The organism is Solibacillus sp. FSL H8-0538, assembly GCF_038003525.1.
In the GTDB taxonomy this organism is placed as follows: domain Bacteria; phylum Bacillota; class Bacilli; order Bacillales_A; family Planococcaceae; genus JBBOPI01.
Window position 1 is genome coordinate 2,535,214 of sequence record NZ_JBBOPI010000001.1, and the last position, 115,343, is coordinate 2,650,556.

A 115,343-nucleotide genomic window follows, 5' to 3' on the forward strand; every position below is an offset into this window, starting at 1 on the left:
GCATTTGGTTTAAATGTTCCATCGGTATAGCCTGTAGTAATATTAGTAGCAGCGAGTTGACTAACTGCCTTATAAGCAGTATGTCCTTTTCTAACATCTGAAAAAGTAGTCGTCCCTACTGGTAATTTAAATGCCCTTGCAATCAAAGCTGCCATATGTCCGCGTGTCACATTTGCGTTTAGCTGGTAAGTACCATCGTTGTAGCCGTGAATAATGCCTGCTTCCGCTGCTGATTGAATATAGCCACTATTTTTATGACCTGTATGAACGTCGCTAAATTTCGTACTACGCTGAGTCCCGTTTAGCCCCGCTGCTTTCGCAATCCATACTGCCGCTTCCTCACGTGTAACAACCTCCTTCACCCCAAAATTTGTAGCCGCCTCAATAACACCTTTTTCATATAAATACATTATTTCTTTATAATATGAATGCTTTTTAGAAACATCGTTAAACACCTGATCCGCAAACGTAAGGCAACTCGGTAGAATGATTGATAAACAGAATACTAGTGTAATTATCCCAAAAATAAACTTTCCCACCACATTCATCCTCCTTTTTAACACTATAACAGAAGAAAAGCTTCCATACATAAATCGTTCATTTAATATGTAAATATATGTTAAAATAAAATATAGCTATACTTTCAGCCAATAAAGCAAGGGAGCTCACCATGGCAAACTATCGTCAATTATTTTTTTATTCATGTATTCTAGCCTGTTTCTTTTTCAGTAGGCCCGCGTTCGCTACCTTCATCGAAAAAGGTGACGCAATGGGCTATCAATATACCATCACAATACTAAACGACACGCGTCAGTGGCATGTCGAATATGAAAACAAAGAACATTTAATTGATGAAAATGCCGATAATATTTCAAATTTAGAGGCATATCGTACCCTCATTCGATGGATGGCACAGCAAACTTTAGAAATGACGCTACAAGCAATTTTCATTGTGCTATTTATTATTACTAGCGTCATTTTATGTCTATACAACCCTGCTCTTTTAAAACATCCTTTCGTTTTAATTGTTAGCTTTACTTGTGTTTTTATTTTATATAGTTTATTTACTAACCTCGATTCGCTGCGTGAAAACAACGCTAATGTGCGCTACTATCATTTGTTATTGACGCAATAATAGGTAAATCTAGTGATGAATTAGCTTATTTGTGGAGGTGAGAAATTGAAAGTAATTAAATCTCTTTTTCAAACAGGAACTATTAGGCAACAATTACATACCGGGGTCATTCTTGTTACCATTGTTCTTAGCGCTATGATTTTATTACCTACCATCCTAATAGAATATTATCAGTCGATGAAAAAACAAGCAGAGGATACTGCCTTTTTCTTAAATGGGCAGCATTACTTTTTTGAAAGTTGGTTAAATGAACGGTCATCTGATATTCATTTACTCGCAAATATGGACTTTGTAAAAGCTTATAACTATGATAAAGCACAATCCTTCTTTATAGAATTCCGGGATCGCTCGGATTTTGCTGATATTATTTTTGTTAATAAGGAAGGCTTTGTCCAATTCGATACGGTAAAGCGCGCAACAAATGAACCGTTAAATATCGATGTAAATGACAGGGAATATTTTCAAATTGCGAAGCAGCAAGTGCAAGGAAATATTACAGACGTGCTCATTAGCAAAGTAACAAATCAACCAATCCTTGCATTCGCGTCTCCAATTACTGATGATTCCGGTAACTTTAATGGTGTCGTTTTTGGAACTGTGAATTTGCAAAAAATCGATGAATTAATGCAAGAATCTAGGGTTAGCTATGATGGAAATTCATATATCATCAATCAAAACGGCATCTTACTGTCAGAGTTTTTATCTAATTCAACTTCTCAAGGCTTAAATGTTGCCAATATGTTCCTTACAAAATATACGGTTGATGAACATATTTTTGACATTGCAACGAATTCAGAAAAAAAACCACTTTCATTATATAAAGATAGTAAAGGCAAATGGGTGCTAGGAGCTAGTCAGGTCATCAATCGCAATAACTGGATACTTATTTCCGAAATACCTGTAAACAATGTCTTATTACCTCTACTTCATACTTTTTTTATTAGCATCATTTGTATTTTACTAAGCGGTTTTATTACAGTAAGGCTTATGCTCATGTATGCACGAAAAATCGAAGAGCCGATTCAGCATATGATCGACGGAGTGCGGATTATAGAACAAGGAAACTATGATTATCAAATTACTGAGGAAAAAATTAATCCGTTTACAAAGGAGTTTCGTGAATTAACTGATGCGTTCAATCATATGACGAGTCAAGTAAAGGGCAATATTGAGTTGCTTGAGGATTTATCGGTGACTTGCCAGCTCACAAAGCTATATAATCGCCGCTATTTAATGATCAACGGAGAGCAGATTTTCCAGGAATGCCAGGAGTCCGGAAGCTCGTTTAGCTGTATTGCCATTGATATTGATTATTTCAAAAAAATAAATGATACTTACGGACACTTAGTTGGCGATGAGGTGTTGAAACATTTAGCATCATTATTAATGATTAGTGTAAGAGAGCGTGATATTGTAACGCGTTACGGGGGCGAGGAGTTTATTATTTTATGTCCAAATTCTAGGTTATCTGAAACGGAACAGCTCGCAGATAGATTACTCTTGACCATTCACCAAAATCGTTACGAAAAAAATGATATTGTGATTCCTTTTACAATCAGTCTGGGAGTTGCGGAGTACAAAGGAAACAAAGATACGCCTACCTTATCGCAAGTCATTGATCAAGCAGATAAAGCCCTTTATATAGCAAAGGAAAACGGGCGCAACCAAGTTTATATAGAAGGAAAAACGTTATTGCGCTGATCCGCGCAATAACGTTTTTATGTGTTTTTTTTAAGTTTCCCAAGTAATATTACATTAACTTTGAATTTTTTGCGTGATAATGCCCCCATATAAAATGCCAATAAATAAATAGTACAACCTAAACCTACCTCTTCAACAATTTCAATTTTATAATTGACATACACTTCAAAAAAGCGATACGTTGCCTCGGGTACATTAGAAAATTGTGGATACATTGTTAAGCAAAATAAGCTAAACCATTGCATAATAAAAAATGCTATCAACAGACTAAGAACCGTAACTTTAATCGTGTAATTTTTCTTGCTCAATACTTTTATAACAAAATGAACCATTAACAAAACTGCAATACTATTTATTAACACGCCCATTTGCAAAATTGCTAACAAATATGGCCCTACTACTTCCATAACGGGCTTCGCAAATAATTCTGGTATGCCAGGAAGATAGAGAATTAAAATAGACGTAAAACATAGGAAAAACACCAATAATCCATATCGGTTAAACATAATTCGAAAAATGTTTACTAATCTTACCATCGCTAAATCCTTTCTCATAGACATAATACTCTATAAATACTATCACTTTTCATCATCATACAACGCGTAATTTTTAAATATCTCATTCCAATATTTCTCGATTACTATACCGTAAATGGTTTACAAATTTCTTTTTAAAAAATGTGTTGATAGCAAATATACAATTCGGTATAATCAATCTTGTTTTATAATTACGAATTAATAGGGAGCGTGACAAAGAATTGGGAAAAGCATTAATTATTGGGGCTGGCGGAGTTGCTAGCGTAGTAGTGCATAAGTGTTGTCAAAATTCAGATGTGTTTGAGGAGATTATGATCGCTAGTCGAACAAAATCGAAATGTGACGCGTTAAAGGAAAAGTTAGATGGCGGAAAGACACTTATCAGTACCGCACAAGTTGATGCGGATAATACCGATGAACTAATTGAGCTAATTAACGGTTTTGGTCCAGATGTAGTCATTAACGTAGCACTACCATACCAAGACTTAACGATCATGGACGCATGTTTAGCGACGGGTGTGCATTACGTAGATACAGCGAACTACGAACCACTTGATACAGCTAAATTCGAATATAAATGGCAATGGGAATACAAAGAAAAATTCGAAAAAGCAGGCTTAACTGCTTTATTAGGTAGCGGATTTGATCCAGGTGTAACAGGCGTATTCACTGCGCATGCACAAAAGCATCACTTCGACGAAATTCATTATATTGATATCGTTGATGCAAATGCAGGCGATCACGGCTACCATTTCGCAACAAACTTCAATCCAGAAATCAACATTCGCGAAATTACTGCGAACGGCCGTTACTGGAAAGAAGGCAACTGGGTAGAAACAGCACCACTTGAGAAAAAAGCAGTTTATAACTTACCTGAAATCGGTCCAAAAGATATTTACCTTCTGTATCATGAAGAATTAGAATCTTTAGCGAAAAACATTAAAGGCTTAAAACAAATTCGCTTCTGGATGACGTTCTCAGAGAAATACTTAACACACTTAAAAGTATTAGAAAACGTAGGTATGACATCAATCGAGCCAATCGAATATGAAGGCAAAATGATTCAACCGATTCATTTCTTATCTAAAGTACTGCCTGATCCAGCATCATTAGGGCCTCGTACTAAAGGTAAAACAAATATCGGCTGTATCGTGCGCGGACTAAAAGATGGCAAAGAAAAAACATACTATGTTTACAATGTATGTGACCACGAAGCATGCTATAAAGAAGTTGGCTCTCAAGCGATTTCATATACAACAGGTGTACCTGCTATGATCGGTGCAATGCTTGTTATGAACGGTGAATGGCAAAAACCAGGCGTGTGGAACGTAGAAGAATTCAATCCAGATCCGTACATGGAAGCACTAAATAAATGGGGTCTTCCATGGCAAGAAACATTAAACCCTGAACTTCTTGATCTTGACCTTACAGAAAATGTAGAGGCTTAATGGGATGAAACAAATTGACTGGAAAACTGCTCCGTCTCCTAGTTTTGTTGTAGACGAGCGCTTACTTACACGCAATCTTGAAATTTTAAAGTCTGTACAGGATCGTACAGGTTGCGACATTTTACTTGCATTAAAAGGTTTTTCAATGTGGTCTACCTTTCCAATGGCACGAAATTATTTAAAAGGCATTACTTCAAGTTCACTTTTTGAAGCACGCCTTGGCTTCGAGGAATTCGGGAAAGAGGTACATGCGTATGCACCAGCATATGCAGAACACGAAATTGATGAATATTTACAGTATGTTGACCATATAGTATTCAACTCTTTCGACCAGTTGAATAAGTACAAAGAAAAAGTACAAAGTTTAACTAAGCACGTGTCAATCGGACTACGCGTCAACCCAGGCTACTCTGAAGTTGAAACACCACTTTATGACCCATGCTACATGAATTCTCGTCTTGGGATTCCAGTCGAGTCTTTCCGTCCGGATGAGCTGGACGGCGTCGAAGGGATTCATTTCCATGCGATGTGCGAACAAGGTTCTGATGTGTTAGAACGTATTTTAGTTCACTTCGAAGAAAAATACGGTCAATACTTACATCAAATGAAATGGGTTAACTTTGGTGGTGGTCATCACATTACACGTGAAGATTATGACATTGAAAAATTAGTTAGCATCATCACTTACATGAAGGAAAAATATGACCTGCAAGTTATTTTAGAGCCAGGTGAGGCAATTGCGCTAAACACAGGCTATTTAGTAACAACCGTTCTTGATATCGTGAATAATGGTATGGACCTTGTCATTATTGATTCTTCTGCAACTTGCCATATGCCTGATACACTTGAAATGCCGTACCGTCCGATGATTATCGGTTCTGGTATGCCAAACGAGAAAAAGTATACGTACCGTTTAGGTGGGATGACATGTCTAGCTGGTGACATCATTGGTGATTATTCATTCGATGAGCCACTAAAGCCAGGCGACAACTTAGTCTTCACGGATATGGCTCACTACACAATGGTAAAAACGCATATGTTTAACGGTGTAAACTTGCCGAGCATTTGCACATATAACGAACAAGACGGCGTAAAAGTCATTCGTACATTTGGCTACGAAGACTACCGTAATCGTCTGTCATAGGAACAAAAGGGCTAAAGCGCCTGTTTAGCCCCGACAGCTGCTTGCGAGTCCGAAGTGAAGGCGCTCTTTGCCTTCGCCCGAGGACAGACCGCGACCTCGAGGGGCTGGCGCTTTAGCCTAGACGTTGCATTTACTTATTTGAATGGTATCAACATGGCGAAATTTTATATTTCCCATCCGCTAAAAAGGATTGGCCCGGTATTTCCGAGTCAATCCTTTTCTTTTTGTCATAAAGCTAAATCGTAAATCGTATAGTTACAGCGACAAAAGTTGTATCAATTGTTTAGGATAATATAGATAAATACCCAAAATTAGCCACTAAAATAAGGGCATTTAAAAGCACATACCTGTACTTTTAAACGTCCTTTCATTCACCAATAATCTGGGTAATTTCGCTTTGGGTGGAAATTATTAATAACTAATGAAGAGAGTAAAATAATAGCTAAACCAATTAATAACGGAGACAAAATAAATCCCCAACTTGCCTGACTCACCATAATAATGAGCGGATCACTACCGGCGGGTGGATGAAATGTTTTCGTCATAAGCATACAGAAAAGTGATAAGCAAATGGCTATACTAATCGCTAATGGTGAATTACCCATTAATTGAAAGATCAAAATCCCCAAAAATGATGAGATGAGATGGCCTCCGATTACACTGCGGGGTTGACCAACTGGCGCGTTCCATGCCACAAACACGAGTATCGTACTTGCCCCAAATGAACCAATCATCCATGGAAACTGCGTCATCTCCGTTAATTCTAGGAGTACAAAAATTGTTATAAAAGTCCCAACCACCGCAACGATCGAATCGCTTAAGTTAAAACTATTGGCTATTTTACCTCCACCTTTCATTTTATTAAAATAACTAATTATATATGTTCCCACTGCAACACACCTCCAATATGACTATGTAAACACTTTTTTAATAATAGTAAACCTAAGTTATAATAATAGTAAATACAAGAATTGCGCTTTTTTGAAAAATAGTTTCACTAACAAAGATTTAGGAGGAAATTAGTTGTTTAATAAAAAAAAACGTTATTATTACAGGCGCAGCACATGGGATTGGAAAAGGGATTGCAAAAGCGTATGCAGAGGCAGATGCACATGTTGTACTAGCAGATGTACAAGAAAACAAAGGAAAAATACTCGTAAATGAACTCCTAACTGTAGGCTACTCCGCATTCTTTATCAAAACAGATGTAAGAATAGAAGAATATGACCTTGCCTTCTTCCTTAACGATATACTGACCCTCCGCCCCAAATAAAACGGCCACCTGTATGAGCAGTTTGATCATGTACCTTCTCATCAACTAATTGCAAAGTACCTGGCTGCTCATGATGATGCCATACGAAACCATTTGGCGTTTCATTTAAATATAAATCTGCTACTTGTCCTTCTGTTAATCCAATCTCCGCCGCTAAGCTTGGCTGCGCCGCGATAGCATCTGCTAGCTGCGCATTCGCAAAACGGAACTGCGCATCATCTGTCATTAAATACATACTTTCTGGTAGTTGCATTTTAAATGAGCTCTCGAATACCGGAAAAGCATCCGTAATCACTTGTCCATCATAATGCACTTCGTTTAGTTCAAAAGGAACACCTGTTACTGGATGCACGTCACCTACTAGTGCTGCATTAATCGATTGAATTTCTCTTGCCTGTACCTCATCTGTCCCCTCGACTAAATCAACAATTGTAAAGGCAAATGCTGAAACAAGACCGAGTTTAGCAACATTAACAGCACCTTTTTTCGCGCGGTCATAATCTTTAGTAGCAAGACCTGCACCTGTTTCATATACATTTGTTACGCCATTTTTAAGAAATGAGCCAACACTACGTACAACACGTCCTCCGGCATCCTTCAATTCATCGACGCCCTCTGAACGCTCAAAATCATCTTTTTGGATTTGCCCTTTGGCTGTTTTATAAATACCTTCCACCGCTTGGCCTGTCATGGCAATACTCCCACCTGAAGCTTTGCCAATCATGGACGTTGTATCTTCAATGAAATATGCTGCCTCATCAAAGCCCGCCTTTTTCACACCTTTACTAGCAAGCTCACCTACGCCTGAAATTGCCCCGTCTACTAATTGTCCTAAACCTTTTGAAATATTTTTTACCATGATGCCATCTCCCCTAGTAGTTTTTATATCTATTTTACAAAATTATACATAGGAAAAGCCACAACTTATTTGTTGTGGCCGTTTGATTTTTGAGATGTTTCAAAACGTTACTGCACCATCGTTTGTTCTTGAAGCTTTGCCGAAAAATACTTACGTGCATCCGCAGTAAGAATTTGCAAACGGATGACTTCATTCTGGCGTTCAAAACCAACAAACATTCCGCTTAAATTTTCATAAACGTATTTGATTTTATAGCCAGTTTGTAAATAGTCATCTACTTTTTTCATTTCATGTTCACTTTGTAAGTAATCTGACATACAAACACCTCACTTTCAAAATTCCGATAATCATCCTACAGTTTGACTTTTACTGTTTTATCGAGTATAACTGCCGAGTATTGCTTGTCGTTCATTCCAAGTCATTGGTGGAATATTCGATTTTCTTTCGACCATCGAAATCGCACCATCTACAGGACAAACAATGGAGCATAAATTACAGCCTACACAGTCTTCTTCACGAACTTTGAGCATCGGACGACCGCTTTCTGTGTACAAATCGATACATTGATGCGACGTATCTTCACAAGCGATATGGCACTTATTACAGTTAATACATACATCGTTATTAATTTCAGCGACAATTTTGTAATTTAAGTCTAAGTCGCCCCAATCGGAATAACGTTGCACTGAGCGACCAACTAAATCCATTACTGATGCAAGTCCTTTATCATCTAAATAGTTATTAAGTCCATCAATCATATCTTCCACGATACTAAATCCGTGATGCATCGCTGCTGTACATACTTGTACACCCGTTGCACCCATCAACAAATATTCCGCAGCATCTTGCCAATTTGAAATGCCACCGATGCCTGAAATGGGCACATTTATTTTAGGATTGCGTGCACAATCTGCAACCATATTTAGTGCGATTGGCTTTACAGCTGGTCCGCAATAGCCACCATGTGCGCCTTTACCTGCAACATGAGGTATCGTATTCCATGAATCTAAATCGACACCGGCTAAACTGTTAATCGTATTAATCATACTGATTGCATCTGCTCCGCCTTGGACGGCAGCCTCTGCTGTGACCGTAATATCTGTTATGTTCGGCGTTAACTTGACGATGACTGGCGTACGTGCTACTTCTTTGACCCAATATGTTTGCTTTTCAACCAATTCCGGCACTTGACCAGAGGCAGAGCCCATCCCTCGTTCTGCCATCCCATGTGGACAACCAAAATTCAGTTCAAGTCCATCTACCCCTACCTCTTCTACTCGTTTAACAATTTCATGCCACTTCTCTTGCTTCGGCTCGACCATCAAGGAAGCAATAATGGCATGATTCGGAAATCTTTTTTTCGTTTCATAAATCTCTTGTAAATTCACCTCTAACGGACGATCTGTAATTAGCTCAATATTGTTAAAGCCCGCTACCCTTTGTCCGTTATAGCTAACTGCCGCAAATCGCGATGAAACATTTAAAATCGGTTCACCTAACGTTTTCCATACCGCTCCACCCCAACCAGCTTCAAATGCGCGCTGCACTTGATAACCTGAGTTTGTCGGTGGTGCAGATGCTAGCCAAAATGGATTTGGCGATTTAATCCCTGCTAAATCTATTCGTAAGTCTGCCATTTCACATTCCCCCCTTTATGCTATCTCGCTTGGTTCTTTTAAATACTCATGTATGACATATGCTGCGTCTTTACCTTGCTGCGCAGCTGTCACAACCATTGCTTCACCTTGACCGTTTCCGAATACGACATCTCCACATGCAAACACTTTCTTGTTCGAAGTTTGCATTGTCGCCTCGTCAATATCTACTACACCATACGTATGCTTTAAACCAAAATCTTCAATTAGAGATACGTAGCGTGTTTGACCAATCGCTTTAATAACAGCGTCCACTTCTAAGACAAAATTTGAGCCTTCAATGACTTCAGGTTTTTGTCTACCGTCTGCACCAGGCTCCCCCAGCTTCATCTTGACGCATTCTATGGCAACTACTTGTCCTGCCTCATTCCCGATAATTTTGTTCGGAGCAGTCAGCCACTCAAATTGAACACCATCTTGCTTTGCAAACTCGTATTCAAATTTATACGCAGTCATCTCTTTTTCAGTTCTTCTGTATAGCATTTTCACATTTTCAGCACCTAATCGAACGGCACATGTGGCACCATCGATTGCCGTATTACCAGCACCGATGACAGCCACGCGCTTACCGACCAAGTTATCTGGCAGTGGTCCAATTTTTGTTTGCTTTACAAATTCGATTGCATCATGAACGCCGGCTAGTTCCTCACCTTCAATCCCTAGTTTAGGCACAGCCCCCATACCAATCGCTAAAATGACGCTATCGTATTGATTTAGGATTTCTTCAGCAGAAATATCCACACCTACTGTCGTATTCGTTTTAATGTCCACACCGAGTTTGACAATTTGCTCTACTTCCCACTCCACTACTTCATTCGGTAGACGGAATGACACGATGCCATAAGCGCCTAAACCACCCGCTTTAGATTCAGCTTCATAAATTGTGACGCTATAGCCAAAACGAGCGAGCTCACGCGCTGCAGATAAACCAGCAGGACCCGAGCCGATAATTGCAACTTTTTGCCCGTTGCTTTGTCCTTTTTGGAATAACTCGACATTCGATTTCATCGCCCAATCTGTTGCATAGCGCTGTAAGTTACCGATTTTGATTGGCTTAGTTGAAGAGTTTAATACACATGCACCTTCACATAACTCTTCAGTCGGACAAACTCTTGCGCAGCTTGCACCAATCGGATTCGCATCTAATATTGTCATGGCTGAACCTTTTAAATTACCCGAAGCAATTTTTTTAATGAAATTTGGGACTTGAATACTTGTCGGACAAGCTGTAATACATGGTGCGTCATAGCAATACAGGCACCGATTCGCCTCTTCTATCGCTTCATTTTTGGACATTCCGCTAATCATCTCAACAAAATTTCGTTTTAATCGTGCAGTCATTGCATTTTCTTGAATTGGAACCATTTACCTCATCCCCCCCTCGTGAATTTCGGTTTAGCTTGACGTTACACTTGTTTTTGCAGTTGGCTGTAGTGATCGTTTTATATATTGTCCACTACCTAATACCCCTACGAACTCTTTATTCTTAATAACGTATTCCCCGCGCACGAATACACTGACTGGCTCGCCTATTACTTCCCATCCCTCATACGGGTTATAGTCTACATTCATATGATGTGTATTCGCTGAAATTTCACGTTTTACAGTTGGATCAAAAAGTACGATATCTGCGTCCGAACCGATTGCAATCGTCCCTTTTTGTGGATATAGACCGAAAATTTTTGCTGCGCTTGTCGAGATCATATCGACAAACTCATTAATTGAAATTCTCCCTTTCGCCACACCTTCAGAAAATAAAATGCTAAAGCGATCTTCGATAAATGGACCGCCATTTGGAATTTTCGAGAAATCATTTAACCCTAATTGCTTTTTCCCATTAAAGCTAAATGAACATTGGTCTGAACCAATTGTTTGAAGTTGCTTCGCTTTTAATGCATTCCATAAATGCTCTTGGTGATGTTTCGGACGAAGAGGTGGTGACCAGACATATTTTGCACCTTCAAAACCTGGCTGAGCTAACGCGGACTGATCTAGCGTTAAATACGGCGGACATGTTTCTCCATACACGTCATACCCTTTTTCACGCGCTTTAATAATTTCATCTAGTGCCTCTTTACAAGTAACATGTACGACGTAAAGCTTGGCACCTGCAATATGCGCCAGTTCGATTGCTCGTTTTGTCGCTTCCCCCTCCACTTCTGCTGGACGAGTAAGTGCATGATATATCGGTTCTGTATGACCTGCACGTTTCGCTTCTTCAACTAGTTCATCAATTACAGAGCCGTTTTCACAATGTACCATGACGACAGCACCCAGTTCCTTTGCGATTTTGAATGCTTTGAAAAGCGTGCGGTCTGTCGCTTGGAATTCTTTCGCGTAGGCCATGAAAACCTTCACGGACGTTATTCCTTCCTGCTCTAGTACGAGCGGTAATTCCTCCTCTGTCTCAGGCGTTAAATCACCGATCATTAAGTGGAACCCGTAGTCAATTGCCGATTTTCCATGTGCTTTTGCATGCCACTTTTGCACAGCCGCCCCAAGCTTTTCTTCACCAGCAGATAAGCAAAAGTCTAAAATTGTCGTAGTACCTCCAAATGCAGCTGCGATCGTACCAGACTTCCAATCATCGTCTGTCACCGTATTGTTAAACGGCATATCTAAATGCGTATGTGGATCAATCCCACCTGGCATAACGTATTTGCCTGTTGCATCAATAATCTCTGCTCCTGGCGCCGATAAATCTCTGCCAATTTGAACGATTTTCCCATCTTCTATTAATAAATCAGCCTCATATACATCTGAAGCTGTTGCAATTAATCCACCTGTAATGATTCTTTTCATTGAATCCCTCACCCTTCAACTGATTAATTTGAAATAAATGATGTTTTTCCGATGCTAAACTTTGTTTGTAGCGTCAATACCGTTTCAAGTAACACATCTGCACCTTTTGCACAGTCTTCAAATGTTGTCTCTTCCTCCTCGCAATGACTTTTTCCGTTAATACTCGGTACGAAAATCATCGCTGAGGGGATAATGCTAGCGATATATTGCGCATCATGTCCTGCCCCGCTAAACATTCTATTGAAGGAATAGCCAAAGCCGTGACATGATTTTTCTACTTCATCACAAATGGCTGAATCAAAAAATACGGTATCTCGTCCCCATAGCTTTACTGGAACGACGTAGCAGCCCTGTTCCTGTGAAGGTAATCCTTGTAGTATTTCTTCTACTTTTCGCATCACTTCTGGATCTTGATGTCGCGAATCAATAGTAAATGCTACTTTATTTGGAATAACTGTATGAATATTAGGTGTAACATTCATCCGGCCAAATGTGTACACTAATTGTTCGTCGATACTCCCAAGCTGCTCATGTAAATTCGCAATGATTTTGGACGCGACAATCATCGGGTCTTTACGCATCGACATCGGTGTTGTTCCCGCATGATTGGATTCACCTGTAATGTTAACTTCATAACAAACCATGCCTAAAACGCCTTCGACAACACCAATTTCTAATTGCTTTGCTTCTAATACCGGACCTTGTTCAATATGGAGTTCAATATAGGCGAGCGCTTCTTTTAAACGATTCTCCTCTTTCCCTTTATATCCACTCGCTTGTAGTGCCGCTTTAAATGTGATGTCGTTTTTATCGACAGACTGTAACATCTTATCTTTCTCAAATTTCCCAGAAATGACGCCGGAGCTCATCATTGCAGGGTCAAAACGAGCACCTTCCTCATTCGTAAAGTTCACAATCATTAGTGGAATATCTAGTTCGATATCATTTTCCTTTAACGTTCGAATAGCTTCTATAGCAGTTAACACACCTAAGACACCATCAAACTTGCCTCCCTTTTCTACCGAATCTAAATGTGACCCCATCACAATTGGTGGGACATCATTTTTTCCTGGTAGAATTGCATAAATATTCGCCATATCGTCTACTTTAATCTCCATACCTAGCTCTTTGCAGCACTCACAAAAATAGTCCCTCGCTAAAATATCTTCTTTCGAAAGAGACAAACGAGTTACTCCGCTATTTGTAGTAGCTCCGAACTTACTAAATCTTTCAATCGACTCTTGCAATCGGCTACTATTACATTTATACATATTCTATTCCCCCCTCTTCTCATTCATTAAAAAAACAATTGTTATTTAAATTTTAAAATAGAGTAAATTTGGAAGATATGGATATTAAACTAAAAAAAATTGTGCAACTGCACATTATATATGGTATGTTATTTTCATAATAAGGGGGGTTGTTATGGGGACAATTCACAAGATTGTGGAGGGAGCTCAATTCCCTATGCTTACATTAGTAGCTGGATATAATGGTATGTATCGAAAAGTTACAGGTATAAATGTAGTAGAAAGCATTGATTTAATCATGTTTTGCCGACCAAATGAATTAGTCGTTACAACAGGTATTAACTTTCCGCACCAAGATGCTTCCTTAGAACAACTAGTTAAATTAGCGTACAGTAAAAAAGTAGCCGGTTTTATTATTAATACGGGTCCTTACATCCCTGAAATTCCTAAATCGGTCATTACTTTTGCCAACGAACATGAATTCCCAGTTTTCCAAATGCAGTGGAATCGTCGTGTAGCGGATCTTTTAAAAACGACATTTCAATTTATCGCCACTCACCACCAAGAACAATCGAACGAAGAAAAAACCTTATCGAACTTACTTTTCCACTACAAATACCACAGTGATTTCATAGAACAAAATTTAGCTCAACTCGGCTTCTTGCAAGGTACAGAGCTCGCCATCATTACTTGTACTACAATCGGTGCACAAAGCAGTATTGAACGTTACGAGGTCATGATTCAGTTCGCTTTCCAAAATAGATATCAACGCTTTTTAAAACTAAAGTATAAAAACCACCTCATCTTTTTAATCGGCCGAACACAAATGAAAACACCAAATATCCCCTTTTCAAAAACAGTTGAAGATATTTACGACAAAGTCACTAAGAAAAATGGGAGCTTAGATATTATCATTGGCAAAGGTAATTTTCATAAGGAGCTTGAAAATGTCTGTAAAAGCTACGATGAATCACTAACTGTCATCAAATTAGCACAACTGCATAACAACCGATTCTTATACAAATATAAAGACATTGGTACTTATAAACTTATTATGGATGTGCAAAATCGAGCATTGATCGAATCATTCAACCAAGATATTCTGGGACAACTTTATCATTATGACGAGTTACACAAAACGGATTACGTATCGTTTTTACGTATTTTCCTCGAAGAAAACGGCAGTACAAGTAAAATTAGTGAACGACAATTTATACACCGCAACACGGTCCTTTATAAAATCAAAAAAATAGAAATGCTATTAGATATGGATTTAAGTAATCCATTTACAAAAACGAATCTTTATATCGCCTTTTTGATAGAAGATGTTTTGATGCATAAATAATCCAAATTTATATATTTTCACAACGATAATTTTCGGAATATTTCTTTAAATGAGACACCTTTTGAAAATTATCAGGTAGTCTTATGAACAAGCAGTCTAGCTAATAATTGAATAAAACTGCTGCTTAATTTAGAAGGGGGAGGACATTATGAATGGTTTTTCACTTACTGTAGCAGATGTCATGACGAAAAGTTTATTCAGTAGCGCTAAACTAATCGCAGGCGATAAAGGACAGCTAAATACCATTAAATGGGTACATATTGTTGAAAATATGGATGCTACAAAGTTATTAAAGGGAAATGAATTAATTTTGACGACTGGCATTCATTTAAAAGACAATAATGATGGGTTTATTCAGTTTATTCAGCAATTAATTGAAACAAAAGCTGCTGGGCTATGCATTGAGTTAGGTAGTTCCGTACAAAAAATACCTGACTCGGTACAGCAAATGGCCACGGACTATCAATTCCCTCTTATCGCTTTTCATGAGGAAGTAGCTTTTGTTGAAATAACACAAGAAATACACAGCATTTTAATTAACCAACAATATGGAATCGTTAAAAACCTCGAAGACTACGCACAACAAATTAATAAATACACACTAACTGCCAACAACTATGAGCAGATTTTAATGCATTTATATAAACACTTAGGTTTGCAGGTCGTCTTTACTTTCAACGGGCAAAAACCTATTTTTATCCCCAATATTCATCAAGACAAGTATGAAATGATCCAGCAAAAATCCAATCCAGATAAATCAGCAAACCATTTTATTCGCTGTGAAGTTAATATTTTGAGTCAATACTACGGTGAGGTTTGTTTATTATCTCCACAGCGTGTCATTAATGAATACGATGCACTTATTCTGGATCGAACTGTTATTGCACTATCACAATATTTATTGCGGGATTTATATATTGAAGAGAAAAAAGGAATGGAAGATCGTGAAATTTTGGAAGGTTGGCTGAATGGGGTATCCAATGCCGAAGAGTTATCGCATTTTATTCAAGACCATCATATACGTGCCTCTACTAGTCATTGGATTGTCATGATCCATCATATCAAAAAAAGCAAAAATAACGATTTAACGTACTATAAGCTGTTTACGCGAAATGTGTTTGAGAAGCTTGGTTTTTATCCGTTACTATTAGAAAAAAAACAGCAACTTATTTTTATTTTAGCGAACTTACGTGAGCAAGAAACATATAAACAACGTATAACGCAAGCGATCGAACAAATAAACGACAATAATAAGAAATACAAATATACCAATTTAAATATTATGTTTGCAGTTGGAAAATACGTCACCCATTTACAAGATGTAAAAAATAGCTTTCATACAGCGAAGGACACCTTGCAAATTCGATGGAAATCACAAGAATTTTCGTATTTCTATGAAGATTTGCATCTCCATCACTTAATTTTACAATTACAAAAAAATCCATCCATTATGGATATGGTGGCAGATTATTTACACCCACTCATTGAATATGACCTTCAGCATAACAGCAAATTAGTCGAAACGTTAAAAGTATACTTGCAAACAAATGGTCTAAAAAAAGAAACTTCTGAGCGCCTTTTTATCGTTAGGCAAACACTGTATCATCGATTGGAGAAAATCGAGCAGTTACTTGGCAATGATTTTATGAAGCCTGAAAAGCGGTTAGCGTTAGAATTGATGCTATTTGCTGCTGAGTGGAACTTCACTGAAAAAACGATATGATTTGTCTTTTGTGAAAAGGTACAACTCAACTATTTTACATTTTGTCTAGTGCTTAATTGTTTGAAAAATTGAATAATAAAATTATAACATGACCAATATCAAAGGAGTGGTGATCCACAGTGGCAAATATAACAAGTCAAAGTTGGCAAGTAAAAGATGAACAGCATGTATGGCATTCCATGAAGCCATACAATCCTCATGCAACGATGATCATTCAAAAATCTGAAGGAGCTTGGATTACAGACATCGATGGAAAGCGTTACTTAGATGCGATGTCAGGTTTATGGTGTGTCAACGTTGGTTACGGCCGAGAAGAGATTGCTAAAGCAGCTTACGAACAATTGCTTGAAAATTCCTATACACCACTATCAGTTGGCCACATCCCTGCCATTGAATTGAGCGAAAAAATTAGCGAATTACTTGGTGAGGAGTACGTTGTGTTTTACTCCAATAGCGGTTCTGAAGCGAACGAAGCAGCATTTAAAATCGCACGCCAATATCATCAGCAAAAAGGACACGCAAATCGTTATAAATTTATCTCTCGTTATCGTGCTTACCACGGTAGCTCAATGGGGGCATTAGCTGCAACAGGTCAAGCGCAACGTAAAATAAAATATGAACCGTTAGCACCTGGCTTTCTTCATGTCCCACCACCCGATTCTTACCGAGCTAATGAAGACCATATTAAAGATCCAACATCGCTCCCTTCTGTTCAGGCCATCGATAATGTGATGACTTGGGAATTATCAGATACAATCGCAGCGGTGATTATGGAGCCAATTATTACTGGTGGCGGTGTGATTATGCCACATGAAGATTATTTACGTGGCGTAAAATCTGTTTGCGAAAAACACGGTGCCCTTCTCATTGTTGACGAAGTAATTTGTGGCTTCGGACGTACTGGCAAACCATTTGGGTTCCAAAACTATGGCATTCAGCCGGACATTGTGACAATGGCAAAAGGTTTAACGAGTGCTTACATGCCACTATCGGCAACAGCTGTTCGACGTGAAATTTATGAAGCGTTTAAAGGTAGCGATGAGTACGAATTTTTCCGCCACGTGAATACATTTGGTGGCTCTCCCGCTGCTTGTGCTGTTGCTCTAAAAAATATTGAAATTATGGAAAACGAAAATCTATTTGCACGCTCTGAAGAAATGGGCGCCATTTTACTTGCTGAGCTGCAAGAACGACTGAAAGACCATCCGTATGTAGGAAATATTCGTGGTAAAGGCTTGCTCATCGGCATTGAGCTTGTGAGCGATCAAAAAACAAAAGAACCAATCGACGTAACCTCAGTCAACAAAGTGATCGGTTTATGTAAAGAACAAGGACTAATCATCGGCAAAAACGGTGTAACAGTTGCAGGTTTTAACAATGTGTTAACACTATCTCCCCCACTAATAATCACATTGGAAGAAAAAGATTTCATCGTAGAAAAATTCACGAACGCCTTAAACGCGCTTCAATAAAAACCTCTAATCCGTAATTTATAAATCGGAATATGAAGCGAAAAGCGAGGCCATTTTCGCGATTATTAGCAGTAAGCTTTAACAAAGCCTAAAAACTTAAACTTAGGAGGAAATAAATACATGGTAGTTAATACAGAAATAAAAGAACTTGGTCATTTTATTAATGGAGAAGTAGTTTTAGGGAAAAGTGGTAAATTCTCAGATGTATTCAACCCAAGTTCAGGTGAAGTCATTGCACATGTTCCCCTTGCATCCAAAGAAGAAGTGCACGATGCAATTGCAAAAGCAAAAGCAGCATTTCCAGCATGGCGTGCACTATCTGTCGGGAAGCGCGCTGAAATTGTTATGAAGTTCCGTCACTTGATGACAGATCGCATTGATGAGCTAATAAAGATTATCTGTACGGAAAGTGGCAAAACGATTGAGGATGCAAAGGGTGAAATTACACGCGGCTTAGAGTCTGTTGATTTAGCGATAAACGCACCACACTTATTAAAGGGTGAGTATTCAGTAAATGTCGGCGGTAATATTAACGCTTACTCTACAAAAGCTCCACTCGGTGTCGTTGCAGCAATTTCACCATTCAACTTCCCTGTGATGGTACCACTTGCAATTACAAGTATGGCTGTTGCAGTCGGAAATGCAGTCATTTTAAAACCATCTGAACGTGTCCCTTGCTCAGCACTATTTTTATCAGAGCTTTGGAAAGAAGCTGGTTTGCCAGATGGCGTATGGACGGTGATTAATGGCGACAAAGAGGCGGTAAACGAGTTATTAAGTAACCCGACAATTGAAGCAATTTCATTTGTAGGTTCAACTCAAATTGCAGACTATATTTACACAACCGGTGCCAAGCATGGTAAACGCGTTACGGCATTAGGTGGTGGTAAAAACAATATGGTTGTTATGCCCGACGCTGATTTAGAACAAGTAGCAAATGCATTTTTAGGGGCTGCGTACGGAGCTGCTTCCCAACGTTGTATGGCGATTTCAACTATCGTTCCTGTTGGCGAAGAAACAGCGAACAACCTTGTAAAAATACTCGCTGATAAAATTTCAAAACTAAAAGTTGGACCTTATACAGACTCAGAAGTTGATTTTGGTCCTGTTATTACCAAACAATCTAAAGATGCCATCGTTGGTTTTATCGACCGTAGCTTAGAAGAAGGCGCTACTTTAGTATGCGATGGTCGCAACCCGAAAATTTCTGAAACATCAGATGGGTTCTATTTAGGACCTACACTATTAGATAACGTCAAGCCTGGTATGGAAATTTATGAACAAGAAGTCTTTGGCCCTGCACGTAATGTCGTTCGCGTGGCTACATTAGAAGAAGCCATTGATTTAATCAATGAACATGAACTAGGAAACGGCGTAACCATCTTCACAAATAACGGGGCTGCCGCTCGAAAATTCACATCCGAAATCGAAGTTGGGATGGTTGGTGTGAATGTGCCAATTCCAATTCCGGTCGGTTATCATAACTTTGCTGGTTGGAAACGCTCTAGATTCGGTGAAGGTCATATGTTTGGTCCCGACCAAGTACGTTTCTTCACAAAAACAAAAACAATTTCAGAAAAATGGTTTGAAGAAAATAGCGAATCTGTATCAACATTTGCTTTCCCGAGTAACAACGACTAAAACTAAAAATCCAAAAGCGCTACAAACCCTGAACTGATAAGGGTTTGTAGCGTTTTTCATATAGTAAACTTTAGTTGCATTCAAACTCACCTCGGTAATACTTTAATTCAGCATCACGGATACATTTGTAACATCATCTATATACACGGTAATATTACGAATACAATCTTTCATACCATATATGAATGACACTTTTAAGATTCTATAAGTTGTGAACATAGATTAGAAATAGGTTTGATGATATTGGATAACATTTTGCTTCTTAATATTGTTCCCTCAACATATCATTCATGTTAAGAAAAGCGCATTCGCGCCCGTTTGCACGCGGGCAAGCTACTTGCGAGCCCGAAGCGAAAGTAAACGCCCCACCACTTTCGCTAGAGGACAGACCGCGACCTCGAGCGTGCGGCGCGAATGCCTAGACATTATCAAAAAGTTATACTTTCTTATCAGTTTAGAAAGACACACCTCGTCCGAAAAAGGGCGAGGTGATGTCCTTACTTATGTGGATGGGAAAGTTATACTTTCTTACCCACTGAAAAAGGTTTTTTTCTAATTCCAATTCCCATTATATGAAAGTAGGTGCGAATTTGTATGCAAGAAAAAATTGCTTGGGTAACGGATACTTCAGCTTTTTTAGATGATGCATTTGTTGAAAAATTAAACATCCATGTACTCCCCGTAAATGTGATTTTTGAAGATGGAGCTTATAGAGAAAAAGTGGATTTGACGCTTGCTGAGTTTTATAAAAAGATGCGAAATGCAAAAGTTCTCCCGACAACATCGCAACCTATCTTTGGTGAAATGTTGTATCTATACAAACAATTAAAAGCGGAGGGTTATGCATGTGCCATTGCAGTCCATCCATCAAGTGTATTATCCAGTACTTATGCAAGCTCTATGGCGGCAGCAAAACAAGCGAATTTCCCTCTATATGCGATTGATTCAAAAATTATCTCCTATCCTATGAGTAAAATGCTCGAAACCGGGCATACACTTGCATCAGAGGGCGCTACAGTTGAAGAAACCGTGAGTGTGCTTGAAGAAATGGTAAATCATGTTGAACTATCAGGTATTCCGGCAAGCTTAACGCAACTATATAAAAGTGGACGTGTACCAGGAATTGTAGCATTAATAGGAAATTTATTAAAATTAAAGTTAATTGTATCATTTCAAAATGGCCATGTTGTGTTAAGGGATAAGGTACGAACATATAAACGAGCAAAACATTATGTAACAGACATGCTGCGTAAAGAATTAAAACAATCTATCTTTTCCGAGGTGGCCATTGTTCATAGTAATAACAATGAAGATGCCGAGCTTTGGAAAGAAGAACTCCAAGCAGAATTCCCTTTCATTCATTTTATAATACTTCCTTTAAGCTCGAGCATTAGTGTCCATACGGGCGAAGGAACGACTGGCCTTAGCTGGGTTCGCAATTTTTAGGACTGTTAATGGTTTTATTCTGTACAGTAATGAAAGGTATCGGAAAAATTAAAAAGCACAAAATCATTTAAACTGACCTAACTTGTTGAGACAAACTTAATACACCGCCTCTATGTTTTAGACAAAAAGATTTTACCGATGAATTCACATTGTTAGTACGAGAAGAAATTATTTTTCATTTTTTAAGCACTACATTTTCAAACACAGAAATTGAATTTGGTGGATTTGACATACGACATAACCACAAATATGTGTCAAAGGAAGGTTTTGGCGCTTAATTTAGAATAAGTCGTATGAAAAAATCGACAAATCAAACAATTTCTATTTGGACAAATGAACATTAAAATTTAAGCGCAAAAAAAATGGCCGCTACAATAAATCATGGACATTAACTTATTAGTAGCACTTTACGGTATAAAATACATTTCCTAATACATCCGCCGTTTCATCGTTAATACATGCAATAAAATGCACGGAATTACAAGACATTTCTTACCCAGCAACATAAAGAATTACATCGTATGAAATTAATCGTGTTTTCTAAACGTATAAAAAGAGGCTTCCCCATAATTATAGGGAAAGCCTCACGATAACACTTAAAACCTCACGAATTGTAACGTGGTGGACCATCCTCTGATTTTGAACTTTCTTCATCGGATCTACTCATCGTAGTAACCCTCCTGTTCAATGTTCGATTAGAAGTGGAATCTCAAATAGTATGGTTCACAAGTTATTTATTATTCATTATTTTTGGATGTAATATAGATGCATGGACATACCTCGCCTAACTCACTAAAATAGAGGTAACGAGAGGACGTGTCCGAACATGAGTCAAAAAAAATATAATCAAGAGTTCAAACAAACAGTAGTCGAGCTTTATCGCTCGGGTACAACGGTCAGCCAACTATCAAGCGAATATGGTGTATCAGAAGTAACCATCTATAAATGGATTAAACTACATTCCCCAATTGAAGGGGCTGGCGAGTTAACTGCAGCGGAAGTCGTTGCGATCCAAAAAGAAAACCTTCGCTTGAAACAAGAGGTAGAAATCCTAAAAAAGGCTATGACCATATTCGCGCAAAAATAGAAGACCAAGAGCTGATCGACCATATTACCAAAGAGAGCGAACATCAACCTGTTCAGTTGATGTGTCGTGTATTAAAGATGCCAAAAAGTACGTATTATCAATCGTTTCAGAAGAAGCCCAATAGCTACCATGTTGCCAATGAAAAACTGCTGGCACGTATTCGAATTATTCACAAAGAAAGTGATGAGCGATACGGCGCACCAAAGATTTTTGAAATCCTGAAACGAGAAGGATATACAGGCAGTATTGATCGCATACAGCGCATTATGAAACGAGCAGGCATTCGTTCGAACATTACAAAAAAGTACAAACCGGCGTCATCGAAAACACCAGTGGAGGCGCGTGAAAACGTGCTGGAACAAGACTTCACAACCGAAGCCATCAATCAAAAATGGGTGGCAGATATTACGTATATTCACACACTGCGTGACGGTTGGTGTTATTTGGCGTCGGTTTTAGACCTACATACAAAGAAAATTGTCGGCTATAAATTTGGCCGTAGAATGACGGTAGATCTAGTTTTAAACGCACTTGACAACGCTGTGGCAGACCAAAAGCCTGCACCTGGTCTTATTATCCACACAGATTTAGGGTCGCAATATACAAGTGAAAATTTTCAAAAACGCTTAAAGAAGTATGAGATGATCCCATCATTTAGCCGAAAAGGTTGCCCTTATGACAATGCGTGTATCGAATCATTCCACGCTACGCTAAAAAAAGAAGAAGTATATAGAAAGCGATATGATGGCTTTGAAACAGCACGTATTGCCTTATTTAAGTATATTGAGGGCTGGTATAACCGCAAACGTATTCACGGTAGCATTGGTTATTTCACACCTGATGCCTATGAAAAAATGTGCCGAGCAGCAGCATAATAAACGAGGGTAAAACCACACATTCCCCACCACATTTTTCGGGCGCAACTTCCTATCATTTCCGCTCTACATCCCTAGTAGGCGGTCAAAGGCTCTTTTCACTTTGACGGGCTACTCGGGATGTGGAACACTAAAAAATGGATGTTGCGCAACAAAAAAGTTAAGCAAAGTGTGTCTAAAATCTTGACGTAGATCCAAATTAAATTACCTATCGCTAGAATTTTATCTTTTTAATACATATCGCTTACACCCAAAAATTATTATGACTTTATGTAAAATACATGAAAATATTGTGCGGGATATGGTATGGTAAATTATCTACAACTAATCATTAGAAGGTGAAGACCATGTTAGAAGTAAGTGAAAGTAAATTAGCACAATATGTCGTACATTATGTGAGTGATACGCTTGTTTTGGGCGAAGAGGCTTTCGTGCGTCCAGAGGTCATGCTTGAAGCAGCCTTTACACAATTAGCGTTCAACAAAATCGATTGGGAGCAGCAATACGAGTTTTTTCACGAATCGGATATAGGATTAAATGAAGTGTACACATATACGAAATCTATTTTCGAGGATGAGAGTAGTTTCCTCGAACAATCGAAGCATATCGCAACACACTTAAATAGTGCATCCCAGCACCCAAATATTAAAAGTGGTGAATTATTTATTGGCTTATTCGAAAATTGTTTTATGTCTTCTGATGCCAAAAAGGTCATTGCCATTGTAAAAATTGATGAAAAAGAAATGTTTTTAGATGTGAAAAACGAGCAAAATAAAATGGTTGTGCATGGCATTGATGGTATCAATGTTAAGAAAATTAATAATATGGCGGTAATTGTGGAAATGGGGACCGACGAAGCTCCTGCTGTCTTTATGAAAACCAAAAAGAAAGAAGATGTTGTCTACTGGCAAGAGCGCTTTTTAAAGATTAAGGTAGCGGATGAACATTATCATAAAACGAACTTAGCGTTAACTGAATGTAAAAAATATATTTTAAAAGAAGAGCGTTTTACGAATACCGAGAAGTTAGGCTTTTTAAACAAAACGCTCGATTATTTTAGGCATGAAGAAGAATTCCAGGTAAATGACTATATTAAAACGGTATTTGATAACACCGAACCAGTACAAAAAGAGGTCATCGTCAATTCCGTAAAACCTTATGAAACAGTCATTTCAGAAAGTGCGATTGCAAAGGCAGAAAAAACATTTAAGCGCAAAATCAAACTCGACTCCAATATTGAAATTCAGGTGAATGTGCGTAATATCGAACAAGTAGATGGATTGATTGAAGTCGGCTATGATGAAGCAACTAATCGCAAATTTTATAAAATCTATTTTCAAGAAGAAGAATAATCAAAACGAATGAATCCCACAACTCGTAATAGAGGTGTGGGATTTTGATTATAAATAAGCTAAAAGAGGCTTCCCCATATTTTTAGGGAAAGCCTCTCGATTACACTTAGTCCTTCACGAATTGTAACGTGGCGGATCGTCCTCTGATTTTGAATCTTTTTTACCGGATCTACTCATCGTAGTAACCCTCCTGTTTCGTTCGATTGGAAGTGGAATCTGTATTAGTATGGTTTGCTTTTTATTTTCTATTCATTAGTGTTGAACAAATTATTAGTGGAGAAGAAAATATAACTTTCCCATCCACATAAGTAAAGAACTCGCATTACCTACTAATTAGCTAAACGGTTTAATATATTCCAAAGAAGTAAATTGTTTATTTATTTTCATTCGAGGTAATAATTATGAATACAGTCTTATAAAAGGAAGGATGGCATTTTGAAATTTTTTTTATTATATCGAGCATAGCTTTTCCTATCATTATGTTTTTCCTACAGAATCATATAGGGATATTCCGAATGATTTTTAATATATTCGCTGTTATAGCAACCCTTGCTTTTGGAATTTTAGTCTCAACTTCTATTTACCAAATTATTATTGACAATGCTGTATTTATGACAACAATTCACCGAATTTTTCTTAATCCTTACTTTTTAATAACTGGAGCGTATATGGGGGTATTTACTATTTACAGATTAATAATTCTTACATTGGACGAGAGGTAGTACCCTTATTTTTTCACATTAACATTGACTACCGTATCAATAATTTGTTAAATCATTCATCTTACGTAAAAACCTTACCTTACAAATGTCTCTACTTCAAGACAGCCTGTGCCTATTATTAATCCCAAGAATCTCCAATATTCGTTTGAATATACAGCTCATTATTGATAATTTTCTCTAGAGTTAAAAAGAGGGATATTGCACAAGAGTCCAACTCCCATTCAATACCCCTCCTTCTTATAATTATTGAGATGACTGCGCCTACATGTACTAAAAATACGATGCAGTGGCAAATTTTCTTTCTAAAAATCAATTAATACGGTTCACCGTAACTTTTAATAGGGTAAAAGAAATTAATTTAGGAAAACAAAATCAGCAGGACATTTTTTATTTCATAGGATTATTTTTTTCTATATAGTCTATTTCAAGATCAGTTAATTTTATTTTAATTGCCTACCGACTTGTTCCATTGATTCAGCCCAATTGATAGGGTTATTGTTTGCGAAATCTTATAATGAAACAAATCTAGTGGTATTACGAATACCCTATTGACTATTTTTACCTAATCCGAATAAAAAATGAACAAACTTGATTTTCTTAAATTATTATTATTTCCATAAACCAGCTTTTTCTAATTTCTTTTTACCTTTAAACGCCAAGATCACTAATACTGCATTGATAATCAACATAGCTGCAAGTGCATACAGAACAATTGTATAGCTACCAGTAAATTCATAAATAAAGCCGTATCCAGGTAATGCAACAATACCAGCTACTGCTAAACCGATCGCAGCAGTAGAATAAATTTGACTGTAATCTTTATTGCCAAATAGCGCTGTCGTTAATAGTGGACCTAATGTTCCAAGTGATGCAACAACGAAACCAAAAATACCAATAGCTACAGTAAATAGCGTTGGGTTTTCAGGGACAGTTATAAAAATGCCTACTGGAATTAAACCTAATAACATCGCGAAGACCGCTGTGTTTTTTGCACCAATTTTATCGCTTAATATACCAAAAGATAGGGCACCAATTAATACGCCAATTTGCATTGCACCTAGTACACTACCAGCAAATTTGATATCATAACCAATTCCCATTGCGAATGGTGCGATATGTTGACTAAAGCTTGCAATCGATGTGATGATGAAGAAGAATGACAATAATGCGAAAAATGCGCTAGATTTTTTTGCTACTGTAGCTGAAACACCTTTTGCTGTATCTTGTTCAGCAGAAGCATTTTCACTTGAATTAGCTTCATCCATACCTAATGGTTGTAAGCCTTTTTGTTGAGGAGACATTCGAATCACGAATAAAACAATTGGAATGATAATAGCGGTTACACCTATACCTAATGCAATATACGTAAATCTCCAGCCTTGGGTATCAATTAAATTACCTACAGTTGGTTGAATGATTGCACCTAAAATACCACCGATTGCAACCATGATTCCGATTGCTAAACCATTATGTTTTTTAAACCACTGATTGATTAAAACAGGACCTGCCATTTGTGTGATAAAAATTGAACCAATTGCCATTGGGATACTGAATAAGTACCAGCCCCAAACTGAACTCATTAATCCAAACATTGCGAATGAACCAGCCATTAAAATGATGGCAGTTATCAAAATCAATCTAATATCGTATTTAGCCATTAATTTACCTGCAATAGGTAAGAAAATCATTGTAACAATGGAGGCAATACTAAAGTATAAAGTTAAGCTACCCATTCCAATACCTAAGTCTTGAGTAACAGGTGTTAAGAATAATCCACCTGCAGTTGAAATACCATTTTTACCTACACCGACCATAATAGATAAACCTATTAATAACCACCAAGCATAGTGGATTTTTTTCTTTTGTTGTTTCATGGTGAAATCCTCATTCCAAAATTTATTTAAGGCCGTTTCGTTCACACAAAACGGCCTTATTTTAGTGATTAAAAAGCACGATTAATTTCTTATAGAAAAGATACCAATATATAATTTGAATGCCCTTTGACTACATGCCATTCATCTACATTAAAATAATCGTTATTAGCGTAATTTAATTGATCCGCCATCTACCATGATTGTTTGACCAGTAATATAAGAAGAATCTTCGCTCGCTAAAAATACCGCAACACGTCCGATATCGTCCTCAATTTCACCAAGTCTTCTTAGAGGGATTTTTGCAAGCATTCCTTGATAATATTCTGGGTTTTCTTCTGCCCATTGAAGCATACCAGGTGATTTAGCAATTGGCGCAATGATATTTACGTTGATACCAAATGGACCAAATTCATTCGCTGCAACACGAGTAATTCCACGAATCGCTTCTTTTGCAACTGCATAAGAAGCTTGATTAACATCTCCATTAATTCCAGCTCCAGAAGCAAAGTTGATGATATTTCCTTGTGTTTCTTTTAAATAAGGCAGTGCAGCTTGCATTAAGTAGAATGTTGGGTAGAATCCAGTATTAAATGATAAATCGAAATCTGCTTGAGTCGTTTCTTCAATCGAATTCATTCTAGATGCATGTGCATTATTTACTAAGATATCGATTTTCCCATATTTATCTGCAACTTCTTTAACGATAGCGCCCAATTTGGCATGCTCTGTAAGATTTGCTTGAATAAACATTGAGGCTGGTTGATATTCTTGTAATTCCTTTATTGTTTGGTTTCCGACTTCAGCATTTAAGTCAATAATAACAACCGTTGCTCCTTCTTTCACGAATGCAGTTGCCATTCCCTTACCAATGCCTCCTGCTCCACCAGAAATGATTGCTATTTTCCCATCAAGTTTTTTCATGATGATTGCTCCTTTATAAAAAATTATTTGATATGCGCTCAACAACTATATTGAGTTTTAGAATTACTTCTTATTCATCTAACTTTCACCTTGATTTGAATAACTATCCATTAAAGTTCAAATATTACTCTTATGCATTGCCTGCTAAAGGAAATTACTTTCGACTGCCATTCGACCCTATCAAACTCTAGAGGTAATTTTAAAGACATACGTTACTTCAATGAGCAATAATAACGTGACCATGAGATTGTGTCAATAATATGAACTAATATAATATATTAGCTTATAATTGCAAGAATTTTATAATAAAACAAAATAAACAGTTACTTTTAGTTTAATAATCAATTCGAAATAAAATATCCGTTTTTATAAGGCGACGTTAGGATTGCTTGAAATGCACCACGGATAAGGGTTATGTAATAAAATTGAGGTAGCCATTAAATGTTACAGAAAAAAAGTTTTGTATAGCAAAAAGTTATAATGAAGTCAACATTTTGATTCTCGAATGAAGGAAAGGAGTGCTAACGGTGCGGATGAACGAACTCGAGAATTATGGACTAAAACGTGGTTGGAAATTGTAAAATTAACTACTATACTTTCACTGGATAAATCACGATTGTATATATAGAAGTAAGCAAAAGATAACGCCCACCAATTTACAGGTAAGCGCTTGTATGATGCTTATTTTTGTTGGGCTGCGATCCAAATATTTGTATCTGCAATTGTTGGGTTTGCAAGGTAATGGCCACCTTCAATTTGAAGTGTTTGACCTGTCATGAACTTAGATTCATCAGAGGCTAAGAATACAACGGCATGGCCGATATCATCTGCTTCACCGTGGTATGGTAGAGCATTGAATTTAGAATAAATATCTAGCATTCCTTGTGGAATATTAGCCTTGGCAGCAGGTGTTAAAATAAGGCCTGGTGCGATTGCATTACAACGGATTTTATCTTTCCCGTATTGAGTAGCAATACTTTTAGTCATATTTGCAACGCCCGCTTTTGTTGCACCATACGCTGTACGTGTTTGGTCACTTGCAAAAGCAGCCATTGAAGCCGTGTTAATAATCGAACCTCCACCAGCTTTTTGCATGTGAGGGATAGCAAAACGGCTACCAAGTAATACTGATTTTAAGTTCATGTTCACAAGACGGTCCCACTCATCTAAATCGATGTTTAAAACATCTAAATCTTTACGTAAATTAGTTCCACCAACGTTATTAAATAGAACTGTTAGAGTACCAAATTGCTCAACAGTAAATGCAACTGCTTTTTCGATAGATTTTGCATCACCTGCATCAAGGTATACTGCTGCTGCTTCATAGCCTTCTTTTACTAAAGACTCTGCGACTTCTTTTGCACCTTCAATATTAAAGTCCGCAATAACAACTTTTGCGCCTTCTTTTGCTAATAATGTTGCAGCTGATAAACCAATTCCAGATGCGCCACCCGTAATTAGTGCTACTTTATTTTCTACACGTTTCATAAAGAATTTCCTCCTACAATAACAGATAAAAGAATATGTACTAATAAATGTACATCTTACCCGTTTTCATCGTTTTCGTCACATTGGATAGTTTAGCATTAAATCATTATTTGTAAAATTAATACGCTTCGGTAACTTATGTTTCGCTAGTAAGCTTTCACATATTCAAAGCCTACTGAGAAGAAAACGTTACGTTCATTCACCTTCAAATTTAGTTCTACCGGATAACTCACTCTTATTTCCATAAGAAAAAACACCTCCACGTTAGTTTTTAAAGGTAGGATACCTATTTTTCAACGAAAGGTGTATTTATTAGTTTTATTTTTTTAGGTACGTCAGATTTTCATCCTTCATTTAGACTCCCTATTTTGTTATTCCTAATCGTCTTGCTTCTTTCAGCCATTGAGGGAACTCATTAAACAGCCGATTATAAAGGTCTTCATCACTAATTTGATCTAAGTCATCTAGGGCAAAGAAGTTAGCATTATCAACCACACGCCCTGGTAAGTTATCAAGATTTTGCAATACGCCATATTTTGCATTTCCGATACCAACAAACTGCCAAAAAAAATTTTCCTTCGAGCTGTCAATTAAGAGCTTGGAAATTTTCTTTTCTTCATAAATTCCGCCATCACTAAAAAAGATCACATATGTAGGCAGATCTTTATTCGGCTCTTCATTGGTAAATTTGTGAATCACATCAGCCATCACACGTGGCTCATTATTGCCAGATCCTAATCCGCCAAACAAGCGCGGTTGTGGATAGGTTCTTTTTACATAATCCTCGTAGTCTCTTTCTGTCACACTTGGTGCCCGCATAAATTTATTTCCAAAAAACCATACATCTAAAACACTATCATCATCCATACACGCAGCGATTGCTAGCACTCTTTCAAAAGCACGCTGGACGGTCCCTTTACTATACAGATTGGCCATCGATCCTGAAGCGTCAAACACAACGGCAACACGGGCTTTTTCTGTAGTGAGTTTGTTCTTCTCTAGCGAGATGGTTACTTTTATCTTTAATAAATCAATTTTTGTCAAATTTACAGGTGAAGACGGTGCTGATTGGAAGTTTACAGGTGGTACTTCTTCAGGAGCTTCATCCTCTACAACAACCCCATGTGCTTCCGCTAAAGGTTTAAGTCCCCCATTAAATCCTTTGCCAATCCCTCTAAACTTGAACCAATCCTTATAACGGTAGACTTCAGCTAAAACGAGAGAGGTTTCTTCACTTAGTTGATCAATGCCAAAAAGGATTTCACCACTTAAGGATTTAACAGAGATTTTTAAGTTTTGTACCTCTTTTAAAGTCCCCCGACCATCTAGTGTCACCGCAAAGACACCCTTTTGAATGCTTGATTGTTGTAGCGAATGTAGAGAAAGTGAGAATATTTTAGTCGTTGGTGCAGTATCTTGCAATTTTATCAGGTTTGCAGGATCTGACGGCTGATTGTAAAAAATCATATAGTCATCGGAAGGAACTTTCCCATCCGCATTGACTAAAAAACAACTTACATCTAGGGGAGCTGGTGAGTAGCTCCACTCTACTACTATCTCGAGAATTGAATCCCTGGCAATGGGTGTATTGGCCCCTCTTACTAAGGCAACGATATTTCTTGTCATCAAAAAACCTCCTTGTCAATCATCATAGTTATAGTCTACTTGACCTTTCAATAATTCACAAAATATTACATTAAAAATCCCATCTATTCTTCTACAAATGGTTAGGGAAATCAGTGAGTGACAAGGTAGATTGAGATAGTAAAAGGTTTTATGAAAACACTTTTTAACTAAACGTATTTGTTTCAACAATACGCGGGGAATCTAGAAAAAATATGCAGCTTATAATCGAAGAAAGTGTTCAAAAAACATAATCATGCTTATTGAGCAAATGGGTGAGATATTTGTAGATTCGAGTCCCGATACAATTTAGCATTTTTATAAAATTGAATACTATTAAAAGGTAGAGCCCACGCATTTTGAATGGATTTAATTCAAAATACGTGGGTTGCTTTTGTCATAAAATCAGCATTGCCACTGAAATATTAATTAAAAAGGAAAAGCGCCTCAAACCCTTTATACTAAAGGATTTGAAGCGCTTTTCAGTTGGTTCGAACTTATTTTATCTGAACCTTGATACGTCTCAGGAGTACTTTTAAGTATGCACTGTGACGTTGGGGTTATTGGGTTTGTGGAGTGGCGGGTGTAAAGGATGTGTAAGGAGAATACATTTTATTTTTCACAATTTTGTACATCCCAACTTCTTATTTCACTTGTATAATATTCCCCATTAAAACATCTAATGAAACAAGCAGCTTTAATGCCCTCTTCATTTGACCTGTTGCGATATTTTCACGAACCATAGGTATAAGTGCTTCAATATATTCAAGCTGTTTTTTTAGCTTTGAATTTTTCGCTGCATACGCATGAAAAATTGCAACATCATATTCTGGATTATTGAAAAATTGCTCAATCTTTTTTTCAAGTAACAATTCGATTGATAAAGCTTGGTATGCTTCACGTTCCACTGTATTCATAAGATTACCTCATTAAGCGCTGTAAAATGTCCATATCTTTGTTGTTTAATGTAGACATTTCTTTAAGGCCATTTTCTAATAACTTCGCAGTTGCTTTTGTTTCCTCTGTTTGAACATTTAATGCACGTAATACTTGATTATTTTCATCAATAATCGATTTTGAGCCATCTAGTACATCCTTCATCGCCTGACTGTTCGCTTCTGTAGTACGGGATAATTGCTTAACTAAATCATTCAATTGATCTGATGAGTCCTCTAGTAATCTCGACACTTCTGTTTTCAACGTTTCATTCAATGTTTTCGATTGCTTTTCTTGATTGTCCACTGAATCTAGGAAGTCCGCTAAGAAATTCTCAAAGTCTCCTTTTGCTACCGCACGTTGATCCCCTAATTCCTTAATACCTTCAGATAGTGTTTGCTCTGCATTTGTTAACACATCACGGTGCTGCGTCATCGTATCATTTAATGTAGAGGTAATGCTATCCTTAATCACATTTTGCGTTTCGATTAATTGTGTATGATGCTGTGCTAATGTGTCCTCATGCGTTGCTAACTGACTTGTATAGTCTTTAATTTGCTCATACGTATCTGTATAGAATTTTTCTGCCGTATTAAATGTATCACGCTGATTTTCTAACGTTTGTCGCATCTCTTCATTCGCTTTTTCGACTGATTGTAAAAGTTGTGTCGCATGCTCTTTTTCAAGCTGACGTAGTGCTGTAAGTGATTCACGTGTTACATCCCAGCCTGAGACGATTTTTTCATTAAGCTCAGCAGCATTTTCTTCAACTAATTTTGACACGACTGCTTGTGTTTCTTTTAGATGCTCACGCTCTTCTTTACGAATTTCAATTTGTTCTTGATGATGTGAGTTCCAAAGCTGCTCAATTTTTTCGTTTGATTGCTGCACTTTAGTTAAAAGCTCACTATGTGCGTCCTTAACTTGTGTGAATGTTTGCTCAGATACATTTTTTTGCTCTGTTAACCAGTTATGTAGTTTTTGGCTAACGTCATTTGCTAGCTCACCTTGTTGCTTTTGTAGCTGTTCTAACTGCTGAAGTAGTTCTGCTGATTTTGCTTGTGTTTTTTTTGATTCAGTAGTTAATTCGTTTTGTGTAGATGACCAAACAGCCATTAATTGCTCATTTGTAGCTGTTGCTAATTCTGATATTTGCTGCTTTAATTGCTGCTGATAACTCGAAAAATTTCCAGCTAATTTTTCTGACGATGTTTGTATTGCTTGTTCAAACTGATACTTTTGCTGTGCTTGCTTTTGGTGACCTAACGCAACAAAAACAGCGACAAGTACGCCTGCCACAATCGATACAATATTTCCTGTATTTCCTTCATAAAGTGGAAATACAAGTGCAGCTACTGCGACAAAGGCTGCAAATGATGGAAATAAATTCACGTAAACCATTCCTTTTCTCTTTAGACTAATTCAACATACTTTTTACAAATACTTTCTAAATAGCGATGTATTTCTTTCGGTAACCGATTTTGCATTGTGTAGTTAATAATCTCATACCATGTTGATTTCATTTTCATTGTCGAAAGCTCATAATCTAGTTGACTAGTATAGCTTTTACAAAGTGTGTGCTCTCGACGATCTAACGACAATTTTTTTTCTAGCTCTTTCCATAATACCTCTATTATTTGACGGAGTTCCTTTACTGTCCAATTCGCCTGTTGAATTTTTTCTAATTGATAGCTATGGAAAAGCTCTTGCTCCAATGCTTGTATAACAGTTTGTTCAAAAAGCTGTTTTAATTGCTTAATCCAAATGGATGCTATCGTTTTACTTTGCTTCACATGTACGTAGCTAAAGCAATTTTCAAGTTTTACAATCCATTCTACTTCTTCTAATGCAAAGCGAATATCATCATCTACGAACATTAAACTGCTCTGTAGATTTTCTAAAAATTCTTGCTTTTGCTCGACAATTTGAGTGATATAGTCTACATCATGACGCAATGCTTCTAAAAGCAGTGTTCGTTGTATCGGAATCATCGCGTATTGCTGTAAAACACGATATTGTTTATCTATAAAATACATTTTGGCGTTTTCAATACCCTGCTGAATATTCCCAATATCTGTAATGACAAAATTTCTTTCCATTTGAGTAATCGCAATCGACAACTGTTGTTGTGAAATACCTAAATCCTGTAAGTAACGTAACTGTTGTACTGTATCTGCCTTCCCATATGGAAAGCCTTCAAACCAAATAAAAGCGCTTGAATGTTTTAAAAGCGCATGATTATCATAATATGCTTTAAAATCCTCTTCATTTAAAAAATACGGTGTAAATACAAGCTTCGTATTTACAGGCAATTGCCCTGGTAAAACAGAAATATAATACGTTTCCCCAGGGACAATTTTTTTAGGCGGTTGTAAGCCTTGCTCAGTTTGTTTATAAATAAGTGGTTGGTCTGCTGAAAATAATACCCATGTACATTGCTTGAATACCGAATCTTCGGGATGCCAATACCGTTCTAAATTGGCATTAGTTGAAGCATAAGTGCGAAACAATGAATAACGCTCTGAACCAACATCGCCTAATATAAATAGCGAACGCTGAAATGGCAACATCGCTTTTATTTCCATATCAAATGCTCCTAACTGCGTAATGTGTGTATATGACTAAACAATTGCTGTTCATATACTAATTGCTGTTCTTGATTTTGCTGACGCGTTTCGATAAGCTCTTCTAGTTGCGTTTTTTGCGTATGCAGTTGCTTTTGTAAATTTAATGAAATAACAGCAGGCATATGCTGAATAAAGCGTTCTAAATACGTTGCAACGTTTGAACGATAGCTTGAGAAAAGCTGCTTCATTTGTAATTCAAAGCTGGCGATTAATTGTTGGCGGTACTGCGTTACTTGTTGCTCTTTCATTTTTTGCTCATGCTTACGTTCTACTTCATATAATTGCTGCTTCATTTGTTGCTCGTACTTTTCTTGAAGTAGCATTTGCTCACGAAGTTTTTCCTCACGTGTGTTTAACATATCTAACTGCTGCAGACGCATTAATTCAAGCTGCTTCGTATGCTCGACCTTTGCTTGTATCGCTTCTTTTTCCCGTAAATAAGCTTGACGATATTGCTCGTCCTCTACAAGCTGCGGTGGGCCATCTATCGCTTTTCCAACTTGTCCGAACCAATATTCTAATGACAGCATATTTAATAGATTGACATTTTCATTTGGCATTGTTGGATTTCTTACAATGCTTTTTTGTGAAGCATCAAACGTCTTTACTAAATCTTTATATTTATCTACCTTTGATAAAACCTCTCCCGTTTTTTGAATGCCTGCTGCTACTTTTGCGGCTTGTTGTACATACTTTGTTCCTTGCGCTACTTTTGTCACAGTACCTGCTAATTTCACTGCGCCTGTTGAAAGTGCTTTCCCCGGAACAAATACTAAGGCCCAGTCCACAAGATTCCCTAATTTTTTCATTGTTTCCTGATTATTATCATTTTTCTTTTCAATATATTTTGCCTCGTAGTTTCCTAGGCTTTGCATTTCTACTTGTGTAAGCTGCATTTGCTCACCAATCGATTCAGCTTGTCCTTCAAATTCCAGTCGCTTTTGTTCAATTTCCTGTAATTTTTCGGCATATAATACTTGAGAATCGATCTTTTCTTGAATAAATTCTCCTTGTACAAAAACATCCGAAATTGTTGGCACTTCAACTTGCAAATGAACATTCGGCATATCACCTAATGAGAACTGCTCGACTTCATTATGAAGCGCTTCATTTGTTTCGCTCGCTGCCCGTTGTAAAAATGCATTTAACATTTGATTTGTATCAACTTTTAATGTATCAGTTGCTGCAGTAATATGCTTTTCCGCTACAACTTCAGCTGCCTTCTGTAAGGCTTCAATCGTTGTATATTCACCTAACGATTGACGATATTGCTGCACAACAATATATTGCTGTGCTTCATAATTACCTAAAATTGCTTCTTTTGTCGCTTCGAAAGATAAATGGAAGTTTTTTTCTTTACTTTTTACACGCGAATCAACATATTCAATTTCTTGTTGCAGGCTCTTAATTTTTTGCTGAATGTCTTGATCTGAGACACTACGACTAACTTCTAATTGCTTTTTACGCTCATCTAAATTTGTTAAAAAACTCATTTTTACTTGCTCTAAACGGCGCGCAATACTCGATTGACGCTGCTTTTCAATATTTTGCACAAATTGCTGTTCAAAATACTGCTCAATTATGTCCATTAATGTACGCCAATGTGGGAACTCTAGTAGCTCTTCCTCGTTTGTCACACCAAAATACGTTGCACTTCGACCGATGGATTGCTCTAACTGTTCTTTATCCTCGAACATTATTTTCGCAGGTGTGTCATTTTCATCGCGGCGTAATTGGTCGATTTTAGTACGAATAAATACTAAATCAATACCCATTTGATCAATTGAGGAAATCAATCGAACATCCGCTGCAGTTAATGCTTTCCCTAGCACATACAAAATAGCATGTGCTTTTGGTAAAATGTCCATCGTACGGTTTTCATGCGTCGATATAACTGTATTTAATCCCGGTGTATCGACAAATACGATACCCGTTTTTAACATTGGATGATTTAAATACACATTAATGCATAAAATATCAGAATTTAATACGCGCGGTACATTCAAAATTTCACTAACGGACGTCTCTGTTTGTAGGTTTCGCTGGCTAAGCTCCATTAGATTTTGAATAGGAAATTGATAGGACACCATATTTGTTACAATTTCTGCATATTCCGATTCTCCATACGAAATAAACGTCGTATATGCTGTCGTTTCACTTAACATCGTCGGTAAAATTCGACGCCCCATTAAATTGTTAATTAAGCTCGATTTTCCAGATGAAAACTGACCGATAATCGGAATGTAAAACTGTTGCTCATTTAATTTTTCATTTAATGTTGCGATTTTGTCTAACGCAACACCGTCTTGTAGAAATTCTGCAATTTCTATAAATTGATTAATTTTTTGCTGCATTATATTTTCTCCTATCATATAAAAGTTGTTTGTTTTGCCGCTTGCTCGATAACGTTTACTTGAATCGACTGAATTTCAGAAATGAATTGATTTACATCTTTTGCAATTTCTTTTAATTGATTTTGCTCTTCTTTTAGTTCTTCACGCTTCGCAGCTCGCTCTGTTTCTCCAGATTGTAAAATGTCGATCAGCTGTTGAAGCTCTGATTTTTTTTCCTGTGACTGCTTTTCAAACTGCTCTTCTAGTGTAGACACGATAACATTCGTAATCGTATCCTCTTTTTCTTTAATATTGGCACGCACTGTTTTTAAAATTTCTTTACCTACGCTTGAAATGTAATCTTCAAACTCATAGCGAATATTCGTTAATACTGTTTGTTGTTCCTTTTGAATTTTGTCACTATATTCCTCAATATAGCGTTCACGCTCTTTTTGAATGCGTTCTTCTAGCTGTCGAATTTGCTGCATCTCAAGATCAAATACATCTTGATCAGTATGATTTTTACTCCTTAATGCTTTCTTCACATCATCTACTCGGTTTTGACGCTTCTGAATATCTTCACGTAAGCTTACTCGCTCTTTGTCATACTGAACTTGTGCTGTATCATCATATTCTGTAAACTCATATACTTCTGTATTCGCACCGAATAAAAAATTACCAATGCCGCCAAACACACCGCCACGTTTTTTTTCGCGGTAATCTTTTTTTTCGTAGCGCTCAACGGTTGGACGAGCGCCAAGCATTTGCATTTTCACCATTTCTTCATTTTGAATTTTCAATAATTCTTCATCTAAAGTTTCCATTTCCTTTTGAATTTTACGTGCTTCTAAACGTTTTAATTCGACCCCTTCAGATTTTTGACGCAAACTACTAATTTTTTCCTCTAGCTTTTTCTTTTCTTTTTCATATTGATCCATATCAACGTTCATATCGGTATTTACTTCAAATACGAGATTACGGACTGAATTGGCTTGAACGCCCGTTTGTTCAAATTTGTCATTTGCAACAATTGCAATTTCTTTATATTTCGATTTAATTTTTTTACGAATTGAGGTCGTAAAATCTTCGTCTAATTCTGATACTAATTCCTCGCACTCACGGTTAACCTGCTTATTTATACGCTCAATTTGTACTTGTAAATGATCTAAATCATTAAACGTATTAATTTTTGAGCCAAGCTTTATACGCAATGCCTCGATACGTGCTTTCACATCATTTTCTAAATCCGCTACAAGCTCTTTTACTTCTAAACGAATCGTTCCTTTTTGTTGTTCCAGTTGCTGACGAATCGCGTCTATATCACCTTCCACACTTTGAATACGCTCATTAATTTCCTCAGCATCCTGCGCGTCTTCAAGTTTTTGTATTGTTTCTTTAATAAAAGCGCTACGTTTAGCTAATTCATGATGCATCATTTCAGCAGGTGCTAAAAGCTCCTGAATCGTCTTTTCTCCATCTGTGATGAATTTCCATAATCGCGATTCAAGCGTTTCAATGCGAGAAAGCTGTAAAAATTTCGCACGTGCTTCTGAATCATGATCCTTTTGCATCGAGTTGTCAGGGTACTCTAACTGTTCCTTCGTACGTGCTACTAATGCTGGATATGCTGCGATTGGATAAATTTCTGGCATTTTGTGATCTGGGAAGAACGATAAATAGTTTTCACGTAAACGCTCAACAACCGATTCCACTGTTTCTTCAGATTTTTTAATTTTGTCAATTTGGTTTAATACTAGGAAAATATTATCGAAACGTTCAGACAGTTTCGCAAGGGTTTCAAAATCCGATTTAGAACCTGGCTGTGAGGCAGCGAACATATAAACACAAGCATGTGAACGCTCAATTTGGCGCTCTGTTACTTCTGCATGTCCTTTTGCAATTCCGTTTAAACCTGGGCTATCAACAAGTGTAATGCCTTGCTTTAATAATGGGGAATCCAAGTATAATGTAACCGATTCGATATCTTGTACGACTTGCTCACCGCCTAATGTCGATACATTTTGTGCTATTTCTTGCTTTGTTGCCTCACCATATTTTGTCGGTGTTGTTGGATTTTTATAATCAATTTGCAGCGTGTGACCATTTGGTGATTTTGTCGGATGTTTTATATAGTTAATTGTCGCTGTCGTTTCACTTGTAAATGAGGGTAAATAACGATCACCCATCACTGCGTTTAAAAATGTAGATTTACCTGCACTAAATTCACCTACAATTACAATAGAGAAATCGCCATTTGTTAAATCCGTCACAAACTGATTTAAGCTTGAAACTTTTCCATCCTCACCGATTGCATGAAAATATTCCTTCGAACGATTTAATAATGAAATTAATGCATCCTTACGTTGCTGATGCTGTTGTAAATGCTGATTCATCAATGATTCCCCCTACGCTAATGCTTTCTTTACAATTGCTAATTCTTTTTCTGCCTGTTCACGTTCCTGTGGCACAGCCTCTTTCATAACCTGTTGCTTTAGCTTTGTTAGTTTCTTTGTATATTCATTGTACGACTGCTCGTAATGCTTACCGATTGCCTGATCAATTTGCTGTAATTCTTGCAATAAAATACCGTCAATTTCCTTACGATAGAAGCTCGTTAAGTCTCCCGCTAAATAATCCGCCACCGCATCAAGCAAATCTTTACGTTGTTTTTCGTAATACAGGCGCTTGTTTTTATCATAAATTGCCTGCTTTTCCTTTTGTAAAATCTCTAAATCTCGCATAAGGGATTTCACTTTTTGCTCATAAGATTCAACACGGCTCTCGTTTTGTAGCACTGTGGATTGCGACCTTTTTAATCGCTCCTGTACAGCATTTAAACTCGCTGTAATAGATTTTTCTTGATTGCTAAAGTCTCGCTTAATACGTGCTTCTTGCGTATCCCAGCGCTCACGGGCAGAAGTGTCAGTTACAGTACGAGTACGTGTTTCATAGGAAGGACTTCCTCCGAAAAAGCTCTTAACAGAACTCCATAATCCTGATTTTTCCACCGTATAGGATTCTGTTTTTTGCACAGGCGTTGGACGATTCCCTAAGCTTTTTAGCTGGCGCTGCTGGGCGGACATTACTTGCTGTTTTTGTCCCTGCAAAGAATCGACATGATCTTTGTCATCCCTCAAATGCCTTTGAGATTCCTTGTACATCTTCATCGCCTGCTCCTGCTCTTTTGAAGCTTGTGTCACTTGATGGTTTTTTTCTGTAATTTTTTGTACTAGGCTTAAGTCTTCTAAATTCGCCTTCCCTAATTTGACTGAAAAATTGATTCCTTGCTTTGATATGGCGATTTTCGGATAATGCTTTTCAATACGAAGCACCGCACTTTCGTATAAATCTGACAACAGCTGAATTAAAGAATCACCATAGCCTTTTGTAAGATCCTGCTCCTTAAGCCTCATAAAATGTGTCACCTGATTTTGTAATCCCTTTAACAAAATTTCAGGATCTTCATTTGAGCGCATAAGTTTTGTAATTTCAGTTGTTACAATGTCCTCTACTATTACCTGCGTTTTTTGTAAATCCTGCTTCACTTGACCGATTAGCATTGATCGAATATCGGATTTTTTGGCAGTGGTAAAATTCTGTAAGCTTTTTAAATTATCTTCTTTGGACTGCTGAGCTTGATTTAAGCGCAAATTAATTTCACTTAGCTGCTTGTCGTCGATTGTTACCTGATGGATCGTTACTTGCTCTTCAAATTCAACGATAATTTCCTTTACTAAGCTTTCAAATTTCTTTTCAATGTTTTCATGCTTTAGCTTCTCTTTGTCGCTAGTCGCTAGACGGTGCCAAATTTCGTTCTCTATTTGCGAGAAATTTGAACGCTGTAACAACTGCTCCCTGCGCTCAGCAGTTAATGGCTCTATGTCTCCTTCGAACAGCTGCTGAATAGCTTCATCTTTTGCTGTTAATGCAAGTAGCGCAGAAACACCCATAATTGTAGGATTATTTTCTACACCAATTGTGGCAAGTTGCTCTTTTAACTCCTTTACCTTAAGCTCGATTGTTTCGCCTTCTGACTGCTTTAACGTATCGATCGCATTAATAACAAATACAAATGAGGACTGATATTGCTTTAATAGCTCGTACATTGCGACATTTGATTGCGATAACCCCCGCGTATGTAATAAATATATACTTGTATGCGCACGTTGAATTTCATAACGTGTACGCTCATAATGACCCTTTGCAACACCGTTTAATCCTGGTGTATCAACAAATACGATTGGTTCATCCGTATATGGAAAATTGACATGAATTGTAACGGACGCAACTTCCTCCACAACATTTATGTCCTTTGCCATCGTTGTCACATATTCTGTTAAGCCATTTGCATCCTTTGGTAACTCTGTTATTATCGGCATCTTATTTCCGAAAAACTCGATTTTCACTTTGTTGCAAAGCGAATCTGTCGCTCGTACATTTTTAATATAAGTAACCGTCGCTGTCGTTTCATTGACCGAGTGAGGTAATATATCTTTTCCAATTAATGCGTTTAAAAACGTTGATTTACCCGCACTAAATTCCCCTACAACTGTAATTCGAAATTCCTTTTCATTTAACTGATTTAATAAATCCTTAGCACGTTGTGTGAAGTTAGCATAATTCGCCAGTTGTAATAATGGCAAATGAATAATATTTTCAAGTTTTGTTTCTATTTTCTCTTTCGAAATAAGCAAAATTTGACGCCCCTTTCGTATTACAGTTCATATCAATAAATTTACAATAATCCCATATAAAATGTATCATATATCCCTCGCCACTAAAGTCTTTTCACACAAATAAAAACGAATATTTATGCCTAAAGTCTTAATTAATTTAATAATTACTGAAAATTAATGTTCAATTATCTAGACTAAAATAATCTTTATCTTACAAATCTGCTTGGACATATAATGTCTATTATCGTTATAAAAACTCGATAAATTGAAATAATTCATTTTTATTGTGCATTTAATTTTTTACTATTTCCCTTCACTAAATGCCCATTTTATTGAACTTTAGTTGTTGAGAAATAATTGTCATTCAGCTAATACCTCTGCTCCCAGTTCGTACATGAAGTCCATGCAGCACGAACAAAATGATATTTATAGCACGTTTGCCTTTCGTTCGGATCAAAGTTAAAAAAGTTTGGTGAATTGACGCGCGGCTTTACATGTAAACCACCAACTGGACCATTCCAATGACGACACATCACACAAATTTTTGTACGTGGATTTGTTAGTTTGGTAGTCATATATTTCATCTCATTATTTAAATTACTACCTCAATTCCTTTGCACATTCCAAATTTCAGAAACATTGCCATAACGCTGAATCATCGTTTTTTCTAATTCCTTTACCGTTTCCACTTGTGCTACAGAATTACCTACAATTAATATCGAAATCACAAGATTCTCTGCATTGGAATTCATTCTTTGACCAGATTGATGTTTTCTTCCACTATCGCTTGGTCTTACATAATCTCGTAAACGCTTTCGAAAACCGCCGTTATTATATTCAATCGCGCGGCCGATATACTTAACCGTTCCATTCTCCGTTGCCTTATATAATCCGATTGATTTGTTGTATGGTTTTAAATTTTCAATCGTTAAATCTTCTAAATTCCCAAGTCGAATCCAACGTTTATCCCACTGATCTAATGTAAATCCACCATACTTTTTCTCTCCCTGCATTTGATCAAAGCTATTTGAAATAGAGGGTGAACGCTTTTTCATTTCAGCTTGCCTCTTCGCTGCCTCTGCTGCAGCTTTAGCCATTAAATTCGGCGCTTCCGCTATCGCTTTTTTTGCGAGTTTTCCTAACATATCCATTAATGACATACTGTTTCCACTCACTTTCTCATGATTATTACTTGTTGAAAGCTCTAGAATAAGCCTCTAGTATTCTCTCAACACTCCCAACAATCTCATCCCTAAATCCAACCGGCTCCAACACCTCAACATGCTCCCCTTGACTCAACAGCCACATCTTAATCCCCTTACCAAACACCTCAGCCTCAAAAATCACACCATCATCTGCCTTCTTAATAACCTTTGCAGTTGGTAAACGATCTAGCACTGCCTGTGGTGAAGGACCAGTAAAGCGGAACTTAATCGTCATTAACTCGCCCGTATACATAAACTGCACGCGCTTGCGGAATTCACCTTCTTGGAAGCGTTCATGATACGGCACGGTAAACGAGACAGATGTTTGCTCGAAATGTTGGATACGGTCTATGCGATAAATCGTCGGAAAATCAAAGTCCGTTTTCAGAGGATAAGCAATCAAATAAAAATAATATTCCGAAAAAATAATTCCCACTGGCTTAACCATGCGTTCATTTGACTGCTTATCAAATTCACGTAAATAATGCATCCTAATAACCTTTTTCGATTGGATTGCCAATGAAAGTTGCCATAGTACATCTAGCAAATCCTTTTTATGATTTAACTCGACATACAATTGCCTTTCATTCGACATCATCTGCTTGATGACAGTGCGGTCCTCTTTATAAGCTAGATGTGTCAATTTCTTAATAATTGAATCCATTTCATGCTTTGGAAATGCACGTGATTCAATCAGCACCTTTAATACAGCGAAAATCTCTTCATTTTTCAACCAAGATGGCTGCTCCGTTTGTAATACGTAAGCCTTTTTTACTCTGTTATAATCCAAATATTCATTTTGCTTTTCCTTTTCAATGTAATCACGAATATTTTCAAGATCTCGCTGAATGGACTTTTCACTAATTTGAAATCGATCGGCCTCTTCCCTTTTTACAAGGCTCTCTCCATTTTTCAAGCGATCATACATCGAAAGAATGCGTCTAATCTGATTCTGTTTCTCCTGACTCATTGCATCACCTCGATATGACTAATACTACCGTTTCGATTGGACGTATTATGACCAATCGAATACGTAATATAAAAATAAATGACTACCTTAAATCATTAAATACAATTCCAATTGTACCACTATTTGTATTTTAAATAGATGGTAGTTAGTTATTATTACACACATAAAAAGGAGAGAGAATAATGCCAATATCTCAAATTCGTTTAGTATTATGCGATGCTTGTGGGAAATTAATTAAAATGGAGAAGTTTGGGGATGCATTAACGCCGGTGGACTGGGAGCGAATGCAAAATACTCAAAAGAAACACCTTTGCGGAAAATGTAAGGTGAAAAAGCAGGTAAATAAGTTCTTTATTGACAAATAGTGTTTTATGAACTTAATAAATTTCATTACCTATCTTAAAATCTGGGTTTTTCGAGTATAAAATGTTTAAAACCTCAGGAGGTAGTGTAAAGATAAACACCGTAAAATACGCAATTCTAGCATCAATTTAATCAAACTATATTACAAATTATCACTCATTATTATGACCAATCTTTTTTACATGTCTACATATATCAGCGAGAGTATAATATATTCCTCAAATTGGTTCTAGAACAAAATTAAAGAGCATCATTCTTATATATGAATGATACTCCTCTAAAAACCGTACTTACTTATGATACGGTTCACCTTTATTTGTCTAAGTGCGGTTTTTTATGAAAACAAAAGTACCTTGTCCATTTCACAACAATAATGTACCTTTGAAATTTGATTATAATTTTCGATTTGTGCGTCGATAATTACATTCAGTATTTTTTTCTAAATATCCACAATCCTCTAATTCTCTAGCATAAGCATGTTTTTCTAAACCTGAAGAACATTGAAATTTTCCAACAACATCTCTATCACTTTTATTAGCTACACCTATACAAAGAAAAAGAATAGGACACTCATATATCCTATTCCTTTGCTACATTATTCATTTGGAAATTTCGGTAGATAAATCATCGCCTTAAATAAATCGCCATCTACTTGAACTATGAACTTTCCGTACTGGATGTGAATAAGGCTTTCCGCAATCGACAAGCCTAATCCGCTTCCTTGACTTGATCTCGATTCATCTCCTCGTTTAAAGCGTTCCATTAGCTCTTCTGCCGAAATATTTAATTCGTATGCTGAAATATTTTTAAATGTCACGAGTATTTCATTCCCTAAATCTTCAACATCAATATACACCCTTGATGCAGGCTGTGCGTATTTAAAAATATTCGAGAATAAGTTTTCGACGGAGCGCCATAGTAGTTTACCATCAGCTTTCACATACACTTTTTCTGATGGGTAGGCTAACTTAAAATCTAATGCCGACGCTTCAATTTTTTCATCCATTTCTCCTATTCCTTGCGTTAGCAATGATACGATGTCAATCCGTTCTATCTGAACAGGTATACTTCCACTTGCCGCTTTAGCCGCTTCAAATAAATCATCCGTTAAGTGCTTGAGTCTTTTCGATTTTTGATCTAACACGTCTACATATTCAGCAATTTTTTCTGGGTCGTTTTCTATTTTTAATAAATCAACATACGTAATAATTGACGTTAATGGCGTTCTAATATCATGCGAAACATTCGTAATGAGCTCTGTTTTTAAACGCTCGCTCTTAATCTCACTATCCACCGACTTTTTTAACCCAACTGTAATACTATTAATATTCGCTGTAAGTCGGCTAATCTCCCCTTTTCCATCTACTTCAATTCGATGATGAAGGTCTCCATTCTTAATTTGCTCTACGCCCTCTTTAATGCGGTTAAACGACTTCACCTTTTTTAGCGCAAACCAGGCTGCTAGACCAATGGTAATCGGAAATATGAAAAACGTTGCCGCAACTATTACTGGATAGCCAATGACAAGTAGCACGGTTTTCACACCGATACTGCCACTATCAAAGACATTTTTCACCGCAAGAAAAACCTTCTTAAATAGTTGATAGATAAGTGTATGCTGAAGTAATGTTCTATTTTTGAAATGCTTTACGAGCGATAAAATCATCAGTAAGCCAATGCTTAAAACAGGTACCGTGAGAAGCAAGTACATATCATGCAACACTTCAATAATCACTGCTATCCACATCGCTGTTAAACAAACGACTATCACAATATTGAGATCATTATATAGTTTGTCAATGACATGAAAATGCGTTTCTTTATCTTTAAATGACGTTCTTCCAATAACCATGATTAAATAAACAAAAGATAAAATAAATCCTGCTAGAAATACAATGAATTCATTAAGAAAACTTTTAGCAATCGCTTTGTCTTTTTCCCATTCCTGTATTTTTTGTTGTAAGAAAGATTCTTTATATGCCACATAAATGGCGTCTGTTTGAGGATTCAACTTTTCAACTTCGTGCATAAAGTAATTCAAGTATTGACTCTCTTTCACTTCATTTGGGTAAAGTTTTTGCTGATAGTCCTTAAATAGCATATATGCACCAAATGATTCAAATTGCTCTTTCTTATTTAGTTCACTATTGGAGAATACATGTTCACCGTCACTCGCATAAAACACGATTCCTTCATATGCTTCTAGTGTGCCGAGTAACCGATAAAATTCCCTTACTTGCTCTTTCATGCTTTCGTCTTTTTTACGATTTATGTCATCTGCATATTTTTCTTGAAATATACGATTATTTTCTACTTCACTCAAATTTGGATTATATCTGTATGAATAACGGAAATCATTAAATAAATTTTCTTCGATTACTCTAAAATCTTCTTCAGTTAGTGTCTTACCGCTTAAAATATGTTCTTCACTTTTGTATTTTCCGGTTAATTGCGCTAAGGAGGCAATAAGGCTGTAACTTTCATCAGCGAATGCTCGGCTTTCAAAATAATTATCTTGATTTATACTACTAAGATGAACTTCATTTACTTCCATGTCGATAATTGCCTTCACTGTACCAGTTAAACAAACGATGGCAATCAGAAACACAACCACTTTCGTAATGAGTGCATGACTAATATTTCTCAACCTTATACCCAACTCCCCATACAACTTTTAAATACTTCGGCTCTTTCGGATTAATTTCAATTTTTTCTCGAATCTTTCGAATATGAACCGAAACCGTATTTTCTGGATTAATGGCCCTTTCATTCCATACCTTTTCATAAATCTCTTCAATTGTGAATACTCTCCCCGCATTTGCTGTGAGAAGCTTTAAAATTTTATACTGCACTGGTGTCAAATGAACCTCTTGTTTATCAACGGTAATGACTTTCTGTTCATCATCAATCATAAGCCCGCCCGTTTGCAATACATAACTACTCACCTCAAGACTCCCAAATGTCGTATACCTTCTTAGCTGCGATTTCACTCTAGCCACAAGTTCTAATGGATTAAACGGCTTGGCCATATAATCATCTGCTCCGATATTTAATCCGAGTATTTTGTCATAATCCTCCGACTTAGCAGAAAGCATAATTAACGGAATCATATTATTTTGCCGAATCTTCATCGTCGCCGTAATCCCATCCATTTTTGGCATCATAATATCCATAATAATTAGGTGAATAATGTGATCTCGAATAAGATCGATTGCCTCTATCCCATTGAAAGCTTTGAATACTTGATATCCCTCATTTTCTAAATAAATGCTAATCGCCCTTACAATTTCTTTATCATCATCACAAATCAAAATGTTCAACTACATTCACTCCTCCATCTCTTTAGGTTCAATTGATCCCCCCTATAGGATTCGTATAAGGATATAATACTAATTAAATCTTAACAAACGCACACACAAATTCTTAAGATTTTCTTAGTGTTTTCTATGTATATTAATTATGCTGAATAGACGATTCTGTTTTTCCTGATTCAATTACACAAGTTCTATATAAAATCCTAGAAAACATTGCAGTTAACCAGCCCGTAACACCCAGTGAAATTAATAACTGTATTCAACTGTCTATGCCAAATAAAGTCGTGAACTTAGAAAATTTTAGTAGGGACTGTCAATGTTTTTATGTAAATGACTTTTCAACCTTTTCAAGTGGATCGTCACTATTGTATTCAATTGAATTTGTTCGAAGGTTGGATTTGGTTGCCCTAACTTCGATTTCAAATTTCCAAACATTTCCCCGAGTGCTGCACGTGCTTTATTAAACCCAATATGACAACGTGTGACGAGTCGCTCGTTGTCATTTTCAAATTGCGTCACTAGAAAGCGTTCCAGTGATTCTTCGTTCGGAAATTGTTCTTTACGTTTCGTATATTTCTTGATTTGTTTATTAAAGGACTCGATTAAATTGGTCGAATAAATACTTCGCCAAATGTCTTTGGGAAAGTCATAAAACGTGAGTAGATAGTGTTTTTCTCGCCAGGATTTCACGACTTTTCCCATTTTTCATAGAACGTATCAAGCGCTTTTTGACCTACTTCAGCGTCTGTTGCTTGATGGACTTTTTAATTCACACAAAATATTTTATACTCTCTTTCTCTAAAATGGTGTCTACAGCTCCATGTGCAACCTGATTGTACATAATATAAGGATAAATACAAAAATAGTGTCTTGTTGGAATTTATTTTACTTATAAATGAATTACTTATAAATTATAGGTGATATATTATTCTTATAGACCATTTTAAATGAAAGGTTAAAATTTTATAAAATGCACTACTTATTAATTTATTTTGTAGAATAGTGGTCCTTTGATTTTTTTAAATGGATTATGAACAATAACTTTATCCTTCAATAGAGCTGTTAACCTGCCGAAGATCCAGGTAGCTCCTCTACGACTAAGAAGGAATTTTGTTAGGACCAACATATCGTGCTTTGTTGCCTGTATAGTCAACTACAACTCAGAAAGGTAAGTTTTATAAAAAAAATATTGTAGATGATATAAAAAATGAATGGGGTTATTAGATGAACAATTTTTTATCGTTAAAAGACCATGTATATAATTATATTGTGGATCAAATCAACAACGGGACTCTGATTGCTGGGAAGAAGATTAGTGAAAGAGACATCTGTGAAGGTTTGAAAGTTAGCAGAACACCAGTTAGAGAGGCACTTATACAGCTTTCATCGGAAGGGTTACTAGAAAATGTACCGAGAAAAGGATTTGTTATTAAAAAGCTAACAACAGACGAAGCGAAAGAAACGTATTTTATCATTGGTGCATTAGATGGTTTGGCTGCCTCACTTGCCACACCCTATTTAACGAACAAGCATATGCAAGAAATGGAGTTTTATATCCAAAGTATCGATTTAGCCATTCAAACAGGCAATTTTCAAATGTATGATAAAATGCAAGAAGCATTTCACGGTGTTTATTTATCCCTCTGTCCTAACAAAAGTCTTGTAAGCATGCTTTTACAACTGCAAAAAAAATTCATGAAAACATTCGATCACCTCGGTGACCCAGAAGTTACTAAAACAAAGCTTACACAAACAAATAATGAGCATAGAAAAATGGTGGAACTATTTAAAAATGGCGAGACAGCTGAATTAGAAAGGTATATGAAAGACATTCATTGGAACACCGAAAAAGCTAGTCTCTTACCGCTATAAGTTCAAAAATGCTCCTTTATGAAAAAATTCTGTTTTGCAAAAAAACAGAATTTTTTTATTGTAATTAGAAAAATACAATATATAATATACAATATACAAAAAAACAGATAATTCTGTTTTAAAAAAAAATTGAAATACTAAAAGAATTTTAGGGAGCTGTTAGAAATTGAAGTTTGAAAATTTTGACTTAGCAAAAAAATTACGTCATGAACTGCATCAACATCCTGAACTTTCTAATGAAGAAGTATGGACAAAGCAACATTTAATCATTTTCTTGAAAACGCATACAAATCTCGAAATTATTGATAAAGGGAATTGGTTTTATGCAATTTATCGTGCAGGCATAGATAAACCAAATATTGCTTTCCGTGCAGATTTCGATGCGTTGCCAATGGATGAAGTGATAGATCTTCCATGGGCTTCTCAATTCCCTGGAAAAGCACACAAATGTGGCCATGATGGTCATTCGGCAACATTAGCAGGATTTGCGCTTGAAATCGATCAATTGGGGGCAGACAATAACATCTTTTTCCTCTTCCAACCAGCTGAAGAAACTGGCGATGGCGCTATTCAATGTGTTGATTTCATTAAGGAGCACAATATTGATGAAATATTCGCCTACCATAACATGAGTAGTATTCCTTACAACGCTATAGGGATTATTGATGGGACAGCATTATGTGCATCAAAAGGAATGACCATCCATATGGAAGGTTCTCCGGCTCATGCCAGTCAACCAGAAACTGGGATCAACCCATCTTTAGCAATTGCTAATATCGTTAAAGCGATCCCTGACTTTCTATCTCCAGAAAAAAATAAAGGTCTTGTCCTGTGTACGGTCGTACAAATCGATGTGGGTGAAAAAGCTTTTGGTATTGCTGCATCAATAGGTGATCTTCGTATGACAATACGCGCCCTTTACGAAGCAGAGTTGGACCGACTTCAAGAAAACCTTGAAAAATTAGCGAAAGAACAAGCAAAAGAATTTGGATTAGAAGTAAGTTTTTCTTATAACGATGAATTCCCGGAAACGGTAAATCATAAAGAAAGTGCAGATAAAATTCGAACAGTTGCAAAATCAAGGGGAATGCAACTAGTTGAACTAAAAGAAGCATTTCGTGGTTCTGAAGACTTTGGACACTTTACAAAGTTAACGAAGGGTGCTTATTGCTTCATTGGAAATGGTGAAGATTACCCACCTCTTCATACGTATGAGTATGACTTCCGTGATGAAATGATTGAATCCGGAGTGGAACTATTTAAAGCATTAGTTGAATTATAATTTTACAAAAAGCAAGAGGGATTTGGAGGAGTTCACATGACATCAAAGAAAAAACAAAAAGGTATTAACTTCCCACATGTTTATATCATGTTCATGCTCGTAATGTTACTAGTAGTGGTACTATCATGGATCGTACCAAGTGGGGAGTATGAACGAGTAGTTAATCCAGAAACAGGCATTACAGAACTAAATACAGAAAAATTTGCGTATGTGGATCAAGCAGAGCCTATTGGATTCATGGATTTCTTCACAGCATTGCACAACGGTGTTGTACAATCAGCTGATATCATTGTCATGTTGCTATTTGCTAGTGGCGCGCTGTTTATTCTTGAAAAGTCTGGCGCGATTGCTGCAGGGATTCATAAGTTACTTAGCATTGCTGCAGGGAAAGAAAAACTGATTATCATCTCTTTACTCACATTATTTTCCGTATTAGGAACAATTGGTTTCGGAGAAGGCGGAATCCCATTTATTCCACTTGCAATGGCTGTCATTATGGGATTGGGGTATGACCGAATTACAGCTTTCGCGGTCCCTACTGTTGGTTTAGCGATTGGTTTCTCAGCAGGTGTTGTCAACTTTTATACGACCGGTGTTAGTCAAACAATTGTTGGGTTACCAATTTATTCGGGACTAGTTTTCCGTATTGTTGCTTTAGTTGTCTTTATTATTATCTCTATTCTCTATATTCTTCGATATGCGAATATAACAAAAGCCGATCCAAGCAAAAGTATTGTTGCTGAAGATTATTTGGAAGAACTAGAAAATACAAAAACAGCAGAGTATGAAGTAGAAGAATTTACAATGACAAGAAAGCTTGCCTTATTAGGCTTAGTTGTTGTTTTAGTTGGAAGTGCATTTGGGGCCATTAAACTTGGTTGGGGTATGCCTCAATTATCTGGTATCTATGCTATTTATGCAGTATTTTTAGTTATCATTTTAAGACTTAACCCTAGTGAAGCTGCTGAGACATTTGGTATTGGTGCCGCAAGACTTCTGCCAACAGGACTAGCGATCGGTTTTGCTCGTTCAGTTATGATTTTAATGACGCAAGCTCAAATTATTGATACTGCTGTTCACTCATTATCTAACCTATTAAACAATACTGGATCCATTATTACTTTACTAGTACTATTCATTGTTGTTATCTTCTTCAACTTCTTTGTTGTTTCGGGAAGTGGTAAAGCGATGATTTTAATGCCAATTATGGGACCATTAGCGAAAATATTAGGCATTAATCAACAAGTAATGGTTTTAGTGTATCAATTTGGTGATGGATTCACGAACTATTTATGGCCAACTTCTGGAGGGCTAATGGCTGCTCTGGGCATGTCAAATGTGAGTTATGCCGCTTGGGTAAAATTTTCAGCGAAGTTATTCATTTTACTACATTTCGCGGCATTTATCTTAATATTAGTCGCTCATTATATGAGATTAGGACCATTCTAACGGTCTAGTAATTGACACTCTTTTCAATAGAGAGCCAACTAGGTTTCAATTAATCATCTAGTAGGTTTATCTAATTATGATAACAAAGGGGATATCTATATGATTAATGTTTTTGAAGACTCTAAAAAATACGAAGAACAAATTATTAAAGACCGTCGCTATTTACATCAAAATCCGGAAATCGGGTTTGACCTTCCCAACACACAAAAATACATTCAACTACGCCTTGATGAAATGGGCATTGAACATAAACAATGTGGCGTAGTACCACCTGAGGTTACCGAAAAATACGCAATCGCGGGATTCGGTAAACAGGAACATTGTACAGGCGTTGTTGCTACAATCGGTCAGGGTGCACCTTGTATTCTTCTTCGTGCAGATATGGATGCACTACCAATTCAAGAAGAAGTGGAATCAGAATTTAAATCCCAAAAACCTGGTTTGATGCATGCTTGTGGCCATGACTCACATGTTGCGATGCTTTTAGGCGCTGCGCAACTTTTGAAGGATCGTGAGGCCGATTTAAAAGGAACGGTTAAGTTACTGTTCCAACCTGGAGAAGAATGGGGATACGGCTCAAAGCTAATGATCGATGATGGTTTACTTCAAAACCCTAAAGTAGATGCTGCTTTTGGGATTCATATTATGCCAGACCAAGAAGTTGGAACATTATCTGTCCATAAAGGTACCGTATCACAAGCCATGGATACGTATATTGTCAACATTCAAGGAAGCGGCGGCCATAGCTCGCAACCACATAAAACAATTGACGCCAACATGATCATGACTCAACTTTATACAAGTCTAAATCTATTAATGACACGTGAAGCAGATCCAGGTCAGAGTGTCACATTTTCTGTAGGTGCCATGAGTGGCGGTATTGTGACAAATGTTATTCCAGACAAAGCGGTTTTACAAGGAAACATGCGAAGCTACCACCAACAAACGCGGGACCATTTATGTAAACGCATCCCAGAGATGATTGACCATACCGTAAAAGCATGGCGCGGAGAATATAAAACAATCGAATTCCATACACCAACAACATTTAATAATCCTGAATTCATCGATGAGATTACACCTTTCCTAGAAGAAGTAATGGGCGCGGAAAATGTTGTGGATAACGGCTTATTGGGTGGTTCAGAAGATTTTTCTTACATTTCTCAAGAAGTCCCTTCTGCCTTTGTTGTTTTAGGTACTGGAAAAGAAGGAGAAGCACCGGTGCATAACCCTCGTATGCATCAAAATGAGGACATCTTTAAGTATGGTGCTGCTTTACATGCTAACATAGCAATTGGATGGTTAGAACAACAGCATAAAAAAGATTAACTTACAATCTTTCATACGAAGCATTTCATGTGAAGGGTGACATAAAAGAACGTTGCGCAGACGACTGAACTGCGCCCCATTTTACGGACAGTTTAATAAAAAGCAATTGTGCAGTCTAAGCTGCTTTAAGATGGTTCCGGTATTCTGCTGGAGCCATCTTTTTACGCCAGCGCGATAATGAAGATTGTGCTTTCGTTAACCCAATGAAATCTAAATCAAATCCCTTTTCACGAAAGATTTGTGCAGGGCCTTTCCCGACTATATTTTCTTCGACTGCTTTGATTTTAAATTCTGCTGTATATTGAATGGCACGATCAAATACTGATGCCATGTTTGGATTTAACTCTAGTTGTTGAATCTGTTGTTCGTTAAAGATAATTTTACTCATGAGTATTCCCCGTTCCAAATTCTTAAATGAAAGCATAACGGGATTTTGCCTTTTAAAAAAACACAAAAACCCCGTGTAGGCCCACTTTTTTTAAAGTGGCCACTATTCAGGGTTCAGTTCACCTTCTTGTGTATCCTTGTTTTCTCGAATCCACGCTGTAAATGGCGGAATGTTTCCACTTTTGGGCGAATTTCCCCTTCGAAATCGCCGACAGCATACTCTTGTTATAAAGAATCTGAGATTACTAAAGCAGCATACGCAAAAATTGTTCAAAATTCACGCCTGCCTCACGCGGAAGTTGCTCTTTCGACGTAGCTTCAATCGCAGCGGCTAAAAACGCCTCTGCAAGCTTCATCGACTCTACTAAATCCTGTCCGCGCATCATGCCTCCCATAATGACCGATGCAAACAAATCACCTGTGCCTGAATAGCTCTCGCCGTTATAGTCACGGATACTATAAAATGAACGATCTGCATCGATATACATATTGCCTACATAACGCGTGTTCGCATCTGCTGGCGGCGGATTCAAACCGGTAATAATGACGTTCGCCCCAGTTGCCTGCTGTAACTGATGGCCCGCTTCATCTAGCGCCTGAAAATAATCCGAATCGTCTTGATAGCTCTGTAGCTTCTCATACGACAAACCTGTAAGCATGCAGCACTCTGTAATATTTGGTGTAATTATGTCTGCACGCTTCACTAGCTCCTTCATACGATCAAGCAACTCGCCTGAAAACATTTTATACACCTCTCCCAAATCGCCCATCACTGGATCGACAAGCAGCGTTGTTTCACTCGAGTGAAACACACTTAAAAACTGAAAGATGTTATCGATTTGCTCTTTTCCGGTCACAAAGCCTGTGTGAATGCCATCAAAGGTTGCACCAAGCTTGCTCCACTCATCCACAAAGATATCCATCTTTGACGTTAAATCGTTACAATAAAAGCTCGGATATCCTGTTTGTGCTGTTAAAATCGCAGTTGGCAACGGCACGGCCTGAACACCCATCACTGACAGCACAGGTATCGCTGCCGTTAACGAGCACTTCCCAAAGGATGAAATATCCTGAATTACAGCAACTTTTTTCATCATACTCTCCACCTAACTAATCCCACTTATACTCTCTTCATCGTACCATAATTAGAAAGATGCGAAAATACTCACAACTTATATTCTAAAGGTTAAAAATAATTTTACATAGATAAACAATCTGACCTTTAATATTTTTATAAAATTGACACTTTTACAATAGTCAGTTCTTTGCTAAAGTTGAAATTATCAAAAAAAATCAACGTAGTGAGGAAGATGCAAATGCAAAATATACAAGTTCAAACCTATACAAAACCACGCACGAAAACATTTGATTTAGTGATTACTTCAATTTTAGCAGCACTTGTATTCGTGGCAACAATGTTCATCAATATCAAACTCCCATTCGGTCAAGGAGGCCTCATCCATTTAGGCACGTCAATGCTTTTCATCGCAGCAATTTTATTTGGCCCTAAAAAAGGTGGTCTTGTAGGAGCAATCGGGATGGGCTTATTTGATATCGTGGGCGGTTGGTTAATTTGGGCACCAACAACAATAATCGCGCGCGCATTACAAGGTGTCATCGTTGGGAAAATCGCTTGGTCTAAGGGACATAGAGGCGACAGCATTGGATTAAACATTTTAGGAGTAGTCGTTTCAATGCCTGTGATGATTGCCGTATACTACACCGGGCAGGCAATCATGTTCAAAAGTTGGATTGCACCTATGGCATCAATTCCAGGGGACATAATCCAAAACGTTATCGGTTTACTAATCGCGATTCCAGTATGTATCGTGCTGAAAAAAACACCGTACTTTAAAGAAAATTTTTAGTACACACAAAACAAATACGCCATCTTGCTGTTTTGCTTGCAGCATTGATGGCGTGTTTTTGTCAATCTTTGGGAAAATCCTCATATCAAGAATAATAAGGAATGCTACAATAATACTAACTAAAACAAAAGCAATAATTCCAGCTTTAGAAAGGTGGGACTGTCAATATTTTTGTGTAAATGACTTTTCAACCTTTTCAAGTGGATCGTCACTATTGTATTCAATTGAACTTGTTCGAAGGTTGGATTTGGATGTCCTTACTTCGATTTCAGGTTTTCAAACATTTCCTCAAGTGCTGCTTGAGGGCGAAGAGTCAACTTTTCCTTTTCCTGAAGTTGAAAGTAGTAGCTAATAACAACAAAGTCGAATTCCTGTATGTTACGGAATCGACTTTTCTTATTGAATCTTGTTGAACTAAAGCACCCCGTTAATTGAAGAAGAAGGCAGCTAATGGTCTTTTACTGAAGAAGTTAGTCAATTGAATTAGCTATTCGGATTAATATATCAGGTGTTTCTGTATTGGATACTTTTTTATTAATTCCGAGTAGATATTGCAAATTATTTTTTTCGAAGACAAAAAAGTTAAATAGCTGACCTTCAAAATAAATGGCTTTGCTACCATCTTGAAGTGTATACTCCTTACCATTTAAGTTCAGTTTATCATTGAAGTTCAATTTATTTTTTAAAGGACGAATGTCAATTTTAAAGATATTTTCTCTTATATCTTTATTAACAAACCTAATTTCTAAGGAATCATTCACATTATAGTTCTTATCTTCAAAAAACCTTCCAAATTGATGTGTGAAAGAAATAGGAGGCAGCATTTCGGGCAGCTTTACATCACATTTAAAATGATTTTCAAATTCCTTTACTGCTGCTTTTACAGATTTATATCCAACTTCTTTAACCCCTTCCTCAAAAGAAGGTGGAGTGTCGTTCGGATTTGCATTTACTGTTCCATAATATAACCCACAAATTAATATACTAAATAAAACCAATAGAAGAAGCCTTTTATCCAATTTCATCACCCTAAATTATATTTAGGTTTAGTGTCTCCTGTTCAGTTACATTAATTCTCTCTTTCACTATCGGTGTTTGTCAATATAGTTGTCGCATCAAGCTACTTTACTTCGTTACTCAATTTAAATTCAATTCAACTACATCCCCAATTCAATCGAAGCTATCGCGCTGCGCTTGATGGCCTGTTGATCGACAATGGAAGAAACAGCTTCTTCCATTGTCGATCAACAGGGAAATGGTTTTTTTTATTCCTGAACGATTTCTTTCATCGGATTCAGCGCCACTTGCTCCTGTGCTGACCAATTACGGATTCCACGTTTCCAGCGCTCTGGATGCTTCTGTTTTGCCTCCTCATGCACATCTTTTCGCTTCGCTAAAATTCCGATATGTTCGCCTGTATGACACTGCACCGGCGTCACAAATCTTAAGGCACTATGTAAATGAATCTCATTGTACCAGTGGATAACCTTTGCTGCTCAAATCCGAACTGCTTCTATTGTCTCAAAGCCTTTATTCGGAAAATCAAGACTGACACGTGGCCTTGAATAATAGCTTTGAATGCCCATTTTCTCCAGAAAACCTTGAATTATCGCTGCTTTCATTGGACTCCCATTTCAGAGTGGAGTACTAATGGCGCCCCTTGAATCTTTTCATTCAGCACAGCTTTTTGTACCACTTGCTCGGCGTATTTTGCTTCTTCCGTTTCCCATACTTCCCAGCCGACAACCTTGCGACAGAATAGATCGATAATCAAATATAGGCGGTAAAACATGCCTTTAACTGGTCCGGCTAACCACGTAATATCCCATGTCCATACTTGATTCGGTGACACAGCGAGATGGCTTTCTGGAATTCTTTTCGTCGGTTTTTGACTGAAGCCTCGGTGATTTTGCATCTTTTCTTCACGTAACACACGATAAAATGTTGATTCTGAAGCGATATATGTTCCTTGATCTGCTAGCTTTGGGACAATTTGTGTTGGCGGTAAATCAGCGTATTCATCTTGTTTGACAACAGTTAAAATTTCAGTGCGTTCTTCTTCAGATAATTTGTTTTTGGGCACTGGACGCTTGGCTGTCGGGCGTTGATCTGACTGGATTTCTCCACCTTTTACCCAGCGCTCATACGTTCGTACACTAATATGCAATTCCTCACACGCTTTCGCCAATCGCGCCCCATTTCGAATCGCTTCTTGAATCAATTCGACAGCTAGTTTGCGATTTGACGGGTCAATCATTCTTCCTCTTCGTCCTCCAAAATCGCTTGGGCCTTTTTTCGCAGTAATAATAAGGCAGCTGCTTCTGCTAAAGCCTTTTCTTTCTTCTGTAAATCCTTTTCCAGTGATTTTGTGCGTTGTTGTTCTTCTTTTAATTGGCTGTTCAACTGATTCGATTGATCGAACACTTGACCATTCGCCTGAAGACAAACTTCCTTCCATGTTTCAATCTGTTCCCGATATAACCCTTTACGGCGACAATATTCCGCTAGCTCTGCTTCGTTCATCGCAAATGTTTCCATTACAACTAAAAACTTATCCTGGCTGCTCCATTTGTCGCTCGTTTGCCCATTGCCTGGTGTCGCACTACCGGCTGCACGTGCTTCTTTGCGCCATTTATACTGGGTCACATCTGTAACGCCCGTTTCTTCACTTAATTTCGCTACCGGTTCATTTTGTGGTGGCATCATACGTACGACAATCGCTTGCTTTTGTTCAGCGGTGTAGCGTACGCGTTCTCTTTTCATATTCATTCGTCTCGACCTCCGTGTATTTTACTTAATCATATAACGTTTGCTCGGTACGACTTCTATCCTAACAGAGGGGGAATGTTAAACTGTTCATCCATGTAGTCTTTCCAACGGTTTAAACGGTACTTACAAAGTGCAATATATTCCTTCTTCCGTTCTTGAACTTGTTGATTTAATTCGAAATCATCTATCAGTTCAGTGATTTTAACCAATAAAAAAAAAACCCCTTCTACTTAGCTTGTTGAAACTAAATAAAAGAGAGTTTAAATTAACATATAAATAGTTGCACGTTAGCAATGATTTCACTAATTAAGGACACACGCTAAACGTTGGTATATCAATATTTACAGCGTATAAATAACCTTATATTTCACAAGGTCATTCCCACTCAATCGTTGCTGGTGGCTTAGAAGTAATATCATACAGTACGCCCACGAGCTATTGATTCACAAGGGTTTTACGCTATTTATCAAAACAGGATATTTCGTTCAATTCATGTAATTCTTGTCCTCAATTGTAGCTGGTGAACCCCTATTTAACAACGATATTATTTTGAATAATGGCTATGTGGTTTCAATGTCAAAATCAATTTGTGAGGAATGGATATCTGATGACGAGTTTTTTGTCACCGAATCTGAAATTTAGGAGAATAATAAACTCTATCATCAATTGAAAAAAAGAACTTCGAATAAGAAAAACATAGGGAGATTTTTGTCTTCCTATGTTTTCATTCATATTATTTATCTGTTTGTTTTTGCTTTTTTTTTTAAATACTCCGCACGTATTTTCTCAAGTTGCTGCTTTTTATCAAATTTGGCAGGCTTGTGTTTTTCATGATACTTTGCCACAGCCACCTGACCTTTGGTATCCAATTGATATTTCCCCACTTTGTTCACCTACTTTTCTTGTCTTTAAAGAGAATCTATTCAACAAATATAATATACCTTATTTTACTAAAGTAAACCTTTTTACTTTATTAGTGTACTGTATAACCTTGCATATATCAGTAAAAACTTAGTAAAATAATTCATAGCCAAATGGTATTCATTATACTTATCTTTACGACCTTAAATTTGCTGATTCATTTTAAAGTCATCAATCAAGTCGCTAATTTTAACGAAAACAAAAAACATCTTCCAGTTATTTGTTATAAATAACTAAAAGAGAGTTTAATTTTTGAAATATAAATAGTTGTACGTTTATCATTGATTTAGTTCTTAACTGGAATGTCAACACTAAACTGGACAACTTTTATAAGGACTGCTGCTTAAACTCAACTGGCGTTAGATAGCCCAGTGTTTGATGAATTCGAATGTTATTGAACCAGTTCACATAATCCCAAAGTTCAAGATCCAGCTGTTCAAGGGAAAGGAAAGTGCGTTGGTACACAAATTGGATTTTAAAACTCTTAAATGTGGCTTCTGCTCATGTCTATCATTGGGACATCCTTTTGCACTTAGTGAACGTTGAATGCCGAATGTCTCGGTTACTTCTGCCATTAATTGATTATCAAATTCGGAACCACGGTCTGTGTGAAATAATTGTACGTTGGTTAAGTTGCCTTTAATACTGCTCAATGCTCTATAAACAAGCGCTGCGTCTTTGTTTGGCCCCGAACTTGCTCCAACTAGTTCTCGGTTGAAAAGATCCGTAAATAAGCATACATAGTGCCATTTTTTTCCGACACGGACGTATGTTAAATCACTAACTAAAACAGATAATTCTTTTTCTTGGTGAAATTCACGGTTTAAAACATTGGCGACAATGGCTTCATTACTACTTTTTTTCTGAGGTTTGTAATAGGCCACTGTGTAATTAGATGAAATACTTAGTTGTTTCATCATGCGACTGATACGACGTCTTGAAATGAATTTTTTGAACTGCGCCCCATTCAACGGACAGTTTAATAAAAAGCGATTTGGCAGTCTAAGCTGCAATGAGGTGGTTCCGGTATTCTGCTGGAGCCATCTTTTTTAGATTCCATTGCTTGCGTGAAGTATTGTAATACTCCATTAATGATCCACCATTTGATTAATTCGAATAAGTTATTCACCGACTTCAAATCGAGTTCATCTTAAAAATACCCAAAGAATGATTCCTTTGGGGCGTTATCAATACAATTGCCTCAGCGTGACATCGACTGTAGTATGCCGATTTTCTTTACGCGTTGTTGAAATTCAGGGTGTGTGTAATGCACTCTTTGATCTGAATTAATCATTGCTTCTGGATGGATATTGCCATCTAATGCTTCTTCGAGCTTTTCTAATGTACGGTAAACGATACGCATTTTTAAACTTGTTGGGAGTTCATACGCAACGATTTCGTGTGTTGCCACATCTTTAATACATGATAAATAGTTCGGGACTGTGAGATGTTCTTGCGTTGCTTTCGCTATTTTCTTATACGGATTGGCACTTCGGATTTTCGCAAAGAAATTGTACTTATGCATTAAACTAAGAATTTTCTTATGATTCATTGGGACCACCATTAATTCTGCCAACTTCATATAGAGCTGACGGTAACCTAGTTTCCCTTTAAACGAATCATAAACACAACGTACAAATAAATAATCCTCGTAATCACGTTCATCACGAATCGCGTGCTTTTCTGTATTTTTAACCCACGAATAATAGCCACTTCGGCTTACGCCCGTTAATTCACAAAGGTAACGCGTCATATTTTTTAACTAGTATTTTCGAATGACCTCATTAATTACTTGGTACTTTTCATACGGTGCTAGAACCGTTTCTTCGCCTGCCTTTTGAGTTCCTCCAACTTTTTTAACAGCTCTAATTCGGCCTCTAAATATTTAATACGGGCTTCTGCTTTTTCGAGCTTTTTATCAGCTGAAGGCTGTTTAGAAGAGGGACGTCCTGTACTACCTTTTCCTCGACGTTCCTCCAAAAATCCTTGTTAACCATAAATTTTATACGTTTTACGCCAGCGCGATAATGAAGATTGCGCTTTCGTTAACCCAATGAAATCTAAATCAAATCCGTTTTCACGAAAGATTTGTGCAGGGCCTTTCCCAGCTATATTTTCTTCGACTGCTTTGATTTTAAAATCTGCTGTATATTGAAAGGAACGATCAGATACTGATGCCACGTTTGAATTTAATTCTAGTTGTCGATTCTGTTGTTCGTTAAAAATAATTTTACTAATGACGATTCCCCGTTACTAAATCTTAAATGATAGTATAACGGGATTTTGCCTTTTAAAAAACACAAAAACCCCGTATAGGTCCACTTTTTTAAAGTGTCTACTATTCGGGGTTCAGTTCAGATACTTAATCTATCTTCATTATTCAACCATAAAATTCCCAAAAAAATAAAATAAAGCATAAATATTAAAAACAGAAAATTTATGCTTTACGTCACATTGATATGACTACATTTGTTTGAGGAGAGGATAAAAGAAATCAATAAATATCAAAAAGCATAAGCTTTTTACGCCTACGCTTTATCAAAAAATTGATGTTAAGACATCGTTATTCTTTTACAAGCTATTTTTGCTGCTGGAATTCCAACACCAGCACCCAGTGCTGTATCTACTGATTCCCCCCAAGAACCACTGCTAGCCTTTATTTCGTTCCCAGCTGTAAAAACTCCCTCTGCTACAATTTCAACACAATCATAATAGTCTGGATTAGGATTACTTTCAAGATACTGTGCAGCTAATTCGTCTGCTTTCTTTTGTATTGAAACCCGACCTTGTTCAGCCAATGAACTAAAAACACTCTCAGCTTGCCCACCAAAATGTACTATTACGTCGTTAATGTCTTGACCAGTACGATGTATATCTCCCATTTCAAATGACATATTTTGTCCTCCCAATCATTTAAATTTGAACATGTTTTTCAGTTCACATATATTTTCTCCAACTGAGATTAATCTTATCCTTCAACAACTGACCTAAATAATCTACTGTAGCTTTTGAATAAAGTCCGATAAAAAGTAAGTTGCAAACGCCGATTTTATACAGAATGAAAACAACTGTTTTGAAACAAAGTTTGATCAAAACAGTTGGTTATTTATCTAGTTTGGTTTTTATAATAAAGATTGATTATTTCGGGATACGAATCTTCAATTAAAACCCCCGCTAGTTCAATAAAGAAAAAGGCTATGTTATGGGAAAAGGTTGATTTATTACGTTAAGGAATCCGCTGTATATGCAAGATTTTATTCAAAATAGGATTCAGTGCAATTTCTTTTGAACAGCATTGAAAGCTTTGTTGTATCTAAGTTCAAACGATAGTGCATAAAAAGGTGTATATGAATTAAATACAGAAAAACACTTAATACATTGATATGGCAACGTTTTAAGTGTTTTATTTCGTCCCAAAACTTTTATTTGGGAATGTTATTGTGAATTTGAATGTATACTCGGAGTAAAAAATGTCCCACCAGAATGGGGTTCCGTCATAATTAATTGGGTTTACAAATTTTGGGGGTATACAAAAAAACAAGAGCAAACTTAATTCAGTCTGCCTATACAAACAATATTTAACCCTGTAAATTCACCCAATCTTTTCTTAGTAACCCCATGTAATAAATATCGTGGAATTTTCCAAACCTAAATAGTTCCTCTTTTAAAGTCCCTTCCAAAGAAAACCCACATTTTTCATAAGAGGCAACTGCTCTTTTATTGAAGCTAAATACCTGAAGCTTTACTTTATTTAAATTCATGTAATTAAATATAAAATCAATCAATATTTTCATAGAATCTGTTCCAAAACCTTTTCCTTGGTATTCGGCTCCAATAGAAACTCCAACATGACAAGTACTGTTTTTCCAATTTACTGAGTAAATAGATATTGTCCCAATAAAGATTTTTTCATCTTTCAGCTCAATTCCGAATATATATTCATCGTTTTTAGGATTTACTTCACTTAGAAACTTTTCATGGTCACTTTTAGTTGGCGGAAATGGAATCTCATCATTCATTAATAATCGACTTTCCACAACATCTTCAATTGCATAGAAATTTTCATAATCATCTTTTGTAATTTTACGTAAAGCGATTCTATAACCTGTTAGAAAATTTTCAATATAATGCTTCATCATTTTTCCCTCCAATTAATTAGCAGGGAACAGCAGTAAAGGTTATTCTACTGAACCCTTGCGGAATTTTTGATCTTGTTCCTGTGAAAACGTCTAATCCAATACATGCCATCATGAGTTCATCTCCCTTTACTTTTGATAGTTATATTGTATACAAAATTAACATTTTTTTCAATTGAGTTATTTAGCAAGTCTCAACCTTTAACTAATGTTTTCGATAACCTCCCCTGATTCAAGAAGACATACAAAAATATATAAATGCAAAGACAGTTCAGATTGTCCAATCAAGACACTTTGTACAAAAGCCAAAGGCAACCACCAAGTACAAATCGTTCCCAAAGCGTCGTTTAGGAAAGTTTTTGAAATGTATGTTGCACTAAAGCACTCCGTTTAACATAAATATCCAAAAGAAAATTATCTCACCTCTAAGATAAACAAATAATCGAACTTTGTTATAAATGATCAATCTTTTTATAAAACTACACAAGAAGCGTCTTCGTGATACTTTTTCTTGTGTAGAAAATGTGTAGAAACTTTTCATTTTCTATCCTTTTCTAACGTATTCCCAAAAAAGGAAAAGCGCCTCAAACCCTTGATACTAAAGGATTTGAAGCGCTTTTCAGTTGGTTCAAACTTGTTCTAACTGAACCTTGATACGTCCCAGGAGGGATTCGAACCCCCGACCGACGCCTTAGAAGGGCGTTGCTCTATCCAGCTGAGCTACTGAGACAATGTATTAACATGACATTTCTGACATGAAAGACAATATTTATTATATGCCCTATATACAATAAAGTCAACACCATTTTAATACTAAATCATTATTATAATAAAATATTTTACTAACCGTTAATTTGTTATGAACAGCAGGCAATTATTTAAAAAAGAAACACCCCGCTCCAAGATGCGGCCACTGAAAAAATCGATTCTTCACGAAAAACGTGATATAAATTTAAATATTGCATGGAAAAATCTTATTGAAAGAAAGATTTATACTAAATAAATCCGAATTTCATTAGTTTTTCAATACCCTCCTACAAAATAGAGCGAGATGATAACTTATATTATGCGGTTAAGCGGCTTCTTATTAGCGTCCTAGTACGATCTTATCAAATAATTCGTTATTAGCATTATAACAATTTACCGTAAATTGCTGAGTTGAAATATCAATTACGACAAAACTCTTTTCTGCAACACCACGTGGCTTTAACAGGCTACCTGGATTGACGAATAATGTACCGTCAATTAGTTCCGCGCCTAATACGTGCGAATGCCCAAAGCAGACGATATCCGCCTGGATTTCCTTTGAACGGTACACCAAGTTCATTGGGGACGACTTCACACCATATAGATGGCCGTGTGTAACGAATACGCGTAGTTCGCCTGCCGTAAATTGAATTTCATTTACATAGCCCGGGTCATGGTCACAATTGCCTGCGACACGCTCAACGCCCTGTAAATAAGGATGGTTGTACGGTAATTCACTATCGCCGCAATGAATTACAGTTTGTACATCTAGATGGTAGTTTTTGACGCGTTCAATAACTGCTGCATCGCCATGTGTATCACTCATTACCAATAGTTTCATACCGTCACCTCAAATTATTTTAAAAGAGTAGCTAGCTCTAATGCTAATTTACGAATTGCGTTCCCACGATGAGAAATCGCACCCTTTTCGTCAGCTGATAATTCTGCCATATGGCGGTCTAAAGCAGGTACGAAAAAGATTGGATCATAACCAAAACCATTTGCGCCGCGTTTTTCATGTGCTATGACACCTTCACACGTACCAAATACTGTAGAGGTTTCCATAGTCGGACCTGCAATCGCAAGTGCACAGCAAAAACGAGCCGTACGTTGTTCTTCAGGCACATCCTTCATGTTTTCAAGCACTTTTATCATATTGGCTTCATCGTCATGGTCGCCAGCATAGCGAGCAGAATAAACGCCCGGCTCGCCGCCTAACGCGTCTACTTGTAAACCACTGTCGTCCGCGATAACAATTGTGTTTAGTGCAGCAGCTAATGTTTCTGCCTTTAGCACTGCATTTTCTTCAAATGTTGTACCTGTTTCTTCAATTTCCATATCCGGTGCAACGTCAAACATTGTAACTACTTCGTAACCAAATGGATTGAACAGTGCTTCAAAATCTTTAGCTTTACCTTTATTTTTCGTTGCAATGACTACTTGCTTCATTAGGCTTCGCCCTTCCCAATTAAGCTCGCTAATTCACCAAGTGCTTCTCTTTGAATTTGGATTAATTGAGCAATTCCTGTTTCCCCAAGATCAAGTAGCGCATTTAGCTCTACACGTGAGAAAGTTGACTCTTCCCCTGTACCTTGTAATTCAACGAAGCGTCCATCTCCGGTCATCACGATGTTCATATCCACTTCAGCAGCTGAGTCTTCAATATAGTTTAAGTCAAGAACTGCACCAATTTCTTCAATCATCCCAACACTTGTTGCAGCTAAATAGTCCACAATTGGGAATTTAGCAAATGGCTTTACTTCGCCCATTTTCGCAAGGGCTTGTGTCATCGCAACGAATGCACCTGTAATGGATGCTGTTCGAGTACCACCGTCCGCCTGGATCACGTCGCAGTCAATCCACACTGTTTTTTCGCCGAGTGCTTCTAAATCAACAACCGCACGTAATGCACGTCCGATTAAGCGTTGGATTTCCATTGTACGGCCGTTTACTTTACCACGAGATGATTCACGTTGCGTACGCTGCTCTGTGGCTCTCGGAAGCATTGAATATTCTGCTGTAATCCAGCCCTTTCCTTGACCTCGTAGGAACCCAGGCACCTTCTCTTCAATCGTTGCTGTACAAATCACTTTCGTATTCCCTACTGTAATTAATACTGAACCTTCTGGGTGCATTAAATAATTATTTTCAATTTGAACTGGACGTAATTCATTCACAGCTCGGTTATCATGTCTAGTCATTGTTGACCTCCTCTATATTCGCGCAATCATCTTAACATAATTTCGGATAGCACAAAAGTAGTTGCGCCAGATTATATTAGAAAGACACATCTTGCCCAATATAGTGCGAGATGATCTCCTTCCTTATGTAGATACGAAAGTTATACTTTCTTACCTACTAAAAGAAAAGACTCAAATAGATATACAATCTATTTGAGCCATCATTAAAATGTAATTCGGCGAATGTCTAACTCTTCCTGATTTAGCCATCGCTCGCATATTGAACGAAAAATAGGGACAGAACCGGATGCATGAAACACATGCTTTGGCTTTTCTTCATCAGTTCGAAGCTGGCCATTGTATTGTAAAATCGCTTCTACATCTTTTGCTGTTTCTTCGGCTGAAGATAATACATGCACATTAGGTCCGACCGCTGCTTCAATTTGCTTTTGCAATATCGGGTAATGCGTGCAACCTAAAATTACTGTATCAAAGCGTTCTTCCTGAAGCGGCATTAATCCTGTTTCTACAAGATCGTACGAAAACTTCCCTTCGTATTCACCACTTTCAACAAGTGGTACAAACGTTGGACAAGCAAGTGGAATAATTTTCGCTTTCGTATTTAGCGATAGTAATGCTTGCTCGTAGGCACCGCTTTTAATTGTGCCTTCCGTAGCGAGTACTACGACTTCATTACGCTTTGTTTTTTTCACTGCAGCTCGAGCACCTGCATTAATAACACCTAATACAGGGAAAGGCATATGTTTTTGCAAACTTTCTAATGCAACAGCTGTTGCTGTATTACAGGCTATGACAAGCATTTTGACATTCATTTTTTCAAGTGCCTTTGCCATTTGCCAAGTATATGTACGCACTTCCTGCTTTGAACGAGGCCCGTACGGACATCTTGCTGTATCACCTATATAATAAATTGTTTCATTTGGCAAAAGTTCCATAATCGCTTTTGCAACAGTTAATCCGCCTACTCCGGAGTCAATTACACCAATCGGGGCATTCATTTGTACCGCCTCAATCCTATTTCATTAATAAATGTAGTTTTTGTAAGTTTCTTAATAATTCTTCTGCTTCATTTTTGTCAAACTCACCCATAATATCACGCAAGTAATTTTGACGTTTTTCAATTACTTCTTCAATTATACGCTCGCCTTCAGCAAGTAAATGAATACGTACAACGCGGCGATCATGTTCATCACGCACACGCTGTACTAATTCATTTTTCTCCATACGATCTACTAAATCAGTTGTTGTACTAAATGCTAAATACATTTTTGTGGATAAATCCCCAATTGTCATATCACCTGATTCATGTAACCACTGAAGCGCAATAAACTGCGGAGGTGTGATTGTATAATTACTTAAAATTTCGCGACCTTTTTGTTTAATTAAGTGTGAAATATAACGTAATTCTTTTTCTAAAATAGCTACGGATTCAAAGCTGTGTTTGTCATTATCATTCATCTAATCCATTCACTCCCCAAATACATATCGTAGTTCTATTGTGAAGTGTTTTTTCTGAAATAGCAAGTTCCCAATCAGTTTAATGATAATTCTTGTAAACGTAGTAATTCAATTAGTGCCTGCGTTCGACTTGATACACCCAGTTTTTGAATCGTATTGGAAATGTGATTTCGCACCGTTTTTTCGCTTATCCCTAGTTTTCCCGAAATCTCTTTCGTTGAATAATCTTCAATTAATAACTGAAAGATTTCGCGTTCTCTTTTCGTTAACAGCGAACGATGCTGCGGGCTACTCATCTTGCAACACCCTCCTATCCTCTTCTATGTACAGTATGTTAAAAGAAGTTAGGCGGTGAGGGCGTTTTCACTATTTCCCAAGCAATAATTTTTTTTCTTTTTCGCTAAGCGGTGCACCCTTACCTGTTTTGTAGTTCATTTGAACTAATGTTCCGCGCCCAGTAAAGCAAATTTCATCGTTAGCGTTCTTCACCATATAATGAAGATCTAGAGAAGATTTACCCACACTTGCTGTCTTTACATAAATCGTCAGTACTTCGTCAAAAAACACTTGCTTTATGTAATCACATTGAATATCTGCGACAACTGTCATATTTTCGGTAGTTGGATCAGCTAAGTCTTTCATTAAATTAAGTGCCTTTAAGTATTCAATACGTGCGTATTCAAAATATGTAAAAATCACTGTATTATTAACATGACCGTTCAAATCTGTTTCTGAAAAACGAACTTGAACATCCACCGAAAATGTAAATCCATTCATCCATTGTTGTGCATCAACAATATATGCTGCTCGCATTCATACGTCCCCCTAATTTTAATTTGTGTATTCCCCTTTGTAAAATGAATACTCATTCATTATATCATAATAACGTATTACTATTCCAAAAAAACACATACATTTGGAATTCATAGATGTTGGAAAGACACAGCTCGCCCAAAATAAGCCGAGCTGATGTCCTTGCTTATGCGGATGAGATAATTATACTTTCTTATCCACTAAAAAAGCTAGCTCCCTCCGTCAAGAGAGAGCTAGCCTTACATTTATAATTAGTCAACCATGTGGTCAGAACCGAAGAAGTTCTTGAACATTTGAACTGTTGTTGCACGGTTAAGTGAAGCAATAGAAGTTGTTAAAGGAATACCTTTTGGACAAGCAGCTACACAGTTTTGAGAGTTACCACAGTTTGCAAGACCACCGTCGCCCATGATAGCAGCTAAACGTTCGTCTTTATTCATCGCACCTGTTGGGTGTGTGTTGAATAGACGTACTTGTGATAATGGAGCTGGCCCCATGAATGAAGCACCTTCAGACACGTTTGGACATGCCTCCATACATACACCACAAGTCATACATTTAGATAATTCATAAGCCCATTGACGTTTGCGCTCAGGCATACGTGGACCTTCACCTAAATCATAAGTACCATCGATTGGAACCCATGCTTTTACTTTTTTCAGTGCATTGAACATACGGCTACGGTCTACCTGTAAGTCACGTACAACTGGGAAAGTTTTCATTGGCTCTAGGCGAATTGGTGTTGTTAACTTATCAACAAGTGCTGAACAAGATTGTTGCGGACGTCCGTTGATAACCATTGAACATGCGCCACAAACTTCTTCTAAACAGTTCATATCCCACGTTACAGGCGTAGTAGCTTTACCATCTGCTGTTACTGGGTATTTTTGAATATGCATTAATGCTGAAATTACGTTCATACCTGGACGGTAAGGAACTCGGAATTTCTCCCAACGTGTTCCACCGTTCTCCGTGTCTTGACGAAGGATCTCTATATCAATTATTTTGCCAGTGTTCGCTGTTGCTTCCATGATTAGTTATCCCCTTTCGCAGAATAGTCACGTTTACGTGGTGGGATTAATGATACGTCTACCTCATCATACGTAATGATTGGTTCGCCAGTAGCTGGATCAAATTTCGCCATCGTTGTTTTTAAGAAGTCTTCATCGTTACGATCTGGGAATTCAGGTTTATAGTGAGCTCCGCGAGACTCGTTACGTAAAAGAGCGCCTTTAGTAATTACTTTTGCAAGATATAGCATGTTTTTCAACTGACGCGTAAAGTGAGCACCTTGGTTACTCCATTTTTGCGTATCGTTAATGTTGATTTTTTCCCAACGCTCAAGTAATTCATTTAGTTTTTTATATGTTTCTTCTAAACGATCGTTGTGACGAACTACGGTTACATTGTCTGTCATCCATTCGCCAAGCTCTTTATGAATTAAGTAAGCGTTTTCTGTTCCATCCATTGAAAGAATTTCTTCCCATTTCGCTTTTTCTTCTGCTTCACGAGCTGTAAAGATGTCTTCTGGAAGATCTTCTGCATGTTTTTTCAGTTGCTTTACATATTCTACTGCGTTTGGTCCTGCAACCATACCGCCGTAAATTGCTGATAATAGTGAGTTTGCACCCAGACGGTTTGCACCATGTTGAGAGTAATCACATTCACCCGCTGCAAATAAACCAGGAATTTCAGTCATTTGATCGTAATCTACCCATAGTCCGCCCATTGAATAGTGAACCGCTGGGAAGATTTTCATTGGAAGTTTTCGTGGATCATCTCCAACGAATTTTTCATAAATTTCGATGATACCACCAAGTTTGATATCTAATTCATGTGGATCTTTATGAGAAAGATCTAGGTATACCATGTTTTCTCCGTTGATACCAAGTTTTTGGTTAACACATACGTCGAAGATTTCGCGTGTTGCGATATCACGTGGTACTAAGTTACCGTAAGCTGGGTACTTTTCTTCTAGGAAGTACCATGGTTTACCGTCTTTATATGTCCAAACACGGCCACCTTCACCACGAGCAGATTCTGACATTAGACGGTTTTTGTCGTCGCCAGGGATCGCTGTCGGGTGAATTTGGATGAACTCACCATTGGCATAAGAAGCACCTTGTTGGTAAACAATTGATGCTGCTGAACCCGTGTTGATTACTGAGTTTGTTGTTTTACCGAAGATAATACCAGGACCACCCGTTGCCATAATAACCGCGTCACCACGGAACGATTTGATTTCTTCAGTTTTTAAATCTTGCGCTACGATACCGCGGCATACGCCTTCGTCATCTGTAACAGCACCAAGGAATTCCCAGTGCTCATATTTCGTTACTAAACCTGCTACTTCATGTGAACGAACTTGCTCATCAAGTGCATATAGTAATTGTTGACCAGTTGTTGCACCAGCAAATGCTGTACGGTGCATTAACGTACCGCCAAAACGACGGAAGTCAAGAAGACCTTCTGGTGTACGGTTAAACATTACGCCCATGCGGTCTAATAAGTGAATGATACCAGGTGCGGCATCAGCCATTGCTTTTACTGGTGGTTGGTTTGCTAAGAAATCCCCACCGTAAACTGTATCGTCAAAGTGGATCCATGGAGAATCCCCTTCACCTTTAGTGTTAACTGCGCCATTAATTCCGCCTTGCGCACATACAGAGTGTGAGCGTTTTACTGGAACTAATGAGAATAATTCAACTGCAGTGCCTACTTCAGCTGCTTTAATCGTTGCCATTAAGCCGGCTAATCCGCCGCCTACGACGATGATTTTGCTTTTCGCCATGATTATTTCTCACTCCTCTTACATTGCTATTTACTTTCATCACCTGTTTGTTTTATACGTCCGTAACTATGTATCAGTACTTCAAGTTACGTTAATATTAAACAAATGCTAAAATTGCAGCTACACCAACAATACTTAACACTACGAAGAATGCTAATGTAATATATGTTGCCACTTGTTGTGATTTCTTTGATTGTGTAATTCCCCAGCTAACTAAGAACGACCATAAACCGTTCGCTAAGTGGAATGTTGCAGCTAAGATACCTACGATGTAGAAAGCTAACATCAAAGGATTATTCACAATTTCTTGCATCATATCAAAGTTAACTTCTTCACCAAACGCCTTTTGAATACGCGTTTGGAAGAGATGCCATGCAATGAATACTACTAAGAAAATACCTGTGAAACGTTGTAGTGCAAACATCCAGTTACGGAATGTGCTAAAACGCTTCGTATTGTTCGTAGCAGTAAACGCAATGTAAATTCCGTAAAATGCATGGAAAATTAATGGGATATAAATAACTACCCATTCAACTAGCAACAGCAGAGAATGTGGAACTAATTCCATTACCCCCGTTGCATCATTGTAAGCTTGTTCACCGCCAACAGCAGTGAAGTTCAATGACAAGTGGAACGCCAAAAACAGACCTACTGGAACTACACCAAGTAAAGAATGCAAACGACGCCATAAAAATTCACGATCTTTCGACAAGACTGTTACCCCCCTTAGTACTTAAAATCCGAAGTCATTTACGTCACGAAATTGTTAACGTTTCGCATTGACTGCGCATTTCATAATGGTACAATATTATGACATGTCCATTGTACTCTCAAGATTTACTAGCGTCAAGGTAACTTCGAACATTTAATACAAATGAAAAGCGTTAGATTTTACTGTTTTATTCCTGTTTTTTCTACAAATTGTATGCATTTTTTCTATTTAAGTCTGAATTATAAGAAAATTTACGAAAGAGGTTTTTTCCATGGCAGTTGATCAAATGAAAACGATTCCAGCATTTGGCTACGAAATCGTTCGCGATAGCTTACTCTCTTCCATCCTCGGCAAGCATGAAGAGGATGTTTTATACTGGGCGGGCAAACAAATAGCACGTAAATTCCCTTTATTTTCAATGACAGAGGCTGCTTCTTTTTTTCATGAAGCAGGCTGGGGTATATTATCGTTGGAAAAAGAGACCAAGGACGAGGCTTACTATTTTCTCACAAATGAACAGGATCTACTAAATATCGAAAATCGTTGCTTCCGTCTTGAGGCAGGCTTTTTAGCAGAACAAATGCAAAAAAACATTGGCTTCTTAACAGAGTGCTATGATGAAAAAAACGTCAAACAAAACACGGTTAAGTTTCATGTAAAGTGGGATTTAAAAGAACAGATGTAATAAAACAAAAGTGCTAAAGCGCCTGTTCAGCCCCGACAGCTGCTTTCGAGCCCGAAGTGAAGCGCTCTTTGCCTTCGCTCGAGGGCAGACCGCGACCTCGAGGGGCTGGGGCTTTAGCCTAGACGTTGCATTTACTTTTTTTTATGTTATCCACATAGCGTAATTTCATAATTCCCCTAGCAGGAACAAAGGCGATTGTCAGCACAATTACTATGCGGACAATCGCCTTTGTTAGGTTGTGATGAAGTTTGCAACGCTTAACCGATTTATGTGTTAATACGTATTTGTATACATCGCTTCGTTATCTGTTTTGAATGACTAGTCAAACACCTATCCAATAGCTACTCTCTCCGCTAAATGGAATTCATCATGAAGCGCATTTGCTGCCTGCACCATTGCCTCCTGTGGGACGACTACGGATACTTTAATTTCAGATGTACTGACCATTTTCACTGCAATATGCTCTTTTCTTAATCGATCAAACATACGAGCGGCTACCCCTGGGTTGGATACCATTCCTGAGCCAACAATCGATACTTTGGCTAAGCCCACTTCAAAATCGGCAAAGCTAAATCCTAGTGACAGCTTGCTAGACTCTAATACGCGTAACGCCTCAGCGAACTCTTCTTTAGCAATCGTAAAGGAAATCGTTGGCTTTACGCCATCAATGACTGCCTGCACAATAATATCCACATTAATACTATTTTCCGCTAATATGCTAAAAATCTCCGCTAATGAAGCAGCCTCGTACGAATCATAGCCAATTGTTAAACGAATTACGTCCGCTTCGTACGCAACACCGCGCACAATTAAATTTTTTTCCACTTCAACATCCCCTTTTAACAATGTTCCCTCTACATCGACTATGCTTGATCGTACGATGACAGGCATTTCAAATTTTTTGGCTAACTCGACAGCACGCGGGTGAATAATATGTGCACCTAAATTGGATAACTCCAGCATTTCATCATATGATAACTCCTTTAGTTTGCGTGCCGATTTGACAACGTTAGGATCTGCCGTATAAATACCATCTACATTCGTGTAAATGTCCACATGATCTGCACCTAAAGCCACCGCTAATGCAACAGCGGTCGTTTCCGAGCCACCCTTACCAAGCGTTGTAATATCCCCTTTGTCATCCACACCTTGAAAGCCGGCAACAATGACGATTTCATCCTGTTCTAAATGATTCACAATGCGACTTGTGTCAACACGCTCAACTCGTGCGTTACGATGCTGCTGATTCGTTGTAACGCCAGCCTGCCAACCTGCAAGTGAAGTTGCTTTCACACCACGTTCTTGAATGGCTATCGCGAGTAAAGCACTCGCCATTTGCGTGCCGGTTGCAATGAGCACATCCATTTCTCGTTTAGACGGTTCATCTGAAATGTCGGCTGCAAATTGTCTGAGCTCTCTTCGAATTGTCGTCATTGATGAAATGACGACAACTACATGTAAACCCCGCTGTTTTTCTTCTATTACGCGCTGTGCAACTAGTTGAATTTTTTCTGGTGTAGCAATTGCTGGTCCACCAAATTTAACGACGATTGTTCCCATTTCTTCACTCTCCTTTAATTTTGATAGATCACTCGCAGGAAGTAATACATACTATGTGCATCCCCCGCGGCTCACCGCTGTTACTAATAGAATTTGAATTGTGGTCAATAGAACTATGTTGTTACTAATAGAGCCCCTAACGTTACTAAAACCGAATACTCCTATTAAAATAGAGCAAAATGATGTCCTTACTAATATGGAGGGGAAAGTTATACTTCCTTATCCACAAAAAAAACGACCTTTCACATTCGTGAAAAGCCGCCTCAATGACAAAAAACTGTTAGTTGAGATAGCTCTCCAGAACGTGACATTCTGACAGTCCTACATTTATTAAATGCACAACCAGCATATAGCTTGAACAATTCGCTACACACTTCGGCAGTCTCCCCTTTCGCTTGCAATCACAGGATTTGTTCAACCTCCTGCAAGCTACTCTTGAATGCTGCACCTCTATCAAAAAGTATTTAATTATTATTTCCAACAATAGCATAATGATCATGCTTTTTCAATTATTCTTTCTGAAAATAAGAATTAATCGAAATAGCGAGAGTACTTGGCATCCCCGCCTCTATTAACTCCTCGATGGTTGCCTCTCGAATTTTCTTTACTGAACCAAAATGCTTTAATAGTTGCTGCTTACGCTTTGGCCCAACCCCTTCGATGCCATCTAGTACGGATGTAATCGCATGTGCCTGCTGCTGTTGACGTAAAAATGTAATGGCAAATCGGTGCACCTCATCTTGAATGCGTTGCAATAAATAAAAGCCGTCACTCGTTCGTTTCATCGCAATCGGCTCTGGTGGGTCACCGAATAACAGCTGTGAAGTATTGTGTTTACTATCCTTTGCAAGGCCAGCAATCGGAATATACAACCCGAGTTCATCCTCAACGACTTCACGCGCAACTTCCATTTGCCCTTTACCACCATCAATAATTATTAAATCCGGTAGTGGTAAATTCTCACGCAGTACCCGTATATACCGGCGGCGAATAACTTCCTGCATAGCACCGTAATCATCATGCTTTGCCGCTTCTCGTGTTTTGTATTTACGGTATTCCTTTTTTGCCGGTTTGCCGTCAATAAAGACGACCATTGCGGATACGGGATCAGCACCATGCATATGGCTATTATCAAATGCTTCGATACGCAGTGGTGGTGTAATGCCCATCGCCACACCTAATGCCTCACAAGCCCCCACCGTTCGTTCTTCTTGACGTTCAATCAGCTGAAACTTTTCATGGATCGCAATTTGCGCATTTTTAATTGCCATATCAACGAGTTCCTTCTTCGAGCCTCTTTTTGGAATAATAACTTTTACGTCAAGTAAATTTTGTAATATTGTTTCATCCACAGTTGCAGGGATAAAAATCTCTTTTGGTTTTAAGTGCTGCGGTGATTCATAAAAGCGGCCAACAAACGTTAAAAACTCCTCATCTGGATCCCCGTAAATTGGGAAAACTGAAACATCTCGTTCAATTAACTTACCTTGTCGGACGAAGAATACTTGCGCGCACATCCAGCCCTTTTCTACAGCATAGCCGAATACATCGCGGTCCGATAAATCGCCTGTCACAATTTTTTGCTTTTGCATAACTGTTTCAATATGGGCGATTTGATCGCGAAATTCCTTGGCACGCTCAAACTCAAGCTTGTCAGCCGCCTCCAGCATTTTTTCTTCCAAATCCTTTTTTACATCTACATAGCCGCCGTTTAGAAATTTCGAAATTTCCTCAATCATATTTTCATAAACTTGCTCATCAATATCCTTTACACAAGGCGCAAGACATTGCCCTAGATGATAATACAAACAAACTTGATTTGGCAGCTGTGCACATTTTCGTAATGGATAAATACGATCGAGCATTTTGCGCGTTTCATTTGCAGCAAAGGCATTCGGATAAGGACCAAAATATTTCGCTTTATCCTTCTTCACTTTGCGGGTTGTTAAAATACGCGGATACTTTTCATTCGTTATTTTTATATATGGATACGTTTTGTCATCCGTTAGCATAATATTATATTTTGGATCATGTAGCTTAATGAGGTTCAACTCTAATATAAGTGCTTCTAGGTTACTGGATGTGACGATATATTCAAAATCCACAATCTCGCTAACGAGTCGCGCTGTTTTTCCATTATGGCTACCGGTAAAGTAAGAACGCACACGATTTTTCAACACCTTGGCCTTGCCGACATAAATAATCGTGCCTTGTCGGTCCTTCATTAAATAGCAGCCAGATTCTTCTGGTAAAATGGCTAACTTTGCTTGTATTATGTCATTCATGCGATCACCTGAATTTTTGTCGTATATGGCTATAGTACCCTAAATAGAGGAAGTTAGAAAGATACATCTTGCCATCAAAATAGGGTTCGATTTTGATATTTATTAAGTGGTTAAGTAAGCTTTACTTTCTTATCCAAAAAAAGCCGCATGCACTATGGCACGCGGCTTTTGACTGTTTAAATTATTTGTTATCGTTAATGAAGTCGATAAGCGCTTCTTTAGGTTGGTAGCCAGCAGTTTTTGCTTTTAGCTCACCATCAACGAATAATAATAAAGATGGAATAGACATGATTTGGTACTCAGCTGCTGTACCTTGGTTGTTGTCTACATCTACTTTAACGATTTTCACGTCGCCACCGATTTCAGCGTCTAACTCTTCTAAAACTGGAGCGATCATTTTACATGGGCCACACCAAGTTGCCCAGAAGTCTACAAGAACTACGCCTTCAGCGATTTCTTGCTCAAAGTTTTGATCAGTACCGTGTACAATTGCCATTATAAATAGCCTCCTTAAATAACATCTGCATGTAGTATAGCACGATTTACCAAATAAAAAACACCAATATGCTTACTAAGTATTAGCGATTTAGTGAGTCATTGAAAATATTAAGATTATAGCAGCTTTATACTCTACCAATATTTTGAGCTTTTAAAGTAACACATAGAATCGTTTTACTTCCTCAATGTTCCAGTGCACTAAAGAATTCATCGACTCTTAGCGTCATTAAAAGCATTGTAAAAAAAGATTAGAAAGACACAACTCACCTAAAATAAGGAGAGATGCTGTCCATACTTATGTAGATAAAAAAGCGACGGAGTTCTTAAGCTCCGCCGCTTTCAACCATTATGCGTTTACTTTTAACGCTTTAAATTCTTGGATTAACATTGGCACAACTTCGAATAAGTCACCAACGATTCCGTAGTCAGCTACTTTAAAAATATTCGCTTCTGGATCTTTGTTGATCGCTACGATTACTTTAGAGTTTGACATACCCGCTAAATGTTGGATTGCCCCAGAAATTCCAGCTGCAATATAAAGATCAGGCGTTACTACTTTACCAGTTTGTCCAATTTGTAATGAGTAATCACAGTATTCTGCGTCACATGCTCCACGAGAAGCACCAACTGCACCGCCTAGTAAGTTAGCTAACTCTTTTAATGGCCCGAAACCCTCTTCCGATTTCACACCACGACCACCAGCGACAACTACTTTCGCTTCTGAAAGGTCTACCCCGTCAGTTGATTTACGAACAACTTCTTTAATAATTGTGCGTAAGTTTGTGATATCTACTGATAATGAAGATACATTGCCCGTGCGAGAAGCATCTTGCTCAAGAGGTGCAATATTGTTTGGACGAATTGTTGCGAAAACAACGCCGTCTTTTACTTTCACTTTTTCAAACGCTTTCCCAGAATAGATTGGGCGGATGAATACTGCAGCATCGCCAGTACCCTCGATTTCTGTAACGTCAGAAATTAAACCCGATTTTAAACGAGAAGCAATTTTTGGTGATAAGTCTTTCCCTAGAGAAGTATGACCGAAAATGATTGCTTCTGGTTTTTCTTGTTCAGCAACTGCAAGGAATGCTTGGCTGAAGCCATCAGATGTATATGTTTTTAAATGCGGGTGCTCAACAGTTATGACACGGTCTACACCGTACGCGATTAACTCTGAAGCTACTCCAGCAATACTGTCACCGATTAAAACGCCCACTACTTCGCCGCCGTCAGCTACTTGTTTACCAGCTGCAATTGCTTCGAATGATACGTTACGTAGGCTACCTTCACGAACTTCACCTAATACTAACACTTTTTTTGACATGTATATCCCTCCATTACCATCTAAGATTCTTAATCGATTTCACCTTGGCGTAATCGCGGGCCTGCATAACGCAGCTAAGTTAGTCGTTGTCTCATGAATGCGATGAACTTAGACTAACACCCTAAGATTGACTCCACCTTAAAATTAGATTACTTTTGCTTCTGTATGAAGTAAGTTTACTAGTTCTTTTACTTGAGCTGGTAATTCACCTGCTAATACGCGACCTGCTGCTTTTTGAGGAGGTAAGTAGATTTCAATCGTTTCTACTTTCACTTCAACGTCATCTTCGTCGATATCTAAATCGTCAAGCTCAAGCTCTGCAAGCGGTTTCTTCTTGGCCTTCATAATGCCCGGTAATGAAGGATAACGTGGCTCGTTTAAGCCTTGTTGTGCCGTTACTAAGAGTGGTAAAGAAGTTTCAAGAATTTCTGAATCCCCTTCGATATCACGTACGATTTTTACGTTTGTGCCAGTGATTTCAAGGCTAGTAATTGTCGTTACGTAGTTAATGCCTAAAAGATCTGCTAAGCGTGGTCCAACTTGACCAGAACCACCGTCGATTGCAACGTTACCTGCTAAAATTAAGTCCGCGTCTTTATCTTTTAAGTATTCAGCTAAAATAAAGGATGCTGAATATTGATCCAGCTCGTCTAAATCATCTTCTGTATTAATTAATACTGCTTCATCTGCACCCATTGCAAGCGCTGTACGAAGTTGCTTTTCAGCGTCCTCGCCACCAATTGTTATGACTGTGACTTTACCGCCTAGTGCATCACGTTTTTGGATTGCTTCTTCAATTGCGTACTCATCGTATGGATTGATGATGAACTCAGCACCGTCTTCTTGAATTTTGCCGCCAGATACAACGATTTTTTCTTCTGTGTCAAACGTACGTTTTACTAATACAAAAATATTCATTAGTCAGACCTCCTAAAAGCTATATTTTATTTGCCTGTAAAGACTGGTTCACGTTTTTCGATAAATGCCTGAATACCTTCTTTTGCATCTTGTGAGACGAAAACTGTACCGAAACTTTGCGCTTCCGCAGCAACACCTTCATGGAATGTAGGCGTTTTCGAATACTGTAGCATTTGAATCGCTGTTTTAAGTGCAATTGGGCTCTTCTTGGCAATTTTCTTCGCAATCTCGATTGTTTTTGGAAGGAGCTCTTCTTCGGAGAATGCACGGTTTGCTAATCCCCACTGAACTGCCTCAATACCTGAGATTGGCTCGCTTGTAAACATCATTTCGGCTGCTTTTGCTATACCAACATAGCGTGGTAGACGTTGAGTTCCGGCAAAACCAGGAATAATGCCTAGTGAAAGCTCTGGTAAACCGAGCTTTGCACTCTCTGTGACAAAACGCATATGGCAACCCATCGCTAGCTCTAACCCACCGCCTAGAGCAGCCCCGTGGATCGCAGCGATTACCGGTTTTGAGAATGACTCCAAACGTTCAAATACGATTTGGCCATTTTTCGCGAGTCCCGCAAACTCTTCACCAGATGCAATCCCAGTAAACTCTTTAATATCTGCACCCGCTGAAAAGAATCGTCCTTCTCCGTGAAGAACGAGGACACGAACCGCTTCATCATTTTCAACTGCATCTAAAAATGCATCCACATCTTTAATTAACCCCTGTGACAATGCATTTGCAGGCGGTCTTGAAATAGTAGCGATTGCTACCCCTTCTTCAACTTGCCAACTTAGAAACTCCATTCTCCCACACCCCTTTTAAGCTTTTAACCCATTTAGTAGCAATTCCCTTACTTTCGGAGAGAGCTCCATTAAATCATAACGATAATCATTCATTACCCATGTTGTTGTCATTTCATCGACTGTGCCAAAGACCATTTGACGTGCAATACGAACATCCATCGTTGGATTGAATTCTCCCGATACCATACCTTCAATTAAAATCTGATCAAGTAGCATCAAATATTCTTTTAGAATTGAATTAATTTTCAGTCTAATTTCTTTATTCGACTGCCGTAGTTCTAATTGAGTTACAGTTGCTAGATGGCGATCACTCGACAATACGCTAAAATGGTTTTCGATCATCTGTCCTAATTTCTCAGATGATGTACTTCCATTTTTTATTATATCTTGTAAATTGTCTACAAAAAGCCCCATTTTTTCTTGAAAAACAGAAATTAATATATCTTCTTTGTTTTTGAAGTATAAATAAATAGTGCCATCTGCAACGCCAGCCTGTTTTGCAATTTTTGACACTTGCGCCTGATGATAACCGTTTTCTGCAATCGCAATGACAGCAGCATCGATTATTTGTTTATATTTGGGTTTGTTTCGTTTCAAGTTGTTTCACCACCAAAAAAAAATCGAAAACATGAATGACCATTCATTCATGTTTTCATATTATAATTTGTTCAACATTCTGTCAATAGTTAACTGAATTTATTTTGCTTCTTGCCCTGCCAATTTTGCTTTTTCTTCATCAATAAGCGTTCGACGCAAAATTTTCCCTACTGCCGTTTTTGGTAAAACTTCGCGGAACTCATAAAAACGCGGTACCTTATAAGTAGCTAAATTTTGTCGGCAATAGTTATTTAATTCTTTATCAGATACTGTAAACCCTTCTTTTAACACTATATATGCCTTTACTGTTTCACCGCGATACGGGTCTGGAATACCTGCAACTACACATTCCTGCACAGCCTCATGCTCATATAGCACTTCCTCTACCTCACGTGGATAAATATTAAAACCGCCAGCAATAATCATATCTTTCTTGCGGTCTACTACATAGAAATAACCTTTTTCATCCATATAACCAAGATCCCCTGTTAAGAACCAGCCGTCTGCAAAAGTCATCGCAGTATCCTCAGGACGATTCCAGTAGCCCTTCATTACTTGCGGCCCTTTAATCGCAATTTCACCAATTTCACCAACTGGCAAGATTTCTGTATCCCCTGAACGTAAAATAACTGCATCTGTATCTGGCCACGGTACACCAACTGATCCTGGTACACGGTTTTCCCAAATGAAGTTTGCATGTGTAACGGGTGAAGTTTCCGTTAATCCATACCCTTCAACTAGCTTTCCACCTGTAATCTCTTCAAAGCGCTCCTGTACTTCAACTGGTAGTGGCGCCGAACCACTTAAGCAAGCCTTAATTGAAGATAAATCATATTTTGCTAAATCAGGATGACTTAATAACCCAATGTACATGGTTGGCGCACCCGGGAAGAGCGTTGGTTTTTGCTTATCAATCGTTTTCAATGCTTGCTCAACATCAAACTTCGGTAATAGCACCATACGACCCTGTTGCATTACAGATAAAATAAGAACGGTTGTCATACCATAAACATGAAAGAATGGTAGAATTCCTAAAATTGTTTCCTGCCCCTTCTCGCAACGGTACATCCATGCATCACACATCATCGTGTTAGCAATTAAGTTTTTGTGCGTTAGCATGACACCTTTTGGAGAGCCAGTTGTTCCTCCTGTATATTGCAGTAATGCTAGGTCATTGTCGAAATCAAACGGAACATCGAGCACTTTTAACTGTGCAGAACGTAGAATCTCTGTGAATAAGTGATTAATACCACTGTGCTCAACTTTTACGCTAAAGCCATATTGTTTCTTTTGAATGAATGGATACACTAAGTTTTTCGGGAACGGTAAGTAATCCTTAATCCCTGTTACTATAACATTTTCAAGCTTTGTATTTTTTAAAATCTTCATAGCACGCGGATATAAAATATCCATTACTAAAATCACTTTGGCTCCTGAGTCTGCCATTTGATATTGTAGCTCACGTTCTGTATACAGTGGATTCGTTTGTACAACGATTCCCCCAGCATACATTATACCGTAGTATGCAATGACCGATTGCGGACAGTTTGGCAGCATAATTGCTACTCGGTCGCCCTTCTCCACCCCTAGAGTACGCAAGTAGTTCGCAAATTTCAAAGCAGATTCATAAAGCTCACGGTACGTAATGTCTTTCCCCATAAAGTGAATGGCCACTTTTGATGGATTCGCTTTATACGCATCCGTTAAAAACTGATTTACTGGGATTCTCGGTAAATCCAACGAATGCGGTATTTCTTGCGGATAATTTGCTAGCCATACCTTTTCTGCCATAAACCTCTCCCCCTTTGCTTCAAACACTTTAATATTCTGATTATTATTATAATTAAAAAAGGAAATACTTTCAAATAGATTTTATTTGTATTCTGTTTTTTAGCTCGTTTATACACATTTTTTCTTTATTATCGTTATAAATTCTATAACATTCTTTTAATCAGAACCGTTACAGTTGGTGTTTTATTTTATAAATATACTTTTCTAGATAAAGTAATATTCCTATTAATTTTTATAAAAAAATCAACAAAGGCTGTGCCGAAAGTGAGCGTTTCACTTTTGGCACAGCCCCGTATTTAATGTTAAATTGTTAGTAAATAATACACGCCAATGATCAAGAAGATGCCACAGACGATCATTAATACTTTTGCTAATTTCTCCATCATTTCTCTCCTACGAAATACTTGCCCCAATGACAAATGATAAGCCGACAGAAATTGTAAACGAAATAAAACCAACTGAGCGGTTATCCGTTTCAATTTCCTCGTCAACTTTAAAGCGCGGTGTTAAAAACTCAAATAAAATATACGCGAAAATCAAGAGGGTGAATCCGTAAAGCCCCCAGCCAATCATTTCACCAAGCGATGTATGACGCTCTATCGAATAGCGGAAAATATTACATACACCTAAAATTTTACCGCCCGTTGCTAATGCTACTGCCACATTACCCTTTTTTATTTCTTCCCAGTTTTTATATTTCGTAACGATTTCAAATAATACCATCGATACAACTAAACAAAGGACAACGACGCTAAAATAACCTGCTGTTTCTACTAAAGGATGTTGCCAAAAAATCAAACCTAGCATCTATTCATCCCCTTTTTATTTAAATTCTACTACAGTCACACCAAATCCACCTTCAGCCGCTTCACCGTAACGATAGGACTTCACACGCTTGTTGCCCTTTAAGTAGCTTTGAATCCCTTGACGGAGCGCCCCTGTCCCCTTACCGTGAATAATGGATACACGCGGATAATTGGCTAGCAGTGCATCATCCAAATATTTCTCTGTACGGATTAATGCATCTTCATAGCGTTCACCACGAAGGTCTAGCTCAAGCTTCACATGACTCGTACGATTTTTCACGTTCGTCATTGTGCGTGTCACCTGTTCTTTTTCCGGCTTAATGTATTGTAAATCCGCTTCAGGCAGTTTCATTTTTAAAATCCCAATTTGAACTACCCACTCATTACCAGCTGCTTTTTTAAGAAGCGTCCCTTTTTGACCATAGCTTAGTACTTTTACTTCATCACCCGGTTGTAGGTTTTGTACGCGCTCACGGTTTGCGACAGCCTTTTGTAACACTTTATTTTCTTTTGGTGCCGCTTCATCCAGACGTTTTTTCACATCGATAAGCTCATGATCCTTTACCAAATCCGCAGCATTTTTCTTCATTTCGCGAAGCTCTGCGATTATCTTTTCTGCTTCTGCTTTCGCATTGTCAACGATTTTACGCGCTTTGTCTTTTGCTTTTTTCTCTAAATTCTCTTTTTTATCATCATAAGTGCGCAAGCGTTCATCTAATTGCTCACGTAACGTTTTCGCTTCTTCTAATAACACATGTGCCTCGTCCGCCTCACGTTCAGAGCGACGACGGCTTTCCTCAAGCGAAGCAATCATGGATTCAACTTCGTGACGATCCGTACCTGTAAACGATTTTGCCCGATCAATTACTGTAGCATTTAAGCCTAAGCGTTTAGAAATTTCAAAGGCATTCGAACGGCCTGGTACACCAATAAGTAAACGATAGGTCGGACTTAATGTTTCCACATCAAATTCCACACTCGCATTGACAACAGAAGGACGGTTATAGCCGTACGCTTTTAACTCAGGATAGTGCGTTGTTGCCATGATACGCGCACCGTACCCAACGACTTCGTCTAAAATCGAAATGGCTAGCGCGGCACCTTCTTGCGGATCTGTACCTGCACCTAATTCGTCAAATAAAATGAGGGACTTGTCATCAAACTTACTTAAAATATCAACAATATTCACCATATGAGAGGAGAACGTTGACAGTGATTGCTCGATCGACTGCTCATCACCGATATCCGCGAAAATTTGTTCAAATACAGCCAACTCCGAACCATCAAGCGCAGGTACTGGTAATCCAGACTGTGCCATTAACGTACAAAGACCCACTGTTTTTAATGTTACCGTTTTACCACCTGTATTTGGACCTGTAATAACGATTGCCGTCACATCACGGCCAAATTCAATCGTATTTGGCACCGCTTCTTCCATCGCAAGTAACGGGTGGCGTGCACGTACTAAACGTGTATATCCTTCGTTATTCATTTTCGGCTTCGTACATTTATTCGCTTGGCCGTACTTCCCTTTTGCAAGAACGACATCCACTTCACCAAGAAGCTGTACAAGAACAAATAGGTCATGACCTACTTCTTGAACTTTAGCCGTTAGCTCTGCTAAAATACGGTCAATTTCAGCTTTTTCTTTTACCTTTAATCGTTGGACTTCATTATTTGCTTGAACAACTGCATCCGGCTCAATGAATAATGTTTGACCTGATGCTGATTGATCATGGACGATACCGCCGTAATGCGAACGATACTCTTGCTTTACTGGAATAACGAAGCGGTCATTACGAATCGTTATTATTGCATCTGATAGCATTTTTGTTGCATTCGAGCCGCGCGTTAAGCTTTCCAGTTTTTGACGTACTTTTGCTTCTTCAGAACGCAGCGATTGGCGAATTGAGCGTAGCGTCGTACTTGCTGAATCTAATACGGCACCGTTCTCATCGATGCAGGCATTAATTTCGTGCTGCAGCGCCGTAAGTACAGGCATTTGCTCCTTCCGCTCGATGAAATGCGGGATGTCAATCGCACCTTCTGTTTCAATGTCCTCGATAAAATTCCGTAAAATGCGGCTTGCTCGAATGGTACTGGCAATTTCCATTAACTCCATCGGGCTTAGCATGCCGCCGATTTGCGCGCGTCTTGCATGAGGGCGTACATCAAAAATACCGCCCATTGGTACATTGGCTTTGACACGGAGGATCGCTAAACCTTCATCCATCTCCTCAAGTAGCTCAACGACCGTATCAAAATTCGTTTCTGGTACTAATTCATCCAGTGCTGCTTTTCCGATTGAGTTCGAACAAAAACGAGCGACTTGCTCGCGGATTTTATCAAATTCTAGTGTTTTCAATGCTCGCGTTTCGATCATTAAGAACACCTCCTGTTAGTCTTAGTTAGTTTATTTATTTTTCTTTATGAAAGCCTCAAATTGCTCTATATTCCATGTATTGACGATTAAATCTCTTTTCAGCCATGCTTTTTGTGCATATTTTGTCCCAATATCCATGAAACGCAGTTGTTCAATCGCATGTGCATCTGTATTAATGGCAATTGGGACGTTTTTATCCATTGCTAATACTAAATGTTCAATGCATAAATCAAGGCGGTACGGGTTGGCATTTAACTCTAAAATCTTCCCATGTTCCGCTGCCCATTCAATCAACAGTGGGACGTCCGGATTATAGCCCTCACGCTGACCAATCACACGCCCTGTTGGATGGGCAATCATATGCACGTATGGATTTTCAATTGCTGTTTTCAGTCTTGCCATAATTTTATCTTGAGACTGCGTAAAACTAGAATGAATAGACGCAATAACAAAGTCTAATTCCCTCATCAGATCATCGTCAAAATCAAGTGTCCCATCAGGTAAAATATCCATTTCAGTTCCGCGGTATAAACGGAAGTTCGAGTGTATTTCGTTAAATGCAAAAATCTCAAGCTTTTGTTTGTCAAGACGTTCTGGTGTTAAGCCGTTTGCCACCTTTAAATATTGCGAGTGGTCCGTAATAACACCATGAGTATAGCCACGTGCAATAAGTGCCTCACCCATTTCAACCACTGAATGCGCACCATCAGACCAAGTTGTATGCATATGCAAATCAGAGACAATATCTTCAAGCTTTACTAAATCGTCAAGCTCATCTAAGCGTTCTAGCTCCTTGCCGCTCTCCCGAACAGTTGGTGGGATGAACGGTAAATCAAAATGTGCAAAAAATGCTTCTTCGGTATTAAATGTAGCAACCGTTCCGTCCGGCTGCTCCACACCGTACTCACTAATCTTCTTTCCTTGATCTTTCGCTAACTGACGCATGCGAATATTATGATCTTTTGAGCCAGTAAAATGATGCAGCGCTGTTGCATATTCGCTCAGCTTCACCAGTCTAAAATCTACACTTACAGGCTCTTCACGGTCTAATACTACGGAAATTTTCGTATCTCCTGCAGCAACCGTTTCTAAAATGGCTAAACGTGTTAAAATCGCCTCGCGCACAACTTCGTAATCATCAGTAGCAATGATGAAATCTACGTCCTTACTCGTTTCGCTCACACGACGGAAGCTTCCAGCAACCGAGAACTTTTGAATTTCAGGTAGCCCAGCAAGGAGCTCATTAATTTCTAACACAACGGGCTCTAGCTGCCATACTGGTAAACGTTCAGCACGTGCACCAAAATTCGCTAACTCCTTTAAAATTTTCTCTTCTGTTTTTGCACCAAAGCCAGCAAGTGCCTGCACTTTACCCGTTTCACACGCTTCTTTTAATGAATCCGCATCTACTACAGCCAGCTCTTTGTATAATTTTGCTAACTTTTTACCGCCTAGTCCCGGTAGTTTCAATAATGGAACAAGTCCTTTTGGCACAGCTGCTTCAAGCTCTTTTAATACGCTGGATTCACCTGTTGTAATTAAATCTACAATTACAGCCGCAGTTCCTTTGCCGATGCCTTTAATCGCTGTAATATCTTCAATTTCACTTAGAGAACGCTCATCTGCCTCTAGTGCAACCGCTGCTTTACGAAAGGCGGATACTTTAAACGGATTTTCCCCTTGCAACTCTAAATACAAAGCAATTTTCTCTAACGTACGAATAATCGTTTTTTTATTCATCTGCCATTCCTCCTTCGTTAAAAAGACACATCTCTCCCCAAAATCGGGCGAAATGATGTGCTTTCTTTTTGGGTATCCTAAAAGTTATACTTTCTAATCCGCTTAAAAAAACTTCCCTCAAAAATCGAGAGAAGCGCATCAACTAGATTTTCAATTAATTCGAGTAAATATACCACCAATTTTGGAACATACTCGTTAAGATTGGTGTATGCTCTAAAATTAGATTCGTTAAAAGTGAACCGCTCAATATGGTTTGTATGGATTCAAGCGGCAATAACGCCACCACATACAACCCGATAAACATAAGGAAATAGAATTCTACGAAGCAGAATACCGCACCTAGTAAGTAATTTAATGATTTTAATACTGGTAAATACGTTAAGAAATCAAACATTGACCCGACAATTTGTAATGCAATCTTCACAACATAAAAAATAATAGCAAATGCAAACACACGATAAAACGTACGGTCGACATCAAGTGTATCCAGTACAAGTGTCATCGTCGTATTTTCAGAAAAGCCTGGATATGGGATCCATAGCACAAATTTTTGAGCCAATGGTTTATAATAAATAAATGCAACAAGGAGTGCGATGAAAAAACTCCCTAAATGAATCGCTTGAACGACAAATCCACGTTTCGCACCTACGATTAAACTAGCAGCAAAAATGATTAGTAAAATTATATCTAGCATTCACTTCAATCCTTTAACTGTTTCAATTGTTCTTCGAGCTGTTCAACTTGCGCTTTTAATACTAAATATTCGTGAACAGAATTAACTGCGGTAAGGACTGCTAGCTTTGCGCTATCTAGAGCAGGATTGTGCACACTAATTTCACGCATTTTATCGTCCACAATGGATGCCACTAAGCGCATATGACCTGTAGTCTCTGTGCCCACCATTTTATATGTATGACCGTATATTTCCACTGAAATCCGATTTTTTTCTTGTTCAGCCAAAGTAATACCCCCCACAAATCGTAAGTAACGACAGTAATTCAAGCATCCAAGCCAAGAGAATAAACGACAATTCCTAGCTGGCTTCACAAATTAAACACAAGCTTAATCCGATTCCTGTTCAGTCGATTTCTGTAATTTTCATACTATATATCATACCATTAATAGTTTACATATAGCAACTTGATAACTTTCAAAACCCTTTACTATCAAGCTTCTAATAAATTTATCTGAAAATTAAATTTGCTTAACAGTGCCAGTAACTTGACTAAGTGTTACTAGTATAATCGGCACTTCTAATAGGCTATTCTATAATAGAAATGGCGTATGAATCCTACTCAAAACCGGGACTTTTCAGATTACCAAGACCCTTACCTGGTTTTCTTCTAATGTTGCGAGAGCTGTTAGTACTTGTGCTCTCACTTTTTCAGACATCATTTTTCCTGCTTCATACTAGCCATTACGCGCTACTGTTGTGTTGGTAAAAGCAGTTTCATATTTCCAGGCTTTTTTCATTTTGCTATTTGCAAAAGCCTAAAATTAATATACATTCAAAAGACAATCTTCGAACAATAAGTAAAAGAAAGGAAACTACTTATGACAAATATTGTATTATTACTCTCCGCTGAGGAGCAAACTAAAGTCCAGTTTCATTATGCGACTTCACGTATTGATCGAAAGGCACCTGGTGTGATCTTCGCAGCCAAACTATCTGATACGACGATAACTATGTATAAATCTGGAAAGTTGATGTTCCAGGGAGGAGGTGCTGAGCGTGAGGCCGCGCGTTGGGGAACTGCTTCGAGCACGCCTACAAAATCAACATCAACCGCTAAAGGTGACAAACTACCAGAAAACTTTGCGGCAATGTCTGTAATCGGTTCCGACGAGACAGGCACTGGTGATTATTTCGGTCCAGTCACCGTAGCAGCAGTTTATGTGCCTGCAGACAAAATTGAGCTCGTACGTGAACTCGGCGTCAAAGATTCCAAAATGCTAACCGATGACTACATGCGCCAAATCGCACCTGATTTAAAAAAAGTATGTGTGCACAGCGTTTTAATATTGCACAACGAAAAATATAATCAAATTCAAGCGCGTGGTTGGTCTCAAGGAAAAATCAAAGCATTACTGCACAACCAAGCGCTGAAGCATGTCCTTAATAAAATCGCACCTGAAAAGCCGGAACATATTTTAATTGACCAATTTGCGGAGCGGAGCATTTACTATAACCATCTAAAAAACGAAAAAGAAATTGTGCGTGAAAATGTACTGTTTTCAACAAAGGCTGAAAACTTACATGTTGCAGTCGCAACTGCTTCTATTTTAGCGCGCTATGCATTCCTTAAAGAAATGGATCAACTTGCAGAAATCGTTGGCTACCCACTTCAAAAGGGGGCTAGTAATAAAGTGGATGAAATGGCCGCCCGAATTTGGATGAAGCACGGTGAGGAAACACTGCGGTCCATGACAAAATGGCATTTCGCCAATACCGAAAAAGCCCGTAAACTTGTTTTGAAGAAAAAATCATAAATAAAACCTATTCAATCCACGTAATCTCCAAAAAAATCGGCCCAATTCCCTAAAAAAAAAAAATCATACACCAGAAATCTAATAACAAAAAACCAGCAGTACTAGTTCACTCACTAGTACTGCTGGTTGTCGTTTACTTATTATTTTGCTACTGTTTCTGAATTTGCTGGTTTTGCTGAATACTCGGCTTTGCGGCCAGATACATCAACACGTTTTAAGAAGAATGATAATACTAAAGCAACCGCTGAAATGATTGTTGCGATCAAGAATGTGTGGTTAATACCCGCTAAAGAAGCTTGCTGTGTAATTTGAGCTGTTAACTCAGCAATTTGCGCTTCAGTTGGTGCAGCTGTTGCATTTGCTGCGGCTGCCTGCGCTTCTGCTGCCAGTTCAGCTGCTTTTTCTTTAATCGCGTTTGTCATAATTGTTACTAATACTGCCGTTCCAATTGCACCTGCAACTTGTTGCGCGGTGTTGTTAATCGCTGTCGCATGCGGGTTCATTTTCATCGGTAACGAATTTAAACCGTTTGTCATAATTGGCATCATGACTAATGAAATACCAAGCATACGTACTGTATAAACTGTGATGATATAAGCATAAGAAGTATCTAGTTCCAACTTTGTTAAGAAATAAGTTGACACAGTCATAATGATTAAACCGATAATGGCTAAAATACGCGGACCAAATTTATCGAATAATTTACCTGTAATTGGTGACATGATTCCCATAACAAGTGCACCTGGTAACATCATCAAACCTGCATCGAACGGGGAAATACCACGAACGTTTTGTACGTATGCTGGTGTTAAAATCATACCTGAGAACATTGCTACAGAAAGAACCATTGAGATCACTGAAGCTAATGCGAACATTGGATATTTATAAATTTTAATTTCCAATAAAGGCTGTTCCATTTTTAATTGTCGGAGGATGAAGATGATTAAGCCAATTGCACCAATAATGATTGTACCGTATACTTCCGGCGCATCCCAGCCTGCAGAACCAGCTGAACTGAAACCATATAATAATCCGCCAAAACCAATTGTTGATAATACTAATGAGAAATAGTCCAGTTTAACAGGACGTGTTTCCATTACGTTCTCAAGCTTCCAAACTGCAAGCCCTAAACTAATTATTGCAAACGGAATAATCATTTCAAATAATAGGCGCCAGTCATAATGCTCAACAATCCAACCTGAAATTGTCGGGCCAATAGCTGGCGCTGCGAACATAACTAAACCGAAAATCCCCATTGCTGTTCCGCGCTTCTCAATAGGGAAGCTGGTAAGCATAACGTTCATCAATAACGGAGACATTGTTGCTGCTCCTGCTGCTTGAACCATACGCCCAGCAAGTAACAAAGCAAATGATGGTGCGAATGCCGCTAAAATTGTACCGACTAAAAATAACGCCATTGAAGTAATGAAAATATGGCGGTTTTTAAAGCGTGTAATTAAGAAGGCTGAAGCTGGTACTAATATACCACTTACGAGCATATAACCCGTTGATAGCCATTGTACTGTTGAGTAATCCTTAATATTTAAGTCAGTCATAATTGTTGGTAATGCAACGTTTAACAGCGTGTTATTTAAAAACGCTACGAATGTACCTACGAACAAAATGGCGATCATTAAATAAGGAGGCTTTTTTGTTTGAGTTTGTTGTGACATGTTTATGTTCCCTCTCTTTATTAACAATTTTACATATAAAAACTTCACTTGACCTATTCTATACTCGCAGTCCAAAAATATCAACATTTTTTATACTGACATGTTCAAAACGTTGATTTAAAAGTATTCATACAGTAGAATAAAGGTATAAAACAGTTGCAAGAGGAGAGCATATGAACAATCGAAAACGCCAGGTGATTCAATCGTCTCTAGAATTATTTACCGAAAAGGGGTTTCAAAACACATCAATTCAGGATATTTTACAACGAGCAAATATATCTAAGGGGACGTTTTACAACTATTTCTCATCTAAGAATGAATGTTTCATGGCTATTTTAGAGCAAAACCGTTATGAGGCCAGCTTACGCCGACATGAAATCTTACTCGGCAAAGATAAAACCGATATCGAAGTATTGGCACAGCAAACTGCTGTCCTCATGCAAATTAATCAAAAGCAAAATTTATTTTCCTTATTTGAAGCGATTTTCCACTCAGGCGATATTGAAATGAAAAAACTAATTGCACATCACCGTTTATATGAGATTCAATGGCTCACGGAGCGATTAATTGATGTGTTCGGGGAAGAAGCCCGCCCATATTCTTATGAATGTTCCGTATTATTTTTCGGTATTGTATATCACATGTCGATGTCTTACATTAGTACACATGAAATGAGGCTCGAAGCAGTAGTTCTAGCACGCACATCTTTACGCCACATTAGTGCGATCGTGCCAAAAATGATCGAAACAAAAGAAGTCCTTTTAACGGCTGATAATATTCAAATTTTAGAAAATAAATTAGCGACAAATAAAATGACAAAAGAAATTATAGTCGATCGTCTAGCTGGCTTCTATGAACGATTGAACGACCATGACCCCCAACCGCTTGGCGAGCAATTCACGGCAAGTCTTGTTGAAGAGTTTTCCAAGGACAACCCGCGTTACGCTGTTATTGAAGCCTTGCTAAAACCCTTCCGAGAATCGTTCCACAACACTTCACACGAAGCTGAATCAAAGGAACTCGCTAATTTTATGTGGTATTTAGTGAAAAAAGCTTAATACTATCATTAACTTATCATGTTCAAAATTAGCAAAACACATCTCCCCCAAAAACAGGGCGGGTTGGTGCGGTTATGGAAGTTATATTTTCTTACCCACTAAAAAAAGGCGAAATCCAAATTACTTTTGGATTCCGCCTTTTTATTATTTATTCGCTTCGTAAACCTTTAACAACTTACCTTTAATTTTTGTATTTTTCATCGCTTTCAACACGATTGGGCCTTTATTATTTAAAATCTCCACAAAAGTATTCACATCTAAAATTGTGATAATTCCAATATCCGCCACAGTCATACCTGGAATTTTGGCAATCGTCCCAACAAAATCAACTGCGCGCAGCTTTTTCTTTTTGCCACCATTAAAATACAGCTTCATAATTTGTGCATCTATCTTTTCGCCCTTAGCTTTTTTCAACTTAGGCAGCGCGTTCATCTTTTTCTCAAAGGAAATTTGCTGATCAAATACTTCTTCACTCGTTGGCAGTGGCATCGTTGGAATTTTAAACCCGATATAGTCCTCAATCCCCGCTAAAAACTCATGCTCATTCGGTGTAACAAATGTAATTGCCTTACCGTTTAAGCCAGCACGTCCTGTACGGCCTGTTCGATGCACATATGCCTCTTTTTCTAATGGTAAATCATAATTAATTACATGCGTAATATTATCAATGTCAATACCGCGCGCCGCTACGTCTGTTGCTACCAAATAACGGAAATCACCGCGTTTAAAATCGTTCATGACCATAAGGCGTGTAGATTGCTCCATGCCGCCATGAATTTTATCGACACTGAATTCTAAATCATAAAGTGCGTCATGTACCTCATCCACACGGTCCTTTGTACGACAGAAAATAATACAGCTATCCGGATTTTGAACGACGAGTACATCCTGCAGCATTTTCACCTTTGCTTGCTCTGGTACTTCCATTACCGCATGCTCAATCGTAGCCGTTGTTAAACCTGTTGCTTGAATTTCTACATCTGTCGGCTGCTGCATATATTGAACCGCTAAGTTTTTCACCGCATCCGGAAGTGTTGCAGAAAATAGCATCGTGATGCGCTCTTTTGGTACATAAGCTAAAATCGCTTCTACTTGTTCGATAAAGCCCATATTTAACATTTCATCTGCTTCATCAATTACTAAATAGCGGACTTTTTCTAGGTTCAATGTCCCCTTTTCGATATGATCAAGCACACGACCCGGCGTCCCTACTGCAATATGTGTCTTTTGCTTTAGCTCTGTTTGCTGATAGCGGAACGGTTGCTTACCATACAGTGCCGCTGCCTTAATACGTTTGAAACGTCCGATATTTGTAAAATCTTCTTTCACTTGAACTGCTAATTCGCGTGTTGGTGTTAAAACTAATGCTTGCGGCTTATTTTCTAACCAGTCCACTTGCTCACAAATTGGAATCGCATAAGAAGCTGTTTTACCGCTCCCTGTTTGTGATTTCACAATAACATCTTTATTATTTAGTACTAACGGGAGTACTTTACTTTGTACTTCAGTTGGCTCTTTATAGCCTAGCCCATTTAATGCATCCAATATTTCATTACTTAATGGATATTGTTGAAAACGATTACTCATATAGCTACCTCATTTATACGTATCTTATTTTTGTTAAGTTTTATTATACATGAATCAAGACGGAATGTATGCGCCAGGCAAAATTGGAATAATTGTATAATTCCTTAAATATACTATCTTTAAATAAAGTCACGTCAGATAGGAGGAATTCAATGATTAAGAAAGCGGTTGACGATTTACATTTAATGAAGCTCATTCCTCAAGCATTACAAATTTTATTGAATTGCTGCCTAATATTGCTTGCACTTATTTTATCTTTTCTACTAGTGAAGGAATTAATTGACTTTATTGATGTCCTTTCTAAAACCGGGACAAGTGATTACAAACTCTTCCTTGCAAATATTCTCATCTTTTTCTTATACTTCGAATTCATCACGATGATTGTGAAATACTTTAAAGAAGACTATCACTTCCCACTACGCTACTTTATTTATATAGGCATAACTGCTATGGTGCGACTAATTATCGTAGATCATGAACACCCAATGGATACACTAATGTACTCTCTTGTTATTTTAGTATTAATTATTGGCTATTTTATTATTAATATTACACCGAGGGAGCGGCCAAAAAAACCATGGTTCGAGATGAACAAAGAAAGCGAATAATAAATCTTTTATTCAGCAGTTGCTCCTTATAGCAACTGCTTTTCAAATGTAAACACATATAAATTTGGACTCTTCTCCCAAAAGCTTTTCAATACATATTTCTAGGATGTTATTACAAAGTGCCAACTTCTAAAGGACCATCTAATTTTCATTTCTATAGATGATTTTAGGATGGGCTTATCCTTCAACTTTAATTAGTTAGATTCAGGCTAGGATCAATTATTCCAATAAACTTCTTCGTCGCACGAGACAGCGGTACTGTTTTCAAATAACAAATCCCGATATGGCGCTTCGGGATGTCCTCTTGTAAAATTACCTCATGCAAAATGCCCTTTTCTAAATAGTCCTTCGAAAATTCCTTCGTCACGCAGGCAATTCCTAAATTTATCTTCGCAAACTCCAGGACTAAATCATGCGAGCCAAGCTCGAACTCAGGTGAGATAAGATAATATCCCTTCTCCTTTAAATATTGCTCCACATATTTGCGAGAGTTCGCCTTTTTCTCTAAAAAAATGAGTGGCATTTTCATTAAAAGCTCTAAACTTATTGGTTTCAGCGTTAAGTTTCGATACTTTTCGCCGCACACAAAAATGTCTTGGATCTCCTTGACAGGGATTACTTGAAGTTGCTCATCGCGAATCGGTAAATTACAAATGCTTACATCTGCCTCACCTGACTTGATGAACGCCAAAATTTCACTCGTCGTGCCGTTTAAAACCTTCAGCTTAATACCAGGGTATTTCGTATGAAAAGTCTCCAAATAGGGTAATAAAAAATAGCGTGAAATCGTATCACCTACACCAATTCGTAGTTGGCCAGTCGTTAATTTCTTGAATTCTAAAATCTTTTCTTCCCCTGCGTCTATTATCCCTAAGGCTGAGTTAACATATTCGTGTAACAGTTTTCCCTCATTTGTTAAAGTTACCCCTTTTGGAGTGCGGTAAAATAAATGTGTTTCTAAATCTTTTTCTAGCTTTGAAATTGCCTGGCTCACTGCTGGCTGCGTCATAAACAATTCTGTAGCAGCCTTCGAGAAGCTTTTATTTCGACTCACCACATTAAAAATACGATATAGATCTAATTTCCCAACCACATAAGCACCCCTTATATTACATATTAAAAATATTAATTTTACTTATATCATGTTAGGAGTGTATAGTAAATGTATAAAGTAAATGAAACATTCGTTAACTCAGAGGAGAGATTATTTTGGAACGTGTAGTAGGTACAGTAGTAAGAGGTCTTCGTGGCCCAATCATCAATGAGGGCGACAACATCGCAGACATCGTAGTAGAAACAGTTTTAAATGCAGCGAAAGTAGAAGGCTATTCAATCGAAGATCGCGACATCGTAACAGTAACAGAATCAGTGGTTGCTCGTGCACAAGGTAACTATGCAACAATCGAAGATATCGCAGCAGATGTAAGCGCTAAATTCGGTGACGATACTGTTGGTGTAATCTTCCCAATTTTAAGCCGTAACCGTTTCTCAAACATTTTACGCGGTATTGCAAAAGGCACGAAAAAAATCGTGTTAATGCTAAGCTATCCATCTGATGAAGTTGGTAACCACCTTGTTTCGATCGACGAGCTTGACGATAAAGGCGTTAACCCATGGACAGACGTATTAACAGAAGCTGAGTTCCGCGGACATTTTGGCTACAAAAAGCACACTTTCACTGGTGTTGATTATATTGAATACTATAAAGAGTTAATCGAAGCTGAAGGCGCAACTTGTGAAGTAATTTTCTCTAACAATGCAAAAACAATTTTAGAGTACACAAAAAACGTTTTAACTTGCGATATTCACTCACGCTTCCGCACAAAACGCATTTTAACAAACAATGGTGCTGAAAAAGTATTCGGTTTAGACAATATTCTTTCTTCTTCAAACAACGGTAGTGGATGTAATGAGGCTTACGGTCTTCTTGGCTCAAACAAAGCAACTGAAGATAGCGTAAAATTATTCCCGAACAACTGCCAACCAATTGTGGACGACATCCAAGCTCAAATCAAAGAAGCAACGGGGAAATTAGTTGAAGTTATGGTTTATGGCGATGGCGCATTCAAAGATCCAGTGGGGAAAATTTGGGAACTTGCTGACCCAGTTGTATCACCAGCATACACTGCAGGTCTTGATGGAACACCAAACGAAGTAAAACTAAAATACTTAGCAGACAATGATTTTGCTGACCTACGCGGCGAAGAATTAAAAGCGGCTATTTCTGAATTCATTCAAAATAAAGATGAAGATTTAACAGGTCAAATGGCTGCTCAAGGTACGACACCTCGTAAACTTACTGACTTAATCGGTTCTTTATCTGACTTAACTTCTGGTTCTGGTGACAAAGGTACACCAATGATCTACATCCAAGGTTACTTCGATAACTATACAAAATAAGATGACAAGAAGTCGTGCATGCACGGCTTCTTTTTTTCGTCCATTAAAAAAGCTTGGATTGATAGGGCTCCCCCTATCAATCCAAGCTTTTCATTATTCCATTACCACTACTAGTTCATTCATTGAGTATTGATCTTTGCCAGCCTCTTTCGATTGGTACAGTGCTAGGTCTGCACGTACATATAAATCTATTTCCTTTTCGTTCGGATCGGTACTAATGGCACCACCCATACTTACTGACAAGTACGCCCAAACATCCGTTTCCTGCGTCTGATACTTGAAGCTACGAATTTTCCGTAAGACTGCGTTGGCGATGCGTTCAAGTTGCTGCTCGTTCACATTATTTACAACAATACCAAACTCGTCTCCACCTAACCGAACTACAAAGCCATTATTGCCAATCACTTTTGCGAGTGCATCCGCAGTGTCGATTAGCACCTTGTCCCCTACAGCATGGCCAAAGCGATCATTTGCTAGCTTAAAGTTATCCAAGTCCACTAGCAATAAACCCGGGGTATTCTCTTTACGTTTACTTAATAATCGCTCGATTTTCGCCAAATAAGTTGCTCGGTTATACGCACCTGTAAGCGGGTCATACGTTGCTAAATTAATCGTTTTCGATAAAATTTTCGTAATAACAATCAGTAAAATTAGCGCTGTAATTAAGGATACTACGACTAAAAATATCATTTGTTGCGTATTTTGAGCAAGTGCAGCAAGCTCTGTTTTATTTCCGTATTTTATGTAAACAATGCGTTTTGAGGACTCCCCGCGAATCGTTTCTGCCTCATATGGTAGGAATCGATATGTTTCCTTGTAACCATCCCCAATATCGACCACATACTGCGTAGGTTTCATCGTTTTCTTTGCTAGCTCAAAGTGCTCTTGAAAATTCTTTGGCATATCTACCACACTAATGCGTTGATGTCCAGTTTCGCCTAAGAAAACCCCACCTTTATTAATTGTTTGTACTTCTAGTAAATCACTGTATTTCTCAATTAAATAGTTTGCAGTTTTCACAAAATTAAATGTTTGAAAAACCGGTACATCATTTAAATTTACACCAAGCTCTAGCAAATATTTATGATCGCTCGTCGCTAAATAGCTAAACTTACGTATTTCTCCAGTCGTTGTTGAAACATCAATGCCATCTGTATAATATTTCCCATCTGCACGACGTTCATCTAATAATTTTGCAAAGACCGAACAGCATTCTGAAAAATTTAACCCTAAATCCTGCTTAAACGTTGTTTTTACAACTGCATTTTTCTCATCCAATATATAAATATCCATGCCATGCTCTGCGCTAAGTTCTTCTAAATCCCATGATTCAATATCGTTATTACGATCATAAAGTTCTTTTAGGGCTTGCAATTCCTTCTGCATCTCATTGGAAACCGTTTTATCAAAATAATAATGTGCATTATCGACCGTTTGCATATCGATTAATATATGTTTTTCAATGAGCTCCCGGCTTTGTGCCTCTTGTGCTTCAATATTTGTAATTAAAATTTGTCGATTCACATAGGATATTACTGCAACTAAAACTAAAGCAAATGTCATTAACGAAATAAATAATTTAAACCGAAGCTTTCTCATCTCTCTTTATCTCCATATAATTCCCTTTATAATAGTAAAAAATTTAGCAAGATAGTATTTTCCACAAAATAATACACACTAATACCAAATTACTTTATTTACCAATTACATAATTCTACTATATACATAATATTTAAACAATACATCACGGAATTAACTGTGATGTTTCTGCATAAATTATTCAAAAGTATGCAAGATAAAGAAGACAACCTCTGTGTAAGTTGAACCACCTTTCAGTAAAATAATATTATTTAGACTCGGCCTTAAATTTGAGTCTCCCTTGCTCCACTTTTTCATGAAACACTTTTAAATACCATTAGTATTTTTAGTGATTAAAAAATAGAAGTGAAAACTTACATCATCCGTGCCTTTCTCAGCGGCTGGTATACATGCACATCCATACGATATTGCTCCAATGACCACACTTGCGTTGATCATTAGCTAATAACAATAGCAGTAGCGTTTACCAAAGCCCTGAGTATAGATACAAAATTTCACATATAAACAGTCCTTTCCTCCTTCTGATTAACTTCATATGCATAAAGTTATTTAATTCCCTTAAAATTAATGATAAAATTATGTGAATTTTATCAAAAAAGAATAGGTGTTAATAATGAAGATTAAATTATTTAGAAAAAAGAACGTACGTAAACTATTAATGCAAAAAGGGGACGTCCAATTAAAAAAAACAATGGGCGCCTTTGATTTAATTTTATTAGGCGTTGGCGCAATTGTTGGGACAGGTATTTTCATTCTTCCCGGTACCGTTGCCTCGGAACACTCTGGTCCTGCTATTGTATTTTCATTTATTATTGCAGCCATCGTTTGTGCTCTCGCTGGTATGTGTTATTCAGAATTTGCCTCTGCCGTACCGGTAACAGGCAGCGCTTATACGTATAGCTATATTGTATTTGGTGAGGTAATTGCTTGGTTAGTTGGTTGGGCATTATTACTGGAATACGGTCTTGCAACAGCGGCGGTAGCAACAGGTTGGTCCGGTTATTTAAGTTCCCTACTTGCAGGATTTAATATCGAAATCCCACATGCGATCTCTGGGCCATTTAGTCCTGAAAATGGTACGTATATTAACTTACCGGCGATTTTCATTGTACTTGTCATTGGGTATTTATTAACACTTGGCATTAAAGAATCCACTCGCTTTAATACGATTATGGTCGGTATAAAAGTAACCGTAATATTATTATTTATTATTGTCGGCATATTTTATGTAGAGCCACCCAACTGGACACCATTTATGCCGTTCGGAATGAGTGGAGTTTTATCCGGTGCTGCACTTGTATTTTTTGCTTACCTTGGTTTTGATGCGGTTTCATCTGCTGCTGAAGAAGTAAAAAACCCGCAACGTAATATGCCAATTGGAATTATCGGCTCCCTGTTTATTTGTACATTATTATATGTGGCGGTTTCACTTGTTTTAACTGGGATGGTGCCGTACACAAGCTTAAATGTTAGTGACCCAGTAAGCTACGCAATGCAGCTTGCACACCAGAGTTGGATTGCAGGAATTATTTCACTTGGCGCAGTTGTCGGAATGATGACCGTTATATTAGTTATGATGTACGGCGGCACACGCTTACTGTATGCAATTGGTCGCGATGGTCTACTTCCTAAAGTTATGAGTGAGATCCACCCAAAATATAAAACACCAGTTAAAAATACATGGATTTTCGCTACAATGATTGCGTGTTGTGCTGGCTTCATACCTCTTGATAAATTAACGGAACTAGTAAATATGGGTACGTTAATCGCCTTCACCATCGTTTCAATCGGTATTATTTGGCTACGCAAAAACAAAGATATCACTGCTGGTGGCTTTAAAGTTCCGTTCTATCCGATATTACCGATTCTTTCGTTCGTAATGTGTATCTTCCTTATTAGCCAACTCTCTTTTCATACATGGATCGCATGCGGCATTTGGTTCTTAATCGGACTAACTGTGTACTTGATTTATGGGAAATGGCATAGTGTGATGGAAAAATAATTTGAATTTTGTTTGAGCCTGCCCTCGAAAGTTGTGAAAAATGACTTTTGGGGGTAATTTGGTTTTACGCTATTTTACATTTGCCAATCGGAAATTCTCCGCTCTTCCTAATAAAGAGTAATTGGTTTCGGAACAATTTTAGACTCCTTCTGATTTCGCTACTTACTATGGCATCGCGATGGAGCTAACTAGAATAACGAAAGCCATTTTACGCAATGAAGAGGTTGTATTACTTGTTAGCTGACCGTTAAAGGGAGAGTGTGCTCACAACAAAGTATATATTGTAATTCCTTTGAACTTTAATAGATTCGGAAGGAAAACACCGTAGAGCTTTCTTTAAAAGTAGAAAATTAAAGGCGCGCTGATTCTGTGAATACATTAAAAGAAAACGAAGAACCATATTGGATGTAACATAGAGCCTATTTGTTTTCGTTTTTTAAAACAGCAAAAAGCCTCTTGCCACTATTAAAATAGGCGAGAGGCTTTTGGATTTCAACTAACATTTATACACTCGAATTAGAAGCTTTTTCAATTGTATAGTCCCTTCCAGTCCGGGCTACTTTATTCCAACCATCTTTCTTCACAAAATACGCGAGGCTACCAATTAGAATAATGAAAAGCGTAATAAAACGATACACTAAAAACTCCAGAATTACTGTTATAACGATATAGAAATAATCTTTTTTAGCATATCGGTGGCCATAATCATGAGCAATCATTAAAGAGGCAACCACATAAAAAAGATTAACAATCAAACTAAACCCAAGAAATAATATATAACCCTTCAATGGAATATCCAAAAATATAAAAATAATGACAATCATGTTATAGACTGTGAAAAAAGAAGCCATTATACCTGTTAAAAACGAATCCAATATAAAGAAAAAAGAAACACGATTCGTAAACACAGTACGGAAAAATACGCCCGCATATTTCACTAAACAATCCATAAATGCTTTCTGCCAACGAATTCTTTGCTTATATAAATCTTGCCAAGATTCGGGTACTTCTGTGTAACATATTGATTCGGGTATGAATAATACTTTAAGTCCCTTATGCTTTAGAATATATTGTTGAATACGCAACGTAATATCAATGTCTTCTCCAATTGTATCTCTGTATCCACCAATTTCTAATAAAACTTTTCGATCAAAAGCACCAAAGGCACCTGAAATAATCGAAAGCGCATTGGATTTAGCTAAAGAAGCTTTTAATATATAAAACCCTCTTAAATATTCTAAAATTTGAAAACGAACGATTTGTTTCATGTTGCTAAGGCTAGGAACGAATTTACCATTTTCTAGTTTTCGACCTTGCAGAACATGGACATTCCCCCCGACTGCTATCACATTTGAATCAATAAACGCATTATTTATAATAGATAAAGCCTGTTTTTCTAAAATACTATCCGCATCAAGCGTAATAACAATTTCCTTTGAGGCATATGCAATACCTGCATTTAACGAGTCTGCCTTTCCTCCGTTCACTTTATCTATAACAAGAACATGAGGGAATTTAGAAGATTTGTAAATACCTTTTATCGGCCTATACGATAATTCTTCAATTATATCCAAATGGTCCGTCTTTATTTCTAAAGATAGTAAATCTATTAAAACATCCATTGTTTGGTCTGTGGATCCATCGTTAATAAATATTATTTCATAGTTGTTATACTGTAATGAACTCATACCATGAATGGTAGTTTGTAAGATTGATTCTTCATTATAGCAAGGTATTAAAATACTCATGCCTTTTTCAGATGTAGCAATTTTTGTTATGTATTTCGGTTTTTTCGCTCTACCGAAATAAGCTCCTATAATATGGTATAGCGGAAATACAATACATAATATAAAAAGTGTTAATGAAAACCAGTACATTTTTATCCTCCAATTTTTGAATAAGCCTTAACGTAATCGATATCAAAAGAAGAAGGAAAAGGTGTAAGACTGTCAGGATTCCCTGGCCAATTTCCACCAATAGCTAAATTAATAATCAGATACATCGGTTCATCCGGTACGCCCTATTTGCTTGTAAAAACCAGTTCGTCGTCCACATACCATCGAAGTTCATGTTTATTGCATTCAATAACATAATTATGAAAGTCTAAAAAGGAAGGGAGAGAATAGGTTTTAGAGTAGCTGCCTAATTTCCCACTAGATTCTGTATGATTCACCACATAAATCTTAGATGGGTCGTTGCCAACTACTTCAAAAACATCAATTTCCAGAAGGGTTTTATTTTCGCAGCGGGAAGGAGCCAAATAGCTGGGAACAAACCTTGCCCCGCAGGAAAATTCACTCTTATTTCAATCCTATTATTTTTGAAGTTTTTCTTTTGAAATGTAGTAATCTGTCCAGAGGTATATTGATGATTCTTATAGGATTCCTTTTATCCAGTTAAATGAAGAATTCCAACTTGGACTTGGCTATTTTCTTCTTTATAAAACTGAAGTTCATTGTTGTAATTGTTGTCTTTTTCCATAAAGCTCCATTTGTAAATCGAATGATTGGCATCATCAAAAGTGTCTTTCCATACCTTTCTCCACGTACCACTCTCGGTCGTTTTAACCTCTTCCGACTGACTATCTGGGATTTGGTCATCAAAACCTTTTTCACTATATAAATTCCCATTCATTGTTTCTGTAACATCGTTTTTATTTTCTTGATATAACGTGAATTTTACGATTCCAAAACTTACAACAATGGAAGTCATGAATACAAAAAGAGTAGCTCCCATAAGATATCCCCTCCATAAAGAGCAGAGATTCCCATTTTCTAAAGGGCATATTTACCCTTCCACAATCTTAATACCTATTTTTATAGCGGTCAAAGGTAAGTATTTCATTTTTTAACATATAAATTTATAATAAAATCATATATTTATTATCTCTTTGTTTTACCGAGGGAATTTACATTAGAAAGTTATACTTTCTTATCTACAAAAAAAATAACCAGGAGATCCTGGTTATCCGTTACTAAAAAACTATTTTGTTCTATGTAAATCTTATGTCCTCATAACTTCATTTCACAAAATCCTTAAAAAAAGGATTCAATATGGAGTAAATACGAACCGATCGATAATAATCTCTGCAGATTTTTTATTCATTGGTGCCTTTCCTTCAAACTGCCAGAAATTTATATGTACTTTCTCATTCTTACTATCTGGTATATCTTTTCCCTTGTAGGACCAATTTTTTAATAAGCTCGAATTCCCTGGATTTTTAAATGACTTATGTCCATATGATTTAAAATTTATGCTCTTTTGTGTCCATGTAAAACTATGGGTAGAATAGTTACTATTTAGTTTTGTTGAAAATGCAAGAAAATTTTCTGGCATTGTGTATGGGAGAACTGTATAAGAGCTATTCAGTCCATTTACTTGTCCCCATTTGGCAAATTCAATATCAATTTCTCTATATTTCTTCTCTTTTACATCCTCAGAATCTTCATCATAAGTAAACAAACCTAATACAAGGTTTGGATCTAACTTATCTGGGCGCCCAGTAATTAAAAAACGATACGTACCATACCCTAAAGTTTTTTCATTTATTAGTTCAGTGCTATACCATTTACCGTTCCGCTTAACGACTTTTAGATGTAGCCTGCCTCGGCTGTCTACCCATACATCTCTCTTATCGGATGACCAATAGTTCTGTCCAGGTCCCCACTTGCTCGTACCTGAATTTTTCACTGTCCAAGTATACCCACTCCATTCGATCGTTTTTTGATCCTTGGCCAGAACGTGTTCGACTAAAATCAGAATAGGGAAGGCAGTTAATAATGCAAGCAAAATTTTTCTCCAGTATTTCTTCATATCCAATCCCTCATCTTTCTTTACAGCACTTTATTGTGTATAAGAGCTCTCCTTATTTATATCGGAAAAATTTTAAGATGATTAGATGTCTACGGTTAATTTTGTTATCTTTTTCTTATTTTTTCTCGATTCATACACACAAATGTCAAAAAGAGATTATTTAATACAATTATTTTCCACTAATAAAGGTGTAGATGAAATCAGTAGTTGATTCATCTACACCTTTTAAATTGAACTGCTAATAAGTTTATTGTCTAACATAGTGGAGCCTATTCAATATCGCCTTTACTTTTGATACGGGTCTTCGTGTTTGGTCTGAAGCACGGCAACTCCTCAAAAATGAAGACCCTCCCATTCTATATATGAACTATAGGCGCTTTCTTCTAGTGCGATTTCATTTATTTTAGCTCTCTATAATGTGTGGCGCGATTTCTACCATTTTCCTTAGAAGCATAGAGTGCTTGATCTGCCTTGCTTATAATTAACGCTTCTGAATCCTGTTCAATAAATGTCGCTACACCCACACTCACGGTTAAACTACCTGTTTCTGTCCATTCCGCTCTTTCAACCTCTTGATTTAACTTCTGAGCAATAAATATGGCTGCATCCTCATCCGTATTCGGCAGAATTATTACGAATTCCTCACCACCAAATCGCGCCGCAACATCATCCGGTCGCGCTTGCTTTTTTAAAATGTTTGCTAATTTCACAAGGACAATATCTCCAATTTGGTGGCCATATGTATCGTTCACTTTTTTGAAATGATCAATATCAATAATAAGTAGAGAGAACGTATTTTGTTCTTTATAGTACAATTCAATCTGCTCTTCTAGCTTTTCTTGGAAGAATCTTCTGTTTGGTATACCCGTGAGCTTATCTGTATTCGATATTTCAACTAACCCTGAATTAATTTCCATCAGCTCAATCTGTTTCTTTTCAATTTCAAGATAGATTTGTTCTAGTTTTTCAAAAGCTAGATTCTTTTCTAAATAGGCCTCTTCCATTTGTTTTTTAGTCGAACGTAATTCTAACTCATAACCAATTCGCCGCTTCATTTGAACTAAAACACAGTCAATTATTTCTATACCATCCAGCTCAAATCGTCTTGCATTCATCAAATAAGGAACGGACTCTCCCATTTGGTTTTTACAATTAATGAATAGCTCTTCGACATGCCCATATAAATTAATATTAGGATAAAAATAAGAATGAAAAACCAGCTTATTCCCCGTCGTCAATAACAGTTCAAAATGCTTTCCTATTAAATTCTCTTGCTTGTAGCCCATCCATTCTAGCAAGGTATTATTGACCTCGAGAATATAGCCATTTTGGTCAATTGTTAGGAACCCACAAGGCGCCTCTCTTAATCGTTCATCCATAATTGATCTCCCTTTTATAAATTAATTGCTAAGATAATCGATAATAATTTTAGTTGTTTCTAAAGGCTGACTAATATGCGGATAATGCCCTCTTGCATCTATGGTTTGAAGCGTACTATTTTGTAAATGCTTATTTAAATATTGTCCTACTTCTATTGGAACGATGCTATCATTCGCGCATTGAATAATTAGTGTAGGTACCTTTACTAATGGTACACTCGCACGATAATCTGAAAAGAATGTTACCTCCGCAAATTCCCTTGCTATACGCGGGTTCGTTGAGACAAAACTATTCTCTAGTTCTTGCGTTAACTTAGAATCCTTAGGTTGGTCCATCGCAAATGGGGCCATATAGCTTGCCCATCCTGCAAAATTCATCTCCATCATAGCAAGTAATTCTTTAATATCATTTAGTTCAAAACCACCAACATAACCGTCTGTATCATTTAAATAACAAGGCGATGGCCCAATCATAATTAACTTTTCGAAGTAATCCGGTCGCTCAATCGCAGCTAGCATACCAATCATCGAACTAATAGAATGACCTATGAATAGTACATGTTGAAGATCCATTTCTTCGATTATATCAAGGACATCCTGCATATAACCTTTAAGCGTACTATATTTTTCAGATTGGTACGAAGTGATATCTGAATTTCCTGACCCTACATAATCAAATAAAATAACTCTATAGTTCTCTGCAAATTTAGGAGCGATATATTGCCACATGCTCTGATCACACCCAAATCCATGTGCAAAAATAACCGTTTGTTCTCCCTGGCCCATCATCTTTACATTATTTCGTTTCATCACATCATTCATAAAAATCCCCACCTTTTTCTAATTAATCTCCCTACATTTATTTTGAACGATTACTATTTAAATATCTAGTAAAATTTTACTATTTATATTCTTTCTAACGGAGTAAATATTTTTTCTTTTGTTCATTGTTCTGCATCTGTAAAAGAATTACTTTCTCTTAATAAGAGTGACTTGGCTATATATTCATTTTTATAAAGCTTCATTCTTTAATAAAAAAAAACAGCCCACCACAATTGGCGAGGGCACTGAAAAACTTACGTTTTTTATGATGGTTTCGTTTTTCAAATAAGAATAAGGCACTTTCTGTTCGAATCGAACGGAAAGTGCCTTATTTCTTTGTCTATTACTTACACTTTTTCATTTAGCAGTTTCAATATTCGTTTGAGATTCACCGCAAATATCGTTGTGGCACCTTGGATTTGCATGCCAAATAAACCCGCTGATATGGCTGTTTTATAGCCATGCGGATTTTTTAATTCACTATTTTTCGCCTCTATTTTATAACGGTTTTTCGCAAGCTGTTTAAATGCATCAGTTTCTTGGAAAGCAGCTTGTTCTTCATGTTCAATTGATTTAATGGTCACATTATAGGTTTTACTTTTTGCCTCATCCTTATAACAGCCCTCACGCATCTGGCAGACTTTACATTTTTCAATATCAAAATAAAATGCCATTTTCGGATTTTTATTCTTATTTTTATTCTTAGAAAGTGCCTTTCGAATAGCTAGATGCCCAGCTGGACAGACAAACATACCAGCATCTTTATTGTAATCAAATTCGATTTTTCGTTGTCCGCTACCGTTTGTAATGACTGAATTTAACTTTGAAATTAATTGGAGCTCTTTTGATTTAGCATATTGTAAGTTATCTTTCGCAGAATAAGCGGCGTCACCAATCACCGTTTCAATTTCCATACCTGCCTCTTTACTTTTTTCAACTAGTTCTTGAAGATAATGACCATCACTTTTTTCACCTGTTGTCACAACCGCAGCCGTAATAATTCGTTCATCACTCATCGCAATATGCGTTTTGAAACCAAAGAAAGCCGAGTCAGCCGACTTATGTCCAACCCGCGCATCGGGATCATTTGAATAGCTTAACTGATTCTCATAATCATCAATCACTTCTTTTAAAACATTTAATTTTTCTTTCACAGCCGGGATTTGTGCAACCTTTGATTGCGTTTCCACCACTTCAACTACTTGACGACAGTAATCTAATTCTTCTGTGACTTCATTTGACGTAGGCTTCTCAGGGAATTTTCCAACCATGTTTTCGTCGAGTTGATACACGGCTTTACGTACATTTTTAGATTTTTCCTGTAAAAATTCTTTTGGCGATTTTTGATTATAACGAGCCTTTGTATGGGTAGCGTCAACGATGACCATTTTACTTAGTAGTAGCCCTTTTTCTAAGGCAATTTCAACTGTTTTCTGAATCAGTAAATCTATTAAATTCACATCTTGGAGACGAAGTCGACGGAATTTTGTCAGTGAACTTGAATCGATTACATCATCTTCTGGTGCCATCTCTAAAAAATATTTAAAGGACATATCGTATTTTGAACGCTCGACAAGGTCGGCATCCGATAGATCATGAATCACTTTTAATAGTAAATATTTAAACATACGAATCGGTGGAATCGCGTTACGGCCATTATCTAAACAGTATTTCGATTTTAGTTCGTCTAGAATAAATGAGAAATCCACAAGTTCATTAATTTGGCGAAGCATATTGTCCTTTGGGATAATTAAATCGTACAACGCCATGTACGGGCTCAAATTGAATGTTTCCTGTTTAGAAATCATGGTCGCACCACCTTTTATTAGTACTTTAATTATACAAGAAATGTGTGCGATTATACGAGGGAAGAGCCCTTCTTGTGATGAAAGTAGTTCCAGTTGATTGGAATGGAGGCGGCGACTTCTGCGGGAACAGCACGAGCGGAAGCACCCGGACTGAGCGAAGCGAGGGAGAAGGCTGGAGCCGTGCCCGCGAAAAGCGTCCGCCGGAATGGAAATCAACGGCATCGAAGAAAAAAAGCGTCCAGTAACGAATTTCCGTTCTTGGACGCTCTTACTTATAGCTGAAGGACTTTTTCAGTGCCCTCCAATTGGCTAGACTGTTATCATTTAACACTATTAAGGAGAACCTTACTTACTTATTAATCGGTTCACCGTAATGTATCTAAATGAGGGTTTTTTATAATATTTTTAAAGACTGGTTAAAATTATTAGGGTAAAAATCTATACTAGCTTATTCATACCTATAAAACGGGTTAACATCGTCCCAAGCGTCCCTCATTTTAGTCTTAGGAAATTTGCCATTGTCCTCTTCCTTAGCAACGGTACATACGTAAAAATATTTATCCAACAACTCATAAACATTGAAGTATGTAAGTGTACCTTCGATTGCAGCATTAGTTATGATGTGAGGTATATATTTTTAGAAAGCATATGTTCATAAATAAGTTTATTTCTTATATCTCCAGAAACTATTATTTCTTCCGCTTTTTTGTTATAAAATCGGACATGCTATGTTTCTTGGAAAGGCCGTCTAAGACTGACGGTCTCTTTGTTTTATTTATGTCTGAAAAACTCAAGCTAATTATAGGTTTATCCTTTTTTTGAATTAGGCATTAATTTCTGGTATAAAAGCTGATTTACAACAACTTTCGTATATATAGATAAAAGCACATACATGGGGTCAATAGAATCATATTTTATACAGAAGAAAATAAAGATTCCGATGGATTATTGCATTAAAGACTAAAATGGATGAAAGCTAAACATTCATTAACAAAAAATTATATGCATTGACAACCACTCATTTTTCAAAAGACATCCTAATTAGTTCATGCACTGCAAGTTCGTAAAGATACGTACCCTAGGAGTTCTTATCATTCAAAAATTTAATTAAGGAGGAATTACAATTTGATACATCCTGATACAGAAATTAGGTATGTAAGTGATGAAGTCGGTATTGGTGTGTTTGCAACAAAGTTAATCCCTAAAGGAACTATTATCTGGATTCAAGATGAATTAGATATGGTTCTTGATGAGGATTATATTGAAAGCCTTGATGAAGCTAGACAAGAGTATATATATAAATACTCCTATGAAGATGATGATGGGTATGTTCTATGTTGGGACCATGCAAGGTATATGAATCATAGTTTTAATTATAATTGTGTAGATACAGCATATGGTTTTGAGTTAGCTGTAAGAGACATTCATCCTGGTGAACAAATAACGTGTGATTACAGTGCAATGGGTGAAGATGAAGAGTTTGAATGTATACCAGAAGAAGGCTCATCTAGAACAAAAATAACCGTCAATGACTATTTAATTTATTATAAAGAGTGGGATGAGAAAGCAGCTGAAGCGTTTAAGTATTTTAATAAAGTAGACCAGCCGTTAAAACATTTAATAAAAGCAGAATTATTAGAAAAAGTAACTGCAGTAGCTAATGGAACTGAACCGCTAGACTCCATCCTTCCTTTGTTTATTTATGACGAAGAGGATGAATCGTAAATACAATATTATAATGAAAGAAGAGCGAACATAAAAAGCTCTCCTTTTATTTTGTTAATAGCATAAAAAGGATTTTGAACAGATGTGGTATTATTCTATGTTTAGTAAATACCCTATAAATTGAGGTTCAATAAAATAAGTATTTTTGTTATTACCGATACATTCATTAGAACCGCACTTACTTATGGTACGGTTCCCCCTATCACAATTAATACATTATTGTAGCCAAACCCCAAATTAGGATTTGGCCTTTTCCTGCTCCCCTAAAATCTTGTCCATTATTTTATCCTTCACAACCGGATGTTTTACTTCCGTTTTGACCATTTGATCAAGTAGCTTTTTCGGATCCTTTTTCTCTATCATTTAATAATTTTACTAATGGCCTTAAATGCGTCACCTTTTGCAATTTGTTGTATTTCAAATAGGCACATTTCTACGCTTGTCATGTTGGCACCGAGTTGAAGCATCTTTTGAATGCCGACTTCGCGATTGCCAGCTGTTCGTGATGTTACACAGTCTGCTAATACTTCCACCTCGTAGCCCATGTCAAGTAAATGTGCTGCTGTTTGGTATACACAAATATGCGTTTCAATGCCGGCGATTAATACTGTTTTGCGGCCTGTTGCTTCTAGCTTTGTAACAAATTCTTCATTATCATACGCGCTGAACGTAATTTTTTCGATTGGCTGCTCGCCTTCTAAATACTGTGCGATTTCTTCTACTGTGTGTCCCAGTCCTTTTGGGTATTGTTCTAGCCATAAAATCGGTAGCTCGAGGACCTTTGCACCTTGAACGATATTGGCAATATTATTAATAACAAAAGCACTTTCATCAACAATTTCAGCAAGCTTCCCTTGAATATCAATTAATACGAGTACTGTTTCTTCTTTTTTAAGCATAAAAAATCCTCCTTTATGTAAGTGTTTTAAATAATTCTATTATACTTGAATTTTTTTACATGTGACGATATTTTTTCGTGAATTGAACGAAACCCCACATCACGGTATAGTGGAGGAAGATAAGGAGGTTTTACATGCTACGACTTAGTTGGCTCATTAGTATGAGCATTTCGCTTTTTGGCGTTATGATAATAGAAAACTTTTTCACGCTGAGCCCAGAAGGACAGCCTGGTGCTGGCAATCTCGGTGCAATTGGACTAGCGCTTGTGATGCCGTTTTTATTACTTAGTATATTGACGACGTACCGCTTTTTCCTGCAAGTTTCTCGTCGCTCAACCGACCGAATGATGGGTACTATAATGTTGTTTTTCGGATTTGCGTTAATCGGCGTGCTTGTATACTACGCGATTGATTATAAAAACGAGGCATTTGCTGCACTCGGTGGAAATACGAATAATCCGGAGTCCACAATTTACGGCTATCCGCTACTAAATCAATATACAAATCATATTTTCATTAATTTTTATACGTTTGCAGTAGTGCACACAACATTTGCCTTAATTGGGGCAATTGTTGGGATATTTAAGCCAAAAAAACCACCTACGCTAAATGAAGAATAAAATTTCATAAACATTTCATGTACTACTTCAGGCAGGAAATTCAATAATTTTAGCGCATCCTTTGAATTTGTGTGCTATATTTAGTCGCATTAACTAGGTTTTGAGGTGAGAGTATGATAGACAATTTATTGATTTTTATAATGATTGCAACGATGCTCGTTATTATTCCGGGCGTGGATTTTTTACTCGTAACGAAAAACACATTAAATTACGGTAAACATGCCGGTCATTTTACAACATTGGGTATCTTATTAGGATTAACAGTATGGACGATTTTAGCTGTTTTAGGCTTGGCTACTATTGTGGCAAACTCCATCATATTATTTACAATCATTAAATACTTAGGGGCGATTTATTTACTATGGCTTGGAGTGCAAGCGTTACTAGCACGTAAGTCTACAATGGCAGATTTACTTAAGCCTAACCAAAATAGTTCGGTGAAGAAACATACATATCGCTCTTGCTTTGCCCAAGGTGCACTCAATGATTTACTAAATCCGAAAACGCTACTTGTTTATATGACATTAATGCCACAGTTTATTAATACGAATAATTCGATTACCCCACAGCTAATCACACTTGCTGTTATTTTAATGGTCATATCCGTCGTGTGGTTTATCATTATTGTATTTATTTTAGATATTATACGCGGATGGTTTTTACGTCCATCTGTACAGTCTATTTTCAACAAAGCTACTGGCGTGATGCTGATCTTTTTAGGCATCTGTGTTGCTTTAGAAGAAAAAACAATTTAACTCAACAAAGTAAAGGCGCCCGATTTTAGGACGCCTTTTTTTACCCTTTATACGCAATTTCCACTAAATTAAGGTTGTCCACTCTAAAATCTGTGCCGTACTGAATGCTACAATACAGCTCGCCAATATCTTTACCAGGACGAATGATGCCCACTCCAGTAAACGGCTTTCCAATATAAGGTTGGAGTACGTAAAAATTATTTAAATACTGCCGATTAAATGATTCTTCTATAAAGCTACGGTCAAATACGATTGCAATATACTGATTATTCTCTGCAACAGTTAATACAGCTACTTGTCCTACAAGTTCTATATTTACAAACTCACCCATCACAAGCCGTGTTTCACCGATATCACGAATGGATAGCTGTGAAACGAAACGCTTGCGTAGCTTCGGACCGCGAATCCATTTAAGCTCGTCCAATGTTTGCTGGTCAAATAAAGCTAGCTGCTCGCCTATCGATTGTTTTTTTGTGCGTGTTATTTTTTTCTCCTTTGGCAATGGCAGGCTTGGATGAACTAATTCGTGTTCCTTTTGTTCGGCTTGTTGAAAGAGCTTATACGCATCGCGAAGTGCGCGCTGCCGTCGTTCATAATGCAATGTAGCCATGATGTGCACACTTTTCGGTTCACGCTCTAAAAGGATTAGCGGAACTTTCATGTCATCACCTCATTCAATTTTTTTAGTTCTTGGGGTTATGTATGGCATACAATCAATTCCTACAACATTATAAAACTTTATCTATATAGTACGTGCTTACTCTCTCATCCAATGTTGTATCATATGCAAAAAAACTGTGTAACAACCCTATTTCGAGGATTATTACACAGTTTTTATTTTTATAATTACCGTTGTTATACACTACTGTTGTTTTATTAGTAATCGTTACTTCCATAATAGCAACAATGGTATTTAACCTAACCTTATAATTAGCGTACTTCTGCGCCAGCTTCTGTTAGTGCTTTTAAAACTTTATTATGTGCGGCTACTACTTCTTCGTCTGTTAATGTACGTTCTGGATCGAAGTAAGTTAATGAGAAGGCTACAGATTTTTTACCTGGTGCCATTTTCTCCCCTTCGTATACGTCGAATACTTTAACGTCTTTAAGCAGTTTTGTGCCTGCGCCTTTAATAATGCTGACAATTTCACCTGCCGCATGAGTGCGGTCAAGCTCTAATGCGATATCACGCGTCATTACTGGGAAACGTGGAACTGCGTTGTAGTAAAGCACTTCTGTCGTTGCGCCTAAAATCGCGTGTAAGTTTAGCTCAGCTACATATGTTTCTTTGACGCCTGCTTTTTTCTGTTCAGCTGGATGAAGTTGGCCGATTAAACCAACTTTTTCACCGTCTAGAAGTACGTTTGCCGTGCGTCCTGGGTGTAAGCCGTCGATTAGCGCTTTTTCGTATGATACGCGGCCTGTTAACGCTAGTTTCGCGAAAACTGCTTCTACGATACCTTTTACTACGAAGAAATCAACGTTTTTCTTCTCGCCCTGCCAAGTATTGTCAATCCATTTACCAGTTAACATAAGTGCTAAATGTTCTTCTTCAAATGGCAGTTCTTCTGCAGTTTGACCAAGGAATACTGAACCCACTTCATAAAGTGCGACAGAGTCTCCTTGACGTGCTACATTGTACGCAGCTGCTTCCACTAAGTGTGGGATTAAGCTTTGGCGTAATGTTGAACGTTCTTCAGACATTGGCATTAGAAGTTTTGTTGTTTCTTCTGCTTTTAGAGCAAATTTTTGAGAAGCTTCTGCAGAAGTTAATGAGTACGTCACTGCTTGGTAAAGACCTGCGCCTTCCATAACGTTACGAACGACACGACGAGCTGCTTGATACGGTGATAAGCCCCCAACTTGCTCACCTGATTCAGGTAATGTTAACGGAATTTCATCGTAGCCGTACATACGTGCAATTTCTTCCACGATGTCCTCCTCGATTTTTATATCTTGACGACGTGTTGGTGCATCTATGATTAATAACCCATTAACTACTTCTACGTCGAATTTTAGACGTCCTAAAATAGAAAGCATATCTTCAAGTGAGATTTTCATTCCTAGACGTGTATTGATGAAGTCTGGAGATACGACAACGCGTGCTGGAGTTTTATCTAACTCGTCAACCAGTACTGTCCCTTCTAGTACTTCCCCACCTGCAAGCTCCACTAATAACTGTGCCGC

101 protein-coding genes, 1 tRNA gene, 3 pseudogenes and 1 riboswitch (2 of these 106 only partly in view) are annotated in these 115,343 nt (G+C 37.5%); of the genes and pseudogenes, 27 read left to right on the forward strand and 78 right to left on the reverse strand.

Annotated elements, in window-relative coordinates:
• Positions 1-539: the 5' portion of an S-layer homology domain-containing protein gene (locus tag MHH87_RS12075; protein ID WP_340749555.1), read on the reverse strand. 865 nt of this gene lie to the left of the window's left edge; the window shows 539 of its 1,404 coding nt (coding positions 1-539); the start codon lies at positions 537-539; the stop codon falls past the left edge of the window.
• A gap of 131 nt (positions 540-670) precedes the next feature.
• On the opposite strand from MHH87_RS12075, the gene MHH87_RS12080 reads away from it, so the two are divergent.
• Both MHH87_RS12080 and MHH87_RS12085 read left to right on the forward strand, forming a co-directional pair.
• Positions 671-1,135, forward strand: coding sequence for a hypothetical protein (locus MHH87_RS12080; protein ID WP_340749556.1), 465 nt, complete (start codon positions 671-673; stop codon positions 1,133-1,135).
• 45 nt (positions 1,136-1,180) lie between these two features.
• Positions 1,181-2,836: a sensor domain-containing diguanylate cyclase gene (locus MHH87_RS12085; RefSeq protein WP_340749557.1), complete on the forward strand. Its 1,656-nt coding sequence runs from the start codon at positions 1,181-1,183 to the stop codon at positions 2,834-2,836.
• 17 nt (positions 2,837-2,853) lie between these two features.
• Here MHH87_RS12085 and MHH87_RS12090 read toward each other — a convergent pair whose 3' ends face one another.
• Positions 2,854-3,390 (reverse strand): hypothetical protein, encoded by a 537-nt coding sequence (locus MHH87_RS12090; RefSeq protein WP_340749558.1) that lies wholly within the window; start codon positions 3,388-3,390, stop codon positions 2,854-2,856.
• A 203-nt stretch (positions 3,391-3,593) separates the two neighbouring features.
• Here MHH87_RS12090 and MHH87_RS12095 point away from each other — a divergent pair, with 203 nt between their 5' ends.
• Both MHH87_RS12095 and nspC read left to right on the forward strand, forming a co-directional pair.
• Positions 3,594-4,820, forward strand: coding sequence for a saccharopine dehydrogenase family protein (locus MHH87_RS12095; protein WP_340749559.1), 1,227 nt, complete (start codon positions 3,594-3,596; stop codon positions 4,818-4,820).
• A 4-nt stretch (positions 4,821-4,824) separates the two neighbouring features.
• The gene (gene nspC, locus MHH87_RS12100; protein ID WP_340749560.1) at positions 4,825-5,964 is read left to right on the forward strand and encodes a carboxynorspermidine decarboxylase; all 1,140 of its coding nucleotides are present in this window, start codon (positions 4,825-4,827) and stop codon (positions 5,962-5,964) included.
• 371 nt (positions 5,965-6,335) lie between these two features.
• On the opposite strand, the gene MHH87_RS12105 is transcribed toward nspC, so the two are convergent.
• The gene (locus MHH87_RS12105; protein ID WP_340749561.1) at positions 6,336-6,854 is read right to left on the reverse strand and encodes an HPP family protein; all 519 of its coding nucleotides are present in this window, start codon (positions 6,852-6,854) and stop codon (positions 6,336-6,338) included.
• Between the two features lie 158 nt (positions 6,855-7,012).
• On the opposite strand from MHH87_RS12105, the gene MHH87_RS12110 reads away from it, so the two are divergent.
• Positions 7,013-7,237, forward strand: a complete 225-nt coding sequence (locus MHH87_RS12110; RefSeq protein ID WP_340750986.1) for an SDR family NAD(P)-dependent oxidoreductase — start codon at positions 7,013-7,015, stop codon at positions 7,235-7,237.
• Here MHH87_RS12110 and MHH87_RS12115 read toward each other — a convergent pair.
• From MHH87_RS12115 to MHH87_RS12140, 6 genes are all read right to left on the reverse strand, one after another.
• Complete coding sequence (locus MHH87_RS12115; protein ID WP_340749562.1) at positions 7,206-8,096, reverse strand: HNH endonuclease; 891 nt, start codon at positions 8,094-8,096, stop codon at positions 7,206-7,208. The genes MHH87_RS12110 and MHH87_RS12115 overlap by 32 nt on opposite strands.
• 107 nt (positions 8,097-8,203) lie before the next feature.
• The gene (locus tag MHH87_RS12120) at positions 8,204-8,413 is read right to left on the reverse strand and encodes a hypothetical protein (RefSeq protein WP_340749563.1); all 210 of its coding nucleotides are present in this window, start codon (positions 8,411-8,413) and stop codon (positions 8,204-8,206) included.
• A 57-nt stretch (positions 8,414-8,470) separates the two neighbouring features.
• A complete protein-coding gene (gene preA, locus MHH87_RS12125) occupies positions 8,471-9,733 on the reverse strand; it encodes an NAD-dependent dihydropyrimidine dehydrogenase subunit PreA (RefSeq protein ID WP_340749564.1) in 1,263 nt (420 codons plus the stop codon).
• Between the two features lie 15 nt (positions 9,734-9,748).
• Complete coding sequence (locus MHH87_RS12130) at positions 9,749-11,116, reverse strand: NAD(P)-dependent oxidoreductase (RefSeq protein ID WP_340749565.1); 1,368 nt, start codon at positions 11,114-11,116, stop codon at positions 9,749-9,751.
• A 30-nt stretch (positions 11,117-11,146) separates the two neighbouring features.
• On the reverse strand, positions 11,147-12,553 hold the full coding sequence (gene hydA, locus MHH87_RS12135; protein ID WP_340749566.1) for a dihydropyrimidinase: 1,407 nt from the start codon (positions 12,551-12,553) through the stop codon (positions 11,147-11,149).
• Between the two features lie 23 nt (positions 12,554-12,576).
• Entirely contained in the window at positions 12,577-13,824 is a 1,248-nt protein-coding gene (locus MHH87_RS12140) for a Zn-dependent hydrolase (RefSeq protein ID WP_340749567.1), read from the reverse strand.
• Positions 13,825-13,978: 154 nt separating this feature from the next.
• Between MHH87_RS12140 and MHH87_RS12145 the strand changes: the two genes are divergently transcribed.
• The 7 genes from MHH87_RS12145 (at position 13,979) to MHH87_RS12175 (ending at position 24,744) form a co-directional block, all read left to right on the forward strand.
• Positions 13,979-15,148, forward strand: a complete 1,170-nt coding sequence (locus MHH87_RS12145) for a PucR family transcriptional regulator (protein ID WP_340749568.1) — start codon at positions 13,979-13,981, stop codon at positions 15,146-15,148.
• Between the two features lie 148 nt (positions 15,149-15,296).
• On the forward strand, positions 15,297-16,871 hold the full coding sequence (locus MHH87_RS12150; RefSeq protein ID WP_340749569.1) for a PucR family transcriptional regulator: 1,575 nt from the start codon (positions 15,297-15,299) through the stop codon (positions 16,869-16,871).
• 119 nt (positions 16,872-16,990) lie between these two features.
• Complete coding sequence (locus tag MHH87_RS12155) at positions 16,991-18,343, forward strand: aspartate aminotransferase family protein (RefSeq protein ID WP_340749570.1); 1,353 nt, start codon at positions 16,991-16,993, stop codon at positions 18,341-18,343.
• 120 nt (positions 18,344-18,463) lie between these two features.
• Positions 18,464-19,984: a CoA-acylating methylmalonate-semialdehyde dehydrogenase gene (locus MHH87_RS12160; protein WP_340749571.1), complete on the forward strand. Its 1,521-nt coding sequence runs from the start codon at positions 18,464-18,466 to the stop codon at positions 19,982-19,984.
• Between the two features lie 594 nt (positions 19,985-20,578).
• Positions 20,579-21,430 (forward strand): DegV family protein, encoded by an 852-nt coding sequence (locus MHH87_RS12165; protein WP_340749572.1) that lies wholly within the window; start codon positions 20,579-20,581, stop codon positions 21,428-21,430.
• Between the two features lie 826 nt (positions 21,431-22,256).
• A protein-coding gene (locus tag MHH87_RS12170; RefSeq protein ID WP_340749573.1) for an IS3 family transposase occupies positions 22,257-23,392 on the forward strand; the annotation gives its coding sequence in 2 pieces (ribosomal slippage) (positions 22,257-22,482 and positions 22,482-23,392; 1,137 coding nt in all).
• Between the two features lie 347 nt (positions 23,393-23,739).
• On the forward strand, positions 23,740-24,744 hold the full coding sequence (locus MHH87_RS12175) for a nucleoid-associated protein (RefSeq protein ID WP_340749574.1): 1,005 nt from the start codon (positions 23,740-23,742) through the stop codon (positions 24,742-24,744).
• Between the two features lie 1,330 nt (positions 24,745-26,074).
• Here MHH87_RS12175 and MHH87_RS12180 read toward each other — a convergent pair.
• The 13 genes from MHH87_RS12180 to MHH87_RS12240 form a co-directional block, all read right to left on the reverse strand.
• On the reverse strand, positions 26,075-27,340 hold the full coding sequence (locus tag MHH87_RS12180) for an MFS transporter (protein ID WP_340749575.1): 1,266 nt from the start codon (positions 27,338-27,340) through the stop codon (positions 26,075-26,077).
• Positions 27,341-27,505: 165 nt separating this feature from the next.
• Complete coding sequence (locus MHH87_RS12185; protein ID WP_340749576.1) at positions 27,506-28,261, reverse strand: SDR family NAD(P)-dependent oxidoreductase; 756 nt, start codon at positions 28,259-28,261, stop codon at positions 27,506-27,508.
• Between the two features lie 681 nt (positions 28,262-28,942).
• The gene (locus MHH87_RS12190) at positions 28,943-29,749 is read right to left on the reverse strand and encodes an SDR family NAD(P)-dependent oxidoreductase (protein ID WP_340749577.1); all 807 of its coding nucleotides are present in this window, start codon (positions 29,747-29,749) and stop codon (positions 28,943-28,945) included.
• A 363-nt stretch (positions 29,750-30,112) separates the two neighbouring features.
• Positions 30,113-31,375, reverse strand: a complete 1,263-nt coding sequence (locus MHH87_RS12195) for a vWA domain-containing protein (protein ID WP_340749578.1) — start codon at positions 31,373-31,375, stop codon at positions 30,113-30,115.
• 641 nt (positions 31,376-32,016) lie between these two features.
• The gene (locus tag MHH87_RS12200; RefSeq protein ID WP_340749579.1) at positions 32,017-32,289 is read right to left on the reverse strand and encodes a hypothetical protein; all 273 of its coding nucleotides are present in this window, start codon (positions 32,287-32,289) and stop codon (positions 32,017-32,019) included.
• 4 nt (positions 32,290-32,293) lie between these two features.
• A complete protein-coding gene (locus tag MHH87_RS12205; protein ID WP_340749580.1) occupies positions 32,294-33,709 on the reverse strand; it encodes a hypothetical protein in 1,416 nt (471 codons plus the stop codon).
• A gap of 11 nt (positions 33,710-33,720) precedes the next feature.
• A complete protein-coding gene (locus MHH87_RS12210) occupies positions 33,721-34,893 on the reverse strand; it encodes a hypothetical protein (protein WP_340749581.1) in 1,173 nt (390 codons plus the stop codon).
• Positions 34,894-34,904: 11 nt separating this feature from the next.
• A complete protein-coding gene (locus MHH87_RS12215; protein WP_340749582.1) occupies positions 34,905-37,289 on the reverse strand; it encodes a dynamin family protein in 2,385 nt (794 codons plus the stop codon).
• Positions 37,290-37,303: 14 nt separating this feature from the next.
• Positions 37,304-39,661, reverse strand: coding sequence for a dynamin family protein (locus MHH87_RS12220; protein WP_340749583.1), 2,358 nt, complete (start codon positions 39,659-39,661; stop codon positions 37,304-37,306).
• A gap of 12 nt (positions 39,662-39,673) precedes the next feature.
• Entirely contained in the window at positions 39,674-41,962 is a 2,289-nt protein-coding gene (locus tag MHH87_RS12225) for a dynamin family protein (RefSeq protein ID WP_340749584.1), read from the reverse strand.
• Between the two features lie 350 nt (positions 41,963-42,312).
• The gene (locus tag MHH87_RS12230; RefSeq protein ID WP_340749585.1) at positions 42,313-42,519 is read right to left on the reverse strand and encodes a hypothetical protein; all 207 of its coding nucleotides are present in this window, start codon (positions 42,517-42,519) and stop codon (positions 42,313-42,315) included.
• 30 nt (positions 42,520-42,549) lie between these two features.
• A complete protein-coding gene (locus tag MHH87_RS12235; RefSeq protein WP_340749586.1) occupies positions 42,550-43,104 on the reverse strand; it encodes a hypothetical protein in 555 nt (184 codons plus the stop codon).
• A gap of 28 nt (positions 43,105-43,132) precedes the next feature.
• A complete protein-coding gene (locus tag MHH87_RS12240; protein ID WP_340749587.1) occupies positions 43,133-44,119 on the reverse strand; it encodes a helix-turn-helix transcriptional regulator in 987 nt (328 codons plus the stop codon).
• Between the two features lie 182 nt (positions 44,120-44,301).
• Between MHH87_RS12240 and MHH87_RS12245 the strand changes: the two genes are divergently transcribed.
• Entirely contained in the window at positions 44,302-44,484 is a 183-nt protein-coding gene (locus MHH87_RS12245; protein ID WP_340749588.1) for a hypothetical protein, read from the forward strand.
• Between the two features lie 593 nt (positions 44,485-45,077).
• Here MHH87_RS12245 and MHH87_RS12250 read toward each other — a convergent pair.
• The 3 genes and pseudogenes from MHH87_RS12250 to MHH87_RS12260 form a co-directional block, all read right to left on the reverse strand.
• Positions 45,078-47,129, reverse strand: coding sequence for a HAMP domain-containing sensor histidine kinase (locus MHH87_RS12250; RefSeq protein ID WP_340749589.1), 2,052 nt, complete (start codon positions 47,127-47,129; stop codon positions 45,078-45,080).
• On the reverse strand, positions 47,116-47,802 hold the full coding sequence (locus tag MHH87_RS12255; protein ID WP_340749590.1) for a response regulator transcription factor: 687 nt from the start codon (positions 47,800-47,802) through the stop codon (positions 47,116-47,118). The genes MHH87_RS12250 and MHH87_RS12255 overlap by 14 nt, the downstream gene beginning before the upstream one ends.
• A gap of 423 nt (positions 47,803-48,225) precedes the next feature.
• A pseudogene (locus tag MHH87_RS12260) lies at positions 48,226-48,557 on the reverse strand (transposase); the annotation flags it as partial.
• A gap of 463 nt (positions 48,558-49,020) precedes the next feature.
• On the opposite strand from MHH87_RS12260, the gene MHH87_RS12265 reads away from it, so the two are divergent.
• From MHH87_RS12265 to MHH87_RS12280, 4 genes are all read left to right on the forward strand, one after another.
• Positions 49,021-49,668: a GntR family transcriptional regulator gene (locus tag MHH87_RS12265; RefSeq protein WP_340749591.1), complete on the forward strand. Its 648-nt coding sequence runs from the start codon at positions 49,021-49,023 to the stop codon at positions 49,666-49,668.
• Between the two features lie 166 nt (positions 49,669-49,834).
• A complete protein-coding gene (locus MHH87_RS12270; RefSeq protein ID WP_340749592.1) occupies positions 49,835-50,950 on the forward strand; it encodes a M20 metallopeptidase family protein in 1,116 nt (371 codons plus the stop codon).
• A gap of 36 nt (positions 50,951-50,986) precedes the next feature.
• Entirely contained in the window at positions 50,987-52,399 is a 1,413-nt protein-coding gene (locus MHH87_RS12275) for a YfcC family protein (RefSeq protein WP_340749593.1), read from the forward strand.
• Between the two features lie 99 nt (positions 52,400-52,498).
• Positions 52,499-53,728 carry a M20 metallopeptidase family protein gene (locus MHH87_RS12280; protein ID WP_340749594.1) on the forward strand — a complete coding sequence of 410 codons (1,230 nt, stop codon included), beginning with the start codon at positions 52,499-52,501 and terminating at the stop codon, positions 53,726-53,728.
• Positions 53,729-53,858: 130 nt separating this feature from the next.
• On the opposite strand, the pseudogene MHH87_RS12285 reads toward MHH87_RS12280, so the two are convergent.
• Together MHH87_RS12285 and MHH87_RS12290 are read right to left on the reverse strand one after the other, a co-directional pair.
• Positions 53,859-54,116: pseudogene (locus MHH87_RS12285) on the reverse strand (IS3-like element ISBsp3 family transposase); the annotation flags it as partial.
• A 244-nt stretch (positions 54,117-54,360) separates the two neighbouring features.
• Complete coding sequence (locus MHH87_RS12290; RefSeq protein ID WP_340749595.1) at positions 54,361-55,209, reverse strand: pyridoxamine kinase; 849 nt, start codon at positions 55,207-55,209, stop codon at positions 54,361-54,363.
• Between the two features lie 222 nt (positions 55,210-55,431).
• Between MHH87_RS12290 and MHH87_RS12295 the strand changes: the two genes are divergently transcribed.
• Positions 55,432-55,983 (forward strand): ECF transporter S component, encoded by a 552-nt coding sequence (locus tag MHH87_RS12295; RefSeq protein WP_340749596.1) that lies wholly within the window; start codon positions 55,432-55,434, stop codon positions 55,981-55,983.
• 470 nt (positions 55,984-56,453) lie between these two features.
• Here MHH87_RS12295 and MHH87_RS12300 read toward each other — a convergent pair whose 3' ends face one another.
• From MHH87_RS12300 to MHH87_RS12400, 23 genes and pseudogenes are all read right to left on the reverse strand, one after another.
• On the reverse strand, positions 56,454-57,008 hold the full coding sequence (locus tag MHH87_RS12300) for a carbon monoxide dehydrogenase (RefSeq protein WP_340749597.1): 555 nt from the start codon (positions 57,006-57,008) through the stop codon (positions 56,454-56,456).
• 240 nt (positions 57,009-57,248) lie between these two features.
• A complete protein-coding gene (locus MHH87_RS12305; RefSeq protein ID WP_340749598.1) occupies positions 57,249-57,413 on the reverse strand; it encodes a hypothetical protein in 165 nt (54 codons plus the stop codon).
• A 66-nt stretch (positions 57,414-57,479) separates the two neighbouring features.
• Positions 57,480-57,605, reverse strand: coding sequence for a hypothetical protein (locus tag MHH87_RS12310; RefSeq protein WP_340749599.1), 126 nt, complete (start codon positions 57,603-57,605; stop codon positions 57,480-57,482).
• On the reverse strand, positions 57,602-58,240 hold the full coding sequence (locus tag MHH87_RS12315) for a DDE-type integrase/transposase/recombinase (protein ID WP_340749600.1): 639 nt from the start codon (positions 58,238-58,240) through the stop codon (positions 57,602-57,604). Before MHH87_RS12315 ends, MHH87_RS12310 begins: the two co-directional genes overlap by 4 nt.
• A complete protein-coding gene (locus tag MHH87_RS12320; RefSeq protein ID WP_340749601.1) occupies positions 58,237-58,752 on the reverse strand; it encodes a transposase in 516 nt (171 codons plus the stop codon). Before MHH87_RS12320 ends, MHH87_RS12315 begins: the two co-directional genes overlap by 4 nt.
• Positions 58,753-59,127: 375 nt before the next feature.
• Complete coding sequence (locus MHH87_RS18920) at positions 59,128-59,184, reverse strand: GMP synthase (glutamine-hydrolyzing) (protein ID WP_445683126.1); 57 nt, start codon at positions 59,182-59,184, stop codon at positions 59,128-59,130.
• Between the two features lie 305 nt (positions 59,185-59,489).
• Positions 59,490-59,636, reverse strand: coding sequence for a hypothetical protein (locus MHH87_RS12325; protein WP_340749602.1), 147 nt, complete (start codon positions 59,634-59,636; stop codon positions 59,490-59,492).
• 364 nt (positions 59,637-60,000) lie between these two features.
• Positions 60,001-60,138, reverse strand: coding sequence for an IS3 family transposase (locus MHH87_RS18925; RefSeq protein WP_445683092.1), 138 nt, complete (start codon positions 60,136-60,138; stop codon positions 60,001-60,003).
• Entirely contained in the window at positions 60,078-60,686 is a 609-nt protein-coding gene (locus tag MHH87_RS12330; protein ID WP_340749603.1) for a DDE-type integrase/transposase/recombinase, read from the reverse strand. Before MHH87_RS12330 ends, MHH87_RS18925 begins: the two co-directional genes overlap by 61 nt.
• Positions 60,676-61,911, reverse strand: a pseudogene (locus tag MHH87_RS12335) (DDE-type integrase/transposase/recombinase). Before MHH87_RS12335 ends, MHH87_RS12330 begins: the two are co-directional and overlap by 11 nt.
• A 314-nt stretch (positions 61,912-62,225) precedes the next feature.
• Complete coding sequence (locus MHH87_RS12340) at positions 62,226-62,567, reverse strand: hypothetical protein (RefSeq protein ID WP_340749604.1); 342 nt, start codon at positions 62,565-62,567, stop codon at positions 62,226-62,228.
• Between the two features lie 684 nt (positions 62,568-63,251).
• The gene (locus MHH87_RS12345; RefSeq protein WP_340749605.1) at positions 63,252-63,812 is read right to left on the reverse strand and encodes a GNAT family N-acetyltransferase; all 561 of its coding nucleotides are present in this window, start codon (positions 63,810-63,812) and stop codon (positions 63,252-63,254) included.
• Between the two features lie 653 nt (positions 63,813-64,465).
• A tRNA-Arg gene (locus MHH87_RS12350) sits at positions 64,466-64,539 on the reverse strand.
• Between the two features lie 357 nt (positions 64,540-64,896).
• Positions 64,897-65,397, reverse strand: a complete 501-nt coding sequence (locus MHH87_RS12355; RefSeq protein WP_340749606.1) for a metallophosphoesterase — start codon at positions 65,395-65,397, stop codon at positions 64,897-64,899.
• 14 nt (positions 65,398-65,411) lie between these two features.
• On the reverse strand, positions 65,412-66,005 hold the full coding sequence (locus MHH87_RS12360; protein ID WP_340749607.1) for an XTP/dITP diphosphatase: 594 nt from the start codon (positions 66,003-66,005) through the stop codon (positions 65,412-65,414).
• Positions 66,005-66,757, reverse strand: a complete 753-nt coding sequence (rph, locus tag MHH87_RS12365; RefSeq protein WP_340749608.1) for a ribonuclease PH — start codon at positions 66,755-66,757, stop codon at positions 66,005-66,007. Before rph ends, MHH87_RS12360 begins: the two co-directional genes overlap by 1 nt.
• Positions 66,758-66,960: 203 nt before the next feature.
• The gene (racE, locus tag MHH87_RS12370; RefSeq protein ID WP_340749609.1) at positions 66,961-67,755 is read right to left on the reverse strand and encodes a glutamate racemase; all 795 of its coding nucleotides are present in this window, start codon (positions 67,753-67,755) and stop codon (positions 66,961-66,963) included.
• Between the two features lie 16 nt (positions 67,756-67,771).
• On the reverse strand, positions 67,772-68,215 hold the full coding sequence (locus MHH87_RS12375) for a MarR family winged helix-turn-helix transcriptional regulator (RefSeq protein ID WP_340749610.1): 444 nt from the start codon (positions 68,213-68,215) through the stop codon (positions 67,772-67,774).
• A 74-nt stretch (positions 68,216-68,289) separates the two neighbouring features.
• The gene (locus tag MHH87_RS12380) at positions 68,290-68,511 is read right to left on the reverse strand and encodes a helix-turn-helix domain-containing protein (protein WP_340749611.1); all 222 of its coding nucleotides are present in this window, start codon (positions 68,509-68,511) and stop codon (positions 68,290-68,292) included.
• Positions 68,512-68,581: 70 nt separating this feature from the next.
• Positions 68,582-69,028, reverse strand: coding sequence for an acyl-CoA thioesterase (locus tag MHH87_RS12385; protein WP_340749612.1), 447 nt, complete (start codon positions 69,026-69,028; stop codon positions 68,582-68,584).
• Positions 69,029-69,279: 251 nt separating this feature from the next.
• Positions 69,280-70,059: a succinate dehydrogenase iron-sulfur subunit gene (sdhB, locus tag MHH87_RS12390; RefSeq protein ID WP_340749613.1), complete on the reverse strand. Its 780-nt coding sequence runs from the start codon at positions 70,057-70,059 to the stop codon at positions 69,280-69,282.
• Positions 70,060-70,061: 2 nt separating this feature from the next.
• Positions 70,062-71,819 carry a succinate dehydrogenase flavoprotein subunit gene (gene sdhA / locus MHH87_RS12395; RefSeq protein ID WP_340749614.1) on the reverse strand — a complete coding sequence of 586 codons (1,758 nt, stop codon included), beginning with the start codon at positions 71,817-71,819 and terminating at the stop codon, positions 70,062-70,064.
• 97 nt (positions 71,820-71,916) lie between these two features.
• Positions 71,917-72,531 (reverse strand): succinate dehydrogenase cytochrome b558 subunit, encoded by a 615-nt coding sequence (locus MHH87_RS12400; protein ID WP_340749615.1) that lies wholly within the window; start codon positions 72,529-72,531, stop codon positions 71,917-71,919.
• A 271-nt stretch (positions 72,532-72,802) separates the two neighbouring features.
• Here MHH87_RS12400 and MHH87_RS12405 point away from each other — a divergent pair, with 271 nt between their 5' ends.
• The gene (locus MHH87_RS12405; RefSeq protein ID WP_340749616.1) at positions 72,803-73,216 is read left to right on the forward strand and encodes a YslB family protein; all 414 of its coding nucleotides are present in this window, start codon (positions 72,803-72,805) and stop codon (positions 73,214-73,216) included.
• Between the two features lie 330 nt (positions 73,217-73,546).
• Here the strand turns inward: MHH87_RS12405 and MHH87_RS12410 are convergent, their stop codons facing one another.
• From MHH87_RS12410 to zapA, 13 genes are all read right to left on the reverse strand, one after another.
• Positions 73,547-74,776 carry an aspartate kinase gene (locus MHH87_RS12410; protein WP_340749617.1) on the reverse strand — a complete coding sequence of 410 codons (1,230 nt, stop codon included), beginning with the start codon at positions 74,774-74,776 and terminating at the stop codon, positions 73,547-73,549.
• Positions 74,777-75,058: 282 nt separating this feature from the next.
• Positions 75,059-75,237, reverse strand: a riboswitch (Lysine riboswitch).
• Positions 75,238-75,285: 48 nt separating this feature from the next.
• Entirely contained in the window at positions 75,286-77,061 is a 1,776-nt protein-coding gene (gene uvrC, locus MHH87_RS12415) for an excinuclease ABC subunit UvrC (RefSeq protein ID WP_340749618.1), read from the reverse strand.
• A 181-nt stretch (positions 77,062-77,242) separates the two neighbouring features.
• Positions 77,243-77,557, reverse strand: coding sequence for a thioredoxin (gene trxA / locus MHH87_RS12420; protein ID WP_340749619.1), 315 nt, complete (start codon positions 77,555-77,557; stop codon positions 77,243-77,245).
• A 348-nt stretch (positions 77,558-77,905) separates the two neighbouring features.
• On the reverse strand, positions 77,906-78,883 hold the full coding sequence (locus tag MHH87_RS12425) for an electron transfer flavoprotein subunit alpha/FixB family protein (protein ID WP_340749620.1): 978 nt from the start codon (positions 78,881-78,883) through the stop codon (positions 77,906-77,908).
• A 144-nt stretch (positions 78,884-79,027) separates the two neighbouring features.
• The gene (locus MHH87_RS12430; protein WP_340749621.1) at positions 79,028-79,801 is read right to left on the reverse strand and encodes an electron transfer flavoprotein subunit beta/FixA family protein; all 774 of its coding nucleotides are present in this window, start codon (positions 79,799-79,801) and stop codon (positions 79,028-79,030) included.
• A gap of 26 nt (positions 79,802-79,827) precedes the next feature.
• Positions 79,828-80,601 carry an enoyl-CoA hydratase gene (locus MHH87_RS12435; RefSeq protein ID WP_340749622.1) on the reverse strand — a complete coding sequence of 258 codons (774 nt, stop codon included), beginning with the start codon at positions 80,599-80,601 and terminating at the stop codon, positions 79,828-79,830.
• Between the two features lie 15 nt (positions 80,602-80,616).
• A complete protein-coding gene (locus tag MHH87_RS12440) occupies positions 80,617-81,198 on the reverse strand; it encodes a TetR/AcrR family transcriptional regulator (RefSeq protein ID WP_340749623.1) in 582 nt (193 codons plus the stop codon).
• Between the two features lie 99 nt (positions 81,199-81,297).
• The gene (locus MHH87_RS12445) at positions 81,298-82,989 is read right to left on the reverse strand and encodes an AMP-binding protein (RefSeq protein ID WP_340749624.1); all 1,692 of its coding nucleotides are present in this window, start codon (positions 82,987-82,989) and stop codon (positions 81,298-81,300) included.
• A gap of 393 nt (positions 82,990-83,382) precedes the next feature.
• Positions 83,383-83,796, reverse strand: a complete 414-nt coding sequence (locus MHH87_RS12450; protein WP_340749625.1) for a DUF350 domain-containing protein — start codon at positions 83,794-83,796, stop codon at positions 83,383-83,385.
• A 15-nt stretch (positions 83,797-83,811) separates the two neighbouring features.
• On the reverse strand, positions 83,812-86,178 hold the full coding sequence (locus MHH87_RS12455; RefSeq protein WP_340749626.1) for an endonuclease MutS2: 2,367 nt from the start codon (positions 86,176-86,178) through the stop codon (positions 83,812-83,814).
• 30 nt (positions 86,179-86,208) lie between these two features.
• Complete coding sequence (gene polX, locus MHH87_RS12460) at positions 86,209-87,918, reverse strand: DNA polymerase/3'-5' exonuclease PolX (RefSeq protein ID WP_340749627.1); 1,710 nt, start codon at positions 87,916-87,918, stop codon at positions 86,209-86,211.
• A gap of 154 nt (positions 87,919-88,072) precedes the next feature.
• Entirely contained in the window at positions 88,073-88,612 is a 540-nt protein-coding gene (locus MHH87_RS12465) for a CvpA family protein (protein ID WP_340749628.1), read from the reverse strand.
• 5 nt (positions 88,613-88,617) lie between these two features.
• Positions 88,618-88,878 carry a cell division protein ZapA gene (gene zapA, locus MHH87_RS12470; RefSeq protein ID WP_340749629.1) on the reverse strand — a complete coding sequence of 87 codons (261 nt, stop codon included), beginning with the start codon at positions 88,876-88,878 and terminating at the stop codon, positions 88,618-88,620.
• A gap of 594 nt (positions 88,879-89,472) precedes the next feature.
• Between zapA and rnhC the strand changes: the two genes are divergently transcribed.
• Positions 89,473-90,408: a ribonuclease HIII gene (rnhC, locus tag MHH87_RS12475; protein ID WP_340749630.1), complete on the forward strand. Its 936-nt coding sequence runs from the start codon at positions 89,473-89,475 to the stop codon at positions 90,406-90,408.
• 140 nt (positions 90,409-90,548) lie between these two features.
• Here the strand turns inward: rnhC and MHH87_RS12480 are convergent, their stop codons facing one another.
• A complete protein-coding gene (locus tag MHH87_RS12480; protein WP_340749631.1) occupies positions 90,549-92,081 on the reverse strand; it encodes an MDR family MFS transporter in 1,533 nt (510 codons plus the stop codon).
• 173 nt (positions 92,082-92,254) lie between these two features.
• Here MHH87_RS12480 and MHH87_RS12485 point away from each other — a divergent pair, with 173 nt between their 5' ends.
• Complete coding sequence (locus tag MHH87_RS12485; RefSeq protein WP_340749632.1) at positions 92,255-93,139, forward strand: TetR/AcrR family transcriptional regulator; 885 nt, start codon at positions 92,255-92,257, stop codon at positions 93,137-93,139.
• Positions 93,140-93,283: 144 nt separating this feature from the next.
• Here MHH87_RS12485 and MHH87_RS12490 read toward each other — a convergent pair whose 3' ends face one another.
• Positions 93,284-94,726: a DEAD/DEAH box helicase gene (locus MHH87_RS12490; RefSeq protein ID WP_340749633.1), complete on the reverse strand. Its 1,443-nt coding sequence runs from the start codon at positions 94,724-94,726 to the stop codon at positions 93,284-93,286.
• 152 nt (positions 94,727-94,878) lie between these two features.
• On the opposite strand from MHH87_RS12490, the gene psiE reads away from it, so the two are divergent.
• Positions 94,879-95,334, forward strand: coding sequence for a phosphate-starvation-inducible protein PsiE (gene psiE / locus MHH87_RS12495; protein WP_340749634.1), 456 nt, complete (start codon positions 94,879-94,881; stop codon positions 95,332-95,334).
• 190 nt (positions 95,335-95,524) lie between these two features.
• Here the strand turns inward: psiE and MHH87_RS12500 are convergent, their stop codons facing one another.
• Positions 95,525-96,427 carry a LysR family transcriptional regulator gene (locus MHH87_RS12500; protein WP_340749635.1) on the reverse strand — a complete coding sequence of 301 codons (903 nt, stop codon included), beginning with the start codon at positions 96,425-96,427 and terminating at the stop codon, positions 95,525-95,527.
• 116 nt (positions 96,428-96,543) lie between these two features.
• Between MHH87_RS12500 and MHH87_RS12505 the strand changes: the two genes are divergently transcribed.
• Entirely contained in the window at positions 96,544-97,734 is a 1,191-nt protein-coding gene (locus tag MHH87_RS12505; protein WP_340749636.1) for a coenzyme F420-0:L-glutamate ligase, read from the forward strand.
• A 93-nt stretch (positions 97,735-97,827) separates the two neighbouring features.
• Here MHH87_RS12505 and MHH87_RS12510 read toward each other — a convergent pair whose 3' ends face one another.
• Positions 97,828-99,333 carry a GGDEF domain-containing protein gene (locus MHH87_RS12510; RefSeq protein ID WP_340749637.1) on the reverse strand — a complete coding sequence of 502 codons (1,506 nt, stop codon included), beginning with the start codon at positions 99,331-99,333 and terminating at the stop codon, positions 97,828-97,830.
• A 613-nt stretch (positions 99,334-99,946) separates the two neighbouring features.
• On the opposite strand from MHH87_RS12510, the gene MHH87_RS12515 reads away from it, so the two are divergent.
• Positions 99,947-101,335, forward strand: a complete 1,389-nt coding sequence (locus MHH87_RS12515) for an amino acid permease (RefSeq protein ID WP_340749638.1) — start codon at positions 99,947-99,949, stop codon at positions 101,333-101,335.
• Positions 101,336-101,838: 503 nt separating this feature from the next.
• On the opposite strand, the gene MHH87_RS12520 is transcribed toward MHH87_RS12515, so the two are convergent.
• From MHH87_RS12520 to MHH87_RS12545, 7 genes are all read right to left on the reverse strand, one after another.
• A complete protein-coding gene (locus MHH87_RS12520; RefSeq protein ID WP_340749639.1) occupies positions 101,839-103,212 on the reverse strand; it encodes a glycosyltransferase family 2 protein in 1,374 nt (457 codons plus the stop codon).
• A gap of 143 nt (positions 103,213-103,355) precedes the next feature.
• The gene (locus MHH87_RS18930; RefSeq protein WP_445683093.1) at positions 103,356-103,595 is read right to left on the reverse strand and encodes a glycoside hydrolase family 16 protein; all 240 of its coding nucleotides are present in this window, start codon (positions 103,593-103,595) and stop codon (positions 103,356-103,358) included.
• Between the two features lie 128 nt (positions 103,596-103,723).
• Positions 103,724-104,071 carry a hypothetical protein gene (locus tag MHH87_RS12525; RefSeq protein WP_340749640.1) on the reverse strand — a complete coding sequence of 116 codons (348 nt, stop codon included), beginning with the start codon at positions 104,069-104,071 and terminating at the stop codon, positions 103,724-103,726.
• Between the two features lie 312 nt (positions 104,072-104,383).
• Positions 104,384-105,148 carry a hypothetical protein gene (locus tag MHH87_RS12530; protein WP_340749641.1) on the reverse strand — a complete coding sequence of 255 codons (765 nt, stop codon included), beginning with the start codon at positions 105,146-105,148 and terminating at the stop codon, positions 104,384-104,386.
• Positions 105,149-105,546: 398 nt separating this feature from the next.
• Positions 105,547-106,527 (reverse strand): sensor domain-containing diguanylate cyclase, encoded by a 981-nt coding sequence (locus MHH87_RS12535; protein ID WP_340749642.1) that lies wholly within the window; start codon positions 106,525-106,527, stop codon positions 105,547-105,549.
• A 21-nt stretch (positions 106,528-106,548) separates the two neighbouring features.
• A complete protein-coding gene (locus tag MHH87_RS12540; RefSeq protein ID WP_340749643.1) occupies positions 106,549-107,349 on the reverse strand; it encodes an alpha/beta fold hydrolase in 801 nt (266 codons plus the stop codon).
• Between the two features lie 347 nt (positions 107,350-107,696).
• On the reverse strand, positions 107,697-109,157 hold the full coding sequence (locus MHH87_RS12545; RefSeq protein WP_340747541.1) for an IS1182 family transposase: 1,461 nt from the start codon (positions 109,155-109,157) through the stop codon (positions 107,697-107,699).
• A 1,125-nt stretch (positions 109,158-110,282) separates the two neighbouring features.
• Here MHH87_RS12545 and MHH87_RS12550 point away from each other — a divergent pair.
• Entirely contained in the window at positions 110,283-110,882 is a 600-nt protein-coding gene (locus MHH87_RS12550; protein ID WP_340749644.1) for an SET domain-containing protein, read from the forward strand.
• Between the two features lie 237 nt (positions 110,883-111,119).
• On the opposite strand, the gene MHH87_RS12555 is transcribed toward MHH87_RS12550, so the two are convergent.
• Together MHH87_RS12555 and MHH87_RS12560 are read right to left on the reverse strand one after the other, a co-directional pair.
• The gene (locus MHH87_RS12555) at positions 111,120-111,245 is read right to left on the reverse strand and encodes a hypothetical protein (RefSeq protein ID WP_340749645.1); all 126 of its coding nucleotides are present in this window, start codon (positions 111,243-111,245) and stop codon (positions 111,120-111,122) included.
• On the reverse strand, positions 111,242-111,781 hold the full coding sequence (locus MHH87_RS12560) for a hydrolase (protein WP_340749646.1): 540 nt from the start codon (positions 111,779-111,781) through the stop codon (positions 111,242-111,244). Before MHH87_RS12560 ends, MHH87_RS12555 begins: the two co-directional genes overlap by 4 nt.
• Positions 111,782-111,915: 134 nt before the next feature.
• On the opposite strand from MHH87_RS12560, the gene MHH87_RS12565 reads away from it, so the two are divergent.
• Both MHH87_RS12565 and MHH87_RS12570 read left to right on the forward strand, forming a co-directional pair.
• Entirely contained in the window at positions 111,916-112,401 is a 486-nt protein-coding gene (locus MHH87_RS12565) for a nucleoside-diphosphate sugar epimerase (RefSeq protein ID WP_340749647.1), read from the forward strand.
• A gap of 113 nt (positions 112,402-112,514) precedes the next feature.
• Complete coding sequence (locus tag MHH87_RS12570) at positions 112,515-113,156, forward strand: LysE family translocator (RefSeq protein ID WP_340749648.1); 642 nt, start codon at positions 112,515-112,517, stop codon at positions 113,154-113,156.
• A 40-nt stretch (positions 113,157-113,196) separates the two neighbouring features.
• Here MHH87_RS12570 and MHH87_RS12575 read toward each other — a convergent pair whose 3' ends face one another.
• Positions 113,197-113,817: a hypothetical protein gene (locus MHH87_RS12575; protein ID WP_340749649.1), complete on the reverse strand. Its 621-nt coding sequence runs from the start codon at positions 113,815-113,817 to the stop codon at positions 113,197-113,199.
• Between the two features lie 269 nt (positions 113,818-114,086).
• Positions 114,087-115,343, reverse strand: partial view of a phenylalanine--tRNA ligase subunit beta gene (gene pheT / locus MHH87_RS12580; protein ID WP_340749650.1) — the 3' portion only. Its footprint extends 1,152 nt past the window's final position; the window shows 1,257 of its 2,409 coding nt (coding positions 1,153-2,409); its start codon lies off the right edge, out of view — the gene reads right to left on this strand; its stop codon occupies positions 114,087-114,089.

What these genes read in the sequence shown, in the direction of transcription:
- MHH87_RS12080 (WP_340749556.1), top strand. Translation starts at nt 671, where the DNA reads ATGGCAAACTATCGTCAATTATTTTTTTATTCATGTATTCTAGCCTGT.
- MHH87_RS12090 (WP_340749558.1), bottom strand. Translation starts at nt 3,390, where the DNA reads ATGAGAAAGGATTTAGCGATGGTAAGATTAGTAAACATTTTTCGAATT.
- nspC (WP_340749560.1), top strand. Translation starts at nt 4,825, where the DNA reads ATGAAACAAATTGACTGGAAAACTGCTCCGTCTCCTAGTTTTGTTGTA.
- MHH87_RS12115 (WP_340749562.1), bottom strand. Translation starts at nt 8,096, where the DNA reads ATGGTAAAAAATATTTCAAAAGGTTTAGGACAATTAGTAGACGGGGCA.
- MHH87_RS12120 (WP_340749563.1), bottom strand. Translation starts at nt 8,413, where the DNA reads ATGTCAGATTACTTACAAAGTGAACATGAAATGAAAAAAGTAGATGAC.
- preA (WP_340749564.1), bottom strand. Translation starts at nt 9,733, where the DNA reads ATGGCAGACTTACGAATAGATTTAGCAGGGATTAAATCGCCAAATCCA.
- MHH87_RS12130 (WP_340749565.1), bottom strand. Translation starts at nt 11,116, where the DNA reads ATGGTTCCAATTCAAGAAAATGCAATGACTGCACGATTAAAACGAAAT.
- hydA (WP_340749566.1), bottom strand. Translation starts at nt 12,553, where the DNA reads ATGAAAAGAATCATTACAGGTGGATTAATTGCAACAGCTTCAGATGTA.
- MHH87_RS12140 (WP_340749567.1), bottom strand. Translation starts at nt 13,824, where the DNA reads ATGTATAAATGTAATAGTAGCCGATTGCAAGAGTCGATTGAAAGATTT.
- MHH87_RS12145 (WP_340749568.1), top strand. Translation starts at nt 13,979, where the DNA reads ATGGGGACAATTCACAAGATTGTGGAGGGAGCTCAATTCCCTATGCTT.
- MHH87_RS12150 (WP_340749569.1), top strand. Translation starts at nt 15,297, where the DNA reads ATGAATGGTTTTTCACTTACTGTAGCAGATGTCATGACGAAAAGTTTA.
- MHH87_RS12160 (WP_340749571.1), top strand. Translation starts at nt 18,464, where the DNA reads ATGGTAGTTAATACAGAAATAAAAGAACTTGGTCATTTTATTAATGGA.
- MHH87_RS12165 (WP_340749572.1), top strand. Translation starts at nt 20,579, where the DNA reads ATGCAAGAAAAAATTGCTTGGGTAACGGATACTTCAGCTTTTTTAGAT.
- MHH87_RS12175 (WP_340749574.1), top strand. Translation starts at nt 23,740, where the DNA reads ATGTTAGAAGTAAGTGAAAGTAAATTAGCACAATATGTCGTACATTAT.
- MHH87_RS12180 (WP_340749575.1), bottom strand. Translation starts at nt 27,340, where the DNA reads ATGAAACAACAAAAGAAAAAAATCCACTATGCTTGGTGGTTATTAATA.
- MHH87_RS12185 (WP_340749576.1), bottom strand. Translation starts at nt 28,261, where the DNA reads ATGAAAAAACTTGATGGGAAAATAGCAATCATTTCTGGTGGAGCAGGA.
- MHH87_RS12190 (WP_340749577.1), bottom strand. Translation starts at nt 29,749, where the DNA reads ATGAAACGTGTAGAAAATAAAGTAGCACTAATTACGGGTGGCGCATCT.
- MHH87_RS12195 (WP_340749578.1), bottom strand. Translation starts at nt 31,375, where the DNA reads ATGACAAGAAATATCGTTGCCTTAGTAAGAGGGGCCAATACACCCATT.
- MHH87_RS12200 (WP_340749579.1), bottom strand. Translation starts at nt 32,289, where the DNA reads ATGAATACAGTGGAACGTGAAGCATACCAAGCTTTATCAATCGAATTG.
- MHH87_RS12205 (WP_340749580.1), bottom strand. Translation starts at nt 33,709, where the DNA reads ATGGTTTACGTGAATTTATTTCCATCATTTGCAGCCTTTGTCGCAGTA.
- MHH87_RS12210 (WP_340749581.1), bottom strand. Translation starts at nt 34,893, where the DNA reads ATGGAAATAAAAGCGATGTTGCCATTTCAGCGTTCGCTATTTATATTA.
- MHH87_RS12215 (WP_340749582.1), bottom strand. Translation starts at nt 37,289, where the DNA reads ATGCAGCAAAAAATTAATCAATTTATAGAAATTGCAGAATTTCTACAA.
- MHH87_RS12220 (WP_340749583.1), bottom strand. Translation starts at nt 39,661, where the DNA reads ATGAATCAGCATTTACAACAGCATCAGCAACGTAAGGATGCATTAATT.
- MHH87_RS12230 (WP_340749585.1), bottom strand. Translation starts at nt 42,519, where the DNA reads ATGACTACCAAACTAACAAATCCACGTACAAAAATTTGTGTGATGTGT.
- MHH87_RS12235 (WP_340749586.1), bottom strand. Translation starts at nt 43,104, where the DNA reads ATGTCATTAATGGATATGTTAGGAAAACTCGCAAAAAAAGCGATAGCG.
- MHH87_RS12240 (WP_340749587.1), bottom strand. Translation starts at nt 44,119, where the DNA reads ATGAGTCAGGAGAAACAGAATCAGATTAGACGCATTCTTTCGATGTAT.
- MHH87_RS12245 (WP_340749588.1), top strand. Translation starts at nt 44,302, where the DNA reads ATGCCAATATCTCAAATTCGTTTAGTATTATGCGATGCTTGTGGGAAA.
- MHH87_RS12265 (WP_340749591.1), top strand. Translation starts at nt 49,021, where the DNA reads ATGAACAATTTTTTATCGTTAAAAGACCATGTATATAATTATATTGTG.
- MHH87_RS12275 (WP_340749593.1), top strand. Translation starts at nt 50,987, where the DNA reads ATGACATCAAAGAAAAAACAAAAAGGTATTAACTTCCCACATGTTTAT.
- MHH87_RS12280 (WP_340749594.1), top strand. Translation starts at nt 52,499, where the DNA reads ATGATTAATGTTTTTGAAGACTCTAAAAAATACGAAGAACAAATTATT.
- MHH87_RS12290 (WP_340749595.1), bottom strand. Translation starts at nt 55,209, where the DNA reads ATGAAAAAAGTTGCTGTAATTCAGGATATTTCATCCTTTGGGAAGTGC.
- MHH87_RS12295 (WP_340749596.1), top strand. Translation starts at nt 55,432, where the DNA reads ATGCAAAATATACAAGTTCAAACCTATACAAAACCACGCACGAAAACA.
- MHH87_RS12300 (WP_340749597.1), bottom strand. Translation starts at nt 57,008, where the DNA reads ATGAAATTGGATAAAAGGCTTCTTCTATTGGTTTTATTTAGTATATTA.
- MHH87_RS12310 (WP_340749599.1), bottom strand. Translation starts at nt 57,605, where the DNA reads ATGAAAGCAGCGATAATTCAAGGTTTTCTGGAGAAAATGGGCATTCAA.
- MHH87_RS12315 (WP_340749600.1), bottom strand. Translation starts at nt 58,240, where the DNA reads ATGATTGACCCGTCAAATCGCAAACTAGCTGTCGAATTGATTCAAGAA.
- MHH87_RS12320 (WP_340749601.1), bottom strand. Translation starts at nt 58,752, where the DNA reads ATGAATATGAAAAGAGAACGCGTACGCTACACCGCTGAACAAAAGCAA.
- MHH87_RS12340 (WP_340749604.1), bottom strand. Translation starts at nt 62,567, where the DNA reads ATGTCATTTGAAATGGGAGATATACATCGTACTGGTCAAGACATTAAC.
- MHH87_RS12345 (WP_340749605.1), bottom strand. Translation starts at nt 63,812, where the DNA reads ATGATGAAGCATTATATTGAAAATTTTCTAACAGGTTATAGAATCGCT.
- MHH87_RS12355 (WP_340749606.1), bottom strand. Translation starts at nt 65,397, where the DNA reads ATGAAACTATTGGTAATGAGTGATACACATGGCGATGCAGCAGTTATT.
- MHH87_RS12360 (WP_340749607.1), bottom strand. Translation starts at nt 66,005, where the DNA reads ATGAAGCAAGTAGTCATTGCAACGAAAAATAAAGGTAAAGCTAAAGAT.
- rph (WP_340749608.1), bottom strand. Translation starts at nt 66,757, where the DNA reads ATGACTAGACATGATAACCGAGCTGTGAATGAATTACGTCCAGTTCAA.
- racE (WP_340749609.1), bottom strand. Translation starts at nt 67,755, where the DNA reads ATGAATGCCCCGATTGGTGTAATTGACTCCGGAGTAGGCGGATTAACT.
- MHH87_RS12375 (WP_340749610.1), bottom strand. Translation starts at nt 68,215, where the DNA reads ATGAATGATAATGACAAACACAGCTTTGAATCCGTAGCTATTTTAGAA.
- MHH87_RS12380 (WP_340749611.1), bottom strand. Translation starts at nt 68,511, where the DNA reads ATGAGTAGCCCGCAGCATCGTTCGCTGTTAACGAAAAGAGAACGCGAA.
- MHH87_RS12385 (WP_340749612.1), bottom strand. Translation starts at nt 69,028, where the DNA reads ATGCGAGCAGCATATATTGTTGATGCACAACAATGGATGAATGGATTT.
- sdhB (WP_340749613.1), bottom strand. Translation starts at nt 70,059, where the DNA reads ATGGAAGCAACAGCGAACACTGGCAAAATAATTGATATAGAGATCCTT.
- sdhA (WP_340749614.1), bottom strand. Translation starts at nt 71,819, where the DNA reads ATGGCGAAAAGCAAAATCATCGTCGTAGGCGGCGGATTAGCCGGCTTA.
- MHH87_RS12405 (WP_340749616.1), top strand. Translation starts at nt 72,803, where the DNA reads ATGGCAGTTGATCAAATGAAAACGATTCCAGCATTTGGCTACGAAATC.
- MHH87_RS12410 (WP_340749617.1), bottom strand. Translation starts at nt 74,776, where the DNA reads ATGGGAACAATCGTCGTTAAATTTGGTGGACCAGCAATTGCTACACCA.
- uvrC (WP_340749618.1), bottom strand. Translation starts at nt 77,061, where the DNA reads ATGAATGACATAATACAAGCAAAGTTAGCCATTTTACCAGAAGAATCT.
- trxA (WP_340749619.1), bottom strand. Translation starts at nt 77,557, where the DNA reads ATGGCAATTGTACACGGTACTGATCAAAACTTTGAGCAAGAAATCGCT.
- MHH87_RS12425 (WP_340749620.1), bottom strand. Translation starts at nt 78,883, where the DNA reads ATGTCAAAAAAAGTGTTAGTATTAGGTGAAGTTCGTGAAGGTAGCCTA.
- MHH87_RS12430 (WP_340749621.1), bottom strand. Translation starts at nt 79,801, where the DNA reads ATGAATATTTTTGTATTAGTAAAACGTACGTTTGACACAGAAGAAAAA.
- MHH87_RS12435 (WP_340749622.1), bottom strand. Translation starts at nt 80,601, where the DNA reads ATGGAGTTTCTAAGTTGGCAAGTTGAAGAAGGGGTAGCAATCGCTACT.
- MHH87_RS12445 (WP_340749624.1), bottom strand. Translation starts at nt 82,989, where the DNA reads ATGGCAGAAAAGGTATGGCTAGCAAATTATCCGCAAGAAATACCGCAT.
- MHH87_RS12450 (WP_340749625.1), bottom strand. Translation starts at nt 83,796, where the DNA reads ATGCTAGGTTTGATTTTTTGGCAACATCCTTTAGTAGAAACAGCAGGT.
- MHH87_RS12455 (WP_340749626.1), bottom strand. Translation starts at nt 86,178, where the DNA reads ATGATCGAAACGCGAGCATTGAAAACACTAGAATTTGATAAAATCCGC.
- polX (WP_340749627.1), bottom strand. Translation starts at nt 87,918, where the DNA reads ATGAATAAAAAAACGATTATTCGTACGTTAGAGAAAATTGCTTTGTAT.
- MHH87_RS12465 (WP_340749628.1), bottom strand. Translation starts at nt 88,612, where the DNA reads ATGCTAGATATAATTTTACTAATCATTTTTGCTGCTAGTTTAATCGTA.
- rnhC (WP_340749630.1), top strand. Translation starts at nt 89,473, where the DNA reads ATGACAAATATTGTATTATTACTCTCCGCTGAGGAGCAAACTAAAGTC.
- MHH87_RS12480 (WP_340749631.1), bottom strand. Translation starts at nt 92,081, where the DNA reads ATGTCACAACAAACTCAAACAAAAAAGCCTCCTTATTTAATGATCGCC.
- MHH87_RS12485 (WP_340749632.1), top strand. Translation starts at nt 92,255, where the DNA reads ATGAACAATCGAAAACGCCAGGTGATTCAATCGTCTCTAGAATTATTT.
- MHH87_RS12490 (WP_340749633.1), bottom strand. Translation starts at nt 94,726, where the DNA reads ATGAGTAATCGTTTTCAACAATATCCATTAAGTAATGAAATATTGGAT.
- psiE (WP_340749634.1), top strand. Translation starts at nt 94,879, where the DNA reads ATGATTAAGAAAGCGGTTGACGATTTACATTTAATGAAGCTCATTCCT.
- MHH87_RS12510 (WP_340749637.1), bottom strand. Translation starts at nt 99,333, where the DNA reads ATGAGAAAGCTTCGGTTTAAATTATTTATTTCGTTAATGACATTTGCT.
- MHH87_RS12515 (WP_340749638.1), top strand. Translation starts at nt 99,947, where the DNA reads ATGAAGATTAAATTATTTAGAAAAAAGAACGTACGTAAACTATTAATG.
- MHH87_RS12520 (WP_340749639.1), bottom strand. Translation starts at nt 103,212, where the DNA reads ATGTACTGGTTTTCATTAACACTTTTTATATTATGTATTGTATTTCCG.
- MHH87_RS12525 (WP_340749640.1), bottom strand. Translation starts at nt 104,071, where the DNA reads ATGGGAGCTACTCTTTTTGTATTCATGACTTCCATTGTTGTAAGTTTT.
- MHH87_RS12530 (WP_340749641.1), bottom strand. Translation starts at nt 105,148, where the DNA reads ATGAAGAAATACTGGAGAAAAATTTTGCTTGCATTATTAACTGCCTTC.
- MHH87_RS12535 (WP_340749642.1), bottom strand. Translation starts at nt 106,527, where the DNA reads ATGGATGAACGATTAAGAGAGGCGCCTTGTGGGTTCCTAACAATTGAC.
- MHH87_RS12540 (WP_340749643.1), bottom strand. Translation starts at nt 107,349, where the DNA reads ATGAATGATGTGATGAAACGAAATAATGTAAAGATGATGGGCCAGGGA.
- MHH87_RS12545 (WP_340747541.1), bottom strand. Translation starts at nt 109,157, where the DNA reads ATGATTTCTAAACAGGAAACATTCAATTTGAGCCCGTACATGGCGTTG.
- MHH87_RS12555 (WP_340749645.1), bottom strand. Translation starts at nt 111,245, where the DNA reads ATGATAGAGAAAAAGGATCCGAAAAAGCTACTTGATCAAATGGTCAAA.
- MHH87_RS12560 (WP_340749646.1), bottom strand. Translation starts at nt 111,781, where the DNA reads ATGCTTAAAAAAGAAGAAACAGTACTCGTATTAATTGATATTCAAGGG.
- MHH87_RS12565 (WP_340749647.1), top strand. Translation starts at nt 111,916, where the DNA reads ATGCTACGACTTAGTTGGCTCATTAGTATGAGCATTTCGCTTTTTGGC.
- MHH87_RS12570 (WP_340749648.1), top strand. Translation starts at nt 112,515, where the DNA reads ATGATAGACAATTTATTGATTTTTATAATGATTGCAACGATGCTCGTT.
- MHH87_RS12575 (WP_340749649.1), bottom strand. Translation starts at nt 113,817, where the DNA reads ATGAAAGTTCCGCTAATCCTTTTAGAGCGTGAACCGAAAAGTGTGCAC.